Raw genomic sequence first — 114,205 nt, forward strand, 5'->3', positions numbered from 1 at the left:
AAAGGGCATTGCTCAAATCCTACGAACAGGCTGGTTCAGCCCGGTTCATATGAAGAGTCGTGAAGCCCACGGGCTGAGGGCGCTATTGAGCACGCGTAGAGCTTTGCTCAAGAAGACAATGGATCTGGCCAACGAGGTTCGGGGCCTGCTGAAAATCTTCGGCGTGCGATTGCCCCGAACAGTAAAACACGGGTCTTTTGATGGCTTGGTGAGGCCGATGATCGAGATGGATGACGTCCTTGCGCATGCAATCATACCATTGCTCGACGCGCGGGCGGTTTTGTTCCAACACTACCTCGAGTTGGATCGGCGCGTGAAACGTGCAGCGTCTCAAGACCAGGTTTGCATGCGCATAATGACCGTTCCAGGTGTTGGGCCAATTGCAGCGCTGACGTTCAAGGCGGCTGTTGATGATCCAAACCGCTTCAAGCGTTCACGTACAGTTGCTGCGCATTTTGGCCTGACGCCAAGGCGCTTTCAGTCAGGGGAGCACGACAATCCTGGCCGAATATCAAAGGCAGGAGATCGAGATGTTCGTGCAACTCTTTATGCTGCTGCCAACGCATTGCTGATGCTAACGATGGCAGGGTCACAGATTAAATCATGGGGCATGCGATTGATACGCACCAAAGGTCGCCGACGCGAAGTTGTTGCCGTCGCCCGCAAACTTGCCGTTCTGCTCCACCGTATGTGGATCGACGGCAGTGAATTCCGTCAGGAACAAAATGGAGGCACGGCATGAACAAGTAGCCCATTTCAATCAAACGAGACTGACCAGAAAAGACCTTTTGCGACAACTCACGACTGTACTCCCCCGCCATCGCACGTTTGACGCCTTTAACGATCGTGGAAACTGGACTGCCGTCATTCTCAAACTGCTCAACGCAATACTCGACTGCGATGCCAGCACGTTTGCAGATATATTCGTAATACGCGCTCTCATCGGCATCCTGAAACCGACCCCAACGGCTGATATCATATACTAGAATAGTGTCGAAATCTGTCTTCCCAGCTTGGATATCTTCGAGCAACTGAGTCAGGCCATCACGCCCTTCGATGCGCACACCACTTTTTCCTGCATCGGAATATGTCTCAATGATCTGGTAGCCGCGTTCATCGGCATAGCGCAGAATGGCATCGGGCTGGTTTTCGGTCGAGCAGCGTTGATACTCAGTCGACATGCGGACATATTGCGCAGCCTTTCGACGGCTGTCTTGTTCATTGTTGTCTTAAGGCCAATTCAACGCTGCGGCCCTCCTTCATTCAAATTCGCAGACCTGCACGGGAATTATGCGATTCTTTTTCAATCTTAACGGGAAAGGATTTGAAGCATGTTTCATAAAAAGGGCAGCTTGTTTCATCGTGAATGCAAGGGACTGGTTTCTGCATCAGAATACCGAAAGGTGATCAGTTCGGCGCTGTCTCAGGAATTGGGCGGCGCTGGTCGCGCGGCGAAAGAAACAGCTCGGTGGACGGGAAAAAGCGAACGAACAGCTAAAAATTGGATTTCGGAAACCTACGGTCCAACTGGTGAAAACCTGATTGAGCTGATGCGGCATTCAGACACCGTCCTTGACGTTGTCCTAGTTTTGGCAGGCCGTCACGAGGAAAGGCTAGCGCGACGTCTCAGCCTTGCTAGGAGCGAAGTTGCTGAGATTTTGCGCGATCTTGATGCGATCTGCAGGCCTGATGATGACTGACTGCCTTAGACATAGTTTTCGAGATCTATCGCCTTTGGGCGAAAGGGAAACCTTTGAGTCGTAAAAAGCAAAGTTAGTGCGTCGTGGCCTCAAAATTTCCTTTAAAATCAAATCTTCGCGGTCACGTAAAAGGTAAAACTATGTGTCGCCCTACACCTTTTTTACTGACGTCAGACACCCAGTCGCCGTCTTTCGGGTGAAACTGGTTTTTACTGCGCCTATTTGCACGAAATCACATGTTTACGGTGCCGACCTGTTTCCTGCACTGTGGGGAATAGAAAATGGCGCCCCTTTGGATATTCTTCCGCGCATCTCAGACACGGCAAGCACCAGATCTGACTTGATGATGGGCTTTGGCAACATTGCGAAACGGCTGCGATATCTTTGGGAAACAGGGTCTTGGGCCGGCAATCGCGAAGATACCAAAATGGCACATGACGACGGGTCGCGCCCGAGGACCATATTGATCAACTGCACCCCCGAGTGACCGTGATCAAGGTTGAGATCAGACACCAATATATCGATGTCTCGCGTGTGTTTGATGGCCTCTTGGGCCTGTGAAAAATCGGTAAATAACACCGTTTCGTAACCGAGCGTTACGAGGGTGCCCTTTAACACGGCGGCGGTGTCTGGATTGTCATCAACCACAATCGCTGTACCTGCGAAGGGCATGTCTGGCGGTTGGACGCTCGATTTATCAGTGACCGGGAAGCGAATTTCGATGGTCGTGCCTTGCCCCACAGAAGAACGTATCTGGATGCTGCCCGCAGATTGGGTGACGAAACCATAGACCATCGACAAGCCCAGCCCAGTGCCTTCCCCGTTCGGACGGGCGGTAAAGAACGGTTCAAACGCGTGACGGCGGGTTTCGTCTGTCATCCCCGTGCCGTCATCCTGAATGGATAGAACGGCGTTGTGATCCTGCGCGCAAAGCGTGATCCAGATATTTCCCGTATCCGGCACAGCTTGCGCGGCATTCATGCAGACATTCAGCAGCGCGCTTTCAAGCTGGCCCGGGTCCAGGCTGACATGCAAAGGGGCCGCACCCAGATCCAGATGTAGGTCGATCGTTTGGGGCAGTGCAATGTCCAGCAGGTCTTGCATCCCTTCCACCAACGCCCCCAGATCAACGACCTCTGGTTCAAGCTGCTGTTTGCGGGCAAATGCAACCAAACGCTCTGTGAGGGAAACGCCCAAATCCACAGCTGTTCTGATCCGCCTAAGACGGGGTGGAGCTGCGGTTGCATCGGCGGTTTCCAGCAGGTGCAGATTGCCTGAAATGGTGGAAAGAATATTCCCGAAATCATGCGCGACTTCGCCGGTCACCTTACCGAGCGTTTCAACACGGCGAATTTCTTCGAGCCTATCTTCGATGCGCTTGCGTTCTGTTGCCTCTGACAAAAGCCAAACGGACCGCCCATCAGGCAGTTGCGATGACCGCACTTCGACCACGTCGCCCATGATGTTCGTATATTCATCATATCCACCGCGATCATCAGCCCCGTTTTGCAGGCGAAAGGCCGATTGCCCCAAGAGGTCCTGCATGGTCCGGGCGGGTGTGTCGTCCCCATCGGGAATGCCCAGAAGGCTGCGCACCTTGTCATTTTGGGCCTCGATAAGACCCTGCGGCGTGAGGATCGCAACACCGTCTTTGATACCGTTAAATACGCTCGAGAACAGAGTATTTTGTCGGGTGATCTGCCCCGCGCGGCGGTCTAACTTGCGCGCATTGGACCGAAACACACCAAACGCATGGAACAGCTGGCCGATCTCATCGTCCGATTTATTCTTCTTGGGCAACGTCACCGTATGGTCGCCCGACGCCAGCCGGTGCATCCCGTCCGCAATGAGCCGCAAGTTGCGCGTCACGTACCGCGATACGAACACTGACGAAATGACAGCCACGCCTGCACTAAAAAGCGCAAGCAGAGCGACACCGGTCTGCGCAAGTTGTAAATCGCTTGAGGTCTGCATCCGCGCCACACCCAGCCGGTCTTCTGCGGCTTTGACGCGCTGGGTTGCATAGGCGCTGATATCGCTAGACAGCTGACGTATCCGAAAAAGGGCGTTTTCGGCATCAAGCGCAGCGGTGAGCAACTGGTACTTCAACTGGAACAGTTCACTGGACGGGCCCGCCAAAATGGCCTCGATATTGTGCAGACCGCGCTGTGCAACTGCGGTGTCCGGAAGGGCAGCACGGCCTTGGTTGAAACGACGATTGATCTCGCCCACCTCCAGTATATCTTGTGCACGGATTACGCTTCGGGCTTCGTTGGTCAGCCGCCCCAATGCAGCCCAGGCCAAACGATCATCTAACGTCGCATCTGTTAAATTGGCCTGCCTTTGAAACCGGTCCTGTAGCCCTGCCAAATCTGCATCGACCTGCGCAATTTCACGTTGTAGTACGCTTTGTGGCGACGACACGCGCACCAGATTGGCAATCGCAACACGTATCCGCGCAAGAGGCAAAGCCAGGTCAGTCGTGCCATCAGAAAGCGTATCAAGCCGTTCAATCGTCTGAAGGATTGCAGCCGCATCGGCCTGTCGTTGATAGGGCAACTGGACGGTCAAAAGAAACGGCGCCGCTGTTGCAAGATCAGCTGCGTTTCGCGACAGGTCCAACGCTTGGGACACCTCAGCCAGCGTATCGCGGTGGATGATATCAAGCCAGTTTTCAGCGTTGCGCAACATCAAAAGGCTAACGACAGAGATCACCATCGTGACCGCGCATAATGTCAAAATCGCGATGGACAGCCGTGCCTTGACGCTTGGCGTATGGAGAGGGGGCCGCATTGCGTTAGCCCGCACCGAGCTGAAAGAAATAGCCCTGTGACCGGCGCGTTTGCAGATGCACGGGTTTGGACGGGGTGTCTTCGATTTTTCGGCGCAAACGCAGGATCAACACATCAATCGTGCGATCTACGTAGCGTTCCATATCAGAGCCGAGTTCGGACAAAAGTTCGGGCCTTGAGATCACTCGCGACGGATTGCGCGCAAGGTATTCAAGCAAACGATATTCGCCGTTTGTCAGCGGAATTTCATGGCCTGCGTGATCCAGCAGAATGCGGCTTTGCAGATCGATGTGTTTGGTTCCAAAGCCAATTGTGTTTTCCGGCAACGTCGGCGTGCGGTTCACGCCGTGCCCATACCGGCGCAAGACGGATCGGATACGGGCCACCAATTCACGCGGGTTGAATGGCTTCATCAGGTAGTCATCCGCGCCGGTTTCAAGGCCGATGATCTGATCGATTTCATCCCCGACCCCGGTCAGCATCACAATGGGCAAAGCATAGCGCGCGCCCACCTGAACGGCCAAATCAAGCCCCGACTCGCCCCGCAACCGCAGATCAATGATCGCAAGATCAACCGCAGGCGGATCGCCAAGGCCCATAAAATCAGCGCTGTTTTCGCAAGCGATCGGGGCAAAACCACTGCTGCTCAGCAATTCGCATAACGTCTCGCGCACTTCCCGATCATCATCGACAATCGCGATGACGGGCGGGGTTTGACCATCGTTTTGATTTTCGGACATCCACCTGATCCTCCCCGATGCGGCGTTTTGACAGACCCTGTCTTAATTTTCGCGCGATACAAAGGAAAAGACAGTGCGTGAAAGGCGTCTGTAATATTGTTAACAATAAATACGCTGTGTTAACACAGCCGGTCTCGCCCTGCGGGGTGTGATCCTCTTAGGCTAAAGACATCGCGTGGTGGCGGTTGGAGGACCCTACCAGATTGCGAGATTTGACCAGGGAGAGATCTACATGACTTTTAAAATGACCAATGCAGCTGTGGCTGCAGGCCTAATGATGCTTGGCAGCGCCACAGTCGCCACAGCCAGCGAGTGTTCCGAGCGCGGTGCGCTGGACGCGCTATATTGCGACGCAAACGGTGATCTGGTGGCAGACGCGCCGACCGACCCCGCAGAACTGAATGATCCAAACACATTGGTTTTTGCCTATACGCCGGTCGAAGATCCCGCGGTATATGCCGATATCTGGGCGCCATTCATTACCCACCTCGAAGACGTCACAGGCAAAGATGTGCAGTTTTTTGCCGTGCAATCAAACTCAGCCGAGGTCGAAGCGATGCGGTCCGGGCGCTTGCACATCGCAGGCTTTTCAACAGGCCCAACACCGTTTGCCGTGAACCTCGCAGGGGCCGTGCCTTTTGCGATCATGGGTGCCGAAGACGGGCAATTTGGCTACCGCCTGCAGGTATTTACTCAGGCCGATAGCGACATTCAAAAAGTGTCCGATCTGGCCGACAAGCGCGTTGCACACACATCGCCTACGTCGAATTCCGGCAACCAAGCGCCACGCGCGTTGTTCCCCGGCCTTGGTGTCATCCCTGATCAGGACTACGAGGTCGTCTATTCTGGCTCTCACGACCAATCCATGTTGGGGGTTGTTGCCGGTGACTACGACGCAGCGCCCGTTGCATCCGAAGTGGTGGACCGCATGGCAGAGCGCGGGCTTTATGACGTCGCGGACGTGCGCAAGATTTGGGAAAGCGATCCGTTCCCCACAACGTCGTTCACATTGGCCCACGATCTGGCACCAGAACTTGCTGCCAAGATCCAAGACGCGTTCTTTACGTTCGAATTTGAGGGCACCGCGCTGGGTGATGAATTCGACGGTGTTAGCAAATTCATCCCGATTACCTATCAGGATCAATGGGCCGTTATCCGTGAAATTCAGGCCTCCAACGGTGTTGAATATACCCCCCAAGGCCTCGCCAACAATTAATCCCCGCTGCAAATTGCCGCTCCGACACATGGGTCGGGGTGGCACGCGCATTTGAGAGGCAACATGCTAGAAATTAAGAATCTTGTGAAAAGATACGGGAAAGGTGCGCCTGTCCTGAAGGACCTGAACCTGACGGTCGAAGGTGAGCAACTCATGTCGATCATCGGGTCATCCGGTGCCGGCAAAAGTACGCTGCTGCGTTGCATCAACCGTCTTGTCGAACCCACGTCAGGCACAATCACATTGAACGGCACCGATTTCACAACCCTTGGTGCAAAAGACCTGCGCATGGCCCGTCGCCGGGTGGGAATGGTCTTCCAAAGTTTCAATCTGGTGGACCGGCTGAGCGTCATGGAAAACGTGCAATCCGGGCGTTTGGGCTATATTTCCACATGGGCTGCTGTCACCCGCCGCTATCCCACCGCAGACATTGAACGCGCGTTCGAATTGATGGAACGTGTGGGCATTGCGCAATATGCGGACAAACGCGCGGATGAGCTATCGGGTGGTGAACGCCAACGCGTTGGCGTTGTGCGCGCCCTGATGCAGCGCCCCGAAATACTGCTTGCGGATGAACCGACGGCATCGCTTGATCCGAAAACATCGGAACAGATTATGTCTTTGTTGCGCGACCTCGCGCGCGAACTGAACCTGCCTGTCATCATCAACATCCACAACGTGACCGAAGCGAAAGAATATAGCGACCGGATCGTTGGCATGCGCTACGGGCGGATCATTTTTGACGCCACACCTGCCGCGCTGGATGCGGCACAAATGGATGAAATCTACGCCGGGACCCCATCGCAAGACCGTCAGGAAATGGGTGCTGTCGCATGACCACCCAAACCGTTTGGCGCAAACCGCCGTTCATCAAATCGCCTGTCGTACGATGGGTGTTTTATATCGCCGTCGCTGCCTATGTGGTCGGAACAATTGCAACATTGCCCATCGATTGGGAACGCACATCACAAGGGATGGCGCGGGCCGGACGTATCTTTAGCGGGGCCTTCCCACCCAGTTTCGAACGGTCCGGGCTGTTGATATCCGGCTTTATGGAAAGCCTAAAGATCGCGATCCTTGCGACAACGCTTGGCATGACCCTATCCGTGCCGTTGGCCTTTATGGCGGCCCGCAACATCTCGTCCAAACCGGTGTATCTTTTGGGCCGTGGGATCTTCATCCTTGCGCGCAGCTTCCATCCTGTGATCGTAGCGATCATCTTCGTCAAAGCCGTGGGCTTTGGTCCTTTGGCAGGGGCGCTGACGTTGACGATATATTCCATCGGGTTTGTCGCCAAATTGCTGGCCGAACGTATCGAAGAAATTGATTTCGGGCAGGTCGAAGCCATGCGATCCGTCGGCGCGCCGTTCTTTAGCACCATGATCTATGCGATTTTACCGCAGATCATGCCGCGCCTCGTGGGGCTTGGGATTTACCAGCTTGATAGCAACCTGCGTGCCTCTGCCGTGGTTGGTATCGTCGGCGCAGGCGGCATTGGCGCAACCCTTGCCAACGCGTTCGGCCGGTATGACTACGATTTCGCGCTTGCCATCACCATGGTCATCGTTGGCGCGATCCTGATGTCCGAAGCCGTCAGCGGCATGATCAGAAAGCGCATGACATGACACAGAACCCAGCACTTGAATGGGCGCGGTTTACCCCTGCGCAACGGATGAAACGATATGTGGCGTTGCTGTCTGTCACTTTGGTGGTTGTTTGGGCCTTGGGCAGTATCGATGTGATCTGGGAATGGGTCTGGGATGCGCCATTGCAGCTGGCCGATCTGTTCACCCGCATGGTTCCACCCGACCCCACCAACCTGCCCTCTATCCTTGAGGCGACATGGCAAACGATCAACATTGCCACGATTGCGACGATGATCGCCGTGGTGCTATCTTTGCCCGTTGCCTATATCTCGGCGCAAAATACGACCCCCAATGTCGTGTTTCTTTGGATTGGCCGGTTTATTCTGGTGTCGTCGAGATCCGTCAATACGATCATCTGGGCGCTGTTGTTCGTTGCCATCTTCGGGCCGGGAATTATCGCGGGGATTATCGCGATTATGTTCCGGTCCATCGGTTTCCTTGGCAAGCTATTGGGCGAGGCGATTGAAGAAATAGATCCCGCCCCAGTCGAAGCGTTAGAAGCCTGCGGCGCATCGCGGTTTCAGGTGGTGTTGTACGGAATCGTCCCGCAAGTCATGCCCGCGTTTTTTGCGATCAGCATTCTACGTTGGGATATCAACCTGCGCGAATCCACCGTTCTTGGGCTAGTTGGTGCGGGTGGTATTGGGATCATCCTGCAAGGCGCTATTGATACGTTTCAATGGCAAGAAGTTTCGATGGTTCTGCTGACCATCCTCGCCCTTGTTATCGCCGGTGAAATGATTTCATCTGCACTTCGTAAGAAGCTGCTGTAACAGAGAAACGAGTTTCAGGGCCGACGGGTATCCATCGGCCCCAACACAGGTGTAGATTATGACACCCATCAAAGGAAAAGCCGCGTGACTGATGAAAATCAGGGGCCGAACGAGCTGCTAACAACGCAGATAATTTTCGACCGCTACGAAGAAATTCGAGGGCGCCTTCCGGTTGTTGAAACTCGAATTGAAACTACCGAAATTCAATCATTGCTCGATATTTCGGGCCAGGTAGACACGTTTGTTTTTGACGCCTTTGGGGTTTTGAATGTCGGCGATAACCTGATCCCCGGCGCAGACCATAGGCTTGATCAACTGCGCGACCGTGGGTGCGCCATTCGCATCCTGACAAACGCCGCAAGTTATGATCGCAGTGGCGCGATTGCAAAATTCAAACGGCTCGGGCTGCGGGTCAAAGACGACGAAATCATAACCAGTCGGCAGGCCACATTGCAAAGCATGGGTGCAGGGCATTGGGGCGTAATTGCCGCCGACGAAGACCTGCTAAAAGATCTGCCACACGGCGTAACCCGACTAAAAGACAACGCAAAAGACTACAACATGGTCGATCAGTTTTTGTTTTTGTCGACAGCGGATTGGACGACAAAGCAGCAAGAACTGCTACAAGCCGCCATGCACCGCCGCCCCCGGCAGGTGCTGATCGGCAATGCCGACCTTGCAGCGCCCCGTGACGCCGGTTTTTCACGAGAGCCCGGGTATTTCGGCCACCTTATCGCCGATTTGTTTCCTGCCCATGTGCGCTTTTTCGGGAAACCGTTTCCCGAGGTTTACGACATAATAGAGGCATCACTGCCTACCCCGGTGCCAAATCGGATCGCGATGTGCGGCGATACGCTTCATACAGACATCCTAGGGGCCGCGGCGCGCGGTTGGCGCACTGTGCTTGTCACTCAAGACGGTTTATTCGCAGGCTATGATACTCAGCCATTCGCCAAACAAGCATGCCTTTTTGCCGATTGGCGCCTCAGCCGTATCTAAAGGCCGGCACACGTCGCTGGTGCTTTAAATTACAAGTGGGTGTAGAAGGTTGACAAAACGTAGCGCGCTTTTCGGGGCCATTAGATGACGTTTCGACGGCCTCTAATTCTGCGACAAGAGGTATCTTACGCTCGGGCAATTCAAAGCCGCAACCTGTTCGTCCCCCCGCAAACCCGAGATAAGGAACACGTCACGAAAGTTTGAAGCGCGTTAAACTCGCCCTTTCATTCATCCACGACCTGCGTGTTCAAGAAAGTCCCGAATGAAATAAAACGAATAAATTACTGTCGTCGTGGCGACTAAAATGTAAATGACCGCATCAGGGTCGTCGATACTCGGCCCAATTGCTTTTGCGGGTCTCCCCGACAACGCCAACGCGACAACGATATGCCGTTCATTCAAAAACACGGGGCGAAAAAGGAATATCGTCGCGACATAAACGAGTATACATCACTTCGCCCTTAAAAACAAAATCTTATCTATTCCTGAGCAACTATAGAGGCTGTGTAGTTCCGCCTGATGCCCCGGTCAGGATGCCTTTCATTCGTCCTCATCCGCAGTGCCCGCCGACCCATCGCATGGGGTCAATTCATCGTTGAATGTTATCGGTACGGTACGGTGTCGGTTCACCCGCAGATCATAAATATCGAACCGGTTGTAGCCTGCCGTGACATCGTGGAACCGTTTGGGCTCTATGCATTTGTCCAAATCAATATCGGCATATCCGATACCTTCTTCTGTCAAACTATCGCCAATCTGTGCCCCCGTCGGATCGACAAAGAAACTCTGCGCGCGCGGGCACGCATCTAACATCTGCATCAAAGCGGGGTCCCCATCTGCGGCCAATTCAGTTGCGCGCGCGTCAAAACACCCCGCCACAACAACACCAAAACACTTGGCCTCAAACGCATGCCCGGCAGCGCGGATGAGATTTGCCGCCCGGTTATCAAAATTGGCGCTCTCTTCCGGCGGCCGTGTGGGCCAGATCGGCGGGTAGCTAGAGATGTGCACCTGTTCGGCCTGCGCCATCAAACTATAGCGCGACAGCGGGTTGGTGTTTTCCCCGCAAATTAGGTTTCCTATACGACCTTGTGATGTCTCCAACACCTTCAGGCCTGCACCATCCCCCTGATCCCACGTCAGTTTTTCATAAAACGTCGGAACCAATTTGCGGTGATGGTTAAGCACGCTACCGGTCTCGTCAATCAACAGGTTGCTGTTCCAAAGCCCCCCAACAGAGCTTGGGTTTCGCTCTGATATTCCCAAAGATACGATCACCCCGTACCGCGCCGCCGCCTTGCGGATAATCGCAACCTCAGGGCCATCGGCGAAAACAGACGCCTCGACGTATTTCTTAAAAAGACCATGGGATTTTACCGGGCTGTGAATAGCCGCCCAAACGGGAAACCCAGGCAGATACCCTTCGGAGAACGCAATGAGTTTGGCACCGTTTCCTGCGGCTTCTGCGATGGTCGAAACAGCTTTTTCAGCACTGGCCAGCGGGTCAAGGTATACGGGCGCGGTATGAGCCACAGCGGCGCGAAAAATATGGTTTTTAAACATCAGGTTACTCCCCAGAATTTCCACCAGTTTCCGGGAATACCACGCGCAATCCAACGGCAATTTATGCACGACACTGTGCGTAGATAAACCGCCTTATCACGGGCATGCTGTGCCAATCAGAGGCTAGTTAGATTCCATTCAGGTAGGTTTGGTTGGTCTCAAAAAGTCGTTCCAGATAGGTTTGAACGGCTTTTATACGCGGAATATTTCGCAGGTCTTGGTGCACAGAAATCCAAAGGGGGCGCCGTGCTGCCAAATCGGGCATGACGCGCACCATGCTTTCGGTATCAGACAAGGCAAAATGCGGCAAAGCAACGATGCCCAGTGCGCCTCTTGCGGCGCTGCGCTGCACAATCATACTATTGGACCGGAAAATAATGCGCGGCCGGGTCACCAATTCCTCTAGCCAGCGCACGGTTTCCAGTTCCACGAACTGATCCAGATAGCCGATATAGCTGTGGTCGGCCATCTGATCGGGGGTTGTGGGGGTTCCGTTCGCCGCAAGATAATCGGGCGCGGCATAAAGCCCGATGCCAAATGCCCCCGCCCGCTTCGAGACCATATCGGTGCCCTGTGGCTTATGAAAGCTGAGCAAAATATCCGCCTCACGGTTGCTGATCTGCACCTCGCGCGCCGTGGTCAAAAGCTCCAACTGGATATGCGGGTAGGAGGCCTGAAACCCCGCCAGGCGCGACGCAAGATAGAGCGATGCGATCCCCTCCATCGTGGCAAAACGCACGACGCCACTGGTATCGCCGGACCCTTCGATATCGCTGCGCAGGTTGCTTACCCCAAGCGAGATTTCCTCGGCGCGTTTCAAAACAGATCGGCCAAATGTTGTCAGGATCAAACCGTCTCGGTTCCGCTCGAACACTGCGGCACCCAAAACCTGTTCGAGACGCGACAGCCTGCGCGACACTGTAGAGTGGCTCAACCGCAGTTCTTTGGCCGCGCCACTGACCCGTTGGTAACGCACAGCGATCAGAAAAACCCTGATGTCACCCCAGTCCAAACTTGCGAGGGGGTCGTTCATCTTCATACCACATGTTGCTTTCGTTAACGCTACTTGGGGCGGTTGATCGTGTCAAACCAGCCCCTTCACACAAAACGACCGGAACTAGTGCGCACCGGCCGTTTCAATCGTGTTAGGCGTGAAACGTTTAGCCGTTGGCCACAGCCCCGCGCGTTTCGGGGAACCGGTCGGCCATGTCGCCTTGGAACCGTTTGCGACGCACCGCCTCGACGGGGTTTTTCACCGCGAGCGACAGGCCAAAGAACACAACCGCCCCGATGATCAACCCCCACAGTGGCGGCCCGATTTTACCCGGTGTCGGGATCAACCCGAACTGCATCGCCAGCATTGTGCCCCAGCACAGCAACATAGACCAAAACGCCGCGGGTTCTGATGCGCGGCCCCAGTAAAGCGCCCCAAGCAGTGGCAACAAGAACGACAGCGCCATGCCCACGCCAACCGACGCCAGCGGCGCGATCAGGGAACGCCCCTGCGGCGAGAACGCAAATGCGACAACGGCCAGGATAAACACCACCTCAAAGCAACGTCCCAGCCGCATCCGCGTGTTCATATCCGCCTGCATCACCGATGGCATAAGATCTTGGGTAAAGCTTGATGTCGCCGAAATCAGCTGGCTATCGAGCGTCGACATGCCTGCCGCAAACACCGCAATCACCAAAACCACACCCATCGCGGGCAGATATTTGGCAAAGATCAACGGCACAAGCGCGTCTGAATTTGCGCCCTCGGGGATGGTCAGATCCATACCAATGGCCAGCATTCCGATAACGGCCCCCGTAAAGGTCACGATGAACAACGCCAAGAACGATGTGATCGCGGCCCCCTTCACAAGCGTTTTGCCGCCATTCGCCATGTACAACCGTTGCCACAGATGCGGGGTCAGCACCCAACCGAAGGACCACAAAACCATCAACGTAATGTAGCGCCCTCCGCCTCCGTCAAAGAAAAACAATTCAGGGTTCGCATTGACCGAATTGGTCCAACCCGCATCCCAGCCACCGGCCCAACGGACCACAAGAAACATAGTGACAATCAGCAACAGTGCAAAAATAAAGCCCTGAATGACGTCCGTCCAGACAACCGCGCGGCTGCCACCAACAAAGGAATACACGCCAACGCAGATTGCGATCAGCAAGACGCCAAAGTTGAAGTTGATCAGGCCCTCAGAGATCGAGCTGAGCGCGATTGCGATACCAGTGATCTGGATCGCGGAATAGGGAAACAACACCGCGATGCAAATGAGACCCGTCAAAATACGCAACCGGCGGCTGCTGTTGTAATATGCCGCTAACAGGTCTGCGGGTGTGATAAACTTGAACCGTTTCCCCAGCGCCCAAATTCGGGGCCCGATGATCATGATCAAGATCGGACCCATGGAGTTAAAAAAGCCAAAGAGCAGCCAATTCACACCTGTTTTGTAAAACAGGCTTGGCCCCCCAAGAAACGCAAATGTAGAGAACCAAGTGGCGAACATTGTGCCCACCAACATAAAGATATTGGCGCTGCGCCCCATCACGAACCAGTCTTCGGGGTCGCCTGCCTTGTTGGTCAGAAACGCGCGGTAGCCGATGTAAAACATCAAGACGAGGTAAAGGCCCATGCCCCCCAGCATGAATACGGTTGTCATTCTGCGCCCTCCACGCCAGTCGTTTCAATCATGTCGACCCAAGCCAACCCGCGCGTCAGAAAATATGCCGCGCCCAAAAGACAGTTCAGCGTGAAGACCGCGTAGGAATAAAACACCGTCGTGGGCATACCGCTTATGCCGATGTCTTGGCTGTTCCCATAGATGTTGAACACAGGCAGAAGCGCCAAAATAATATTCACGACGGCCCACCCCAAAAACATCTGACCCACGCGTGACCGCGGAATGATGCCAAATATTGGATAGCGCGCGTCGTGACCTACGCTGTCTTGCAGGTTGGACTGTTGATTTGGGCTCATAATTTTATCTCCAGCTTGGGTCTGTTCGCCGATGGGCGCGACCTGTCGGCCCCGAACAGAGCCAGAGCGCCCGCAAACCGCTATGAAAGAAAATGCACGGCCATGTGCAAGTATCGACGCCGCAATCGCGGTGGTGCGCCCCCGTTATCACCCGCATGCCGGGGGCTGGATCGCCTTGACCACAGCGGGCTAAACTTTAACGTGGGCTGGAAGAACACGCATATCGGCACAATCCGAGATACACATAGCACATTGATTTAAATATGTTTTCAACGCGCCCAGCGGCATATAAACATGACCAAAACAATAGGAAAACTGCGAGGCCACATGGGGGTGCAGCGGTTTCATGCACCGCCCCAGGCATCACAACACGATCACCGCCCTACAAAAACTCGACGATTTTCGTGACTGCCAGATGCGCCGGTACCTCGTCCCCGCGCATAGCTGCCGCTTAAAAATTAGTCGCTACTGCCGCGCCATATCCGCTTAGGCGTTGAACAGAACCGGGGCATCGCCGTCCGCCCAAGGAACGTATTTATGCATGACCTGCGCAAAAGGGTCGCTGCCCAAAAACCTGTCCAGCCAAGCAATCACGCCCGGCCAAGGCTGCGCGTCGAACCACACCCTATCGACAAACGCAAACTGCCGCACGAAGGGCAACACCGCGTAATCGGCCAACGTGGGGTGGTCTCCGAATAGCCAAAGGTGGCCCGCCAAACGCACCTCTAACCGCAGCAGGTGGTCGGCCGCTGCGCTGCGTTCTGCCGTGCGGTCCAGATGCGGGTACCGTGCGTTATATTTTGTGTGGTCCAGCGCGGTTTTGAACGGCCCATCGTTTGCCTCAATCAATCTCCAACCTGCGTCGGGCATGCGCAACAGGTGCAGCGGGTCGTTTTGTTCAAGCGCCCAGATCATGATGTCCAGGCTTTCATCTATAACGTGGTGGTCCAACCGAAGGGCGGGCACCGTGCCCGACGTGGATGTTTGCAAAAACGCAGGTGGTTTGTCCCGCAACAGGATTTCCCGCACCTCGACGGTGAGGCCCGCACACGCCACTGCAAGGCGCGCCCTGATCGCGTAAGGGCAGCGGCGGAAGGTCCACAAGATCGGAAGATGTGCCATTTAAAAGGGTCTATGCGATGGAAACAACCACCGTCAAACCAAAAGCCTCAGAAGACGCGATGCCGTTAAAGCGTCTCAATTTGGGAAAACGACTGCCGTTCGCGCGCCAAGGTCTGCTCTTCGGCGCGCGATAGGGCGTGCAACGCCTCTTGTACGGTGCGGCCGTTCGCATTGGCGCGTTTCCAAATGCGTTGGGCAGATATCGGCGACCACGGCAATGCCGCCTGAGACAACCAGTTTCGCAGCGGTTCCGGTAGGGCATCATAGCTTTGCATCGGGTCCCCCGACCGCCGTTTGCGGCGCAGGCCTGTCGCCCCTAGATTGCGGATCATGTCATATCCTCCGGGTCAAAGACCGGATCCAGAACCAAGACCAGCCGGGTCTCATCGGTCCCCTCAATAGGCGGAGACCGGTGCAACAAACCAGAACGCGGGGTTTCCGGCCAAAGCGTACCGCGCAACACCACCGGCGACCCCGTCGGGACCGTGAACACCCGCGCCGGATCCAACCCATCTGTGGAGATACCATATTGCGTGCCCGTCCCACGGTACGTGCAGATCAGGCGTGCAGTGAGCGCATCGATATGAAACTTGCGGCAGGCATTTGATCTCACCGGCTCCAGCCGCAACCGCACATGCCCCGATGGCATCAGACCTTCAAACAGGTTGGCCAAAGCCGCTATGTCATTGATAAGATACGTACGTTCCGCAGATTTAGGCGTGTTGGCAAGGTCGCAAAGCCGCTCAACCGCGCCTCGCACCGCCTTGTGACGCATGGCAATGCGCCCGTGCGGCAACCGGTCAGGGCGGAGCGCATCCAACCACGTTTGGAAACCCGGCTCAACTGGCCTGCGCCAGATCGCTGCAGCACAACCGGGTGTTTTGATGGCGGCCAAATCGTCAGGTTTATCCGCGATGGCAACGCCCACGGCCGCGTTTTTGACCACCTCACGCATCAACGTCATGCCCCTTGCCCCAAACACCATGGCAACATCGCGGGGTCCGCCACAGTTAACCCCGCAAAACCGGTAGCGGATGCGCGCGTGTTTGACATTCGGTGCTCCAGAATCTGCATTAGACGTCATGCAACTTAGCCAGTTACCAAACCAATGCAACCCAATTAGTTACATGTGTTTTGACACCATGTGGAATCGCCCCATCACCCACAATGCCCGGCGCCATCTGCCCCGAATGCCGCGCGAAAATGGGCCCCTGACGACGGGCACGGATAAAAACTAATAAAATTGCAACTTTTTTGACAGAAAACTGCAGATAATTGTGACGTTTCGAGGCGCTGATGACAGTTAAATTTTGCATAGCTGCGGTGATGGCATCCGCGGTTGTGGTCCACGCCGATCCGACCCCGGGAAGCTTGTTTCTTTCCAAGACCGACACAACCCGCGCAAGCCTTTCCGGCCTCTTTGTAAGCCGCGAGCAAGGGTTGTTCGCGGACCGCCCCGCCGTGGCGCCCATTTTTTCGAACGAACCGCTATTGGGGCTGCACGGGCGTGATGTGCAGGTGATACACGATCTGATCGAAGAGGCAGAATCGCGGTCTCATGGGTACGACGCCGTTCAACATGGCGCGCGCGTTCGCCCAAAACGCAAACCCTCGCAAATGACATTGGCCGAGATATTCACCTGGATTGAACAGACCCCCGGCCAGCCCCATGCAATTGGGCGCTATCAGTTCATCCCCCCAACCTTGCGTCGTTTGATGATCAAAGCGGATTTGGCGCTAAATCAACGCTTTAGCCCGTCTATCCAAGACAAGCTTGCCAACATCCTTCTTGCCGAAGCCGGGCTACATCATTTTCGCGCAGGCACGTTGGACCGTCACGCTTTCATGAATAATCTGGCCGAAATTTGGGCGGGGCTACCCAATTCAACCGGGAAATCCCATTATCATGGCACCGCGGGCAACAAGGCCTCTATCAGCTGGTCGCGTTTCGACAGTGTGATGGAACGTATCTCGCCCAAACGTGGCTGATCAGACACCGTAAAAACCACGCTTGTGATATTGCGTGATGACCAACACGTGGTGGTGGCAGCCGATTAAAACTGCTAGTCCGGCGATGCAATTCACCCAACAAAAAAGCCTCGTGATGATCAAACCAACGGCGTCATTCAAAGAAAACCTACAGCAGCTGCCATCCATTGATGACCTAACCCGCATCGACCTCGTTGATCAGGCGGGCGCGGTTCATGCGTCCATCGAAAACCTGCCCGGCAAGCAGGGCTCGCTCGCCGTTTATCAGTATCTTCACGGTATTTTCGGTACTATTGACGCGACTGCCGCGGCACACGGGCTAGCTGTGTTTGCCGAACATACGTCAGACGCCAAAAACCGTCCCGGCGCTCACCCCAACATCGACATCCTACTGGACATCGTCAATGGCGGCACAACGTTGAACACACGACCATTTTCCAACTAAATCGCGCGCAACACAGCGGCCGACAACACCCTTGTCGGCGTTGCGCAATGTCAGAGCATCACTTGCCAAATCAGCAAGCTGGGCACCAACATGGCAAACAAGATGCAAAACAGTTTGGCGGCGTGGCTGACCTTGCCGAAACCACCGGACCCCAACGCGCCATCACCGTAGCCGGCAAAAGCAGCCATTAAGGCGTACCCCGCGGCTTCCTGACTGCGGTCTTGGCCATGGATCGACGTCAAAGCGGTTTGGGTGACGCGGGCCCGTCGTTCTTGTTCTGTCAACTGGCCCTCAAGACTTTCCATATTGCTCATGTCGCTCACCTCTCCGTTGCAATGTAGTGTCACGTGGGGCGCAAATGTCCAAAATCCAGCCTTACGCGCCAAAAAACCCAAAAGATGCCCATGTTCGCCTGCCCCACCCCCGGAATGATGGCCCGCACCTGCCAAAGCGCCGGTGCTTTTACCATTCAGTAACCATACCTAAAAACGCCAAGCTCCATTAACATCCTGTTAGTATTCATATTGCTTTAATGGTTTCGGGTGGTGGCTTCGAAATGTGAACAACATTGGAGCTCCAGATGAGTGCTATTTCTTTCATTGCACCGTATGCACCACAGCCTGTGGGCGCGGCGCAAAACGACGGGTTGATCGCCGGCTTACAAGCCAATCAACCCATCGGTGCTGCGGCAAAAGGCAACGGGACCAACCTGGCGTCGGACCATTCAGGCCAAGGCGCGGGCAACGGGACCGGGACAGGCGGAGCGCAGGTCGCGTCGTTATTAAAACGCGGGCAAACGACCATGGCGCCAAGCGACGCAACGCCAAAATCTGTCGTAGACGCCCGTACGGAATTCCCCGACGCGTTCTTGAACCAACAGGCCGAATTGCGCGCGGAAACGACAGCCCGTCAAGCCGCGCGCGAGGCCGAACATCGTGCTGACCGTGCCATTGCAGAGGCCGACATTGCCGCCAAGGCAGCCAAAGCCGTTGTTAAACTGCCCGCTGTGTGATCAGTGCGAACCGTCTGGGCGCGATCGGGCGCAACATTCTGCGGGTTTTATCCGCCGTGGGGTACACATAGGTGGTCCGGTTGGCGCAATCCAACTTGGCCACCTCACACATGTCGCGACCTCAGAAATCGTTCGCGTGGACTCGAACGCAAAACACCATCAATACACGTGTGGCGGGAATCTGCCGATGGCGTTAACGTAAGCGCTGTCATTAGAATTTCACTTGATTTTGCAAAAACCTCGCCCAATATCGAAGATGCGACGCGACGAACTATCGACCACGGCTCTTTCCGGCCAGTCATTCGATCTGCTTTCGGCCGAGCCAAGTTGCCGCATTCCGCGGGCAACATAAGACAGGAGACACGGGGATGGCATCTGGCACCGTGAAATGGTTTAACACGACAAAAGGTTATGGGTTTATTGCCCCAGACGGCGGCGGTAAGGACATTTTTGTCCATATCTCTGCAGTTGAACGCGCCGGGCTCACGGGCCTCGCTGACAACCAAAAAGTCACCTTTGACGTCGAAGCAGGCCGCGATGGCCGCGAAAGCGCCGGCAATCTGACGCTCGCCTGAACAAGGTTTTACAGCATACTGAAAACGGGCGCGTGGGTGCCCGTTTTTCATACCAGATCAAGGGCGATCACTCTGCCGTGCGCGCCACCAGCGTTTGCACATACGGCCCCAAACTGTCGACAATGTGGATCACACCGCGCGCATTCGGGTGGATCCCGTCAGGTTGCATATAGGCCGCCACAGACGCCAGATCGCCGTCCGTGGCCCCTAATCCTTCGAAAAAATCTGGGGCGTATAGCGCGCCATATTCCTGCGCAAGCTCGGGGTATATCGCGTCAAACGTCTGTTTGTAGTCCGGCCCGTAGTTACCCGGCGCGTCCAACCCCACCAATAGCACGTCAACATCAGCCGTCTGCGCGGCCTGCAAGATCCCTTCGAGGTTCGCGCGGCTGGTGCCCGGGTCAATCCCCCGCAGCACATCATTGCCCCCCAAGATCACAATCATGGCATCAACATCCGGCGTCAGTGTCCAGGCGGCACGGCTCAACCCGCCCGCGGTGGTGTCCCCCGACACCCCTGCATTGATCACCCGTGCCGCCACACCTTCGCCCTGTAACCACTGCTCTAATTGCGGCACAAAGCCCTCAGGCGCGATCAGGCCGTAGCCTTGTGTCAGGCTGTCGCCCATGGCCGCAATGACCACATCATCCGCCTGCACCGCCACAGGCCATGTCAACATTAACGCGATCGCAATCTTGTTCATCTTGATCCTATCTCCATATGCCACAAGTATACCGCGGAAAGGTGTTAAGCCCATGTCAAACCCTATCTTCTCTCTTCAAGATGCCACCCTGTCGCTGGATGGCAATGCCGGGCGGGTCGATATCCTGCATGGAATATCGCTTGACGTTCACAAGGGCGAGAGCTTGGGCCTTATCGGGCCGTCTGGGTCAGGCAAATCATCTTTGTTGATGGTGATGGGCGGGCTGGAACGCGCAACAGGCGGGCGGGTCACGGCCATGGGGCAAGACCTGACGCAACTGTCCGAAGACGCGCTGGCCCGGTTTCGCCGGGATCACATGGGTGTGGTGTTTCAATCCTTTCACCTGATCCCCACGATGACCGCCCTAGAAAACGTGGCCACGCCGCTGGAGTTGGCAGGCGACCCCGATGCATTCGCCAAGGCCCATGCAGAACTGACGGTGGTCGGGCTGGCCCACCGCGCCGATCACTACCCATCGCAAATGTCAGGCGGCGAACAACAGCGCGTGGCGCTGGCCCGCGCCTGTGCACCGCGCCCCGATATTTTGCTGGCCGATGAACCCACGGGCAATCTTGATGGGGTCAATGGGGCCGCGATCATCGACTTGCTGTTCGGGCTGCGTGACCGTCACGGCGCGACGTTGGTCTTGGTCACTCACAGCCAAAGCCTCGCGGCGCAGTGCGACCGGGTGATCCGCCTAGCCGACGGGCGCATCGCCCCATTGGAGCGCGCCGCAGAATGAGCCTTGCCCTTGCCGCCCGTTTTGCCCGCCGCGAACTACGCGGAGGGATACGGGGATTTCGCATTTTTCTGGCCTGCCTCGCCCTTGGGGTCGCCGCAATTGCTGCTGTCGGATCCGTCCGTTCCGGCATCGAAGCAGGCCTCGCGCGCGAGGGTGCTGCCCTTCTGGGCGGCGACGCCGAGATGGATTTCACCTACCGTTACGCCAACAACGCTGAACGCGCTTGGATGCGCCGCGTCGCCACAACCGTCTCGGAAGTCGTCGATTTCCGGTCCATGGCCGTGGTGGGCACCGGCGACACCGCCCAACGTGGGCTGACCCAGGTCAAAGCCGTCGACACCGTCTATCCGTTGATCGGACAGGTGGTGTTGACACCCGATATCCCGCTCGACCGTGCCTTGGCCCGCGAAAACGGCCTGCCCGGCGCCGTCATGGAACGGGTCTTGATTGACCGACTGGGGCTAGAGCTTGGTGATACCTTCCGACTGGGCACGCAACTCTTTCACCTTGCCGCCGAGCTGACCCGCGAACCCGACAGCACGGGCGGTGGGCTCACCTTGGGGCCCCGCACCATCGTCACCACCGAAGGGCTTGCAGGGTCGCAACTGATCGCCACAGGTACGCTGTTTTCCACGAAATACCGGCTCGACCTGCCCCCTGACACCGATCTGGCCGCCCTCGAAACCGAAGCGCGCGCGCGCTTTGCAGACGATGGCCTGCGTTGGCGAGACGCCCGCAATGGCGCGCCCCGCACCGCACGATTTGTCGAACGTCTCGGCGCGTTTCTGGTGCTGGTTGGCCTGTCTGGGCTGGCCGTCGGCGGGGTTGGCGTGTCGTCTGCTGTACGCGCGTACCTTGCGGGCAAAACCAGCGTCATCGCAACGTTGCGCACGCTGGGCGCCACCCGCCGCGTGATCTTTCAGACCTATTTCTTGCAAATCGGGGCATTGTCATTGTGCGGGATCGCAATGGGTGTGGTGTTGGGCGCGTTGGTCCCTGTGGTCGCCGCGCCGCTGATCGCAGACCGCCTGCCCATCCCCACGGCGTTTGCCATCTACCCCGCGCCGCTGATTGAGGCCGCGCTTTACGGGGTGCTGACCGCCTTTTTGTTCACGCTCTGGCCTCTGGCCCGCGCCGAAGACATCCGCCCCGCCGCGTTATTTCGTGACGCGCTGCACAGTGGCCGGGCCCTGCCGGCGCCGCGTTATCTGGCGATGACGGTCGCGGCCCTGGCAATATGGCTGGGCCTTGCCGGGTGGTTTTCCGGCACCTGGTGGCTGACGCTCTGGACGGCTGGGGGCATCGCGGGGGCGCTGTTACTGCTGTGTGGTGCTGCCGTGCTGATCCGCGCCCTGTCGCGCCGCGGTGCCGCCGTCAGCCGCGGGTATCCACGGTTGCGGTGGGCGCTTGCCGCGATCTCTGGCCCGCGCGAAGGGGCTGGGTCTGTGGTGTTGTCGCTGGGGCTGGGGCTGTCGGTCCTTGCCGCCGTTGGCCAGATCGATGGCAACCTGCGCAACGCCATCACCGGCAACCTGCCCGAGGTCGCACCGTCTTATTTCTTTGTCGACATCCAAAAAGACCAGATGGATGGGTTCATGGCCCGGTTGTCGGATGACCCCGCCGTAGAACGCGTGCAATCCGCGCCCATGCTGCGCGGCGTCATCACCCGTATCAACGGCCAACCCGCGCGCGATTTTGCGGGCAACCATTGGGTGCTGCGTGGCGACCGGGGCGTGACCTACACCGATGTCATGCCCCCCGAGGCAGACATCACCGCCGGAGAGTGGTGGCCCCGCGATTACACCGGCCCCCCCCTGATCAGCTTTGCCACCGAAGAAGCCACCGAGATGGGCCTGTCCATCGGCGACACAATGACCGTCAACATATTGGGGCGCGACATCACCGGAACCATCGCCAATTTCCGCGAGGTCGATTTTTCATCCGCGGGCATCGGGTTCGTCCTGACAATGAACCCCGCCGCACTGTCCGGCGCGCCCCATAGCTTCATCTCGACTGTCTATGCCCAAGAAGCCGCAGAAGCGCAGATCTTGCGCGATTTGGCCGGGGCATACCCCAACATCACCGCGATCCGCGTGCGCGATGCAATCGACCGTGTCGCGGACGTTCTGGCTGGGATCGCCACGGCCACGTCTTACGGTGCTGGCGCGACGCTCCTAACGGGGTTTTTGGTCCTCATCGGGGCGGCCGCTGCCGGGACCGATGCGCGTGTCTTTGAAGCCGCCGTGTTGAAAACACTGGGCGCATCGCGGCGCAGCATCCTGATCAGCTTTGCGCTACGCTCAGCGGTGTTGGGCCTGTGCGCCGGGGTGGTTGCACTGGCCGCCGGGATCACCGGAGGATGGGCCGTCAGCCATTTCATCATGGAAACCGATTTCACCGTGATCTGGCCTTCGGCGTTGTCCATTGTGGCGGGGGGTATTTTCGCCACGCTGATCGCTGGGCTGTTTTTTGCATGGGGGCCGCTGAACGCAACACCGGCGCAGGTGTTGCGCGCACGGGAATAAATCACCGCGCCGCAAAAAAGCCAGTGTTTTGCCACAAACAGAAAGGGTACCTTAACCCCTGTAGGGTTTAACGGCTGCGCGGGCCGGGCGGGATACCGATGACCGCATCGCAAAGACGCAGATATGCGTCTTGATCGGGGAGAGGTTGGAACAATCTCTCCCCGTTTTTCGCAGGCTCAGCCTATTCCGCCGCCTCGGCGTAATCTTCCATCGGCGGGCAGGTGCACACCAGATGGCGGTCCCCATAGACATTGTCGACCCGGTTCACCGGTGGCCAGTATTTATCAACCCGGAAGGCACCGGGCGGGAAACACCCGGTATCGCGCGCATAGGGTCTGTCCCAGTCACCAACCAGATCCTCAACCGTGTGCGGCGCATTCTTGAGCGGATTGTTATCTGCATCCATCGCGCCGCTCTCGATCTGGGCAATTTCAGCCCGGATCGCCAGCATCGCATCGCAAAACCGGTCCAGCTCGGCCTTGGTTTCGCTTTCTGTCGGCTCCACCATCAAGGTGCCCGCCACAGGCCAGCTCATTGTGGGCGCGTGGAACCCGCAGTCGATCAACCGTTTGGCGATGTCGTCAACCGTCACACCGGCGCTGTCGGCAAAGGGGCGCACATCAACGATGCACTCATGGGCGACACGTCCGGTGGGCCCTTTGTACAGCACCTCAAACGCGCCCTCCAAACGCCGCGCGATGTAGTTGGCGTTCAAAATCGCCACGCGGGTCGCCTGTGTCAGCCCGTCGCCGCCCATCATCAGGCAATAGGCCCAACTGATTGGCAACAAGGACGGTGACCCAAAGGGCGCCGCCGACACCGCACCGTCACCCGTAACGGGCGAACCGGGCAAATGCGCCACCAAATGCGCCTTGACGCCAATCGGCCCCATGCCGGGCCCACCACCACCATGCGGGATGCAAAAGGTCTTGTGCAGGTTCAGGTGGCTGACATCCCCGCCCAGATCCCCCGGACGGCTCAGGCCGACCATCGCGTTCATATTGGCCCCATCAATATAGACCTGACCGCCATGATCATGGGTGATCTGGGTGACGTCCATGACCGTTTCTTCGAAGACACCGTGGGTCGATGGGTAGGTGATCATGCACCCCGCCAGATTGTCGGAGTGTTTTTCCGCTTTGGCACGGAAATCATCCAGATCGATATCGCCGTTGGGCGCGGTTTTCACCACCACGACTTTCCAGCCGACCATCTGCGCCGACGCCGGGTTGGTGCCATGTGCGCTCATCGGAATGAGACAGATGTTGCGATGCCCCTGCCCTTGCGCCGCGTGATAGCTCGCGATTGTCAACAACCCCGCGTATTCGCCCTGCGCGCCCGAATTAGGCTGCATAGAGATCGCATCATACCCGGTGATATCGCAAAGCTTCGCGTTAAGATCGTCGATCAGTTCGGCATACCCCAGCGCTTGGTCGGCGGGTGCATAGGGGTGCAGCAGGGAAAATTCACGCCAACTGACGGGCATCATTTCTGCGGCCGAATTCAGCTTCATCGTGCACGAACCCAGCGGGATCATCGCGCGATCTAGCGCCAGATCACGGTCTGCCAGACGCCGCATGTACCGCATCATTTCGGTTTCGGCGCGGTTCATGTGGAAAATCGGGTGCGTCAGGTAATCGGACGTGCGCAGCATCTTTTCAGGGACGCGGTATTCGGGCGCAAAATCAACATCTTGGCGGTCAATGCCAAAGGCCCGCCAGACGGCCTCGAGGGTGGCCGGTTTGCACCGTTCGTCCATCGTGATCCCGACGCGGGTCTCGCCAACGGCGCGCAGGTTGATGCCCTCGTCCACCGCAGATTTCATCACCGCTGCCTGCAACGGGCCGACATCCACGGTAATCGTGTCAAAACAGGCCTTTGGGTCCACCTTGAACCCGGCATCTTCCAGCCCTTTGGCCAGACGCACCGTTTTACGGTGGATCCGTTGCGCGATGGCTTTCAACCCCTCGGGCCCATGGAACACCGCATACATCGACGCCATAACCGCCAATAATGCCTGCGCTGTACATACGTTCGACGTGGCTTTTTCGCGGCGAATATGTTGTTCGCGGGTTTGCAACGATAGGCGGTACGCACGGTTGCCATTGCTGTCGATGGAAACACCGACAATCCGCCCCGGCATCGCGCGTTTATAAGCGTCGCGGCACGCCATATAGGCCGCATGGGGCCCGCCATACCCTTCGGGCACACCAAACCGTTGGGTCGACCCAACGGCGATATCAGCACCCATCGCACCGGGCTCTTTCAGCAGCGTCAGCGCCAGCGGATCCGCCGATACCACACCAATGGCGCCGTGTTCATGCAGGGCCGTCATGTGGTCGGTGAAATCATTCACATGACCGTAGGTACCGGGGTACTGAAAGATCGCCCCAAACACCGCACTTGCGTCCATCTTGGCCGGGTTGCCGATAATCAATTCGATGCCCAAAGGCGCCGCCCGCGTGCGCATCACGGCGATGTTTTGCGGATGGCAATCGCGGTCCACAAAGAACGCGCGCGCCTTGGATTTGGCGACGCGCTGCGCCATGGTCATCGCCTCGGCGCAGGCGGTGGCTTCGTCCAGCAACGACGCATTGGCGATTTCCAGCCCGGTCAAATCGGTGACCATCGTTTGGAAATTCAACAGCGCCTCAAGCCGGCCCTGCGAAATTTCAGGCTGGTAGGGCGTATAAGCCGTGTACCACGCAGGGTTTTCCAAGATATTACGCTGGATCGCGGGCGGTGTGACCGTGCCGTGATACCCCTGCCCAATCAACGAGGTCAGCACCTTGTTTTTGGCGCCCACTTTGCGCATGTGCTCCAGCACCTCGCGTTCGGACATGGCGCGGCCAAAATCCAACGGCTCTGCCTGACGAATGGCCGCTGGCACGGTGTCGTCGATCAACCCTTCGATCGTGTCCGCCCCCACAACGCGCAGCATCTCGGTCATTTCCACCGGAGACGGCCCAATGTGGCGCCGATTGGCAAAATCATACGGCAAATATTCGGTTGGTTTATACACCATTGCTCAATTTCTCCCGCGCGGTCCGCGCTTGATCCTATTTAAACAGTCACATGTCCAAACGACGTCAGGCGTCTAGGAAATGAACTTTTGATAGCCCGCTTCATCCATGAATTCGTCCATCTGGCTGGCATCGCTGACGCGCATCTTGAAAAACCACGCCTCGCCCTGCGGGTCCTCGTTTACGGCGCTTGGGTTATCGGCCAACGCGCTGTTCACTTCGACGATTTCGCCGTCAACCGGGGCCAGAATATCGCTCGCGGCCTTGACGCTTTCGATCACGACTACTTCGTCATCTTTGCTGACGGTCGTGCCTTCGTCGGGCAGTTCAACAAACACCACATCGCCCAGCTGTTCGGCGGCGTGGATGGTGATGCCTACGACCATAACGCCGTCCTCTTCGCGCAGCCATTCGTGCTCTTCGGTGAATTTCATCTGGTTTTCTCCTGTTTGATCATCTTTTGAAATTGGCGGCCACAAAGGGCAACGCCACCACCGCAACGGGCAAGCGTTTGCCGCGCACCTCGCCCCACAGCGGTGTGCCAACGGGTGCGTGTTCGGTCGCGACATATCCCATGGCAACCGGCCCTTCGACCGACGGCCCGAACCCGCCCGACGTGACGCGGCCAATCTGCGCGCCGCCTTCGGGCGCATCGAACAACACCACGCCTTCGCGCATCGGTGCGCGGCCTTCCGGCTTTAGGCCGACGCGTTTGCGGGTGACCCCCGCAGTGAAGGTTTCCAACACCACGGCCGCGCCAGGAAACCCGCCAGCCCGTGCCCCGCCTGCGCGCCGCACTTTCTGCACCGCCCAATTCAGCCCGCCCTCGACGGGGCCGGTGTCCGCGTCGATGTCATGCCCATACAGGCACAGGCCGGCTTCTAGGCGCAGCGAATCGCGCGCGCCCAACCCAATGGGCGCAACGCCGCGCCGGTCCAGCAGCGCGCGCACCAACGTTTCGGCCTCGTCTGCGGCCACGGAAATCTCGTACCCGTCTTCGCCGGTGTACCCCGACCGCGACGCCCATACCGCATGGCCGCCCAGGTTCAGGTCGGCCACATCCATGAACCGCATGTCGCGCGCCTGCGCATCCATATCGCTGATCACTGCCGCCGCACCCGGCCCCTGCAGGGCGATCAACGCGCGGTCTGTCAATTCTGTGACGGTGATGTCCGCAGGCAAAGACGCACGCATATGGGCGATATCCGCCGCCTTGCAGGCCGCATTCACCACCACAAACAGGTCGTCGCCCCGGCGGGCAAACATCAGATCGTCTTCGATACCGCCTGCGTCATTGGTGAATAGCCCATAGCGTTGCCGCCCATCGGCCAACCCCAACACATCCATCGGCACCAAGCCTTCAAACGCCTGCGCAACCGCATCCCACGAGGGCCCGGACAAAACCACCTGCCCCATATGGCTGACATCAAACAGCCCCGCCGCCGTGCGCGTGTGCAGGTGTTCCTTGAGCACGCCCATCGGGTATTGCACCGGCATGGAATAGCCAGCAAAGGGTACCATTTTCCCGCCCAATTCCACATGAAGGTCATGCAGGGGGGTTATCGCCAATTCTGCCATTCGGCCTCTCCTTTAAAACCGAATAGGACCAAAGCACCCCACCGGCATCAGATACGCGCCACCAGCGCGCCCAAGATGCCCCCTCTGTCTTTTCGCCTGAGATCGTTATCCCTTCGGCGGATGCCACGCGGCACCTCTCTCCAGAGTTCTGGTATCCCGCGCGGTCCGGTGGCCTGAGAGTTTCCGGGGCGGTTGCTCCTTCGGCACCAGCCTTGCGGCCAGTTCTCCCGGGCGGGAATGTGCGCGACGGTATGCCAGCCTGCGCGACGAGGTCAAGACGTCTTGTGCCCACTTCGCCATAATGTTTGAGTGTGCTAAAATTTTGGCAGGACAAACAATGAGCGACCCCTATTTTTTCGGCTACGGCAGCCTTGTGAACACCCGCAGCCACACCTACCCGGACCCGCATCCTGCGACGTTAAACGGCTGGCGGCGCGCTTGGGTGGCGACAGAACGGGCAGGCAGCGTGTTGTTGACGGGTGTGCCCAGCCCCGGCCATAAAATCGACGGGTTGATTGCCGCGGTACCCGGCGCCGATTGGGTCGCATTGGACACCCGCGAGACCGGATATGCCCGTGTGCCCGTTGACGGCCACGTTGACCACGCCCACCCCGGCGCGCCTGATATTGCGGTCTATGCTGTGCCACCCGAAACCATGCACCCGCGCAGCACGCAAGTGATTTTGCTTAGCTATCTTGATGTGGTTGTGCAGGGGTTTCATGATGTGTTCGGGAGCGCCGGGGTAGCGCGGTTTTTTGACACCACCGACGGATGGGACACCCCCGTCTTGGATGACCGCCACGCGCCCCAGTACCCGCGCCATCAAAAACTGCCCCCCGCGCAAACCGCCACAGTGGATGACCACCTTGGCCGTGTGGGCGCACAGGTGGTCACGTAGGCCACCCCAAAGCCGCGCGGTTATCCAGTAACGTTGCGGGCTTTGACCACCTGCAACAACGGCATCAATGCCGACATATCAGGGCCGTGCGCCTGACCGGTCAGCGCCTTGCGCAGCGGCATAAACAACCCGCGCCCCTTGCGGCCTGTGGCCTCTTTAACGGCGGCGGTCCATGCGCCCCAGCTTTGGTCGTTGAACGGGGCGTCGGGCAGCAGGGCGATCGCCTGTGCCACAAATTCGGTGTCTTCCGCGTCGATCACCGGGTCGGCGCCATCTCGCATCATGGCCCACCATCCTGCAAGATCCTGCAATGTGGTGATGTTTTCACGTGTGACGGCCCAGAACTGTTCGGCCATGTCATCGGGCACGCCCGCCGCCGCGATGGGCGCGGCGACATCGGCCAGCACCAGACCCGCCAGATGGCGCGCCGTCAGGGGCATCAGATCAGCGGCATCGAATTTGGTCGGCGCGGCGCCGAACCGCCCAAGATCAAACCCATCGATCAGCTGGGACATTTCTGTGCGCAGGTCCACCGGGTCGCTGGACCCCAGACGCGCCATCAAGCTCAGCAGTGCCATCGGCTCCACGCCCTGTTCGCGCAGATCCCGCAGGGACAACGTGCCTAACCGCTTGCTCAGCGCTTCACCCTGTGGGCCCGTCAGCAGGGAATGGTGCGCAAACGATGGCACCGCGCCGCCAAGCGCCTGAATAATCTGGATTTGTGTCGCGGTGTTGGTCACGTGGTCCGACCCGCGCACAACATGGGTCACGCCCATCTCGGTGTCATCGACGACGCTGGCCAATGTGTACAACACTTGGCCGTCCCCCCGGATCAGCACCGGGTCTGACACGCTGGCCGCATCAATAGAGATATCACCCAAGATGCCGTCGTTCCATTCAATGCGCGCCTGATCCAGTTTGAACCGCCACACACCTTCGCCGCGGTCGGCGCGCAGGGCGTCTTTTTCCGCATCGCTCAGCGCCAAGGCCGCACGGTCATAAACCGGCGGTTTGCCCATGTTCAGCTGTTTCTTGCGTTTCAGATCCAATTCGGTCGGCGTCTCGAACGCTTCGTAGAACCGGCCAATGTCACGCAATTGATCCGCCGCAGCGGCGTATCTGTCCATCCGTTCGGATTGGCGTTCAACCCGGTCCCAGTGCAGGCCAAGCCAGTCCAGATCACGTTTGATGCCGTCGACATATTCTTCTTTAGACCGCTCAGGGTCGGTGTCGTCGATACGCAAGATAAACGTACCATCGGCCTTGCGCGCGATGAGATAGTTCATCAGCGCGGTCCGCAAATTACCGATGTGAATGTGGCCAGTGGGCGACGGGGCGAAACGGGTGGTTGTCATGCATGTCTCCTGTTGCAGCGCGTGGTGTCACAGGCGCGCTGATTTGTCCAGCAAACCGCACCTCGCCCGCACGCGATTGCACCAAACTTCGTCCCGCAAGGGTTGAATTAGGCCCAACACGCCATCCTCGCAAGAATATGATACCGCGTGATTATATTTTCATTGGCACCACGCAAAGTCACACTAAGTTCGACACTAATAAATTTGCCCCCATCCAACAGCAAAGGAAACGATCATGTCTGATCAAATGAAACTCACGCGCCGGGCCGCACTTGCGGGCGCCGCCACGCTACCACTGGCCGCCGCCACCGCCGGAACAGCCCAAGCGGCCGCGCCGATTTTGGGGACCGCCATGTCACCGTTCCAACGGGTCAAAGTCGGTGGTTTTGACGTGACCACTTTGCTCGCAGGGAGCGTGGCACGTGATGACCCGCGCAGCATTTTTGGGCTGAACGTGGATGAGGACACATTCAACAGCGTCTCGGCCGCGGCAAACCTGCCCACCGACAAGGCGCAGTTCTTCTTTACCCCCACGGTTGTGAACACCGGGTCCGAATTGGTGTTGTTTGACACCGGGTTGTCCGGTGCAGGCACCACCGCCGCCCTAACCGCCGCGGGCTACACCCCGGACCAAATCGATATTGTGGTCATCACCCACATGCACGGCGACCACGTGGGCGGCATGACACTGGAAGACGGCTCGCTGACCTATCCAAATGCGCGCTACGTCACAGGGCGTACTGAATTTGACGCATGGGCCGCACAGGACAACGACACGTTCAAATCCAAGGTCGCGCCCTTTGCCGAACAGTTCACGTTTATTGAAGACGGTGGGTCAGTTGTATCTGGCCTGACAGGCATGAACGCGTTTGGCCACACGCCCGGACACATGGCGTTTATGGTCGAAGACGGCGGCACACAGCTTCTGCTCGGCGGGGATTTTGCCAATCACTACGTGTGGTCCTTGGCGCACCCCGATTGGGAAGTGAAGTTCGACATGGACAAAACAACAGCCGCCACAACGCGCCGCACCCTTCTGGATATGCTGTCGGCGGATAAAACGGCGTTTGTTGGGTATCACATGCCCTGGCCCGGTATCGGATATGTGGAAAAATCCGGTGATGCGTTCGCCTACGCGCCCCACAGCTATCAGTTGATGCTGTAATATTGCACGGGGCGGCGACGTTGGCCGACGTGCAGGCCGACGTCGCCGCCCCACGTATGTTTTGTACCGGATTACCCCACCGGGGACCCGGCACAAAGCAACACCCCCAGACTATGGTCCGTCAGGTGCGGTTATGACGGATCCCGCCACCGGTTGACGATGGGATAGCGGCGATCCAACCAGAATGCGCCTTTGGTCAGTCGCGCACCCGGCGCAGACTGGAACCGTTTATATTCTGAGATATAAACCAGATGTTCGACCTTTTTCGCCACATCACGCGCAAAGCCAGCCGCAACGCAGTCGTCTATAGATCCGGCCCGATCCACCAAGATCTCGAGCATTGCGTCAAGATCTGGGTAGTCTGGCAGGCTGTCACTGTCTTTTTGGTCATCGCGCAATTCGGCCGAAGGCGGTTTGTCGATCACGCTGTCGGGCATCACGGCACCTTGCGGCCCCATCATCCAGTCGCGGTGGTTGGCATTGCGCCAGCGGCAGGTTTCGAACACGCGGGTTTTATACAGGTCTTTGATCGGGTTATACCCGCCCGCCATGTCGCCATAGATCGTGGCGTACCCCACGGCCACCTCGGATTTATTGCCCGTGGTCAACAACATCTCGCCGAACTTGTTCGACATCGCCATCAACAACAGCCCGCGCAGCCGTGACTGAATGTTTTCTTCGGTCAGATCGGGCTCTAACCCCTCGAACATCGGCGCAAGCGCCTCTGTCACGGCGGCACGCGGGCCTGCGATCGGCACGGTGTCGTAGCGACAGCCCAAGGCGGCGGCCACCGCGGTGGCATCATCCAGCGACCCGTCAGACGTGTATTCAGACGGCAACATCACACAATGCACATTCTGCGCGCCCAACGCATCCACAGCAATCGCCGCAACCAGCGCCGAATCGACCCCGCCCGACAGCCCCAACACCACCTTGCCAAAGCCCGTCTTGCGGCAATAATCGCGCAGCGACATCACCATCACACGGTAGTCTTGTTCCCACGAGTCGGGGTGCGCGGCTTTCTGGCCTTCGACCACGCGCCAGCCCTGATCTGTGTGTTCCAGATCAACATGCGCAATCGTCTCGTCAAACATCGGCAATTGCAGTGCCAGCTGGCCACCGGGGTTCAAGGCAAACGACGCGCCATCAAACACCTGATCATCCTGCCCGCCGACCATATTGAGGTAAATCAGCGGCAGTTCTGTTTCTACCACCCGCGCCACCATGTGGTTCAGGCGGGTGTCAAATTTGCCCCGGTAGTAGGGCGACCCATTGGGCACCAGCAAAAATTCGGCGCCCGTTTCGGCCAAGGTTTCGGCCACGTCCTCGTGCCAGGCGTCTTCGCAGACCGGGCTGCCGACACGCACGCCCCCCACGTCATAGGGTCCGCCCAACGGTCCCGCATCAAAGATACGGACCTCGTCAAAGACGGTTTCATTCGGCAAGTGGTGTTTGAGCTGCTGGCTGACGATCTGACCCCCTTTGAGGATCAGATAGGCGTTATATAGCTTGGTGCCTTCGACCCACGGGCACCCAATCGCCAACGCAGGACCATCGGCACAGGCCTTGGCCAGCGCATCAATCTGGGCGGCGGCATCCAACTGGAACGCCCGGCGCATGACCAAATCCTGCGCGTTATACCCGGCGATAAACATCTCTGGCAGGGCGACCAAATCGGCACCCGCATCGCGCCCGGCCTCCCAAGCTTTGCGCGCCAAAGCTGCATTGCCCACCAGATCGCCCACCGTTGGGTTGAGCTGCCCCAGAGTAATCCGAAATCGATCTGCCATGCGTATCGGCCCTTTTTGCCTGCCTATCAGCCATGTAGCAGATTGCGGGCGCGTGAAAAGCCTCTGTCCGCGCAATCGTAACAAAAGACGATTGCCCCCAAAGCGGGGTTTGCGTAAGTTCTGAAGGGGCTCAGGCTGGGCTTGAGCCCATGTTTTACTGTCACCGTCCGTCCAAGGGGTCCTCATGCTTCTGCGCCGTCTGATCTTCTGCTTCGCTCTTCTGCCCATGCCACTTTGGGCACAAGACGATCAGGTCTTGACCAAACAATACGACGACGGCGGCGTTTACGAAGGGACGTTTCGCGGCGGTGTGCAGCACGGTGTGGGCTCTTACAAACTGCCCAACGGCTATGAATACACCGGCCAATGGGTCGACGGCGAAATCAAAGGCGACGGCATTGCGCGGTTCCCCAATGGGTCCGTCTACGAGGGGCTTTTTGCCAAGGGCAAGCCCGAGGGGTTTGGCAAAATCACCTTTGCAGATGGCGGTACCTACGAAGGCGACTGGCTGGGCGGCGCGATCATGGGCACTGGCATCGCGCTATATGCCAATGGGGTGCGCTACGAAGGCGGGTTTCGCAACGCAAAGCACCACGGCAAAGGCACCATGCAAAGCCCCGGCGGATATGAATACACCGGCGACTGGCTAGAGGGTGTCAAAGAGGGCGCAGGCGTCATCACCTACCCCGACGGGGCCGTCTACGAAGGCCAGATCAAGGCGGGTAAACGTGCAGGCGAAGGCACGCTGACCATGCTTGACGGGCTCGTTTATGTCGGGCTGTGGCGCGATGGCCAAATTGACGGCACCGGCAAGCTGACCCAAGCCAATGGCGACATCTACGAAGGACAGTTGGTGGCAGGCCGCCGCGAGGGGTTGGGCAAGGTAAACTATGCCAATGGCGACATCTACGAAGGCAATTTCGCCGGTGATTTGCGCGATGGGCAGGGCACATTCACCGCCGAAGACGGCTATATGTACACCGGATCATGGGTCGCGGGCGAAATCGCCGGGCGCGGCCGCGTGGCCTACCCAGACGGGTCGATCTATGTGGGGGATTTCGCGGGCGGTCTTGCGGATGGCAAGGGCCTGATCACTTACGCCGATGGGTCCACCTATGACGGCGCATGGAAGGCGGGCGTGATCGACGGCAGAGGCAAGGCCTCTTACATCAACGGTGTCGTCTACGACGGCGAATTCAAGAATGCGCGCAACCATGGGCAAGGCATCATGACCTATGCGGATGGCTACAAATACGATGGCACTTGGATTGACGGCCAACGGCAGGGCACAGGGACGGCCACCTACCCCGATGGTACGGTCTATGTAGGGGATTTCGCAACCGGCCAGCGCCACGGTACGGGCAAGATCACCATGCCCAGCGGGTTTGTCTATGAAGGCGCATGGGTCGAGGGCGAAATCGAAGGCGAAGGCATCGCGACTTACGTCAATGGCGACGTCTATGAGGGCACCTTCAAGTCGGGCAAACGACAGGGCACAGGCACCATGCGCTATGCCAGCGGCGAAGAAACCACCGGCAGTTGGGAAAACGGCGCGCTGACAGACGGCGGCTGATTGCGGACCCTGTTGGGGTGCTTCAAACCACGCAGAACGATCCTGCGATGCTGATACATCGGAATACGTTCTGCGCCATTCGTTTATTCCACCAACGCATCTTCTAATATTTCTGGCTTTTGCTGTCGCGCCCGTTCGCGAATGGTCTCAATGGTATTGTCGCCAGCAAAGTGCCATTTACGTTCGAAATAGTCTTGCAGGCTTCCGATAAACGCACCACCCGCGATGGTTTCAGACCATTTTATATAGGGCATCTGACTTGAGACACTGTTGAGGTAAAAGCCAGAATAGGCCTCTGTGACCTCTCCGCTGTTCACGATCAAAATAGGCAGCCCCGCAGGGTCATCATAAAACCGCACCCTCAGTTCGCCAATGGACGGGTCAGCTTTTTTCAGCCGCTCATACTGTTCATAATGTGTCAGCATGAAGCTGAAACTCGCGGCCAGCTGTTTGCTATACGATTCAGTATTGCTGTGCACTGAACTGGCATCTTTGAATGCCGGGGCCGTATAACGACCCCGTATTTCGGCATAATCGCTAAACGGCGACATCATCAACAAATCAACGTTTGTCCCCTGCTTGACCGCCTCCAAGATCGCCACCATGTTCTTTTCGGCATCCCGGAACAGAGTATTGAGCCAAAACACATGCCCGGTCTTAAGCCGCTTTATGTGCTGCAGTTCATGCGGATCATCGGCAATCCCATCCAACCCGTACCCGAATTTCAGCTGAAGCGCATTTTCGGTTCGGCGCCGGATATCATCCATCCTATTTTCAAGTTCTTCGCGCTCACTGTCGATGGCATCTTTGAGTTCGCGGATGCGTTCTTCGACCGAATAACGTTCCCCGATTTTCTGTATGAAAACGATAACCAGCCCGACCGAAAGCGCTGACAGGATCGTTTCAAAGGCGATAAAAAACGGGTCTATTCCAGTTTCGGGCTGCTGGACCCCGACATATTTTACATAGACCCAGAACCCGATGGCAGATATGGCAAGCAGTCCGCTGACAGTCCATCCAATATGACGTCTGATAAATTCAAGCATACTATCCCTTTCAATGCGCACGGAAATACGGTCGTGCATGTCTAAAAATTTAACGAGAAAAACAGTTTGAATACGTTATAATATACGTAAATAAGTGCTTTTTGTCTATACGCACATGTATGGAAGCCCCGCTGTGGCGGTAACACCGTCGGCACGGGTCATCAGAGACACTGGACCTACACGACGCGTCCTGCATCCAATCGCGCCAGAACCTCATCCGCGTCTGCCAAGACAGTCGTGCGGCGATCCGCGGCCATTTTATCCCACGTGCGGTACATGTTGCCCATGCGCGCGTTGCTCTTGAAGCGGTCCCGGTGGCGATCCAGAAAATGCCAATACAACAGGTTAAACGGGCAGGCCCCCTCGCCGGTTTTCTGGCTGACCTTGTAGGCGCACCCTTTGCAGTAATCCGACATCCGGTTGATATACGCCCCACTGGACACATAGGGTTTGGACGCGATGATACCACCATCGGCGAACTGGCTCATGCCGACGGTGTTGGGTGCTTCGACCCACTCAAAGGCATCCATGTAGACGGCCAGATACCATTCATGCACCTGCTGCGGGTCAATCCCTGCCAACAGCGCAAAATTCCCGGTGATCATCAGACGTTGGATGTGGTGGGCATAGGCCTCTTGTTTGGTCTGCTGCACCGTTTTGGACAGACACCGCATCTGCGTTTCCCCACCCCAAAACAGGTCGGGCAGGTCGCGGGTGTGGCCCAGCATGTTGCGTTCGGTGTACTGCGGCCCCTCCAGGAAATAGATGCCGCGCATGTATTCACGCCAGCCGATGATCTGCCGGATGAATCCTTCGGCGGCGTTGATTGGCACGGTCCCTGCCGCATAGGCTGCCGCTACTTTTTCACACACCTCTAGAGGGTCCAGCAGGCCAATGTTGATATAGGCCGAGATCACCGCGTGATACAAAAACCGGTTTTCAGACAACATCGCGTCTTGGTAATCGCCAAACCGGGCCAACGCATGGTCAACAAAATGAGCCAACGCTTGCAACGCCTGTCCCCGCGTTGTGGCAAACCAAAACGGGTGCAAATCCCCGAAATGTCCGCCAAACCGCGCCTCAACCAGATCCAACACCGCGGCAACATCGGCGTCGGGGGTAAACCGCAGCGGGCCATCAAAGGCCACATCTTCGGGCGCGGGTTTGCGGTTGTCGTGGTCAAAATTCCACTTGCCTTCGACGGGGTCTTTCCCGTCCATTAACAAACCCGTTTTGCGCCGCATATCGCGGTAAAAATATTCCATCCGTAACTGTTTGCGGCCACTAGCCCAGGTTTCAAACGCGTGGTGTGATGCGATAAATCGGTCGTCAGGCAAGATGTGTGTCGTGATCGGCGCGTGTTTCAGTGCAGTGATCAACCGCCATTCACCCGGCTCTGTGACCACCACGTCTGTTGCCCCGGTTTGATCGGCGCGGCGCAACAGTTCGCCCACGATAGACCCCGTGTTGTCGGTGTCATCCAGCTCGCAGTATCGCACGTCCCAGCCATCTGCCCTGAGGGCCGCTGCGAATTTGCGCATCGCCGCAAAGATCAGCGCGATTTTCTTGGGGTGGTGTTGCACATAATCGGTTTCGGCGGCGACCTCGGCCATAACAACCACGTCTTTGGTCCGATCCGCGTCGCGCAGCGCACTAAGCCCGTGGGACAGTTGGTCGCCCAAAACCAAGATCAGCCTGCTCACCAAGGCACCGTTTTGCCGGCCCAGTCAAAGAACTGCCCCGTCTGCGCAGGGGTCAAATCATCGATCACGTTCAACAGGTTTTGCGCGGCATCATCGGGCGGGACCGCAGGGTGGCGGCCCAGATATTTGGCCGTGAAAGGTGTGGCGACCGTACCGGGATGCAGTGCGACGCAGACAGACTGTTTATGCGTGCGGCTTAGTTCAATGGCGGTGGTATGCACGATCTGGTTCACCGCCGCTTTGGCACTGCGGTAGCTGACCCAACCGCCCATGCGGTTGTCCCCGATCGACCCGACGCGCGCCGATAAAACCGCCACAACCCCCGCCCCATCGCGGCGCAACAGGTCTGCCGCGTGGCGCAGCACCAGCGCAGGCCCCACCGCATTCACCGCGAACTGATCCATCATCGCCTGACGCGTCACCGACTTCACGCTCTTTTCTGGTTCGGCCCCGTTGACCACCAATGCCCCCGTGGCCACCACCACCAGATCAAACGGCCCGTCCAACGCGCCAAGATGGTGCGCCACACTGGTCTCGTCGGTGATGTCAAACCCATCGGCACTGCGCGATAGCGTCGTTACGGCATCGCCACGCGCGGCACACATCGCCACCAGACCTGCGCCAATCCCACCGGATGCGCCTATTATCAAAGTTCTTTTCATCTAAGCGCATTTAGCCGGGTCAGATCGCGCTTCAAGGGCCTATGCGCAAATCCACGCCACAGATGTACAGACGTGCAAAAAATCAACTTCCCATTTGCATTTCTGTGCGTATAACTGTCGCATGGCATCTGCTCAACATATCACCCGGTCGCGCGACATACTGCGCCCAGCTGCCGCGCTACTGCTGCTAACACGCCTCTGAGCGTGCCGTTCGGCGCGCCCGCTCAGAGGGAAGTGTCGCGCGCCAAGGAACACAGCAGAAAATCGAAAGAACCAAACATGACAGACAAGAGCAAACAGGACCGCGTCCTGATTTTTGACACCACATTGCGCGACGGCGAACAAAGCCCCGGTGCGACCATGACCCATGCCGAAAAGCTCGAGATTGCTGGGCTATTGGATGAAATGGGCGTCGATATCATCGAAGCCGGGTTTCCCATCGCCTCTGAGGGCGATTTCGCCGCCGTCTCCGAGATCGCGCAGCGCGCCCAGACATCGGTGATCTGTGGCCTCGCACGGGCGCAAATCGGTGATATTGATCGCTGCTGGGAGGCGGTCAAACACGCCAAACACCCGCGCATCCACACGTTTATCGGCACGTCCCCATTGCACCGCGCGATCCCGAACCTCGACAAAGATCAGATGGCCGAACGGATCGAACAGACCGTCAGCCATGCGCGCAACCTATGTGATAACGTGCAATGGTCCCCGATGGACGCGACCCGCACCGAAGAAGATTACCTGTGCCGTGTTGTCGAAATCGCCATCAAGGCGGGTGCCACCACGATCAACATTCCCGACACCGTCGGCTACACCGCCCCGCGCGAATCTGCGGCATTAATCCAGATGCTGCTGAACCGCGTGCCCGGTGCCGATGAGATCATTTTTGCCACCCATTGCCACAACGATCTGGGTATGGCGACGGCCAACAGTCTGGCCGCCGTCGAGGCAGGCGCGCGTCAGGTCGAATGCACGATCAACGGTTTGGGGGAACGCGCAGGCAACACCGCTCTCGAAGAAGTCGTGATGGCATTGAAAGTGCGCAATGATATCATGCCGTTCCAGACCCGGATCGACAGCACCAAGATCATGAATATCTCGCGCCGGGTTGCGACTGTGGCGGGCTTTCCGGTGCAGTTCAACAAGGCTATCGTGGGCAAAAACGCCTTTGCGCATGAAAGCGGCATCCATCAGGACGGCATGCTGAAAAACGCCGAAACGTTCGAGATCATGCGCCCCGAAGACGTCGGCCTGTCCGAAACCAATTTGGTGATGGGCAAACATTCCGGTCGTGCGGCGTTGCGCTCAAAGCTCGAAGACCTTGGGTTTGAGCTGGGCGACAACCAGCTTAAGGACGTGTTTGTCCGGTTCAAGGAATTGGCGGATCGCAAAAAGGAAATCTATGACGATGACCTGATTGCGTTGATGCGCACGTCAACCGACCCCGAAAACGACCGGTTGAAACTGGCGTCTCTAAAGGTCGTCTGCGGCACCGCAGGCCCGCAGCAGGCCGATCTGGTCATGCATATCGACGGGACCGAACACACCACATCACAGACGGGCGACGGGCCCGTGGATGCGGCGTTTAATGCGATCAAGGCGCTGGTGCCTCACAACGCGCGGTTGCAACTGTACCAAGTGCACGCCGTGACCGAAGGCACCGATGCGCAGGCCACTGTCACCGTCCGCATGGAAGAAGACGGCCGGATCGTGACGGGCCAATCGGCCAACACCGATACGGTTGTGGCCTCAACGCTGGCCTATATTCACGCGCTTAACCGTCTGCTGGTGCGGCGTGAAAAAGGCGGCAAGGACACCCCTGAAATCAGTTACAAAGATGTGACTTAAGCGCGCGATTTACTGCGTCGGCGGTGTTTTATCCGCCGACGTGCCTATATTTTTGATCTGCATGGGCACGACCTAGGCCGAGGCAATGTCAATTTTGGCCCATATTTCATGGCTTTTGGCGCTAATTCACATCAAAACGTTAAAAGCAACATGCTGCCTACATCTTCGTTAACGCCTCTTTCACCTTAACAGGGCTAAGCCTATAAGAGAGTAATGGCTGATCTTCAGAACGGGGACGGCTTAAAACACATTCGAGCAAGGTTGAAACCTAATGTTTGACAAATTTCGCGGTCTGTTTTCATCGGATATGGCCATCGATCTGGGCACTGCCAATACACTCGTCTACGTCAAAGGGCGCGGTGTCATCCTGTCGGAACCCTCTGTTGTGGCGTATCATGTCAAGGACGGCGTAAAGAAGGTCTTGGCCGTCGGCGAAGACGCCAAGCTTATGTTGGGCCGCACGCCCGGCAGCATCGAGGCGATCCGCCCCATGCGCGAAGGTGTGATCGCTGATTTTGACACCGCCGAAGAAATGATCAAACATTTCATTCGCAAGGTGCACAAACGCTCCACGTTTTCGAAACCCAAGATCATCGTCTGTGTGCCCCATGGTGCAACCCCCGTTGAAAAACGTGCGATCCGCCAGTCGGTTCTGAGTGCGGGCGCGCGGCGTGCCGGACTGATCGCCGAACCCATCGCCGCGGCGATCGGCGCCGGCATGCCGATCACCGATCCGACCGGCAACATGGTCGTCGATATTGGCGGCGGCACCACCGAGGTCGCGGTTCTGAGCCTGGGCGACATTGTATATGCGCGGTCCGTTCGCGTCGGTGGAGACCGGATGGACGAGGCCATCATCAGCTATTTGCGGCGCCAGCAGAACCTGTTGGTGGGCGAAACCACCGCTGAACGGGTGAAAACATCGATCGGCACCGCACGGATGCCCGACGACGGGCGCGGCACATCCATGCAAATCCGCGGGCGCGATCTATTGAACGGTGTACCCAAAGAAATCGAGGTGACGCAAGCACAGATCGCCGAAGCGCTGGCCGAACCTGTACAACAGATCTGCGAGGCTGTGATGACCGCGCTGGAAACCACGCCCCCGGATCTGGCCGCTGATATCGTCGACCGTGGCGTGATGCTGACGGGTGGTGGTGCTTTGTTGGGCGATCTCGATTTGGCGCTGCGCGAACAGACAGGGCTGGCCGTATCTATTGCTGACGAATCGCTGAACTGCGTTGCCTTGGGCACGGGCAAAGCGCTCGAATATGAAAAACAACTGCGCCACGCCATCGATTACGACAGCTAAGCGCATCCGACCAGACCCCCCGATCAGTGGCAGGTTTGCCTGCCTTTGACGGGGCAGGAGACCGCCTGAAATGGCAAATGACAGATCCAACGGTAACGAATACACCGGCCCATTGGCCCGGCTGTTGCTGGGTGTGTTGGTCTTGTGTTTGTTTGCCGTCTTTATGATTTGGCGTATCGACAGCCCAAGGGTTGAACGGTTTCGCGCACAAATCACCGATCAATTTGTGCCCCGGCTTGATTGGGCCATGGCCCCGGTGACCGGCACGATCAATCTGTTGAAGGACTTTCAAAGTTACCAGCGTCTGGCCGAACAGAACCGCGAATTGCGGTCCGAATTGCGCCGCATGCAAGCCTGGAAAGAAGCCGCCCTGCAGCTAGAACAAGAAAACGCGCGGCTGCTTGACCTGAACAATGTGCGGTTGGATCCCCGCCTGACCTATATCACCGGCGTGGTTCTGGCCGACAGCGGATCACCCTTCCGGCAGTCTGTTTTGCTGAACGTAGGCGCGCGTGATGGCGTCGTCGAAGGGTGGGCAACCATGGACGGGATCGGCGTCGTTGGTCGTATCTCGGGGGTCGGCGACAGCACCGCCCGCGTGATCTTGCTCACCGATGCCTCCAGCCGCATCCCCGCCGTCATTCAACCATCGGGCCAGCGGACGATTGTTGCGGGCGACAATTCCGCGGCCCCCCCCATCGAATTCCTTGAGGACGACGATCAGGTGCGCCCCGGTGACCGGGTGATCAGTTCCGGCGATGGTGGTGTGTTCCCCCCTGGGCTGTTGATCGGCCAGGTCGCACTGGACCCGTCGGGCAAGTTGCGCGTGCGGTTGTCTGCCGACTATCAACGCTTGGAATTTCTTCGCGTGTTACGCCACCACGGGACGGCCCCGGTCTCTGATACCGCGCACATCATTGGACCCCAGCTGCCGGCGCAACCCGTCATCGCCCAAGACGGGCCCACACAATGAGCGACCTTGCCCCCTCCCGGATCTGGGGCATGCGCCTCAGTTTTACGTTGCTTGTCTGCGCCATTCTGTTTTTTCACCTTTTGCCGCTAGAAACCACACCGCGCCGTTGGGTCGGGCCTGATCTTTTGTTGGGCTTTGCCTGCGCGTGGTCCCTGCGGCGGCCCGAATACGTCCCTGCATTGGCGCTTGCCGCGTTGTTTTTGCTGGCAGATCTGTTGCTACAACGTCCGCCGGGGCTGTGGGCCTTGCTGGCTCTCGTCGGTTGCGAAAGCCTGAAACACCGGGCGCGCGGCATGCGCGACACCGGGTTCCCCGCCGAATGGCTGCGGGTGTGCATCGTTGTTTTGGGCATATCTATCGCGTATCGCGCAATGTTGATCCTGACGTTCATTGAACTGCCCCCCTTTGGCTTGACGGTGTTTGAGGTGATCATGACAATACTGTCTTATCCTTTTGTGGTCGCGGCGACGCATAATATCATGCGCGTCCGCAGATCGGCCCCCGGCGATCTCGATGGAAACGGGGCGCGTTTATGAAAAGCGAAACACACTCATGAAAAAAACCCGCGCCGAAACAGATTTCAGCCATCGCCGGATTTCACGACGCGCGGCACTTTTGGGTGGGGCTCAACTGCTGTTCATTGGTGGGCTCGCCGCGCGCATGCGGTTTTTGCAGGTCGATCAAGCCGATCAATTCCGCCTGCTGGCCGAGGAAAACCGGATCAACGTGCGCCTCATTCCGCCATCTCGGGGCGAGGTGTTTGACCGCAATGGCATCCGACTGGCGCAAAACTCGCCCTCTTACCGCATTGTGATTGTCCGCGAAGACGCCGGTGATACGGATGTTGTTCTTGACCGGCTCGCCCGGATCATACCGCTTGATCCCGAAGATCTGGCGCGCACCAAACAAGAACTCCGGCGCTCGCCTTCGTTTTTACCTGTCACCGTTGCCGAGGATGTCCGCTGGAAAGATATCAGCCGCGTTTCGGTGAATGCGCCCGCCCTACCCGGCGTCACCCCCGAGGTGGGCCTAAGCCGCGTGTACCCACAAGGATCTGATTTTGCTCATATTCTAGGGTATGTCGGCCCGGTATCAGACTACGATCTGGAAAAAATCGACGACCCTGAACCCGTGCTCCGGATCCCCCGCTTTCAGATCGGCAAAGTCGGGGTCGAGACCAAGCTGGAACCGCTCTTGCGCGGCAAAGCCGGGGCAAAGCGGGTCGAGGTTAATGCCGCGGGCCGCGTGATGCGCGAATTGGACCGGCGCGAGGGTGTCACCGGCTCTGACATCCAGCTCACGATTGACGCGAAATTGCAGGGGTATGTTCAGGCGCGCCTCAGCGAAGAAAGCGCCAGCGCCGTGGTTCTCGATTGCGACACCGGCGATGTGGTGGCCTGCTCATCGGCGCCCACATTCGACCCCAACCTGTTTGTGCGCGGCATTTCCACAAAAAACTACAGCCTTCTGACCGGCAATAAATACCGCCCCCTCGCCAGCAAAACGGTTCAGGGCCTGTACCCCCCCGGCTCTACCTTCAAAATGGTCACCGCCATGGCCGCCCTAGAAGCCGGTCTGATCGGCCCCGACGACACCGTGTATTGCCCCGGTCATCTCGAAGTCTCCGGCAGGCGGTTCCACTGTTGGAAACGCACGGGCCACGGGTCTGTTGATCTGCAAACCTCGCTCAAACGGTCGTGCGACGTCTATTATTACGATCTGGCCATCAAAGTCGGGATCGAAAAGATCTCCGATATGGCGCGGCGGTTCGGGTTAGGGGTCAAGCATGACGTGCCCATGTCCGCGGTCGCACAGGGGCTGGCCCCCGACATGGAATGGAAACAGCAAACCTACGGCCAAAGCTGGCGCGTCGGGGATACGGTCAATGTTTCGATCGGCCAAGGCTTTATGTTGGCGTCCCCCCTGCAACTGGCGGTGATGTCCGCGCGGTTGGCCACCGGGCGTTCGGTCGAGCCTCGGTTGATCAAATCCATCGATGGCATAGAGCAACCATCGCGCGGCGGTGAAGATCTGGGCATGAACGAAAACAACCTGCGCAAAATTCGCCGTGCGATGACGGCCGTGGTCAATGACCGACGCGGCACGGCCTATGGCTCTCGGATCATCGACGAATCCATGCGTATGGCGGGCAAAACCGGCACCAGCCAAGTGCGCAACATCACTGCCGCCGAACGGCGCGCGGGTGTCATTCGCAACGAAGATCTGCCATGGGAACGGCGCGATCACGCGCTGTTTGTGAATTTCGCGCCGCTTGACCGCCCTAAATACGCGGTTTCGGTGGTTGTGGAACATGGTGGGGGCGGGTCCAAAGCCGCCGCGCCGATTGCCCGCGACATCACCTTGCAGGCCCTTTATGGTGGCCAGCCCCCGCTAGATGCCTACCCCTCCAAGGACCGCGAACGCATCCAGCAAGAGCAACAAAAGCTGCGCGACATGCAACCCCAGGCCTCGTTCGTCGGGCAGGATCAGGCATGAGCTATCTAGAATATGCCGTCAAATCCGCACCCACCGGATTGCGCAAGGTGTTTTACCTAAACTGGCCTATCGCACTCCTGCTCGCGTCCATCTCGGGGGCTGGGTTCTTGATGCTCTACTCGGTCGCGGGTGGGTCGTTTAACCCATGGGCAGAACCACAAATGAAACGCTTTGCCGTGGGTTTTATCCTTATGGTTGGCGTGGCCATGGTGCCGATTTGGTTCTGGCGATCACTGGCAGGCGTTGGCTATTTGGTGACGCTCGCGCTTCTGGTCGCGGTGGAACTTTTCGGCACGGTGGGGATGGGTGCACAACGCTGGATCGACCTTGGTTTCATGCGGTTACAACCCTCAGAACTGATGAAAATCACCTTGGTGTTGTTCTTGGCCGCCTACTACGACTGGCTGCCCGCCAAACGCACATCACACCCGTTTTGGGTGCTTTTACCCCTGATCGCGATCATGCTGCCCACCTTGTTGGTGTTGCGCCAGCCTGACTTGGGCACCTCTATCCTGTTGCTGGCGGCCGGCGGCGGGTTGATGTTTTTGGCCGGCGTGCATTGGGCCTATTTCGCAGTGGTGGTCACCAGCGCCATTGGCCTTGTCACCGCTGTGTTCCAATCGCGCGGCACAGACTGGCAGTTGATCAAAGACTATCAATTCCGGCGGATCGACACGTTCCTTGACCCCAGCAGTGACCCGTTAGGCGCGGGCTATCACATCACCCAATCCAAGATCGCGCTTGGGTCGGGCGGCTGGACGGGACGCGGGTTCATGCAGGGCACCCAAAGCCGGTTGAACTTTCTGCCCGAGAAACACACCGACTTTATCTTTACCACCCTCGCCGAGGAATTCGGGTTTTTGGGTGCTATTTCGCTGCTCGGGCTTTACGCGTTGATCATTCTATTCTGCGTTTGGTCCGCTCTGATCAACAAAGACCGGTTTTCATCGCTGCTCATTCTGGGCATCGGGCTCAACTTCTTTTTGTTCTTCGCCGTCAATATGTCGATGGTTATGGGGTTGGCGCCGGTCGTTGGTGTGCCGCTGCCTTTGGTCAGCTACGGCGGATCGGCGATGCTGGTTTTGATGTTGGCTTTTGGCCTCATGCAAAGCGCGCATGTCCATCGTTTAAGGTAACCACTATGCCCATCAATATCCTTTTTGCTGCGCAACCAGACCAATGGCCCACCTATAATGCCCCCCTCAAAGCCGCCTGTGCCGCCCTTGGGCTGTCGGCGCATATTGCGCAAGACATTCCCCCTGCGGACGTCGATTATATCGTCTACGCGCCGAACTCTCCGCTCAAGGATTTCACCCCCTACACCACGACCAAAGCCGTGCTAAACCTTTGGGCCGGTGTCGAAGCCATCGTTGGCAACGCAACCCTCACGCATCCGTTGGCCCGCATGGTGGATCCCGGCATGACCCAATCCATGGCAGAATGGGTGACAGGCCACGTGATGCGCTATCACCTCGGGATGGACCGCCATATCGTCAACCCTGATCACCAATGGCAACCGCACACCCCACCGCTCGCAAATGAACGCAGTGTCACGGTCTTGGGGATGGGCGCGTTGGGCGCGGCAGTGGGTACGGCATTGGCGCGCATTGGCTTTGACGTACACGGGTGGAGCAGACGGCCAAAAGACATCGCCAACCTCACCACACATCACGGTGCCGACGGCCTAAAAGCAGCCCTATCGCATGCAGAAATCTTGGTGCTGCTGTTGCCCAACACAGCCGCCACTGAAAATATATTAGATGCCACCGCGATGGCGCAGCTGCCGCGCGGGGCCTTTGTGGTCAATCCGGGCCGGGGGCCTCTGATCGACGATACAGCCCTGCTCGACGCCCTCAACACCGGGCAGATCGCCGGTGCGACATTAGACGTGTTTCGCATCGAACCTCTGCCGCAGGAGCACCTGTTTTGGGCACATCCCGCCGTGACGATCACCCCGCATGTGGCGGCAGAAACCCGCCCCCACACCGCCGCACAGGTGATCGCAGAGAACATCCGACGTGGTGAAGCAGGCGAGCCCTTTTTGCATTTGGTCGACCGTGCAACCGGGTATTAGGCTACTCTGCCGCCAACCCGCGCCCCTTCAGCAAGGCCTCTACGCCCGGTAACCGGCCACGAAATGCGGTATACAGATCTGCGGCGTCGCGGCTGCCACCGGTAGACAAAATATGCGTCTCCAATGCCGCTGCACGTTCGGGGTCAAACGCGCTGCCCGCCTCTTCAAAGGCGGCAAATGCATCCGCGTCCATGACCTCGGACCACATATAGCTGTAATACCCGCTGGAATATCCATCGCCCGCAAACACATGCGCAAACTGTGGCGTGGCATGGCGCATGGTGATTGCATCGGGCATACCGATTTGGTGCAACACTTCGGCCTGACGTGCCATCAGATCATCAGGTGCGGGCCCATCGTGGAACGCCAGATCAACGAGCGCCGAGGCGACATATTCGACCGTCTGGAACCCCATGTCATAGGTGGCGGCCGCAAGCACACGGTCTAACATATCTTGTGGCATCGCGGCGCCCGTATCAGCGTGGGTCGCGAATTCGGCAAGCACCTTCGGCACGTCCAACCAATGTTCATAAAGCTGGCTGGGCAGTTCCACAAAATCGCGCGCGACAGAGGTGCCCGAGACGCTCTCGTAGGTCACATTCGACAGCATCTGGTGCAACGCATGGCCAAATTCATGGAACAACGTGCGCGCATCATCATAGGACAACAACGCCGGATCGCCTTTGGCAAAATTGCACACGTTGATCACGACAGGCGTTTGCGTGCGTGGAAATTTCGCCTGCGCGCGCATCGCAGAGCACCACGCCCCCGACCGTTTTGAACCACGCGCGAAATAATCCCCGATGAACACCGCCACATGTTCGCCGTTGCGCGTGACCTCCCACGCCCGGCAATCGGGGTGGTACAGGGGCACATCCAGCGGCGCGAACGACAGGCCAAACAACCGGGTCGCGCAGGAAAACGATGCCTCGATCATCCGGTCGAGCTGAAAATACGGCTTCAGCGCCGCCTCATCGAGGTCATGTTCAACTACCCGGCGTTTTTCCGAATAATAGCGCCAATCCCACGGGGCCAGCGGGCCATTTGTCCCGTCGACCTGCATCATATCCGTCAAGATCTGGGCATCCGCTTCGGCCTGCGCGCGGGCGGGGGCCCACACGGCCATCAGCAAATCGCGCACCGCATCAGGTGTTTTGGCCATCTCTGTTTCTAGTTTATAGTCGGCAAAACTGGCGTACCCCAACAACTGCGCGCGCTCTTGGCGCAATTGCAGAATTTCACCGGCGATGGCGCGGTTGTCTGTTTCGCCACCGTTCGCCCCCCGCGCAGCCCAGGCCTTGAACGCGGTTTCGCGTAGATCGCGCCGGGGTGAAAACTGCAAAAACGGCACGATCAGCGACCGCGACAATGTCACAACCGGGCCATCCGCGTTTTTCTCGGCACCGGCGGCCCGTGCGGCGGCGACCACGAAATCAGGCAAACCCTGCATGTCGCCTTCGGCCAGGGGCATGAACCAATCGCGTTCATCGGCCAGTAGGTTTTGCGTGAACTGCGTGCCCAGCACGGCCAAGCGCCCCTTGATCTGCTGCATGCGTGCGTCATCGGCCCCTTCTAGGGCCGCACCAGACCGCACCAACCCGCGATGGCTGAGCATCAAAACGCGCTGTTCTTCGTCCGTCAGGTCAAGATCGTCGCGCGCCGCCCAAACCGCCGCAACCCGTGCAAATAGCGCCTTGTTGCTGGAAATCTCGGCAAAATGCGCCGCCAGTTTGGGTGAAAAATCACGTTGCAATGCCTCGCGCGCGGGGTTGCTGTCAGCGCCCGCGACGGTGAAAAACACGCTTAGCACTTGGTTAAGCGTCTCACCGGCGGCCTCGAGCGCGGCAACGGTATTGGCAAAATCAGGCGCCTGATCTGACGTTGCAATTGCTTCAATCTCTGCGGTGTGGCGGGCCAATGCTGTGTCCAACGCGGGCGCGAAATCATCATCTACTATTTGGTCAAACGGGGCCAACTGAAAGGGGGTGGTCCAATCGTGCAAAAGGGCGTTCGTCATGAGGGTCTCCTTACAAGGCCACGCGCGACCGGGTCGCGACGATATGTCAAATCTATGATCCGCAAATGGGGCAGTCTGGGCGGGGTGCGATACCGATGGTGCGGCTTTCGCCATATAGCGCGTCGTAGATCACCATTTGGCCGCGCAAAGCAGTACCGGCGTCGGTGATGATTTTGATCGCCTCCATCGCCATCATCGCCCCGATCACGCCGGGCAACGGCCCCACAACACCGGCCTGCGCACAGGATGGGGCCAATTCCGGCGCGGGTGCCTGCGGGAAAATACATTGATAGCACGGTGCGCCACGCGCCGGGTCAAAGACGCTAAGCTGTCCTTCCCATTGGCTCAGTGCCCCCGAAATCAGCGGCTTTTTCAGCAGTACCGCGACCCGGTTCGCCAGATAACGCGTGTCGAAATTGTCGGTGCCGTCCAAGATCACATCGTAGTCAGCAAACAGATCCTGCGCGATGTCATCGGTCAACCGCCGGTGATACGGGCGCACGGTCACATACGGGTTTTGCGCGATCATTTCGGCCTGTGCAGAAAACACCTTGGGCGTGCCAATCGCCTGATCCTTGTGGATCACCTGCCGCTGAAGGTTGGCGTTTTCGACGTGGTCGTCATCGATCACCCCGATTGTCCCCACACCGGCTGCGGCCAGATATTGCAACGCGGGCGCACCCAGCCCCCCGGCCCCGATCACCAGCACCTTGGCGTTTTTGAGCCGCGTCTGCCCCGGCCCGCCTATTTCGCGCAACACAATGTGGCGCGCATATCGGTTGAGTTCGGTGTCACTGAACCTCGGTTTGGGGGTGTCCTGCGCGGTCGCCTCGCCTTGCTGTGCGCGGCCACGCAGGCGTACCAAAATCTGCCGGTATCCCATGACCAACACGCCAAACCCGCCCAAGATAAGCCACAAGGCAGGGCTTTGACCTGTGGCCATCCGCAGCGGGCTGCCATCTGGCAACGTCACCTGAATGATCAAAACGCCCACATACAACAGGCCGATCATCGTCAGCCGCGTCGCCCGAGGCGCGCCCATCATCGCCCCAAGCCCCCAAAGCCCCGCCGCCATGAGCAACACCAAAAACATCAGCCCTGCCCCGTAGACCCAAAACCACCCGCACCGCGTTCGGTCTCGTTGATCTCGCCCATCACAAACTGCCCCTGCACAACCGGGGCCACGACCAACTGCGCAATACGCATGCCATGGGTCACCGTAAACGCCGCATCACCCGCGTTCAGGACAATCACTCCCAACGGCCCACGATAATCGCTGTCTATGGTGCCGGGGCTGTTGACCAGCATCAGCCCGTGTTTCAACGCCAGACCCGACCGGGGGCGCACTTGCACCTCGTAACCAGGCGGGATTTCCATGCGCAGCCCCGTGGGGACCAACGCCCGCGCGCCCGGCACCAGCTCCACCGCGCCGTCGGGTAGGTTGGCGCGCACATCCGCCCCGGCGGCCCCGGCGGTCTGATACGTGGGCAATGCAACGCTGGTTTCAGCGCCTTCAACCCAGTCTAAAATGATGCGCACTTGATTCATCGTGTCACCCCAACGCCTTGGCGATGCGCGCGGCAAGCCGTTGCGCCACTTCTATTTTCGACAGCTTCGGCCAATTTTCGATGCCGGTGTCGTCGATCACGCTGACGGTATTATCAGCGCCGCCCATCACCCCTGTTGCCACCGACACATCATTGGCAACGATCCAATCGCACCCTTTGCGCACCCGTTTGGCTGTGGCATTTTCGATAACGTCATCGGTTTCGGCGGCGAAGCCCACCACCAACGGGGGCCGCCCGTCTGACATCTGTGCGACGTGTTTGAGAATGTCGGGGTTTTCCGCAAAAGTTAGATTTGGCATGCCGTCCTTGGATTTCTTGAGCTTGCGCGTGCTTGCACCCGCCACCCGCCAGTCTGCCACCGCAGCGGCGAACACCGCGGCATCCATGGGCAGCGCGTCTTGAACCGCCATTAACATCTGTTGCGCCGTTTGCACCGGGATCACATGCGCGCCTTCGGGCGGGGGCGCATCCGCCGGACCCGTGACAAAGGTAACATCCGCCCCCAGCGCCATCAACGCCTGCGCGACCGCCGCCCCCTGCGCCCCAGACGACCGATTGGCGATATATCTAACGGGGTCGATGGGTTCATGGGTAGGCCCAGACGTCACCAAAATGCGTTTGCCCGACAGCGGCCCCGTGGTCAGGTGTGCCGTAATCGCCGCGACAATCTCTAGGGGTTCGGCCATGCGTCCGGGGCCGTGTTCGCCGCAGGCCATGTCGCCGTCGTTGGGCCCTACACAGGCGACCCCATCCGCCGCCAATGTCGCGATATTGCGTTGCGTTGCAGGGTGTTGCCACATGCGCACGTTCATCGCAGGCGCGATCAGCACAGGCGTGTCTGTCGCCAACAACAGGGTGCTGGCCAGATCATTGGCCAAACCGCCTGCCATTTTGGCCATCAGATCGGCCGTTGCAGGTGCGACCACGACCAGATCTGCCACCCGGCTTAATTGAATATGACCCATATCGGCCTCGTCTGTTAGGTCAAACAGATCGCCGTAGACCTTGGTGCCCGCCAGCGCCGACACCGACAGCGGCGTCACAAATGCCTCGCCTGCTTTGGTCAAAACCGGCGTCACATGCGCCCCACGTTCGCGCAACCGCCGGATCAGATCAAGCGATTTGAACGCCGCGATCCCACCGCCGATGATCAGCAGAATATGTTTTCCGGTCAGCATGATATGCGCCTCAACACCAAGAAGTCCCGCAGACCATAGGCCGTGTCGGGGCCAACCGCCAGCCCCGGTTTGTCAGTTGAACGCGTCACATGGGTCGCCGCGATCTACCGCCGCGCCATCAACCGTACCGTCAAACGCGCCCGCCGGGTCCTGCCCCGCCTCGCCTTGCCCAATCGCGATGACATCAAGCGCCGGGTCCGCGTGGCGCAGGTACACCGGCGCGCCCCAATCTGTACGCGCGTGCCCATTGCCGGTGATCACAACAACCGGGCCACCTGTTTCAGCAAACGCCGCCAAAGCCGCCCGCGCCAATGACGCATCCCGCAGCCGTTGCACCGACACCATCATCGGCAAAAGCATCTGAGGCAGGGCATCGCAATGCGCTTGGGCTTGCAGCGCTTGGCGCGCCGTCTGTTGTGCCAAAGGCAGCGGCGCGTCCAGCCCAAACCGGGCGGCATCTGCGGCGCCGAAAATCGCGGTAACATCGTGTTCCATCACACCGCGGATATCATCACGCGGCACGCCCGCGCCATAAATCGCAGCCTCGGGTGCAGCGGTAAAAATCGGATAATACATCGCAAAATCGGGCCAACCTGCGGCATCCCAGCCCAACGCCGCCTGCAACGTGCCCTGCGTCTGACGCGCATCATCGGTCGCGCGCGCGGCTTGGTCCGTCGTTAACATTTCGAAGACCAACGCCTTTGGCGCAAGTGCCGCGACCCATTCGGCTTGCCGCGCATGATGGTCCGGGTTGTCGTGCTGTTCTCCAAGAAACACGATGTCGGCCCCCTGTGCTGCACCCGGCAAAGGGGTCTGCGCCACCGCAAAGGGGGCGGCCAAAACGACCGCCCACACCGACGCTAAACGATATCTGATTGTCTGAATCACATCAGGAAATGGTGCACTTCACGCGATTGCCCTTCAAGCGATTTGCGCATTTTCCCAAAGGCGGCGGCCTCTAGCTGGCGCACACGTTCCTTGCTCAGGCTTAGTTCTTGGCCGAGGCTTTCCAACGTGCGTGGCTGGTCGCGCAGCTTGCGTTCGCGGACAATGAACCGTTCGCGTTGGTTCAGATCGCCCATCGCAGATAGCAACCATTCGCGCAGCTGCTTGGTGTCGTGATCCTGCTCTACCGTTTCTGCCGCCTGCGCGCTGTCATCTTCCAGCGCATCTATCCACTCGCGCCCTTCGTCTTCGGCGGATTGGGTCGCGTTCAATGAATAATCAGACCCAGACAACCGGCCTTCCATCATCTCGACGTCATGCAGGGGCACGCCGATCTCGGTAGATATCATCTGGCGCAGCTGATGCCTGTCTAGGGTTTCCCCCACGGCGGCGCTTTCACGTTCCAGCCGTGCCTGCACCCGCCGCATGTTGAAAAACAACGACTTTTGCGACGATGTCGACCCGGTGCGCACCATCGACCAATTGCGCATCACGTAGTCCTGAATGGACGCCTTGATCCACCACACCGCGTATGTCGAAAACCGCACACCACGGTCGGGGTCAAATTTATCTGCCGCTTTCATCAACCCCAATCCGGCCTCTTGGATCAGGTCATTCATCGGTGCGCCGTAGCGTTTGAACTTCGATGCCATCGAAATCGCCAGCCGCATATACGCCGTGATCAACCTGTGCAGGGATTGTTCGCACCGATCGTCGCGCCAAGCATACGCCAGCCGCAGTTCCGTTTCAGCATCAAGCAGTTCGGCTTTCATTGCCGTGCGTGAAAGCGACATATCTCTTGCCGTGTCCAAAGCCATAGCGACATCTCCCGTTCGGATGAAGCACACCTTGCCGTGTACATTTGATAGAGATACGCACCATACATAGGAATGGATCACCGCAAAGATTGATAAAATGTTGCCAAAACTAACCTTCGTGCTAGGTGGCGCGGCCTCGGGGAAATCCCTGTGGGCAGAAAACCTTTTGTTAGCCAGTAATTTAACCCCGGTTTACCTGGCCACATCACGCATCCATGACGATGAAATAAAAACCCGCGTCGACATCCATAAATCGCGCAGACGTGACCGGTGGGTCAATTACGAAGCAGAATTAGATCTGCACCCGGTGCTCGCCCCGCTATATTCGCACCACGGCGCGTTGGTTGATTGCGCGACAATGTGGTTGACCAATCACATGATGGACGGCTCCGACATCGCGGCCGCACAGACCGCCCTGCTTGGTGCACTTGCAGCCACTAGCGCGCCGGTGATCGTCGTGTCGAACGAGGTGGGGCACGGGATCGTCCCCGACAATGCGCTGGCCCGAAAGTTCCGCGAGGCCCAAGGCCGCCTGAACATCGCATTGGCCGCGCAGGCCGATGTTGCCGTGCAGATCATCGCGGGCTTACCCATCGTATTAAAAGGACAATTACCGTGACAGTTTGGCATTGGGTGCGCCACGGCCCTACCCATGAAAAGGCGTTTGTCGGCTGGCGCGATGTCCCCGCCGACCTGTCTGACACAGCCCAAATCGCGCGTCTACGGGGGCACCTGCCGCACACGGCGCTGGTGGTATCATCGGATCTGATCCGCGCCTCGGCCACGGCAGATGCCATTCAGGCCGACACACATCGCCGTCTGGATGACACCCCCGACCTGCGCGAATTCAACTTTGGGCTCTGGGATGGTTTGCATTTCACCCAAGTCGAAGAACGCGATCCCGACCTGTGCCGCGCCTATTGGGAAGACCCCGGCGATGTGACCCCACCCCAAGGCGAAAGCTGGAACATGGCCGCCGCCCGCATCAACCGCTGCGTCGATGCGATGAACGCCGCCCACCCCGACGCGCATATTATCGCGGCCGCCCATATCGGGGTGATCTTAACGCAGGTGCAGCGCGGGCTGGGGGTGACGCCGTACAAAGCCCTGTCGCATCACATCGACAACCTGTCGTGCACGCGGATCACGTGGTCAGACGGCACCCCCGAGGTCGCGCAAATCAATCATTGTCCGTGATCTGCGCCGTCACAATTTATCGTTGGAAGTCGCGGGTTAAACCGCTTTAACCTCGTGCCTATGACATATGATTTATACATCGGCGATCGTACCTTCTCGAGCTGGTCCCTACGGGGTTGGCTAATGTTGGAGAAATTTAACCTGCCCCACCGGGTCCATATGGTTGGTCTTTATGGCGGCACCATGGCCCAAGATCTCGCGGCCCTCGCGCCTGCACGTTTAGTGCCAGCCCTCACCACCCCCCAAGGCGATATCATTGGCGAAAGCCTCGCCATGGCGGAAACCCTCGCAGAACTGCACCCGGACGCAGGGCTTTGGCCTCAAGCCGCCCCCCTGCGCGCCCGTGCGCGGTGGCTGTGCGCAGAAATGGCCAGCGGGTTTGGCGCACTGCGCGGGGCCTGCCCGATGCAACTCCAACACGTTGCAAAAGGCGCGCCCCCATCAGATGCTGTTCAGGCCGATCTCGACCGGATCGAAACCATATGGGCCTCGGCAAGGGCGTTATCTGGTGCGTCAGACGGGTGGCTCATGGGGGATTATTCGCTCGCAGATGTGTTCTATGCGCCGGTTGCCGCGCGCATCATCGGCTACGACCTGCCGGTATCAAAAGAGGCCCGCGCCTATTGCATGACCACGATCTCGGACCCTGCATTCAAGGCATGGCGCGCCGAAGGGTTGAACGTCACCTATGACCCGTTCCCCTACCCCGCCGATGGCCCTGTGACGGACTGGCCCGCCTGATAAAGGCCCCGCGATTGCCCCGTCGTGATTAACCATTCATCAATCTCGGTGACGTAGCCGTTAACTACGTTTCTCGGGAGACAGTACGATGGTTTCAATTGCGCATTCAGTGGCCTTTCGCGGGGTCGAAGCCTGTCTGGTCGAGGTGCAGTGCTCCCTCGCGCCCGGCCTGCCGGGGTTTAGCATCGTCGGCTTGCCCGACAAAGCCGTCTCCGAAGCCAAAGAACGGGTGCGGGCCGCTTTGGCGTGCATGGCGATCGCCTTTCCCTCCAAGAAAATCACCATCAACCTCAGCCCCGCCGACCTGCCCAAAGAAGGCAGCCATTTCGACCTGCCAATCGCCGTATCCCTGTTGGCCGCGCTTGAAATCATACCCCAAGACATCACCCAATCTGTGATCGCACTGGGGGAATTGTCCCTCGATGGCAAAATCGTGCCCGTCAACGGTACATTGCCTGCCGCCATGACCGCCGCCTCCGAAGGGTTCGGACTGCTCTGCCCCGAGGCCTGCGGAAAAGAGGCGGCGTGGGTCAGTGAGGCAAGGGTCACCGCCGCCCGAACCCTTGGCGATGTGATCCGCCATTTCACCGGGCAGGTGCCCATCGCGCAGGCCCAACCCGGCGAGATCAGCGCGCCAACCCACATCAAAGACCTGTCCGAGGTCAAGGGCCAAGAACGTGCAAAACGCGCGCTGGAAATCGCCGCAGCCGGGCGCCACCATTTGATGTTTGTGGGTACGCCGGGGTCTGGGAAATCCATGCTCGCCCAGCGCTTGCGGGGGATCCTGCCGCCCCTGACCGCGATGGAAGCGCTCGAAACCTCGATGATCCATTCGGTGGCCGGGCTGCTCGACGAAGGCGGCATTACCCGCGACAGACCCTTCCGCGACCCGCACCACACGTCATCAATGGCCGCGATCATCGGCGGCGGGCGGCTGGCCAAACCCGGCGAAGTGTCACTGGCCCACAATGGCGTGCTGTTTATGGATGAATTCCCAGAATATCAGCGCAACGTGTTGGAAACCCTGCGCCAACCCATCGAAACCGGCGAGGTCATGATATCGCGCGCCAATGCCCACGTCAGATACCCCTGCCGGTTCATGCTGGTCGCCGCCGCCAACCCCTGTAAATGTGGGTACCTGTCTGACCCCGCACGGGCATGCGCGCGGGTGCCCATGTGCGGCAACGATTATCTGGGCCGCGTTTCTGGCCCGCTGATGGACAGGTTCGATCTGCGCGTCGATGTGCCGCCCGTCGCCTACACGGACCTCGATTTACCGTCCAACGGCGAGACATCCCAAACCATCGCGGCACGGGTCGCAGCGGCCCAGGCGGTACAACAGGCGCGGTTTGCCGATCAGCCAACAATGCGCTCAAATGCCGATGCCGCAGGCGAGGCTCTGGAAGACATCGCCCGCCCCGACCCTGAAGGTCGCGATCTGCTCTTGCGCGCCGCCGAACGGTTTAGCCTGTCGGCACGTGGCTACCACCGTGTGATGCGGGTCGCGCGCACCATCGCAGACCTTGATCACTCAGACCAAGTCCGCCGCCCGCATGTCGCCGAAGCCATCGGGTTTCGATTGGCCAGCGCCGCCGACGCCTAAGCCCGGCGCGCCTCAATCGCTTCCCAAATCTTGGCAGCGATGTTCACGCCGTCAAACCGCTCCAGCTCCTGAATACCGGTGGGCGAGGTTACGTTGATCTCGGTCAGGTAGTCCCCGATCACATCGATCCCCACGAAAACCTGACCTTTTTCCTTGAGCAACGGGCCAATGGCCGCGCAAATTTCCAGATCACGCTCCGTCAGGCCGATCTTTTCAGGCCGACCGCCCACATGCATGTTCGACCGTGTCTCGCCCGCTGCAGGCACCCGGTTGATCGCACCGACAGGCGCACCATCCACCAAGATCACACGTTTGTCGCCCTTGGACACATCCGGCAGGAATTTCTGCACAATCAATGGCTCGCGCGAGAACCCTGTAAAGAGCTCGTGCAGCGATGTCAGGTTGCGGTCGTTCGCGTCCAACCGAAACACCCCGGCCCCGCCATTGCCATAGAGCGGTTTGAGAATGATATCCCCATGTTTTTCCTTGAACGCCTTGATGGTCGTCAGATCACGCGCGATGGTCGTGGGCGGCGTCAAATCCGGGAAATCCAACACCAGCAGCTTTTCGGGGTAATTGCGCACCCAGAACGGGTCATTCACCACCAACGTGCCGGGTGCCAATCTGTCCAACAGGTGTGTGGATGTGATGTAATGCATGTCAAACGGCGGGTCTTGGCGCAGCCACACCACATCAAAATCGGCCAAATCCACCTCGCGGGCGGGGCCCAATTGGGCGTGATCGCCCTGCACCCGTTGTACGGTCAGGTCATGGCCGCGCGCCGTGATGCGCCCCTCTTGGTAGGCCAGATGATCGGGCGCATAGAAAAACAGCGTGTGTCCGCGGGCCTGTGCTTCTTCGGCCAGGCGAAAGGAGCTGTCGGCGTTGATATCCACGTCTCCGATTGGGTCCATCTGAAAGGCGATCTTCATAGCAGCTCCTTGCGTTTCTCACCCTTAGATGGCCCAGCGCGCCCAAAGGTTCAATGGCCCTGCGTCACGAAGATCACCCGCCATCAAATGCACTTTCGATCAAACGCACCGCCCCCGCCCCATCCACAAGCGCCACATCGAACCGCGCTTCGGTCAATTGGCCATCGGGTAAACCGCCTAGATATTCGGATGCGGACAGGTAAATGCGCGTCATTTGCCCCCGGCTCAGACGTTGGGCCGCCGCCGCGAAACTGCGGCTTTTCTTGACCTCAACAAACACCACGCGCTGTGCATCACGCACAATCAGGTCGATTTCGCCACCTTCGCCGCGCCACCGTTGTGCCACCACCTCAAACCCCAGCCCTGCGTAGTGACGGCCAACCGCGTCTTCGGCGGCCTGCCCGCCATGATGCGCCATCTCTCCGCGGTACTGGGCGGCTGTCATCCCGGTGGTCCTTTCGTCAATGTCAGCGCCTGCTGATAAACCTGCCTGCGCGGCAAATCATGCGCCTTGGCGACCATATCAACGGCATCGCGCATGGTCATCGCCGCCAACGCCTGTCTCAGGTCATCTTCTACCCGATCTAGGCTAACCGTTTCTGAACGGTTGCGATCAATCAGCACCACGATTTCGCCTTTCACCGGTTTTTCATCCAGCGCGGTCGCCAGATCATCCAACGTGCCGCGCTGCACCTCTTCGAACTTCTTGGTCAGCTCGCGGCACATCGCGCCTTGCCGCGCTGTACCCAACACATCGCGGGCATCGGCCAACATCGCCGCCACCCGTTTGGGCGATTCGTAAAACACCAATGTCGCCGGGATATCGCGCAACCCTTCTAACGCGCTACGCCGTGCAGCCTTTGCGTTGGGCAAAAAACCCGCAAAATGAAACGCATCTGTCGGCAACCCCGCCAACACCAATGCCGTCAATGCCGCCGACGGGCCGGGCGCGCAGGTCTGAGGCAGGTCTGCGGCACTGGCCGCGCGGCTGAGTTCAAACCCCGGATCGGCGATCAACGGCATGCCCGCCTCTGATGCGTAGGCCACAGAACTGCCCTCGCGCACTTGCGCCAACAACCGCTGGATCACGCTGTCCTTGCTGTGGTCGTGCAACGCCACCAATGGGCGCCCCGCCAACGGCACCCCGTGAATATCCATCAACCGGCGCAGGCTGCGGGTGTCTTCGGCGGCCAAAACATCGGCCGACGCCAACACATCAAGCGCGCGCAATGTGATATCGCGGGCTGTCCCAATCGGCACGCCGACAAAATAGAGGCCTGCGCTCAGGGCGACCTTTTGATAATTCAACGCTGGACCCGCCTTTCGTGACGTCTATGATTGCCCCCAAGCGCGCGTCTGCGCCCGAATTTTGTCTGCTGGAGTATCCGCATATGTTTGCCGTTTTCCCATCCGCCCGCAAGGTCGCGCATTTGTTCGCCCTGCCAGCCATCGCCCTTGTTCTTGCGGCCTGTGATACCCTGCCCGGTGCAGGCTTTGGCAACGGACCGGGTATCACCCCCGGTGACGCGGTACCAGTGGCGCTTTTGGTGCCCGGCGGGTCAGGCCAGACAACTGATGAAATTCTAGCACAAAGCCTTGAAAACGCGGCCCGTCTCGCGATGCGCGATCTTAATGGCGCCGCTATTGATCTGCGCGTCTACCAAACCGGGGGTGATGCCGCCACCGCCGCCGCCCAAGCCGAACAAGCCGTCGACGATGGCGCCAAGATCATCCTTGGCCCGGTCTATGCGGCATCGGCCAACGCGGTGGGCAATGCTGTGGCAGATGACGGCGTGACCGTGTTGTCGTTTTCGAACAACGCGGCCATCGCGGGTGGCAACGTGTTTGTGTTGGGCCAGACCTTTAAAAACACCGCCGAACGCATGGTTGGTTATGCCAGCAGCCAAGGCAAACAGCGCTACGTGATTGTGCATGCGCAGGATTCTGCTGGGACCCAAGGGCGCGACGCGATCAGTGCTGCGGTCAATACGCAAGGTGGTGCGGTTGTAGGCACGGTCGGCTATGCGCTGTCCCAACAAGATGTCATCGCGGCCATTCCGCAGATCAAATCAGCCGTGCAGGGCAATTCCGCCGATGCGGTTTTCATGACGACCGACACCGCCAGCGCGCTGCCGTTGCTGTCGCAGCTGTTGCCAGAGGCCGGCGTCAGCAGCGAGACATCGCAATTCATCGGACTGACGCGGTGGGATATCCCGCCCCAAACGCTCAGCTTGCCGGGTGTGCAAGGCGGGTGGTTCGCCGGGCCCGACCCCGCGGCCTCTGCGGCATTCAGCGGTCAATACCAAGGCGCCTACGGCAGCTTGCCCCACCCCATCGGCGGGTTGGCGTTTGACGGGATCGCCGCGATCGGCGCGTTGGTCAGCCAAGGCAACCCGGACGCGTTGACACCCGCAGCCCTGACACAAAACGCCGGGTTCCGCGGCGCCAGCGGGGTGTTCCGCCTGCGTGCTGATGGCACCAACGAACGCGGGCTAGCTGTGGCCACGATCATCGATTCTCAGGTCACGATCCTTAGCTCTGCGCCGCAGTCCTTTGGTCTTGCCGGGTTCTAAGGCGCGCCCATGTCTATTGATCTCACGCGGGATGCAACGCCGCCATTGGACACGCTGATTTGCGCGCCCGAACTGATCTTTGATCGCCCCGCCTTTGATCAGGCGCTTGCGCAGGCGTTGGCGGGTGTGACCGCGCATAGCGACATCCGCAAGATCACCGTACAGCTGTTGAAGGAACGCAAAGAAACCGGGCGGGACGCGATTGCGCAGGCCTTTGCGGCCAAGCCTTTTGCGGCGCGTCCCATGATACGCGCCTACACCTACCTGACGGATCATCTGGTCACCGCCGCATTTGATCTGTCGCGCAGCGTCTTGCACCCCAAATCCAACCCCACCGCGAGCGAACATTTGGCCGTCATTGCAGTGGGCGGATACGGGCGGGGCGAAATGGCCCCGTTTTCTGACGTGGATCTGCTGTTTTTGACGCCCTACAAAATGACCGCCTGGGCCGAGAGCGTGATCGAATCCATGCTCTACATCCTGTGGGACCTAAAGCTGAAAGTCGGCCATTCCAGCCGCACCGTCAAAGAATGCCTGCGCTTGGGCGCCGAAGATTTCACCATTCGCACCGCCATGTTGGAACAACGCCACCTGGCCGGTGATCTGGCCTTGGCGCAAACCTTGGCCCAACGGCTGCGCACCGACCTTTTTGACGGAACCGGGCGCGAATTCGTCGAGGCAAAACTGGCCGAACGCGAAAAACGCCACATCAAGCAGGGCCAGCGATATGTCGTGGAACCCAACATCAAGGAAGGCAAAGGCGGGCTGCGCGATCTGCAATCGCTGTATTGGATTGCGAAATATGTGCATAGTGTCGGCCGCGCGGCTGAACTGGTCCCTATCGGGGTGTTTACGCCGGATGAATACCGCGGGTTTGCCTCTGCCGAGGATTTTCTGTGGGCGGTGCGCGGGCACCTGCATCTGCTCAATGGGCGCGCCACCGAACAGCTGACCTTTGATGTGCAGGTTCAGGTGGCCGACGCCATGGGGTACAAAGACACCAAGGGCCGCCGCGCCGTTGAAATCTTTATGCAAGACTACTTTTTGCATGCCACCGAAGTCGGCGACCTGACCCGTATTTTCCTGACCAAACTAGAGGCCGATCACGTCAAGGCGGAACCCCTACTTGAACGCATCTTTCGCCGAAAACCCAAGGTCAAAGCGGGCTATGAAGTCGTGCACAACCGCATCGCCATTCAGGATGATGCGGCGTTTTTATCTGACAAACTCAACCTGCTGCGACTGTTCGAAGAGGCCCTGCGCACGGGCATGTTGATCCACCCTGATGCCATGTTGTTGATCAAATCCAACCTGCATCTGATTGACGACGACATGCGCACCACCCCCGAGGCGCGGCGCATTTTCTTTGATCTGTTGCTCAAACATGGCAACCCCGAACGGTCTTTGCGGCGGATGAACGAGCTGGGCGTTTTGGCAGCCTTTGTGCCCGAATTTGAGCCCATCGTGGCGATGATGCAGTTCAACATGTATCACAGCTATACCGTAGACGAACACACCATCCAGTGCATCAAAACCCTGGCGCATATCGAACGCGGCGAGCTGGAAGAAGACCTGCCTGTTGTGTCGTCGATCCTAAGCGAAGGGATCGACCGCAAGGTGTTGTACACGGCGTTGTTGTTGCACGATATCGCCAAGGGTCGCCCCGAAGATCATTCGATATTGGGCGCACAAATGGCCCGTAAAATCGCCCCCCGTATGGGGCACAGCAAGGCCGACACCGACACCGTGGAATGGCTGGTGCGCTACCACCTGCTGATGTCGGACATGGCGCAAAAACGCGACATTGCCGACCCCCGCACGGTGCGTGACTTTGCCAAGGCCGTGCAAACGGTCAAACGGCTTGATCTGCTGTGTGTGCTGACGGTCTGCGACATTCGCGGCGTGGGTCCGACCACATGGAACAACTGGAAGGCCGTGCTGATCCGGGCGTTGTACCGCCAGACCCGGCGCGCGCTGGAAACCGGTCTTGAGGATCTGAACCGCGCCAACCGGGGTGCCGAAGCAAAACGCGCCCTGCGTGCGGCACTAGGCGATTGGCCGCGCAAAGACCTACAGGTCGAAACCGCGCGCCATTATCCGCCCTATTGGCAGGGCTTGCATGTCACCGCACACGAGGCCTTTGCCCGGATGCTGCGCGACATCAAAGAAGACGAGATCTTGATTGATCTGCACCCCGACGAAGACCGCGACGCCACGCGAGCGTGCTTTGTGATGCCCGATCATCCGGGGATCTTTGCGCGGCTGGCGGGGGCCTTGGCGTTGGTGGGGGCCAATGTGGTCGATGCCCGCAGCTACACCACCAAAGACGGCATGGTGACCGATGCCTATTGGGTTCAGGACGCCGACGGCAACCCCTATGACGTGGCGCGCCTGCCCCGTCTGCGCAAAATGATCGAACGCACCTTGCTGGGCGAGGTCGTCGCCCACGACGCGCTGAAATCCCGCGACAAGGTCAAGAAACGCGAGCGCGCGTTCAAAGTGCCCACACATATCACCTTTGATAACGAGGGTTCAGAGATCTACACCATCATCGAGGTCGACACCCGCGACCGCCCCGGCTTGTTGTATGATTTGGCGCGGTCTTTGGCATCGTTGAACGTCTATATTGCCAATGCGGTCATCGCGACCTACGGCGAACAGGTGGTCGATACCTTCTATGTCAAAGACATGTTCGGCCTGAAATATCATTCTGACAGCAAACAAAAATCGTTGGAAAAACGGCTGCGCCAAGCCATCGAAGACGGCACCCAGAGGGCAAAAGAGTGAAACCCATCCGCCTGATGTCAGGCTTTTTCACCGTCGGTGGTTGGACCCTCATGAGCCGTATTCTGGGGTTCGTCCGCGACGCGATGATCCTGGCGTATCTGGGCACGGGGCCGTTGTATCAAGCCTATGTTGTGGCGTTCCGTCTGCCCAATATGTTCCGCCGGTTCTTTGCCGAAGGCGCGTTTAACATGGCCTTTGTGCCGATGTTTTCCAAACGTCTGGAAGGCAAAGAAGACCCCGACGGTTTTGCCTCCGACGCGTTTGCGGGGCTGGCAACGGTGCTGATTGGTCTGACGGCGGTGGCGATGGCCGCGATGCCGTGGCTGATCTTTGGTCTGGCCTCTGGCTTCGCGGGCCAAGAACAATTCGATCTATCCGTTGAATTCGGGCGCATCGCCTTTCCGTATATCCTGTTTATCTCGCTGGCGGCCCTTTTGTCAGGCATGCTGAACGCAGCGGGCCGGTTTGCGGCAGCCGCCGCGGCCCCTGTGTTGCTGAACGTCTTGCTGATCGCGGCGATGGGCGCGGCCGTGTGGCTGGGCGGTGATATCGCACGCGCGCTGGTCTGGGCGATCCCTGTTGCGGGGGTGCTGCAATTTGCGCTGCTCTGGGTTTCTGCGAAACGCGCCGGGTTCACCATCACCCTCAAACGCCCACGGCTGACCCCCGACATGCGCCGCCTGATCAAGGTCGCCATTCCAGCGGCCCTTGCTGGGGGTGTTGTGCAGATCAACCTGCTGGTGGGCCAACAGGTCGCCAGCTATTTCGACAAAGCGGTGGGGTGGCTCTTTGCGGCGGATCGTCTGTACCAGCTGCCACTGGGCGTGGTGGGCATCGCGATTGGCGTGGTGCTGCTGCCTGATCTGTCGCGGCGCCTACAGGCCCGCGACGACAGCGGCGCCAAGGCGGCGCTCAGCCGTGCGGCTGAAATATCGCTGGCCCTGACGATCCCGTCAGCGGTTGCCTTGATCGTGATCCCGTTTCCGATGGTGTCGGTGCTGTTTGAACGCGGGGCGGCCACAGCCGATGACACCGCCGCCATTGCAATTGCGGTCGCCATCTACGGCCTTGGGCTGCCCGCCTTTGTCATGCAGAAAATCCTGCAACCGCTGTTTTTCGCCCGTGAAGACACCCGCAGACCCTTCCACTATGCGGTTGTATCGATGATCGCCAATGCCGGTATCGCCGTCGGACTGGCCCCCGTGATCGGCTGGATCGCGCCTGCAATCGCCACAACTGTCGCGGCTTGGGTAATGGTGGCGTTGCTGCGCATTGGCGCGCGCGAATACGGCGATGTCGCCCGCTTTGACGCGCGGTTTCAGGGGCGGATCTGGCGCATGGTTCTGGCCTCGGGCGTCATGGGGGTGGCACTGTGGGGTGCCACAATCCTGCTAAGCCCGTTTTTGGGCATGCCGTGGGTGCGCGGGGGGGCGCTGACCGTGCTGATCGCCATCGGCGCCATGACCTATTTCGGCACCGCGCAGTTGGTCGGCGCGATCCGTCTGAGCGAAATCAAACAGGCCTTCCGGCGCGGTTAGTCGCGCCGGAACACCGCCAACACCCGTGCGACCCCGCCGGGCACCAATACAGCCGACGCGCCAAACCCGAACACGAAGCCCGCAAGGTCGGCCACCCATCCGTTGCCCACATCAAAGAACACGCCCCACAGCAGCTGTATCCCCATCAACATCGCGATCAGATTGAACGCGCGCAGCTGCTCTTCGCCCCGCGCGCCAAGGCTTTGCCACATCACAAACGAATACCCCCCGATCAAACCATAGGTCGCCGGATACCCCCCGATCAGCCAATTGGGGTCGTTCAACAGCACACCATACGCCAGCGCCCCAAAGACCGCGCCGCCAAAGAACAGCACCAGCACCGCGACCTGCCCCATGGTTTCGCCCACCAGTTTGCCCAAGGCCAGCAACAGCACCCCTGCAAACAACGCCGACGTAAACCCAGTGTGCACAAAGGAATAGGTCAAGAACCGCAGCAGATGTTCGCCGGGCCATTGACCACGCTCCATCATCCAATCAAAGATCTCGCCCGAAAACGCGTAGTTTTGGACCGACGCCAACCGCCAGCCCACGGCCTCGGCGCCGCCAACCAACCCCTGCGCGCCTAGGCTAAACGCGACCTCTGGCAGGGCAATCGCCAAAAATAGGATCACCACAACCGGTGGCAATGGGTTCACGGGTGGGGCTTCTTTATGCTCGTGCATGGGCTGGTTCCTTGACGCTGCTTTGCCCCATGGGTAAGCCAGCGCCAACCGCTTTGCCACCCTGAACGGAGCCCATCATGACCACGCCTGCCTTCACCCCTCGCGTCTTTTCCGGCATCCAACCCTCGGGCGGCCTGACATTGGGCAATTATCTGGGCGCGATCAAACGATTCGTCCAGATGCAAGACGAAGCATTCGAGACGATCTATTGCATGGTCGATCTGCACGCCGTCACCGTCTGGCAGGACCCCGCAGACCTGCGCCGCAACACGCGTGAACTGGCCGCAGGGTTCATCGCCAGTGGCATCAGCCCGGAAAAGTCGATCATGATCAACCAAAGCCAGGTGCCAGAACACGCACAGCTGGGGTGGATCTTTTCGTGTGTGGCCCGAATGGGGTGGATGCAACGGATGACACAGTTCAAGGATAAGGCCGGGAAAAACACGCAAAACGTGTCGTTGGGGCTGTTTGGGTACCCTGCGCTGATGGCCGCAGATATCTTGATTTATCACGCAACGCATGTGCCCGTCGGCGAAGACCAAAAACAGCATCTGGAACTGACCCGCGACATCGCCGCGAAGTTCAATCACGACTATGGCGTGGATTTCTTTCCCCTGACCGAACCGGTGATCGAAGGCGCCGCGACCCGCGTGATGTCGTTGCGCGATGGGTCAAAGAAAATGTCAAAGTCCGATCCGTCGGATGCGTCGCGTATCAACATGACCGACGACGCCGATGCCATTGCCAAGAAAATCCGCAAGGCCAAGACCGACCCTGACGCATTGCCATCCGAGGTCGCGGGCCTTGAAGGCCGACCAGAGGCGCGCAATTTGGTGAACATCTATGCCGCGCTGAATGACCAGACCGTTGATGCGGTTTTGGCCGAGGTCGGCGGGCAACAATTTGGCGCGTTCAAGCCGCTGTTGTCAGATCTTGCGGTGGCGAAACTGTCACCAATTTCATCGGAAATGGCCCGGTTGATGGCCGACCCCGCCGAGATCGACCGCATCCTTGCCAAAGGCGCCACCCAAGCGCGCGAAATCTCAGCGCCTATATTGGATAAAACCTATGATATCATGGGGATGGTGCGCTAAACGTCGGGTTACACCCAGCCCATACCTGTGGCTTTGCGCGCGCTGATGTCTTGTTTCCAACCCTGCGATTCCAAAAACGTGGCATTTTTGATTTCATGCCGCGCATCTTCGCGCCGGATAAAGCTGAGCCCGCAGTAAGACACTGAAAACGTAAAGAAACCATTGGCCAAGCTCAACAACAGCACGGGGGTCATTGTGCTGTCACCTCGCATCGCGATGCCTTGCACCAACAGATACATAGCGATGGCCAAGGACACACATGACATCGCCATATCTGCCAAGGATCGTGCGCAAAACAAGACCGGCTTGATATCTCTTAGGGGATTCCCGGTTTTGAACACTTGGTTAACTTTATAGCCTGCCCACACCCCGACGGCGCCTGCCGCACAGACCAAAACTCCATGTATCCAGAACCCCGCAGAGATCAACACCAGCGTCAGGGCGATGGCCCCACGTTCCAACCACGGGCGCTTTGTCGCGCGGTCCAGTCGCGGCATCGAAACATCCGATTTCATAAGTTCTTTCATTGACTTGCATCCCGGCTGATTTGATCAACCATACCATAAACGGCAAGGCAACGCCTATAAGGGTCGGCCTGCGACAGCAAAAATTCGCCCGATGGTGGCATCATAAAAGGCAAAAGTGCTTTAAAATTGTGCATCTCGCGCCCAGATATTACCGCAAATCCCGTAGTCTCACACGACCCCGGCACGGCAGATAGAATCGCCCATGCCGATTGCCGGACAGCCGCGGCACCCTGAAAAGCACGCCGCCTGTATTTCGCCAAGCGCGCGGGTTTTGACGCATCCCACGCATGGACAAACACGACGCACTGCGCCACGTTCCCCCCGCAACAAGGTGGATCGAAGAATATGGCGACCGGTTTTTTCTGGGACGAAAAGTGTTTTTGGCATGCAGGTGGGAACTATAGTTTCACCCTGCCGATTGGGGGGCATGTTCAACCGTTGGCGGCAGGCGGATTGCCGGAAAACCCCGAAACGAAACGTCGGTTGAAAAACCTGATCGATGTGACCGGCCTGTCGGGCGCGTTGGACATGCGGCAGGCCCCGGCGGCCACCCGCACCATGCTGGAACGCGTTCACCCCAATAGTTATCTGGACGCGTTCAAGGACATGTCTGACGCGGGCGGTGGCGAATTGGGGCGGCGCACGCCTTTTGCCGCCGGCGGGTATGAGATCGCGGCGCTTTCGGCGGGGTTGGCGGTGGCTGCGGTAGATGCCGTCGCCACCGGCGCGTTGGACAATGCCTATGCGTTATCGCGCCCCCCCGGCCACCACTGTTTGCCCGATTTCCCCAATGGGTTCTGTCTGCTGGCCAATATCGCCATCGCCATAGAAGAGGCCCAATCCAAGGGGTTGGCCAAACGGGTGGTCGTGCTGGATTGGGACGTGCACCACGGCAACGGCACCGAGGCGATCTATTATGACCGCGATGACGTTCTGACGATTTCGCTGCATCAAGAGGGCAACTACCCCCTTGATACCGGCGCATTTGCGGATCGTGGGCGCGGAGCGGGCGCTGGATACAACCTAAACCTGCCGCTGCCTGCGGGGGGCGGGCATACCGCCTATATGCACGCGATGGACACCATTGTTTTGCCCCAGATCGACGCCTTTGCGCCCGATATGATTATCGTCGCCTGTGGCTTTGATGCCAGCGCCGTCGACCCGTTGGGGCGCATGCTGGCCACTGCGAAAACCTTCCGTGACATGACGGGGCGGGTCAAAGATGCGGCCCAACGGGTGTGCGATGGCCGGTTGGTGCTGGTGCATGAGGGCGGCTATTCCGAGGTCTACGTGCCCTTTTGCGGGCATGCCACCCTCGAGGCGCTGTCAGGCAGTGACATCACCGCCCCAGACCCGCTGGCCCAAGCCTTAGAGGTCCGGCAACCCAGCCCACGGTTCGACGCCTTCCTCAAGGCCGAAATCGACCGCTTTGCACAGGATCTTTAACCATGCCCACGCCAAACCCCGCAGCCTTCGACTTTCTAAGTACACGGCGGTCACGCCCGGCCAAAACACTATCCACACCGGTGCCCACGGCAGATCAGTTGCGCCCGTTGCTGACCGCCGCGGCTCGCACGCCCGACCATGGCAAACTAGAACCTTGGCGGTTCATCGTCATCGAAAAACCCGCCATGCCCCGGCTGGCCGATCACGCGCAGGCGCGGGGCGAAGCGTTGGGGCTGGACGCCGAACACATCGCCAAAGGTCGCGGGCAGTTTGACCAAGGTCATCTGGCCGTTGCCGTGATCGAGGTGCAAAAACCGTCGCCCAAAATCCCTGCGCTAGAACAAACCTACGCGGCAGGCTGCGTCTGCCTTGCCTTGTTGAATGCGGCCCTCGCGGCGGGTTGGGGGGCGAATTGGCTTAGTGGATGGCCCAGCCACGACCGCAACTTCATGCAAGACGCGTTGGGTCTGGCCGACCACGAACGCATCGCAGGGTTCATACATATCGGAACCGAAACCTCTGCCCCACCCGACCGGCCGCGCCCGGATCTGGACAGCATCACCACCTGGCTACGCACGTGATCCTAACTGCGTTTTTCGCGGCGTTAGGGCAGATGACAGACCCACGGTTTGTGCGGGTGCTGCTGCTGGGGGTCGGGTTGTCGGTGGTGTTGCTGGTGGCGGCCTCTGCGGGAGTTGTGTGGGTACTGGGCGGGTGGATCGGGCCGCAGACGATCCTGCCCTTCATTGGGGGCGTCACGTGGGTCGATGATGCGGTTGGTTGGGGCGCGGTTGTGCTGTTGGCTGTGCTGTCAACGTTTCTGATGGTGCCGGTGGCCTCTGCGATCACGTCGATGTTTCTCGACACGGTGGCGGACGCCGTCGAAGACACCCACTACCCTGACCTACCCGCAGCCACCCCCACACCGCTCGGCGAGGCGCTGCGTGATACGGTTAGCTTTCTGGGCGTGTTGATCGCGGCAAACGCGCTGGCCGTGGTGGTTTACCTGCTGCTGATCCTCACCGTGGTCTTTGCAGCGGCGGCCCCCTTTGTGTTCTGGGGGTTAAACGGGTTTCTGCTGGGTCGTGAATATTTCACACTGGCCGCCACCCGGCGGGTTGGTCGGGCACAGGCCAAGGTTCTGCGGTCGCGTCACGCGCTGACAATCTGGATCGCGGGGGTGTTGATGGCGATCCCCCTGACCGTCCCCCTGCTCAATCTGGTGATCCCAATACTAGGAGCCGCGACCTTTACCCATTTGTTCCATCTGTTGGCGCCACAACCGCCCCGCGGCCAAACCAGTCCAGATCCCGCACGGTGATCACCTCAAACTGAATGATCCCCGCAATGACGACCCATAACACGACGCTGACGCCTGTGGTGATCCACGCCTTTTTGCGCAGGTTGTGAACCTCAGGCGCGCCTGCGTGGGTGCCGGGCAAGATGTCGTCCAAATCTCCTTGGGTTTGCACACGAATGGGCAGGACGACAAGAAATGTCATCGCCCAGATCACCGCAAAAAGTACCAGAGCTGATGTGATCCCCATTGGGGTCCTCCTGCGTCAATTAAACCTGTTCAAGCTCGACAAGACAGCCGTTGAAATCTTTGGGGTGCAAAAACAACACCGGCTTTCCGTGCGCCCCTATTTTTGGCGCCCCCGTGCCAAGCACCCGCGCACCGGTGTCTAACAAATGATCGCGCGCGGCCAAGATATCGTCCACCTCGTAGCACACGTGATGGATGCCGCCCGCCGGGTTCTTATCCAGAAACCCCTGTATCGGGCTGTTGTCCCCCAAAGGATACAGCAGTTCGATTTTGGTGTTAGGCAATTCGATGAAAACAACCGTCACACCGTGGTCGGGTTCGTCCTGCGCGGGGCCCACCTTGGCGCCAAGCGCGGTACGGTATTGATCTGCCGCGGCCTCTAGATCCGGCACGGCAATGGCAACGTGGTTAAGACGACCGATCATAGAGTTCGCTCCCGCATGTTCGCCCGGTTATGCTGTGGCATGCACGTCAATGCAAGAGACGCAGCGTCGCAGTACGCTCCTAATTAACGTGGTGTTAGCCATATGTGCGTCATGGTGAATCAACCCCGATTCACCCAGGAGCCATCATGGACAAAACAGACCCCTTTGCAGCGACGGTGCCGACACCCACCGCGTCACGCCCTCTGCTGGGATTGACGGTTCTGGTGATCGAAGACAGCCGTTTTGCCTGCGAAGCAATGCGGTTGTTGTGCCTGCGCAGCGGCGCGCGGATCAGGCGGGCAGATTGCTTGCGCTCCGCACGGCGTCACTTGCAAGTGTACCGCCCCTCTGTGGTGATTGTAGATCTTGGTCTGCCGGACGGCAGCGGCGTCGATCTGATCGCAGAACTGACCCAGACGGAACCACGTGTAGACGTGGTATTGGCCACGTCCGGCGACACCAACGGCGAAGCATTGGCCGTTGCCGCCGGTGCCGATGGGTTCTTGGAAAAACCGATCAACTCGTTGGCGGTCTTCCAACAATCGGTCCTATCGAATTTGCCGCCAGACCGGCAACCCAGCGGCTTGCGCGAATTGCCAGATGAGATCATTCACCCAGACAGGATGGCCTTTCAAGATGACATGGCGCATATCGCCGACGTTCTCGAAGACCCGGCCGATGACCGTTCCCTCGACTATGTCGCGCAATTTCTCGGTGGCGTCGCACGATCTGCGCAGGATGGCACCTTGGAACAGGCCGCCGAAGCTCTCGCCAAAAAGCGGGCTACGGGCGATTGCGCAGAACCCGAAAGAGCCGTCATTGCAGGGCTTATCCAAGAACGGTTGATGCAAAAGCTGGCGATCTAAAGGATCGTCGGCCCCAACAGGGGCGGTGCCGTCGCTATCGCCGCCTGATCACGGGTTTGGACAGCGCGAATTCTAGCCACACGCATCCATTTGCTGCTTGGCGCTGAACGCCAAGCCCGCCATCTTGAGAATTCGATGCGGACAGCAGCACAACAGGCCCCATCCGCACCACCAGATCAATCTTGCGGAATAACCCGCAGACCCAGATCCATCAGCTGGTCGCTTGTCGGATCAGAGGGCGCCGCCATCATCAAATCTTCGGCGCGCTGGTTCATCGGGAACAAAATAACCTCGCGGATGTTTTGTTCTTCGGCCAACAGCATCACGATACGGTCGATCCCAGCAGCACACCCGCCGTGTGGAGGCGCACCGTATTGGAACGCATTGACCATGCCACCGAACCGCTTGCGCACTTCATCTTCGCCATAGCCTGCGATCTCAAACGCCTTGAACATGATCTCAGGTTTGTGGTTTCGGATCGCGCCAGACACCAACTCGTACCCGTTACACGCCAGATCATATTGATACCCAAGCACCTCAAGCGGGTCACCTTCCAACGCGCTCATCCCGCCTTGTGGCATTGAAAACGGGTTATGTTCAAAATCGATCCGGCCGCTTTCTTCGTCCTTTTCGTAAATCGGGAAGTCCACGATCCACGCAAAGGCAAACCGGTTTTCATCCGTCAGCCCTAATTCTGCACCAATCACATTGCGCGCCTTGCCCGCGATCGTCTCGAAAGCTTTGGGTTTGCCGCCCAAGAAGAACGCCGCATCACCGACCCCCAGATCCAACTGTTGGCGAAGCGCCTCGGTCCGTTCGGGGCCGATATTTTTGGCCAATGGTCCGGCAGCTTCCATCCCGTTGCCCTGATCGCGCCAGAAAATATAGCCCATACCCGGCAGGCCTTCTTTCTGGGCAAAGGCGTTCATCCGGTCACAAAACTTGCGGCTGCCGCCTTTGGGGGCCGGAATGGCGCGGATTTCCGTGCCTTCTTGCTCCAGCAATTTAGCAAAGATCGCAAACCCGGATCCGGCAAAATGCTCGGACACGACCTGCATTTTGATCGGGTTGCGCAGGTCAGGTTTGTCCGACCCATACCACAGCGCCGCGTCTTTATACGAAATCTGCGGCCAGTCCTGATCGACCGTACGGCCGCCACCAAATTCTTCGAAAATACCAGTCAGCACGGGCTGTAACGTGTCAAACACGTCTTGCTGTTCCACAAAGGACATCTCGATGTCGAGCTGGTAAAAATCCGTCGGTGACCGATCAGCGCGCGGGTCTTCATCGCGGAAACATGGCGCGATCTGAAAGTACTTGTCGAAACCCGACACCATCAACAGCTGTTTGAACTGCTGGGGCGCTTGGGGCAGCGCATAGAATTTGCCGGGGTGCAAACGGGACGGCACCAAAAAGTCCCGCGCGCCCTCGGGGCTGGATGCGGTGATGATCGGTGTCTGATATTCGCGGAACTCACGATCCCACATGCGCCGCCGGATCGACGACACAACGTCAGACCGCAGCACCATATTCGCCTGCATCTTTTCGCGGCGCAGATCCAGATAACGGTACCGCAGACGGGTTTCTTCGGGGTATTCCTGATCGCCGAACACCTGCAACGGCAGCTCAGCCGCATCGCCCAACACTTCGATCTCGCGCACAAACACCTCGATGGCGCCGGTGGGCAGCTTGGGGTTCACCAAGGACGCATCCCGCGCCTTGACCTCACCGTCAATGCGGACACACCATTCGGCCCGCACCTTTTCCACACCGGAAAATGCGGCGCTGTCGGGGTCGCACAGAACCTGCGTCACACCGTAGTGGTCGCGCAGATCGATGAACAAAATCCCACCGTGGTCGCGCACACGATGAACCCATCCAGACAGGCGAACGGTATCGCCTACATTCTCTGCTGTCAGGTCGGCGCAGGTATGGCTGCGATATGCGTGCATGGGCGGAATCCTCAGGGGTCAATTTCGCGCCAGATACACCGTTTGGGCGCGGGGAAGTCAAGCCATCAGACCCGCTTGGTGCCCCCTAGACGGCCGCAATCGTCATTATCCCGGCGGATCGGCGCAAATTTACCGAACCCGCAAGCCCAAAGCCGTGCGTCACAGCGCGCGCAATCGGTGCCGTTCCAACAGATCCACCAGCATTTCACGTGACTGTTGCCGGTGCGCCCGATGCGCTGCACGTGCCATATCGGCGTCCCCTTGGGCGATGGCCTGGTAAACCCGGCGGTGGGCCTCGTTGGATTTCAGCGGAAGCGGCCGCATATAAAGCGTCGTGGTGCGGGCCCGCCGCACCTGATCGCGCATCATGCTCACGATCATTTCAAGCCGCTTGTTTTGGCCCAACACCACCAGTTCCATATGGAACCGGTCATCCGCGGCCGCCCAGTCATCCAGATTGCCCTCGCTCAGCGCCTGTTCCATATCTTCGATGGCGGTCTGGAGCGCGCGCAGATCATCCACGCCGTAGTTCTTTTGCGCGGCGTGTTCGGCGGACAGGCTTTCGAGTTCGGTCAACACGTCGTAGATTTCGCGCATGTCTGTCGGCGACACCGGCAAAATGCGCACCCCCTTACGCGGTTTCAGTTCCAGCAACCCCTGCCCTTCAAGCAACAAGACAGCCTCTCGCACGGGTGTGCGGGACATGTCCAACAGGCTGGCCAGTTCTGTTTCCAGATGGCTGGACCCAGCCGCAAGCTGCCCCGAAAAGATCATATCACGCAACTGGTGCAGCGCGCGTTGCGCATTCGACTGGGGTTTGGGGGTCGTTTCGGTCACGTCCGTTCCAGTATTCGGGCCGGCGAATATCGCCGCCCACCACAAATGATCAGGCCTCAAACACGGCCCGTTTGCAAGCTGTCTGGCGAAAACCCGGTGAGGGTCACGCCGCGATCAAAGATTCCGCTTTGGCCGTTGCACGATCCGCGCGCCCATGCTGGCCAAGCCCTTTGAACGCACGCGCCACAGCCCGCCAGTTTTGTGCCGATGTCGGCTTCATCCCGGTGCGTTCATTGGCCAATGCCAGCGCCAGATCAAATTGCCGGGCGCGCAAAGCGGCCTCTAGCAGGGTCCAACCGATGATATCTCGTTGGGCGTAGCTGCCCCCAAGACGGTGCGTCATGTAGCGCACCGGCAACAGGCGTTCCACACAGCCTTTGTAATCTTCGGCATTGAACGCCTGCATCGCCAGACAAAACGGTAGTCCGATCTCGCGCGTCATGGCGGCATTGGCATCAGACGCTTTTTCCAAATACCGTTCGTTCGCCGACAGCAACGCCTTTTGCGCATCCACGCGGTCGTCCGAGACAAAGGCCAGCATCGCATGCACATCGTTGAACGCATACAGCGTATCTTGCGCGGCGGGCTCCCATTTGTTTGCCAAATGGGTCCAACGGTCGCCGCCTTCCTGCCCCACAAGGTTCATCCGCCACAACAGCGCAGCCGCATCAAGCTCTTCGTATTTGTGCCCGTCTTTATTGCGCGAATCTAGGTTGGTATCGAAGATCTTGTAGACGTCATCATATTGTTCCAGATCAAGATGATAGAGCCCCGTGTGCCACCACAAATGGTTGGCAAAATTAGACGTCCCCCATTGGCCCACTTGGTCGCGCATAAACTGGATACCGTCGGCTTGGCGGCCGCGCATTTCCATCACATGGCTAACGGTGTGAACCGCATATGGGTTGTCTGGCCGGATGGCCAACGCCTGCCGCGCCATATCTTCGGCACGGGCAAAATCGCGGTTTTCCTCAAGGCCGAACGAATAGAACCCCAACAGGAATTCATACCCCGGGATGCTCTCATCCCACAGGTTAAACACCCGCGCCACAACATCGCGCTGGCCGGGCACATCACCCAAAAGCACCATCGTGTAGTGGATCAATTCCAACGCCAACAAGTCCATCGGGTACCGCGTCAGCACGGCCTCCCACTTTTGAACCGCGCCAAAAAAGTTGCCCCCGACCCATGCTTTGATGGCTTCGTAATGCCCGCGTTCGCGGTCGTTGCAGCCGGGCAACAGCCGTTCTGCCTGCGCCAGACATTCGAGCATGGTGTCATAGACCCGTGTTTCCATGGCCTGTGTCAGCCACCCGGCCTTGAACAACCACCCCATGATAAAACCAGGATGGCTTGCCAAAACGGCGTCAATTTCGGCGATTGCATCACCACGAAACGACAAGGACATCTCAATCGACCGCTCCAGACCGTCAATTGCGGCGCGATCCCGGTAGGATACGGGCACACCTCTGACATCTGTAAAGGGGAGTGATGGGTTAAACGCGGTATCTGCACACATAAAAACAATCCTTTGCGCGGCGTCACACAGAGACTCTGCCTATAATAGGGAATCACTCTAGGATCGATAGCATCACGAAAATTCTATCGAGCCGTAAATTTTGCAACTGATCCGGTGTTTTTACAGATATCCTCCGCGTGTTTGGGGTGTTTTCATATCCAACACATGCCCCGCGATCAGGTTGCGCAGCATTTGTGCCGTCCCACCGCCAATCGTGAACATGCGCGCATCACGCACGATGCGTTCTATCGGCGCGTTGCGTGAATATCCGGCGGCGCCATGCAGCTGCAGCGCGTCATTGGTCACCTTGACCGCCATTTCAGACGCAAAAACCTTAGCTTTGGCCGCCAACATCAGGTCTGGAAACCCCGATGGCAGCATTTCGGCGCTTTTGGCGGCGCGCCAAATCAACATACGTGCGGCGTCAATTTGCGTTGCCATGTCGGCTAACATCCATTGCAGGCCCTGAAATTCGGCAATCGGGCGGCCGAATTGTTCGCGGGTTTTGACATGCGCGCAGGCCAGTTCAAACGCCGCTTGCGCCAAGCCCAACGCCACAGTCGCCGCACCCACGCGTTGTGCGTTATAGGCGTTCATCAGCCCGGAAAACCCGTGCTTGATGCCTTCGGGGGGTGTTATCAAACGGTCTTCTGGTAGCCGCAGGTCATTGAAATGCAATGTGGTTTCGGGAATGCCGCGCAATCCCATCGTCGGTTCGCGCGCATCAACGGTCAGGCCCGCGTCCCCCCGAAACGCCAAAAATCCGCCGATGCCTTTGAACACGCCATCTTCGACCACCCGCGCAAAGATCAGATGAACCTGAGACACACCGCCGCCTGTGATCCAATGTTTGGTGCCATTGATCACCCAGTCGTCCCCATCACGGGTCGCGGTTGTCGTCATCTCGGTGGCGGCGCTGCCGGCGTCGGGTTCGGTGATGCAAATGGCGGGTTTATCACCGGCCAGCACATGCTGCGCCACCATTTTGCGCTGCGCGTCGGTCCCGTAGGCCAATACCGCGCCCAACGCGCCCATATTGCCTTCAACCGCGATGCGCCCAGACACGCCGCAACACCGCGCAAATTCTTCTACCACAAGCACAATTTCAAAACAGCTACGCCCTGGGCCACCCAGATCAGCGGGGACGGACATGCCCATAAAACCACCTGCGGTCATCTGGGACACAACCGCATGGGGGTACTGTTCGCTTTGGTCAGTGTGGGCCGCCGCCGGGCGCGCGACCGTTTCGGCCATGTGTCGGGCGCGGGCTTTTAGGTCGGCATGGTCGTCCGACAAAAAGAAGCCGGTGTCGTGAAATTGGGGCTGATCGAACATATGAGACCTCCGGCGTATCAGAGGCTCTTATATAGAATTGAGTGGATTTACGATAATGAGTTAATATCGCAGTTTACGTGAGCTATTCTCACCTAAAGCACATTCAGAACCGCCTGTACCAACGGATCGTCAGGCACATCAGCGACCATCAAAGCGCCGACATCCCGCACGCAGGGCGGATCCCCCACCGGCACGGCGCGCAACCGCGGGCCAAACCCAACGCTGCCACGACACACTGGCACGATAGATACCCCCAGACCTTCGCGCACCATCGCCTCGATAGCCGCCAACGAATCGATCTCCATGGTGGCCTGCACTGAAATGCCCAGCGCTTTTAGGTCTGCTTCGATCACGCCGCCTGCCCAGGTTGTTCGGTTAAACCAGATGAACGGATGGTCCGACAGTAACGTGGCCGCGTCGCCCAAAAGGTCGCTGGGGGCGATCACCACCAAGGGTTCGTGCGCGATGTGATGCCACCTTAACCCCGCGACCGGATGCGGCGGCTTGGTGCAAATCGAGATGTCCAACGCCCCCTGCACCAACTGATCCGCCAACTGCCCCGAACTGCCGCTGTGCACGTCAATCACCAGATCCGGGTGGTCGTCGCGCAGCCGGGCCAGCGCGGGCGGCAAAAAGCTACCCAACACGGTCGGCACAGCCCCCACGCGCAAACGCCCGCGAATGGTTTGCCCCGTGATCATGGCCGGTGTCGCATCAAACAACGTGACCACTTTGCGCGCGTGTTCGGCCAGGGCGTGCGCCTTGGGGGTCGGCGTCGGCGGGCGCATATTGCGGTCAAACAGAACCACACCAAGATCGCGTTCCAGCGCCTTGATCTGCAGGCTCACGGCGGAATGTGACCGCCCCACCGCATCCCCCGCCGCCGCAAAAGACCCCGTGTCCATCACCGCAACCAGAATGCGCATCTGTTGGATATTCATACGCTAACCCATGTTGTTCGGCCCTGCGCGGGGCGCGGGCACCCGAACCAGCACCCTAGGATATGGGGCCGCATCGGTCCATATTTGGCATCAAGATCAACACCCAACGCCCCCGCACCACCGTGTTTTATCGGCGGAAACAGAACAAAAACACACAAATCGCCCCTCAGCATAGATTTTTGACGGTTTCGCTTGAGAATTCCCACGTTTGGCACAACTATTAACTAACCTTTGACTTAATCACTAGGAGCCCGTGTGTCCCTCTTTCTGATCGTCGCACTGCCCTTCTTTGGCGCATTGCTCCCCGGGCTGATGAATTCCGCAGGCAGGCAGGCCTGCGCGGGCATCACATTCACCGTATCCTTGGCCGCATTCATCGGGTTGCTGACCAATCTACCCTCCGTTCTTGCGGGTGAACTGGTCACCGCGCGGATCGATTGGATCCCGTCATTGGGGTTGAATTTCACGCTGATGCTGGACGGGCTTGGGTTTTTCTTTGCCCTGCTGATCTTGGGGATCGGCCTGTTGATCATCGCATACGGCCGCGCCTATCTGTCGCGCGACGATAACATGGGCGAATTTTTCACCTATCTGTTGCTGTTCCAAGGCGCGATGGTCGGCATCGTCATGAGCGACAACGTACTGCTTTTGCTGGTGTTCTGGGAGCTCACCTCGCTCTCGTCCTTCCTGTTGATCGGGTATTGGAAACACCTGCCCGAAGGCCGCCAAGGCGCGCGCATGGCGTTGACCGTGACGGGCATGGGCGGTCTTGCGATGATCGGTGGCATGCTGATTTTGGGTCAGATCGTCGGCAGCTACGACCTGAGCGTGATCCTCAAGAACCGCGACCTCATCCAAGCGTCACCGCTGTATTTACCCGCGCTTTTGCTTATCTTGCTGGGGTGCTTCACCAAATCGGCGCAGTTCCCCTTCCACTTTTGGCTGCCCCACGCGATGGCCGCCCCCACCCCTGTCTCGGCGTATCTGCATTCGGCGACCATGGTCAAAGCTGGTATTTTCCTGATGGCGCGCATGTGGCCTGTCCTGTCGGGCACCCCCGAATGGTTCATGATCGTCACCACCGCCGGGCTAATCACGATGGTGCTGGGCGCAGTGATTGCGCTGTTCAAACACGACCTCAAGGCGCTGCTGGCGTTCTCAACCGTCAGCCATCTGGGGCTGATCACCATGTTGCTGGGCACCGGCACCGCCTTTGGTGCGATGGCGGCTATGTTCCATATTCTCAACCACGCAACCTTTAAGGCGGCGCTGTTTATGTCCGCCGGGATCATTGATCACGAAACGCACACCCGCGATATTCGGCGCCTGGGTGGGCTGCGGCACCTGATGCCGATCACCTTTACCATTGCCACCCTTGCGGCGCTATCTATGGCCGGTATCCCACTGCTCAATGGGTTCCTGTCCAAGGAAATGATGCTCGAAGAGGCCCACCATACGGTGATGTTCGGGTCGCATTGGTTGGTGCCTGCCTTGGCCACGTTTGGGTCGCTGTTTTCGGCCGCATATTGCTTCCGATTGATCGGGCATACGTTTTTGGGCCCCGTGCGCGACGACTATCCCGCCAAACCGCATGACCCAAGCGCGGGCATGTGGCTGCCCCCGGCAATATTGGTCGTGCTGGTGGTCGTGATCGGGATTGCGCCGTTCCTTGCGGAACCGTTCATCAAACTGGTCACCGCATCGGTGCTGGGCGACACAGCCGAGGTCCCGACAGCACACTTCAAGATCTGGCATGGGCTGGTGCCTGCGCTCTTTATGTCTATTGCCGCGGTGGTGGGCGGGCTGTTCATGCTGGCGATCTTCAAACCCACGTTGCGGATCTGGGATGCGCTGCCCCGGCCCGAAGCCAAACCCATCTTTGAGGCGCTCATATCGGCCTGCGTCACGGCGGCAGAACGCCTTATTCACGGGCTGCACAATGGTGCCTTTTCACGGTACGCCGCGATCATGGTCGTGTCGGTTTTGGGCGCGGGATATTACGCGTGGTCCACGGGCACCACCGGCGCGACCACGCGCATAATGCAAGACATAACGCCCGTGGCCGTCGCCGGGTGGATCATGCTGGTGGCTGCAACGCTGGGCATGGTGTTTTTGCACCGCAACCGGTTGATGGCCCTGATCATGATAGGGGTTGTCGGGCTTATGGTATCCGTCGGGTTCGTGTTCTTTAGCGCCCCCGATTTGGCCATGACCCAGATCACCGTTGAGGTCGTAACGATCATCTTGCTGCTGCTGGCGCTGAACTTCCTGCCCAGCCAAACCCCGGTCGAAAGCACCGTGATGCGCCGCACCCGCGACACTGCGATTGCGGTCGCAGGGGGGCTGGCCGCAATGGCGATGGCGTGGCATTTCATGATGCGCGACGCGATCACCACACCGATTTCCGAATTCCATCTGGCCAATGCCTACAAGGGCGGCGGCGGCACCAATGTGGTCAACGTGATCCTCGTAGACTTCCGTGGGTTTGACACCTACGGCGAAATCATCGTTCTGGGTATCGCCGCGCTGCTGATCTACGCGCTGACCGAAACATTGCTGTCCGGGCCGGTGCGCGCGCGGCTGCTGAACCGCACCCCCAACCGCCCCCGCGCCGGCGTCAGACACCCCGCGATGATGGTGGTCCTGACCCGCGTGATTATGCCGGTGGTCTTGCTGGTGGGGTTCTACATCTTTCTGCGCGGCCACAACGAACCGGGCGGTGGCTTTATCGCCGGTCTGATTGTGTCAATCGGGGTGGTGATGCAATACATGGCCAGCGGCTTTAGCTGGGCCTCGGCGCGGTTGCGCTATCCGTACCACGGGGTCATCGGCGCGGGCGTCTTGATCGCTGGGTTCACAGGGATCGGGTCTTGGTTTGTCAGCAAACCGTTCCTGACCTCTGATTTCACCTATGTGCGCATCCCTCCCTTCGACAAATTTGAACTCGCCACGGCGGCCCTGTTTGACCTAGGCGTGTTCCTCGCCGTGGTTGGCGCGGTCATGTTGTCGCTGGAAAGTTTCTCGCGGCTCGCACGGCGGGCGCACGACAAGGATACCGAACACCCGATGGATATTGACCCGTCTCGCGACGATACCCTGCCCCCTCCAACCACGGAGGGCGTGTGATATGGAATTGCTCGTTGCGTCCGCCATTGGCGTGCTGACCGCCGCAGGCATCTACCTGATGCTGCGTCTGCGCACGTTCCCCGTGATCTTGGGCATTTCGCTGCTGACCTACGCGGTGAACATCTTTTTGTTTACATCCGGCCGGCTGACCGTCGGCAGCGCGCCCGTTTTGCGCGACGGCATCGAAACCTACGCAGATCCGTTGCCACAGGCGCTGGTCCTGACCGCCATCGTGATTTCCTTTGGCATGACGGCCGTGGTCGTCATGATTGGCCTGGGCGCCTATCTGGGGTCCGATGACGACAGCGTCGATGACCCCGCAGACCCCGCCCCAGGGACGGGAGATGCCACATGACACACTGGGTCATTGCCCCCGTCGTTCTACCCGCCCTGCTGGCGCCCTTCATTGTGCTGGCCGCGCGCTACCACATCAGCATCCAACGGGTGTTTTCAGTGGTGGGTGTTCTTGCCCTGATCGGCATCGCCGCCGGGCTGATGTGGCAGACCTCTGACGGGACGATCATCCTGTACCAATTGGGCGATTGGGCGGCCCCCTTCGGGATCGTCATCGTCGGTGATAGGCTATCGACCCTGATGGTGCTGCTGACGGCGGTGCTAGCGCTGTTTGTGCTGCTCTATACCATCGGGTCCGACTGGGACACCCGCGGGCGGCACTTTCACGCGCTATTCCAGTTTCAGCTGATGGGGATCATGGGGGCGTTCCTGACCGGCGACCTGTTCAATTTGTTCGTCTTCTTCGAAGTCCTGCTGATCGCGTCTTACGGGCTGATGATCCACGCAGGCGGTGATGCGCGGCTGCGGGCGGGGGTGCAATACGTGTTGTTCAACCTGCTCGGCTCCACATTGTTCTTGTTCGCACTGGGGGCGATCTACGCCCAAACGGGCACGCTGAATATGGCCGATCTGGCACAGCGCGTCGCCCTGATCGACGGGGCCGATACGGTCGGCATTCGCATCGCGGCGGTGCTGCTGCTGTTGGTGTTTGCGATCAAGGCCGCGGTGCTGCCGCTGCACTTTTGGCTGCCCTCCAGCTATGCCGAAGCGCCCGCCCCCGTGGCCGCGCTGTTTGCGATCATGACCAAAGTGGGCGCCTACGCCATCATCCGCGTCTACACGATGATCTTTGGGCCGCAGGTCGACGTCACGGCCGGATTGCATACCGCGTGGCTGCTGCCCGCAGCCCTTGCGTCCCTTGCCATCGGCATGATTGGCGTGCTCGCCGCGCGCCACCTTGACCGGCTGGTGGCTTTTGCCGTGATCGGGTCCATGGGTATGGTGATGGTGGCGATTTCACTGTTCACACCCACCAGCATCACCGCCGCGCTTTATTATACCGTGCATTCAACCCTGTCCGCCGCGACGCTGTTTTTGATCGTGGATCTGGTGCGCACTGGGCGCGCCGACCTGCGCCTGACCGCGCAACCCATGATCCCCGGTGCCACGCTGACATCTGCGATGTTCTTTGCCGCCGCCATCGCCATGGCGGGCCTGCCGCCGCTGTCGGGGTTCGTGGGCAAACTGATGGTGCTGGACGCCGCCTTTGACACCGCGCACGCCGCATGGATCTGGGCCGTTGTCCTCCTCTCGAGCCTCGTGGCTGTTGTGGGATTTTCCCGCGCGGGCAGCATGTTGTTCTGGAAGGCCAAAGCCATCGCGGATGACACGCAAAACACCAGCCCCGCGCCCACAGCCCTGTCCTATGTCGCCGTGGGTGGGTTGCTTGCACTATTGGTCGCCCATACGGTGTTCGCAGGGCCCGTCACCCGCTACATGGCCGCCGTATCTGACCAGCTTTTCAACCCCGGCCCCTATATTGCAACCGTGCTGGACACCCCCGGCAAGCTCAGCACACCAAAGGAGGGACATTGACATGATGAAGGCCTATCGCTGGCTCCTGCCCCACCCCTTTCTGACGCTGTTGCTGGCCGTTGTCTGGACGTTGCTGCAAAACGAGATCTCTGCGGGTATGGTTGTGTTTGGGGTGATCTTGGGCATCATCATCCCCCGCGGTACCGCCGTCTGGTGGCCCGACACCCCCCGGACATTCCATTTGGGGCGGATGATCACCTATACGTTTGTCGTGATCTGGGACATCGTCGTGTCCAGCCTTCAGGTGGCGTGGATCGTCTTGGCCAAACCCAACGCCAAACTGCGCCCCGCATGGATCGCCATCCCGCTTGAACTGCGCCAACCCGAAGCGATCACCATCTTGGCCGGCACCATCACCCTGACCCCCGGCACGGTGTCCGCAGATCTGTCAGATGCCGGGCACAGCCTTTTGGTGCACGTCCTGCACACCGACGACCCCGATGCGGTCCGCGACGATATCAAACACCGCTACGAGCGCCGCCTCAAGGAGATCTTTGCATGAGCTTTGCCGTACAACTGATGGATACCGCGCTGATTGTGGCCTTCGTCGTGATGGTCGTGGCGCAGATCATGGCGATGATCCGTCTGGTGCTGGGCCCCTCTATCGGCGACCGTATTCTTGCCCTTGATACGATGGCCGTGAACGCCATTGGCCTGATCATTCTGATCGGGATCGCACAAGGGGTGCGCATCTACTTCGAAGTGTCGTTGATCATCGCGATGCTTGGGTTTGTATCAACCGTCGCCTATGCGCGGTTTGTCCTACGCGGAGATATCATCGAATGACCACCGAGATTATCCTGATCTACGTCATTGCCTTTTGCCTACTTATTGGCGCGGGTTTTGCACTGGTATCTGTCATAGGCTTGCTAAAATTCAACGATTCCATGACCCGTCTACATGCGCCGACCAAAGTGGGCACAATCGGGATTGGCGCGCTGTTGCTGGCCTCGATGATCCACTCTTTCGTTTATGCGGATGGGTCGCTGCACGAGCTTTTAATCATGGCGTTCTTGTTTGTCACCGCGCCCATATCGGCCAACTTCATGGCCAAGGTGAACATCCACACCGGCGCCTGCGAAGTGCCCCCTAAACCCGCTCAAGACGACACGTGGTCAACGTTGAATATCTCTGACGAAGATCGCGCACGCGCCCTGCAAGCAGATGACCCATCGGACATCACAGCCCATTAAATCGGCTCCAGACCGCGCAGATTGACCCAGCGGGATAACCGCCCCAAAAGTCGCGCAAAACGCGAGCGGTATACAAGCTATGCGTTACTCCTTACCATGCCCGCCATGTTTGCCGGTAAAAAACAGGCCAACAGGGATCAGGGAGTAAATCAATGTCCATCAAACCTCCACTCACAGAACTACCGATCAAGACCGCGGATAACGGTTTTTATCGGGGGTTCAGTGTCAACGTCACCGTCATCAGTAAGATCATCATCAGCATGCTGGTGGTCTGGTGCATCGTGTGGCCAACCGAAGCTGGTACTATTCTGGGCAACTGGAACAGTGCAATTCTTGCCCAATTTGCCGCTTGGTATATCTGGGTTGTTGCCGCTTTTGTCATCGTTTGCCTAGGGCTTGCCCTATGGCCCACAGCCGGGCGGCTGAACCTCGGCACAGATGGCGAAAAACCCGAATTTTCCAACTTTTCATGGTTCTCCATGATGTTCGGCGCCGGGATCGGCGTGGGGATGTTGACGTGGTCAGTGGCAGAACCTGTCGCGCACTTCAAAAACAACCCTTCCGTGATCCAAGGTGCGACAACAGCACTAGGGGCCGACAACGTAAGCACGGCCTACGTGTGGTCCTACATGCACTGGGGGCTCAGCGCGTGGGCCTGCTATGCGGTTGCGGGGCTGTCATTGGCGTTCTTTAGCTACCGTCGCGGGCTGCCACTGACCATCCGGTCGTCGCTGACGCCACTGTTTGGCAAGGCGCTGTCGGGGCCATTGGGGCATATCATCGACATCGTCGCAGTGGTCGCAACGATCTTGGGCGTGGCCCAAACCCTTGGCTTTGGCGTCGAACAATTCGTCGCGGGCCTTACCCGGATCGGCATCGGCGGTTTGGCCCAAGCGGACGGCACAGCCACCAGCATGGGCATCGTGGTTGCGTTGTTGGTCATCATGGGGGCGTCGACGTTGTCGGCACTGTCTGGGGTCGGCAAGGGCATCAAATGGCTGTCGAACATCAATATGGTGCTGTCGATCTTCCTGCTGGGCTTTTTCATCCTCTTTGGTGCGACGTGGTTCGGCACAATGGCGTTCTTTGTGGGGATCTGGGATTACCTGATCGCGCTGCCGGGTCTGAGCTTTAACGTCTATAGCAGCGATGGCGTCGACGGGTCTGAATCCTTCCTGCTGACGCAATGGCAGGGCTGGTGGCCGGTGTTCTATTGGGCCTGGTGGATCGCATTCGCCCCGTTCGTGGGGCTGTTCCTTGCGCGTATTTCACGGGGCCGGACCATCCGTGAATTCATCTTGGGCGCGATGATCGTGCCATCGTTGATGTGCTTTGTCTGGTTCGCATGGGCCGGTGGTACCGCGATTGACCTAGAGCTTAACGGCGGGGCCAATGGCGTTATCCTTGATGCAGCCAATGGCGACAAGATCTTTGCCATGACCGAATTTATGCTGGCCCCAATCGCGCAGGTTTTGGCGTGGGGTATGGCGGTCTTGATCGTTGTTTTGTTGATGACCTTCCTTGTCACCTCTGCGGATTCGGCGGTGTTGATCGTGAACACCATCAATGCTGCGGGCGACGAAGGGCCAAAGGCGCGCCCCCATATCCTGTTTTGGGGGGCGGCGCTGGCGCTGGTTGTCGGTGGTTTGCTGATCTCGGGCGGCACCGGGGCGATCCAAACCGCGATGGTGATCGGCGCATTGCCGTTTTCCATCGTCATGGCCTTGATGTGCATCGCGTTGATCAAAGCAATCTGGAATGACGGGCGCCGCGAAGCGGCCGGGGTTCCCACCACCTTTGATCAGTTTGATGCGGATATGTCGGCCAACCCGGCCGAATAAACCCGGCCCATATTCCGGTAAAAGCCCCGCATCACGCGGGGCTTTTTTATTGGCACCCCCCTAGAGGCTAGCTTTCAGCGATCCGGCCCAGTGACATCCGGCGCGCAACAATCTGGCGCCGTATGAACGCCACGATGAACACCGCCGTCAGGATCAGAATGATCGTCGGTGCAGGCGCGCTATCGATGAAAAAGCTCGCATAGGTGCCCAACAGCATTGACGACATGCACACAACCACCGACACCCACAGCATGGTGGAAAACTTGCGCACCAGCAAAAACGCGATGGCACCCGGCGCGATGAACAACCCAATCGCCAAGATCAAACCCGCCGCCGACAGGGTCGCGACAATAGTCAGCGACAGGGCGGCCAGCAGCCCGTAATGCAACCACATCACCGGCAGACCCGACGCCTGCGCCTGTGCGGGGTCAAAGCTGTGCAGCAGCAGGTCTTTCCATTTCAGCACCAACATCGCCCCGACTACGGCCGATATGATCGCAGCGGTGCGCAGTTCGTGCGGCTCCACGCCCAGCATGTTGCCAAACAAGATGTGATCCAGGTGCACATTGGTTTCGACCGCCACATAAAGCACCAACCCCACCCCAAACATCCCCGAAAACACGACGCCCATCACCGTGTCTTGTTTGATGCGGCTGTTGCTGGCCAGATAACCGGTGGAAATCGCGCAGGTCATGCCCGCCGCGAAGGCGCCTATCAACAGCGGGATCCCCAGAATATAGGCCAGAACGATCCCCGGCAGCACCGCGTGGCTGATGGCGTCGCCCATCAACGCCCACCCTTTCATCACCAGAAAACACGACAACAACGCCGCAGGCACCGACACGATGATCGAGATCAGAAAGGCGTTTTGCATGAAGGCAAACTGAAACGGCATCAACAGGGTTTGCAGGTCCATCAGGTGGCCTCCGGCACGGGTGCAGGGTGATGCAGGGCCGCTTTGGCCTTGCGGCGTGCGGCCAGCAGCCCGTGTTTGGGTGCAAAGACAAATGCGACCAAAAAAACCACAGTTTGCAAGGTGACGATAATGCCGCCTGTGGCGCCGTCCAGAAAATAGCTCAGGTAGGCGCCGGTAAAGCTGCTGGTTGCGCCGATGATCACGGATGTGGCGATCAACCGGGGAAACCGGTCGCACAGCAGATAGGCCGTGGCCCCCGGTGTCACCACCATCGCGATCACCAAAAACGCCCCCACTGTTTGCATTGCCGCCACCACACAGGCCGACAGCAGTGCGAAAAAGATCGCCTTGAGTAAACCGGGGCGCAACCCAATCGCGCGCGCATGGTTTTCATCAAAGAACGTGACCATCAGGTCTTTCCATTTCAGCAACAAAACCCCAAGCGAAATGAACCCGATCAACGCCAGTTGCAGCGTGTCTTCGGGGGTGATCGCCAAGATATTGCCCATGGTGATCGTCTGGATGGACACCGACATCGGGTTCACCGACACGATAAATAGCCCCAGCCCAAAGAACGACGTAAAGATCAGCCCGATGATCACATCTGCCTTCAGCCCCGAACGTTCAGACAAAAACAACATCGTCCCGGCGGCAAGCCCCCCCGCGATGAACGCCCCCAGCGCAAAGGGCAGCCCCAAGATGTAGGCCCCCGCAACCCCCGGCACCACCGAATGTGACAGCGCATCGCCAATCAGCGACCAGCCCTTGAGCATCAGATAGGCCGACAAAAACGCGCAGACCCCGCCAACCAACGCCGACACCCACATCGCGTTGGTCATGTAATTGTAGCCAAAGGGTTCCAGCAGCAGATCTATCATGTGCCCTGATCCGTGCGTTGGGTTTTGGCGCCGTATTGCACAAACGGGCGTTCATCATCGGTAAAGATCGTGACCTCGCGGGCGTCTTCGTCATCGTGCAACGTGGTTCCGCCCAGCGTAAAGTGCCGCAGCACCCCGCCAAATGCCTGTTCAAGGTTTTCGCGGGTGAATGTCGTTTCGGTCAACCCGTGGCACAGCACCGTGCCTTTGACCAATATCGTACGGTCGCAAAATTCGGGCACGGACCCTAGGTTATGGGTCGACACCAGCATCACGCGGCCCTCGGCGCGCAGCTCGCGCAGCAGTGCGACGATCTGATCTTCGGTTTTCACATCGACCCCGGTAAAGGGTTCGTCCAACAAGATCACCTGCCCGTCTTGGGCCAGTGCGCGCGCCAAAAACACCCGTTTGCGTTGCCCCCCTGACAGTTCGCCAATCTGGCGGTGCCGGAATTCTTGCATATTCACGCGGGCCAATGCCTCGTCGACCGCATGGTGATCGGCGGGTTTGGGGCGGCGCAGAAACCCCATGTGGCCGTAGCGCCCCATCATCACGACATCTTCGACCAGCACGGGAAAGGCCCAGTCGACCTCTTCGGATTGTGGGACATAGGCCACCAGATTGCGTTTCAGGGCCTCGCGCACGGGCACGCCCAAAATGCGGATTTCACCTTTGGAGGCGGGCACAAACCCCATGATGGCCTTGAACAGCGTGGATTTACCCGCCCCGTTCACCCCCACCAACGCAGTGACAGTGCCCCGCGGGATCGCAAAGCTCGCATCCCACAGGGCGGTGTGGCCATTGCGGTACGTGACGGTCACGTCCTGCGCCGATATCCCCGGCGGTTCTGTCTGTGTTATGGGGGCCTCGTGAGGGTCCATTAGGTGGTCACGCATTGTGCTATCCTTCGGGGGCGCAGGAACATCCCGCACCCCGGTTATGTATGAGACATAGGCCACGGGACCCGGTCATTCAATTCGTGGCCGATGTCAGGCCATTTGCTAACGTGCTGGACGTCACCTTGAGCAGATCCAGATAGGTGGGCACGGGCCCGTCTGCCGCACTAAGGCTATCGACATACAGCACACCGCCGTAGGCCGCGCCCGTTTCGCGCGCCACCTGCTCGGCGGGGGCCGTGTTTACCGTGCTTTCGCAAAACACCACGGGGATATCATGGTCGCGCACCCCATCAATAACCGACCGCACCTGTTGAGGCGTGCCCACCTGATCGGCGTTCATCGGCCATAGGTATAGTTCCTTCATGCCGAAATCCCGTGCCAGATAGCTGAACGCGCCTTCGCAGGTCACCAACCACCGATCTTGTTCGGGGATGGTGGCAATGGCGGCACGCAGGGGCTCGATTGTGGCGCGCAGCTCTTGTTTGTAGGCCTGCGCGTTGGCGGTATAAACCTGCGCGTTCTCGGGGTCGTGTTCCACAAATGCGGAAGCGATATTGTCAACGTAGATCAACGCGTTATCCAGACCCATCCACGCGTGGGGGTTGGGTTTGCCTTCGTAGCTGCCTGCCGCGATCGGGATAGGGTTGATACCGTCTGTCAGGGTCGCCGAGGGGATGTCTTTCATGTTGGACAAGAACTGCTCGAACCACAGCTCAAGGTTCATGCCGTTCCACAAGATCAGATCCGCACCAGAGGCGCGCACGATATCTTGCGGCGTCGGTTCATAGCCGTGGATTTCGGCACCCGGTTTGGTGATCGACACGACTTCGGCCGCGTCACCCGCCACATTGGCGGCCATATCTGCCAACACCGTAAAGGTTGTCACCACCTTCATTTTATCGTCAGCCCACGCGCTGGTGGCCAAGACCGACGCGATGGCAACAACAGAGGTGGCTTTCATAAACTTGGGCAGCATTCGATTCTCCTTGGGTGTCGGTTCACTTGAAGCCTGTAAATGAAAATCACTCGCAACTGTCAAGTAAAGTTGCGAATTATTCTCAATTAGCCACGGTATCAGGGGCCCTCTGCCTCTCGCGCAAGCAGATAGGTGTCCATGATCCAACCATGGCGTGTGCGCGCATCGTCCCGTGTGGTCAGAATGCGGGCCGCGACCTCCCCCAGAGGGCCGTGGTCGATAATCTGTTCGGACATGCCCAAATAAGCCCCCCACCAGATCTGCACACCTGCGGGGTCAAGGTGCTGAAATTCAGCCGCACCGTCCAACATCACCACCAACCGTTCGGCGCCATCGGGCCAGCCATGGTCGCGCAGCCGTCGGCCCGTTGTGATATGCACCGGCCCGCCCACAGTGTTCAGCGGGATCGCATGCGCCGCCGTCAGCGCCTGAATGGCCGTGATGCCCGGCACCACCCGGATGTGCGGCACAGGATCCAGCCGTTCGGCGATGCGCAGCGTACTGTCGTACAGCGACGGATCCCCCCACACCAACAACGCCACCGGGCCATGGGGCACGTCACCGGCCAACGCCTGCTGCCAGCGCGCGGCGATATCATCGTGCCACCGCGCCACGCGATCTTGATACGGCAGCGCCGGGTCGCGGACAGGGTATTCAAACGGCACAACGCGCGCCTGCGACCCCGATGTGGCGATGATATGGTGGCGCAACGCGGCAAGATCATCTTTGCCCGGCCCCTTATGCGGCACCAAGATCACAGCCGCATCCCGTATCGCCTGCAGGCCTTCGCCCGTGACATGTGCCGGTGCGCCGGTCCCTATCCCAATCAGCCAAAGTGTGTTGATCATGCCAAACCCCATAAAAAAGCCCGGACCCTTGTGCAGGCTCCGGGCTGATACCGTTGATAAAATCAGGCTGCGTTATAAAGCCTGTCGGTAAACAGGCTCGCAACCCCGCGACCACGCAGCGCCTTGGCCCCGGCCAGAACCGCCAGATCAGCGATGGGTTCGATCAGCACGACCAACATATACGCCGCCCCGAACGTCAGCACAGATACCGCCGTGTCGGCGCCCACGCCTTGGCCGTAAAACGCCCAAAACGCGACCCAGGCAACAACGCCACCCTGATACATCGCCGACAGTTTGAACACATCGGCATAGGCCAGATCGACGTAGGCCTTGTCATGGGCAATGAACCGCTGCGCCACCGCGCTGATGGCAAAAAGCGGCACCAACAATGTGGTCACGTTGACAAAATACATCGGCAGGTCGCTGGGCGCGAAAAACGCACCCTGCACCAAAAGCCCAAGCGCCAGACCAAGCGCCGCAGGGGCAGCGCCCATCATCAAAAACAACGTCGTCCCCAGAATAAAGTGCACCTCGGAGATGCCGACCGCCACATGCGGCAGCAGTTCGAAAAATATGAATGTCCCGATCATCGCGATCACCGTACGTGCGGCAAAAGAAACGATGTTGTGGGTCTTGAGATCCGCCAGTGCAAGCTTGGCCGTATAGCCCGCCGCCCCGGCTGCTGTTGCGTAGGCAAAGGCCATTTTGGCCCCATCTACGACGCCTGGTTCGATATGCATAGTCTGTCCTTTCTGATCTGCCCCTCCGGCAGAAATGGATCCGTGAAACACGGGTTTTGGGGTTTAACGGCAGGTCTCCTGACTTGCGGGTCGTAACCCCCCGGCCCTTCCCAGCCCTCACAGGCCAGTGGATCATCCGGAACGCTCGCCGCTTACAGTTGCGGGGGCAGTCTGGGCATCGCACCCAGTTCCCTTTTCAGCCACACATCGTGACACCGTATAACAGTCCTAGACCCCATTCGGGCGGTGGGACAAGCACAAATGCGACGTTCAGCTTTCAGCAAACGGCCCATACAGGATCAACGCGGGTTGATCGCTGATTTCAGCCGCCAGTTGCTGCGCCAGATCGGCCACTGTGGTGCGGGTGATGCGTTGATCCGGGGTGCTGACGCTTTCGGCCAGAATGGCGGGGGTGTCGCGGGGCAAACCCTGCGCAGTCAACGCCTTTGCCAATCGGGGAAACGTACGTTTGCCCATAAACACAACCGTCGATGCCGTGGGATCGGCCAGCGCCTTAAGGTCGAGATCTTCGGGCAGTTGACCCGTCACATCATGGCCGGTGACAAACTGCACGCGCCGCGCCGTCAATCGCCGCGTCAACGGGATACCGGCTGCTGCCGCCGCCGCACAGGCCGACGGAATACCGGGGATGATTTCATAGGGGATACCGGCCGCACGCAACGCGACCAGTTCTTCTTCGAGCCGCCCAAAAAGCCCGCCGTCGCCGGATTTGAGCCGCACAACCCGTTGGCCCATCTGGGCATGTTCCACCAACAGGCGGCTGACGTGGTGTTGTTTGGGCGATGCGCGCCCGGCGCGTTTGCCCACCCCAACCAGATCCGCGCCAGAACCCGCGTGCCCCAAGATCGGCCCTGATGACAGGTCATCAAACAACACTGCATCGGCGCGTTTCAACCTATCTACCGCCTTGAGCGTTAGTAGTTCCGGGTCACCGGGGCCGGAGCCCACAAAGCTGACGAACCCCGTCATGCGGTTTCCTCAGGCGTGATCATATGAAAGAACGTGCCCGTGACATGCCCCCGCACCGACCCTGTTTCGGGCACCGGGTTGCCATCGGCATCGGCCACCTGTGCCAGCGGCGCATCGGGTTGGTCAAGGATCGTGGAATAGTGGAATTCGTGCCCGCGCAGCGCAGTCCCCGGCGCGTGCCCCGGCAAAGGCGCATCCAACACCGCACGGCGATACCCTAGGTGAAATTTGCGCTTTTCATAGCTGGTCACCAGCCCCAACAGGCCCGCCATTTGGTGTGCCACCCCGTCTTTGTCGATCAGGGTATCGCCCAAGGCCATGTAGCCCCCGCATTCGCCATGAACGGGCCGCGTTTCGGCGTGCTGGCGCAGCCCCGATAGGAACTGCGTGGCCGCCGCAAGCGTCCCGCCGTGCAATTCAGGGTACCCACCGGGCAGCCAAACCAGATCGGCGGCAGGGTCTGGGGCTTCATCGGCCAGCGGCGAAAACGGCAAGATTTCGGCCCCCGCCTGCCGCCAACCGGCCAGAACATGCGGGTAGGTAAACGAAAACGCGGCGTCCCGTGCCAAGGCGATCCGTTGCGCGGGCGGGCGAGGCAATGCGCCCTGCGTGGTTTCGGGCCGGTGCCCGCGCGCCGCGGCTTTGATTGCGGCAATATCGACGTGGTCGCGCAGAAATGTCGCGTATCCGGCGATCGCGGCCTCAAGATCGGGGTGTTCAACCGCTTGGATCAGGCCCAGGTGCCGCTCGGGCAGCGCCAGATCGCCGCGACGTGGCAAGACCCCCAACACCTTCAGGCCCGCCGCATCCATGCCCACTCGTGCCAGCCGTTCGTGGCGTGGCGACGCACAGCGGTTCAGGATCACACCAGCAAAGGGCACATCCGGGTTATAGGCCTGAAACCCAAGCGCCGTGGCCGCCGCCGATTGCGCCTGACCGCTGACATCCACCACCAACACCACGGGCCAGCCCATGCGCTGCGCGGTTTCGGCACTGCTGCCAAATCCGGTTTGGCCACGTGTGGCGACGCCGTCATACAGCCCCATGGACCCTTCTGCGATACAGATATCCGCGCCCTGCGCCTGTGCGGAAATCCCCGCCAGCAACGCAGGCCCCATCGCCCAGCTGTCTAGGTTGAACGACGCGCGCCCACTGGCCGCATGGTGAAACGCGGGGTCGATATAGTCTGGCCCCGATTTGAAGGCCTGCACGTGCATCCCGTCATCGGCCAAGGCGCGCAATAGGCCCAACATCACCGTGGTTTTGCCCGTGCCCGACGAGGGCGCCGAAATCATGATACCCGGAAGATCAGTCATCACCATGGCTCCAATCTGCCCAAGGGCTATCGGCGCTTTGCGGACGGTAGCGGCGGTCGTAATCGGCGGCATAAAGGCAGCTTTCGTCGAAACCTTCGCCCGCCAAGGCAGGCCCCACAAGGATCAGCGCCGTGCGCGAGATGCTTGCGTCCAACCGCCCCGCGATATCGGCCAGCGTGCCCCGAATGATCTGTTGGTCAGGCCAGCTGGCGCGGTACACCACCGCCACCGGGCAGTCGTCGCCGTAGGCCGGGGACAGATCACGCACCACCGTATCCAAGTTTTGGATCGACAGATGAATGGCCAGCGTGGCCCCCGTGGCCGCGAAATTCGTCAGCGTTTCGCCCGCGGGCATCGATGATGCGCGCCCCGGCGTGCGGGTCAACACCACCGATTGTGCAAGGCCCGGCAACGTCAGCTCGGCGCCCAATGCGGCGGCGGCGGCCGAAAACGACGGCACCCCCGGCGTGACAGACACCCCGATGCCCGCATCACGTAGGCGGCGCATTTGTTCGCCCATGGCCGACCACACCGACAGATCCCCCGAATGCAACCGCGCCACATCATGGCCCGCCGCATCTGCCGTAGTGATATGTGCGACAATATCATCCAGCGACATAGACGCGGTGTTGATGATTTGCGCATCCGGCGGACAATGCGCCAAAATCGCCTCGGGGACGAGCGACCCCGCATAAAGGCACACAGGACAGGACGCGATCAGGTCGCGCCCCCGCAAGGTTAGCAGGTCGGGCGCGCCCGGCCCTGCACCGATGAAATGAACGGTCATTGGGTCTCTCTGATGGCAAGGGCACAGGTCGCAAGTCGGTCTGCAGACGTCTGCCGGGTGGTTATTAGCCGCGCACCGGGGCCAGCGGCGGCCAAAGCCGCAGCCTCGGCCACGGATCCGGTGCCGTATGTTTTGTAGGATGCGGCGGATTGTGTGGTAGGTGTTTGATCGCGCAACAGGTCACCGGGGATCGGACGTGCTGCGACACCCTGAGCGGCGGCAAAATCGCAAAACACAGTCGTGTGGGCTTTGTCATCAACCGTAGCCAAAACATCCACCTGCGCCGATTGGCGCGCGCGGGCATAGGCGTCTTGCAGGCTATCTGGCGTTGCCTCTTTGCGAAATCCAAAGCCCGCAGCGATCATAGCTGCACGCTCCATTGTACGATAGGATAGCTGGCCTTCCAGCCGCGCCGTGGCCCCAAAGGAGCGGCGCGCGACAGCTCCAACCGGATCAGATCGCCCCCCATCTGCGCCTGCGCCTGCGCCACAAGCGTCTCGGATTCGAGCGAGACGGCATTGGCAACGATGCGGGTGCCCGGCGCCAGATGTGTGACCAACCACGCCAGCAAATCATCCGATAGGCCGCCCCCAATGAACACCGCCTGTGGCAACGGTTGATCCGCGAGGCAGGCGGGTGCCGCACCTGTGACCACGTTCAGGCGGTCCACGCCCAGCCGCATGGCGTTTGCGGTGATCCGGGCGGCGCGGTCGGTGCGGGGTTCAAAGCTGACCGCCTGCATCGTCGGGTGCGCCAACAGCCATTCCACCGCGATAGACCCAGACCCACCGCCGATATCCCACAACAATTCGTGGGGGCGGGGGGCCAATGCGCTGAGCGTCATGGCGCGAATGGGGTGTTTGGTGATCTGCCCGTCGGTTTCGAACCACTCATCGGACCGCCCACTGGCCAGCGGCATCACCGCGCCGTTCCCCCCAACGGTGATCGCCACGCAGACGGGGTGCTGAATGCCCTCGGGCAGCGCGGTATCGGCGCACATCCGGGTGATCCGTTCACGCGAACCGCCCAGCGCCTCTAGTACGGCCAGGTTAGACCCACCGAACCCTTGGGCCACCAGATACGCCGCCAGATCCGGCACCGCAGCCCCATCGCGCAACAACACGATCAGGCGCATGGCAGGTGCCAAATGTGGGCGCATCCGGGTCAGAGGGGCGGCATGCAGCCCCAAACAGATGATATCTTGCAGCGACCAACCCATCCGATTTGCCGCCAGTGAAAACACCGATGATCCGGGCAAACAGCGCCATTCGCCAGGGTTTAGGTGCCGCGCCAACGTGGCCCCCGCCCCAAACCAAAACGGATCGCCCGAGGCCAACACAACAACCCGCCGCCCGCGGTACGCCAACAACGGCGCGATCCCATCAGCAAATGGCACCGGCCAAGGGTGCGTTTCACACGGTAGATCGCCGACCAATTCCAGATGCCGGGGCGGGCCCATCACGATTTCTGCGGCGTCCAGGGCGGTTCGGCTTGCAGCGCCCAACCCTTTGAGGCCATCCTCGCCCAACCCCACGATGGTCAACCACGGAGTATCAGTCATGGCACCCAACCTGTTGGTTCTGGGCGGCACCACCGAAGCGACCGCGCTGTGCCGTGCAATAGCGAATGCGGGCCTGCGTGGGACGATTTCCTTTGCCGGGCGTGTGGTGCGACCCGTGCGGCACCCCCTGCCGCAACGTGTCGGTGGATTTGGCGGAGCCGCCGGGTTGGCCGATTATCTGCGGGCGCATAACATCACCCATGTCGTCGACGCCACGCACCCCTTTGCCGCACAGATGAGCCGCAATGCCGTTGCCGCCTGTGCCGATGCGCAGGTGCCTCTGGCCGCATTGACCCGCGCACCTTGGGCGCCCGTACCCGGCGACGGTTGGACCACTGTGCCCGACATCACCGCAGCCGTCGTCGCGTTGGACCGTGCGCCCGCCCGCGTCATGTTGGCCATTGGCCGCATGAACCTGCCCGCCTTTGCGCCGCAGCCACAGCATTTTTACCTGTTGCGTCTGGTCGACCCACCCCAGACACCACCGCCCTTCCCCGATCACCACATCATGATCGACCGGGGGCCGTTTCGCACAGACAGCGACCGCGCGTTGATGGCCGATCACAAGATCGACCTCGTGGTGTCGAAAAATGCAGGCGGCACCGGGGCTTATGCCAAAATCGCCGCAGCCCGAGATTTGGGCCTGCCGGTGATCATGATCGACCGCCCCGCCCTGCCACGCAGGTTGGAACTGCACGATGTACAGACGGTTCTGGACTGGGCTGTTCATGCCCCCACCGACCTTGGGGTATAGACGATCGGCGCACCATCGCGCGCGATGATCCGCGTGTTTGACGCCCCAACGATCACCATCGTGCGCATATCTGCCATATCCGGCGTGGCGTCAGGCAGGGCAACCACCCGGATATGTTGGTCCGGAGTCGACACAGCCCGCGCAAAGATAACCGGACGGGCATCACCGCAGGCGTCATTCAGGATACGCAGGGTTTTCTCAAACCCCTCGGGCCGGGATTTGGAGCGCGGGTTGTAAAACGCCATCGCAAAGTCGGCCTCGACGGCCAGTCGCAGGCGCTTTTCGATCAACGCCCAAGGTTTCAGATTGTCGCTCAGGTTAATCGCACAGAAATCATGGCCCAACGGCGCACCCGCTTGTGCGGCCGCTGCCAACATCGCGGTGATGCCCGGTGCCACGCGAATATCCAGCGCACGCCACTCAGGTGGCCCGGCCTCGACGGCCTCGAACACCGCAGCCGCCATCGCAAACACCCCCGGATCCCCCGAAGACACAACGACAACACGCGCGCCCGCTGCTGCCAGTTCCAGCGCATGCCGGGACCGGTCGAGTTCAACACGGTTGTCGCTGGGGTGCAGCCGCAGACCGTCGCGTGCCGCCACGCGGGCAACATAGGGAATATAGCCAATAACATCGGTGGCTTGGGCCAAGGCCTGCGTCACTTCGGGCGTGACCAGATGATCTGCGCCGGGGCCAAGGCCCGCAATGACCAGCCAACCGCTCATGGGCGGCGGCCCTGCCCGTGCACCACAATGATAGAGAAATAAGGCGTGATCTTGTCCCCCGCATCGGCCAGTTTTTGCACCGTTTGGTTGGGCATGCTGGCGTATTCGATCAACCACGCAGTGTCGTATTTGCCTGCTGTTTTCAGCGCCGATTTGACCTTTTCAATGTGCCGCCCGATTTTCATCACCACCACGGCATCGCTGCGCGACATGGCGTCGGCCAAGGTGTCTTGGGGCAAGGTGCCCATCAGCACCGTTAATATATCGTCGCCCCATGTCACCGGTTGGCCGGTTGCAGTCCACGCGCCCGACATGCCGGTGATCGCGGGCACCACCTCGACGGGGATGTCGTCTTTGAGGCGGGTATAAAGATGCATGAACGACCCAAAGAAGAACGGATCGCCCTCGCACAACACCACAACATCCTGCCCCTGCGCCACAAGCGCACGCAGATGATCGGTACATTGGGTATAAAACGCCGACAGCGCCGCGTTATAGGCCGGGTCCGTGACCGGGATTTCGGTGGTGACGGGGTATTCCATCGCAAATTCGGTGACCTGCGCATGTAACATGCCGTTGACGATACGCCGCGCCTGCCCCGACCGCCCCGCCTTGCGGAAAAACGCCAGATGTTTGGCAGTACGCAACAGCCGGTCTGCGCGGACGCTCATGAGGTCCGGGTCACCGGGGCCTAGACCCACGCCGTAAATCGTCCCACCGGTCATTCTGCGCGGCTCGCGATGGCGTTGATCGCCGCGACGGTGATCGCACTGCCGCCCAAGCGACCCTGCACGATGCAACTGGGCACCGGTTGATCCGCCCAAAGCGCGTCTTTGCTTTCCATCGCGCCAACAAACCCGACAGGGCAGCCAATGATCGCCGCAGGGCGCGGGCAGGTCGGATCTTGCATCATGTTCAGCAGATGAAACAGCGCGGTGGGGGCGTTGCCAATCGCCACAAGCGCGCCTTGCAAATGCGGGCGCCACAGTTCTAACGCGGCGGCCGACCGGGTGTTTTGCATCGCCGCGGCCCTATCGCGCACGCCGTCATCATGCAGAGTGCAGATAACCTGATTGTCCGCAGGCAGCCGGGTCCGGGTCACGCCCTCGCTGACCATGCGCGCATCACACAAGATAGGCGCGCCCGCCTGCAACGCCGCACGCGCCGCCTGTGCAAACCCCGGCGAAAACCGGATGTGCTCTTCGAGCCCGACCAGCCCTGCGGCGTGGATCATGCGCACTGCGATTTGTTCTTCGTCCGGGTGGAACCCACCCAGATTTGCCTCGGCCCGGATGGTGGCAAAGGACTGCTTGTAAATCGCAGCGCCGTCGGTTTCGTATATATATGTCATCAGCTGCGCGTCAGCTCCGTTGCAATAGTGGCTGGGTCTAACCCACATCTGTCGGGGGCATCCCACGCATGGCCGCCCCGGACAAGATCAAAACGCCCGTCACGCCCGATGAGTGTGATGTCGGTGCGGGGCTTGCACGCACATCCTTTGGCACAGCCCGACACATGCAGGCTGCCGCCAACCTGCCCGGCCAGGGCGCGCGCAATCATACGGGTTTCAACGGTGGCACTGGCGCAATGCGGCGCACCCGGACAGGCGTGGGTGTTCAACAAGGCCGTTTCTGGTGTGCAGATGAACCCCGGATCATCCACCGCCTCGGCCCCCTCAAATATGACCATACGCCACGGGGTCAGCCGCACAGCCGTGGCACCGGTGGTGGTTATAACGCGGGTCAGCGCCGTCGCGCTGATATGTCCAAACGCGGCGCCAACCATCATCCCAAACCGGGTTGTCCCGACCACAGGCGCGGGGGCGTCCGGCTGGCCCAACGCCTCATGCCCCTCGGGCGCCCCGATCCGCTGTACAACCGCAGCCATCCGGCGGTCATCGGGCTGGCGATGACGCGCAAACCACTGTGCCAGCGCAAGCGCCGCCTCGGCCGCGTCTGAAACCGCCACTCTCTGCCCGCGCTCAGCGCCATCCGCACGCACCATGACCATGCCGCCTGACCGTTCGATGCGAATGTCGGCAGATGCGGCGCGCAAAACCGCCAGCCCCCCGGTGTCTACCGCGAACCCGAATTTCGCGGGCAGTTCCGGCAACTGCGGCAAGATCCTGAGCACATCGGACGTGATCCTGTGGGTTGAGTCACCGGGCGTCCAGAAGGGCTCCACTATAATGTTGCGACGCGTCTCGATTTGGGGCGCGGCATCCAGCACTCCCAAACCATCCAATGCCGCCAGCAACGGCGCGTGCCCATCCTGCGACACCCCCCGAATTTGCAGGTTGCCGCGGTTGGTCAGGTCAATGACGCCACTGCCATAAGTCCGGGCCGCATCGCACAAGCCTATCGCCTGACGTGCCTCGAGCCGTCCAAAATATGGCCGCACCCGCACGATTAGCCCGTCGCCGGACATCATGGGGCGGTGCGCGCCGGGGCACCAGCCTTTGACGGTCATTGCGCCGCCTCCAGCTGCGCCAAAATGGAATTGCGGCGCGTCACCCACAGCCCTGCGGCGTGCAGTTCGGCGAACCGGGCCAGCATAGCCGCACGGGCGGCAGGGTTGGCCTGTTCCAGAAATGCATCGGTTTCCTCATGGCCCAAGGTGGCATCGTGATAGAGATCAAACAAATGCGGCGACACCGCCCCCGCCAGATGGGCAAAGGCCGCCATATGATCCAACGTTGCGGCGATTTCGGCAGCCCCCCGCGCCCCATGCGCCCGCATACCGGCCACCCATGCGGGGTTTGCGGCGCGGGCTTGTACCACACGCGCGATCTCTTCGGGCAGGGCGCGGGCGCGCGGGCGGTCGGGCACGGTGTTGTCCAGATGATATAGCGCCGCCTGCCCGCCTGTCACCGCCTGTGCGGCGGCAAACCCAGCCTCGTGCGCGGCATAATCAGCGGCCAGCAAAATATCAGTTTCGGGCAGATCCTGCGCGTGCACAAATGTATCAGCGGCAGCCACGCGGGCCGCGATGCCGTGGTGTTGGCGGGTGGCCTGATCGCCATCCAGCGCCCATGCGCTGGCGGCCAACCACGCCTGCCCCGCCGCGCGACGGCCTTCTAACGTGTAGATGTCGGCGGCATCCTGCATGCCAACGCCAAATTGCCCCGGCGCGGGGCCGTAGACGCGGGCCAGATCATCGCGACCCACATAAGGGTTCCAATCGGCGGCTTCGTCGCGCGCGGCAAGCGCCCGCACCGCTTGCGAAAACAGCGCCGATAGGGTCGGGAACACATCGCGGAACAGCCCCGACACGCGCAGCGTCACATCAATGCGGGGGCGGTCAAGTTCGGTGATGGGCAGGACCTCGATCCCTGACACGCGTTCCGACCCGGCATCCCACACCGGCCGCGTGCCCAGCAAGTACAGCGCCATCGCGAAATCCTCGCCCGCCGTGCGCATGGTGGCAGATCCCCATAGATCCACGATCAGACCGCGCGGCCAATCGCCGGTGTCTTGCAGGTGGCGGCGCACCAATTCATCACCCAGCTTTACGCCTTGGGCATAGGCCGCGCGCGTCGGCACAGATCGCGGGTCGGTGGTGTATAGGTTGCGCCCTGTGGGCAGCACATCCATCCGCCCCCGGTAGGGCGACCCGGACGGCCCCGCCGCGATCCGCCGCCCGTCCAATGCATCAAGCAACGCCTGCCGTTCGGCGTGGCTGGCGGCGGTGGTGTCAAACACAGGCGTCGTGCGTGGCGCGCGGCCCCAGATGTGCAAACCCTCGCCAAATTGCATTTCTTTGACGTCACAGACGAACCGGTCAATGCAGGTGATCGCCTCGGCGCTGCACCCGGCGCGGTCAAGGCCCAGATCATCCTCGACGCCCAGCGCCTGCGCCTCGGTGCGAATATCCTCCTGCAACCGATCACGGCGGCGCGGATCTAACCCATCGGCGTTGGAGAATTCATCCAGCAGCGCCTCAAGACGGACCAGACGGTCCGGTGTGCCGCTCTCACGCAACGAGGGCGGGATATGGCCCAAGGTCACTGCACCAATGCGCCGTTTGGCCTGTGCGGCCTCGCCGGGGTCGTTCACGATAAAGGGGTAGATCACCGGCAAATCGCCGGTCAGGGCCTCGGGCCAACACACATCCGACAAGGCCACCGATTTGCCGGGCAACCATTCCAGCGTGCCATGCGCGCCGATATGCACCACCGCATCGACCTGCGCCTGTAGCCACAAATAAAACGCCACGTACCCGTGGCGCGGGGTGCGCGACAGGTCGTGGTAATCATCGGCGCGCGCATCTGAACGGCCCCGTTCGGGTTGCAGTGTGACGAACACCTTACCCGCCTCAGCCACGGGGAAGTGAAACGCGCCGTCTTGCACCAATGGGTCGTTTTCGGGCGTGCCCCATGCCGTGGTCAGATCATCCCGCAACGTTTGCGGCAGCCGCGCCAACGCCGCGCGATACGCGGCCAGTGACCAGCGCCGTTTGGCTATGGGCACAGGGTCAAAATCTGCAGGTATATCGTAGCCCGCCGCGCGCAGATCGTCCACGATAGCCCCTGCCGACGCGGGTGCATCAAGGCCCACCGCGTGGCCCATGTTCCAGTCTTTGCCCGGATACGTCGACAACACCAACGCCACCTGCCGTGCCTGCGCGGGTATTTGTGCCAGACGCACCCAGCCCTGCACCCGGTCGGCAATGGCCTCGATACGGTCCGGCACAGGGTGATGCGCATAGCGCGAGAATTGCAGCCCTTCATCCAGCGGCCCGGGTTCTTTGAACGACGCAACACCGCCCATGATCCGGCCATCCACCTCTGGGAGAACCACGTGCATGGCCAAATCGGCGGGGGACAGGCCCCGGTCGGCATCGGCCCAAACCGCGTGTGTCGAGGTGGCGAGGGCCACCTGAAACACCGGCACATCAGCGGCATCCAACGGGGATGCCCCATCGTCGCCCTTGCCACTAAACGCGGTGGCGTTCACGATAGCGACGGGGCGCAATTGGGCCACCTGCCGGCGCACCCACCCCGCCGCTTGCGGTGCTTTGAGCGACGGCACAAAAAGACCCAACACATCATACCCACGCGCGCGGAACGCTTTGAACAACGCCTCAATCGGGGCAAGATCAGCGGCCACAAGATAGGACCGGTAAAAGGTGATCACCACGCGCGACCTACCCGGTGACGCGGCATAGACCGGGCAGGTCACCCCGTGTTCGGGCGTCCATGCGCCCACAGACGGCACCGTTTTGGCGCCGCTCACCGGCCCTGCATATAGCCCGGCGGCCAGCGCCATTTGCGCCAAGGCCGCCTGTGCCGCGACCACGCCACCGGTATCACACAAATGCGACAGGCGCCGCAGCGTCGACAGGGGCAGCGTGCTGTAATCATCCAGCCGGGTATCAATGCGCCCGTCGGCAGCCAGCACCGCCAGCGCGACGCCCTTGCGGTCTGCCAATGCGCGCACCTGTTGCAGCCCATACGCCCAATACGGCACCCCACCGATAAGACGGATGAGAATGCCCTTGGCCCCTTCGAGGGTCTGCTCAACATAGGTATCGACCGACAGCGGGTGTTTGAGCGCCCCCAGATTGGCCAACCGCACCGTCGGCAGCCCGCCGTCCGGGCCGCCCCCGCGCCGCCAGCCTTCCGCAAACGCGCCCAGGTCGCTGTCCGAAAACGACAACACCACCAGATCCGCAGGCGTCTGCCCCAGATCTGTCGGTGTTTCGGTTTCTTCCAACCCGTGGCTTTCGCGGAATACGACGTGCATGGGCGTTACTCGGCGGGCTCAACGGTTTTCGCCGCAAGCACCGCGTGGATCGTCGCGGGGTTGATGTCGTCATGTTCTGCGATCACCACCAAACGGCCCTGACGGGCCTCATCCGGGGCCCACGGGCGGTCATATTGATGACGCACCCGCGCGCCCACGGCCTGCACCAACAAACGCATCGGTTTGCCCGTGACTGCCGCGTATCCTTTGACGCGCAGGATGTTGTGATCGTTCGCGAGGGTTTCGACAGCACGGACCAGATCTGCCGCGTCGACCTGTTCGGGGATATCAACCACGATGCTTTCGAAATCATCATGGTCGTGGTCATGCGGGCCATCGTGGTGGCTGGGGCGCGCATCCATATCGTCTTCGGCGGCGGCCTCCAGGCCCAGGATCACGCGCGGGTCAACCATGCCTTCGGCCACTTCGACAACGGGCAAGGGGCGTGGGGCTTCGGCGGCGATGATCTCTTTGGCCTTGGCCACACCCTCTGGGCCCGCCAAATCAGGTTTCGTGAGCAAGATGATATCAGCGCAGGATATCTGATCTTCGAACACCTCTGACAGAGGCGTGTCATGGTCAATGCTGTCATCCGCCGCGCGCTGCGCGTCAACGGCGGCCACATTGGGCGCAAACCGACCGGCGGCAACGGCCTCAGCATCGGCCAGCGCGATCACACCATCAACGGTTATTTTTGACCGGATATCGGGCCAGTCGAATGCCTTGAGCAACGGCTTGGGCAACGCCAACCCCGAGGTTTCGATCAGGATGTGGTCGGGGCGCGGATCCAACGCCATCAGGGCCTCGATGGTCGGGATGAAATCATCCGCCACGGTGCAACAAATGCAGCCATTGGCCAGTTCCATGATGTTTTCCGCCGGGCAATCGGGGATCGCGCAGCTTTTGAGGATATCCCCATCTACGCCCACATCGCCGAATTCATTCACCACCACAGCCAGCCGTTTGCCACCGGGGTTTTGCATGAGTTCACGGATCAACGTGGTTTTACCCGACCCCAAGAAGCCAGTGATCACAGTAACGGGGAGCTTTGCAAGATCAGTCATTGTCGGCCTCCAGTGGCGGTATACGCGCGATGCAGTTGCGCTTGAAATGGTCGGGACGCTCGCGCCAGGGGATCAACCCATCCGGCGTTGCAGCATACCGGGCGGCCCCATCGAGCAACATGTCGGCATGCGACACCTCATCGATGTTACCGTATATATATGTCCAACGGTCACCCCCGCGCAGCGCAACGGTACAGCCGTGGTCGCAGTTTTGCAGACACTCGACCGGCCGCAGCCGCACACCCTCGGGCATGCACGCTTCTGCGAGCGTGTCATAAAGACTTTGACCGGGGCGCCGGTCATCGCCCGGTGCGTCCTCGCCGTGTCTGCATTTCACACAGACCAACAATTCGGTCGTGTCCATCGTCATAATGCAAAGTCCCATCTGTCATGGAACGGGGGCCAGATAACGAGAAGGCCTGCACAACGGCAGGTCACGCCTCGACACCGGAACACCCCGCCCGGTTTTCGTCTTGTGTTGGCAGGTCTCCCGGCTCACGGATCTCGGCATTGCCGTCGGTCTGCCCACCTTCCCGGAGCGTCGCTCCAGTGGCTTTTGGCAGCCCTTTCCGTTCACGGTCGCGGGGGCGGCTGTGTTTGACCAGTCTGAAACCGGCTGCACATTCCCTTTTCACTTGCCACAGGCAAGCACCAGCACGGCATCAGTTGCGTTGGAACCAAACCCGTTGTCAAGCGCAACAGACACCCGCCGTGTCGCATGACACAATCGTCAGGCCGCGTTCGGGGCGCCACAGGGCGTCAGACGGGGCTGGCTCATCGCGTCTATGACATGACAGTCGGCCTTGCCCTGCGCCAAGATCGATAAAAATAGAATCAAAGACACAACGTTAAACCAGCGTTTACCGGCGATCGTTTCTCAATTTCGACCAATCCAATAGTAGGTGCTAGGACCATCACCACCATCGAAACAAAAGAGGCAAAATAGGCAGAAAATTCGAATATTGAGCGGCTTGATCGAGAAATGGACAACGTATATCAAATTGTTAGTAATTGATTGTTAATGATTTCGAGGTTCCAATGTTTAAGCAAATCACACTCGCGACTGTCGTCACACTTAGCGCGGTTGGCGCGGCACAAGCCAGCACAGTATCTGGCAATTTCAGCGGCACAATCGACGCACCTTCCGATGCCTCTGGCTCGTCAATTGCATATATCGGTGCGGGCACATCGACCCTCGCGTGGGGCACGCAAAGCGACGGCTCGTCGACCGTTCAAACCGGCGATGCCAGCTCATTGACCATCAACAGCACCTCCTTTGATTTTGATGCCGTCGCTCTGAGCACCGGGTCTATTTTGCTAGGCACAATCACATGGGACAACCAGTCCAACTTTAGCGCAGGCGGCGATTGGACGAGCGCGATCAACCTAGATATCAACATCTCGGCGCCCTCCTCTGTATCGCTCAGCGAAACAGTCGCGTTCGGCATCTCCAACACGACCGATACATACCGCGACACGGACGAAAACGAGAGATTAGGGACGGTTCCCGACCTCATCACCGGCTTGATTCTGGACGCCGACGCGTTCTCCGCACCGATTGATTTGGGCAACGGCTATCTGATTAATTCGCTGTTTTTCGCAGAAATCGGCACGGGTAACACCTTCAACGACCTGACGGGTTTGTGGACAAACGTAGAGGGCGGCGTATCGACAATCGGAATTTACGCCGAGGTCGCTCCGATCCCGCTGCCAGCTGGTATTTGGTTGATGTTGGGTGGTTTGGGCAGCTTTGCCGCCATCCGCCGGCGCAAAAAAGCCGCCTAACCATTTGAAAACTGGGCAGATGGGTTGCGTGTTTCTGTAACCCATCCGTAACCCCGCCCCGAGCCCGAACAGGTTCGTCAAAGGGTATCTTCTTTACCAGCAGATCGAAACGCGAGCCACTCCGGAATGGATAGGTATCGTGACCTGAAATGCTGGTTTTTTGTATCTAATTATGTAAAATTAATGAGGAATTTGTCATGTATTCTATCACAATCAAAACCGTACTTGCAGCCACAACAGTCATCGCTTTGGCCGGTCTGACACCAACACAGTCCAGCGCCAAAGAATACGACTTGTGCCACTGGGACGAAATCCCAGCAACGGTTCTCGACAGAATTGAATACCGCGCCGACTTCGGTGAGATCCTGGAACGCATGTTCGCAAACTGCCCTGCAAGCGCGCTGGCCCTGACAGACCGGCCCACAGCCGCGATCAACGACAATATCGACAATGACACCCCACGTGCCGATGCTGATGGCGATTCAAACAACCCTGGCGGCGGCGACAACGGCGGCGACAACGGCGGCGATGATGGTGGTGCCTTCCCGGGCTAAGTCAACCCGTTGACCTCAAACAACATATTCAACCAACGCGAGGGCGCCGTAACGGGCGCCCTTTTCCTATGAGGCCTTAGCACCTTGCGACTGCGCGCCTAGAACGACGCGGTGGGCTTGCCCGAAATAATACCGCCCGCCAATACAGCACCCCAATTTTGAAGCGCTTTTGGATTTTGCAGCTTTAGGAATGTATATCCGGTTTTTTCCCAACTCAGGATACGATTGGTCAGGTTATCAAGCACCACGTCACCCGCGGTTGTTCTAAACACTAAAACCGCATGGCTGTTCAATTTACGGTCGAGCACGGTGGCGATCAGCAGTGATTGCGACGCAATACCGCTTTCCACCAAAAGCTTCTTTTTCAGCAGCGCGAAGTCTTCGCAATCGCCACCACGCCGAGACGGCAAAGACCAATATTCTTCTTTCCCGTACTGCGCCTGATCCGCGATTTCGTGAATTTGACGGTTCACTTTACGGTTCACGTCACGTGCCAGCTTCCGCGCCGTAGCAGCGTCCAATGTTGTGCGTGCCGATGGCGCACAGACCCAATCGTACCGCGCGCACAAGCCATGAAACCCTGCTGGGGCGGGGGTCGGTTGCTGCAAACTCAGGAATGCTGTGTCGCCCGCGTCTGCGCTTGTCGGCGCAGCCAAGATCACCGCAGACAACACCGCCACGGCAGCAGCACCCGTACGCCATTTATCGAAGATTTCGCCTGCATCAAAAGTCATTTTACCACCAACGTCCCTGCGCCGAACGCGATCATCACACAGACGATACACCCGGCCTTATCTATACCGCACATATGATATGCGGTGTTAAATAAGGTTAACATACATAAATTGCTTAAACGTCAAAATCGCGGTGGGTCTGTCTATTAAAGCCCTGTTTTATTGCGTGATTGAGGTTTTTCGTCGATGTCGGCCAATACCTATGCGCGCGTTTGCGCGTTGCGCGGGTTACTTAAGACAAAAAAACCCCGCTGGTTTCCCAGCGAGGTTTCTAATGCGTTAGTCAAAGGCTGTATCGTAGAGACTTACCAGTCTTCTCTGACGACAACCCGTGTCTTAATAGGCAGTTTCATCGCCGCAAGACGAAGCGCTTCACGCGCAACATCATCGTTGACGCCGTCGATTTCGAACATCACGCGGCCAGGTTTGACCTTCGCTGCCCACCGATCAACGGAACCTTTACCCTTACCCATCCGAACTTCGATAGGTTTGGCTGTCACTGGCACGTCAGGGAAAATACGGATCCAGACCCGGCCTTGACGTTTCATGTGACGTGTCATCGCGCGGCGTGCCGCTTCGATTTGACGTGCTGTGATCCGCTCGGGCTCAATCGCTTTGAGACCATAAGTTCCGAAGTTCAGGTCAGACCCACCCTTCGCAAGACCCTTGATAGAGCCTTTAAACTGTTTGCGGAATTTCGTGCGTTTTGGTTGTAGCATCTGTCATTCCCCCTTAACGACGACCGCCTGCACCGCGTGGTGCTGGACCGTCTTGGAGTTCCTGTGCTTTACGGTCACGTGCCGCAGGGTCGTGCTCCATGATCTCACCTTTGAAGATCCAAGTCTTGATCCCAATGATGCCATAGGCAGTCGTTGCTTCTACGTGTGCGTAATCGATGTCGGCGCGCAGCGTGTGCAATGGCACGCGGCCCTCACGGTACCATTCGGTCCGCGCGATTTCCGCGCCGCCCAAACGACCCGCGACGTTCACGCGAATGCCCAAGGCACCCATGCGCATCGCGTTTTGCACCGCACGTTTCATGGCGCGACGGAAAGACACCCGGCGTTCCAACTGCTGTGCAATGCTCTCACCAACCAATGCCGCGTCCAGCTCGGGCTTGCGCACTTCAACGATGTTGAGGTGCAGCTCGCTGTCGGTCATCTTGGCAATTTTCTGACGCAGACCTTCGATGTCTGCACCTTTTTTACCAATGATAACACCGGGGCGTGCTGTGTGGATCGTGACGCGGCACTTTTTGTGCGGACGCTCGATGATCACACGGGCCACACCGGCCTGATGACATTCTTTTTTGATGAACTCACGGATCGCCAGATCTTCGAGCAGAAGATCGCCGTAATCCTTGGTGTCGGCGTACCAGCGGCTGTCCCAGGTGCGGTTCACCTGCAGGCGCATGCCAATCGGATTGACTTTATTACCCATTAGGCTTGCTCCTCAACTTGGCGTACGACGATCGTGATTTCCGAGAACGGCTTGACGATTTTGCCAAACCGGCCACGCGCCCGAGGGCGACCGCGCTTCAAGGTCATGTTTTTGCCGACATAGGCTTCGGCCACGACCAGTTCATCAACGTCCAGGTTGTGGTTGTTTTCGCCGTTCGCAATCGCGGACTGAAGGCATTTCTTCACATCCACAGCGATCCGCTTTTTGGAAAATGTCAGGTCCGTCAGGGCCTTGTCCACTTTCTTGCCACGGATCATCGCAGCGACGAGGTTCAACTTTTGCGGGCTTGTGCGAAGCATGCGCAGTTTTGCGCGGGCTTCGTTGTCAGCCACGCGGCGGGGATTTTTATCCTTGCTCATGGCTTATTTCCGCTTCGCTTTTTTGTCGGCGGCATGACCGTAGTAGGTCCGTGTCGGCGAATATTCACCAAACTTCTGACCGATCATTTCTTCGCTGACGTTAACAGGGATGTGCTTGCGACCATTGTACACACCGAACGTCAGACCCACAAATTGGGGCAGAATCGTCGAGCGGCGCGACCAGATTTTGATCACTTCGTTGCGGCCGCTTTCGCGGGACGCCTCGGCCTTTTTCAACACGTAAGAGTCGACAAAAGGACCTTTCCAAACAGAGCGTGCCATATATTAGCGCCCCTTCTTCTTGGCGTGCCGCGAGCGCAGAATGAGCTTGCTGGACGCTTTTTTCTTGTTCCGGGTTTTTGCACCCTTTGTCGGCTTGCCCCAAGGCGTAACCGGATGACGACCACCAGAGGTCCGGCCTTCACCACCACCATGCGGGTGATCGATCGGGTTCATCACGACACCACGCACAGACGGGCGAACACCCTTGTGACGCATGCGGCCCGCTTTACCGTAGTTCTGGTTGGAGTTGTCGGGGTTGGATACAGCACCGACGGTGGCCATACATTCCTGACGCACCAAGCGCAATTCACCCGAGCTCAGACGGATCTGAGCGTAGCCACCATCACGACCCACGAACTGGGCGTAGGTGCCTGCAGCGCGGGCGATTTGACCGCCTTTGCCGGGCTTCATTTCGATGTTGTGGATGATTGTCCCGATGGGCATGCCCGAAAACGGCATCGCGTTACCGGGTTTGATGTCTGCTTTCTGCGACGCCACAACCTGATCGCCAATGCCCAAGCGCTGTGGCGCGAGGATGTAGGCTTGCTCACCGTCTTGGTATTTCACAAGCGCGATAAAAGCTGTCCGGTTAGGGTCATATTCGATGCGCACGACTGTAGCCGGTACATCCAATTTGTTACGTTTGAAGTCAACGATCCGGTAGAGGCGCTTGGCCCCGCCGCCTTTGCGGCGCATCGTGATCCGTCCGGTGTTGTTCCGTCCGCCGTTCTTGGTCAAGCCTTCAGTGAGGGCTTTGACCGGGCGGCCTTTCCAGAGCTCCGAACGGTCGATCAGTACCAGCCCACGCTGGCCCGGCGTCGTCGGCTTATACGACTTGAGTGCCATGTTGTCTGTCTTCCGTTTGCTAAGCGACGGGTCCGTATAAAAAACAGCCCCGCCTGTGGTATGAAGGCCCCCGTAGGTGCCCAACGTAAATGCCCTGCATCGCAAAGTCCGATACAGAACAACAACGAAGCCCCGGACGAATCCGGGGCCTTGCCGATGTGTTCGTGTAAGAGAGCACGCAGGTCAGGTCAAGCGATGAAAAGCTATCATCAACCGGTCACCAGAAAACGGGTGCTGACCATGCGGTTTGATCCACCATTTAACCTGTTGTGGTGCGCATACGCTCCACTGCGACGCGGGACTGTTGGGATAGGTCTTTGATTTCTGCCGCGATGACGGCAAACCCTTTTCCAGCATCACCGACGCGGGCGGCTTCCACCGATGCGTTCACCGCAATGAAGTTGATTTTGCGCGAAATGGCATCGATTTCCATCAACGCAGACGAATCAACATCTTTTGCCAGTTTGGATGAGGATTTTTCGGACGCCACAACAGAATCAAACAACGCCGAAAGAAACGCCGATACCGCCGGTGCAACTTTGGTCTCCACATCAGTTTTCAATTCAAAGAGAAGCTCTGGAGCGACATCACCTTGGCCTTGGGGCAACCGGTCGCACAACCCGCTTAGCGCCTCATCAAGAGCAGCCATAGCAGCCTCCAGCTCCCCAGAAAACGCGCCTGCAACCTCCTTGAAATCAAGTGGAAATTCTTTGCCAACGTACCGTACGGCGTCTTTCATTGCACGCAGATCCTGCGCCTGAGCTTTTGCGCGCTCGGCACACTCCGCATCGCTCAGGCATTCCAGACTGGAACAAAGCATAAAGGAAATGGCGCGTTGCGGCAATGAAACGACCATTGATTCCGCTTTGTTAGCCACGTCTCGCGGGCTATCTTTTGTTCTGGGTTCCGACAAGGGGGACGCCTTTCTAATGCGGTGACGACCCAATGGTTACTACAAAGACCTTAACTACACTTGAATCCCTCCAGCCGCCGTCCGACCCTTGCTTTTGTTACTCTGCGTTCTCTGTTGGCGCCTTGAACAACCGTGCGAAAAAACCAGATCGCTGTGGCTCAACTTCGCGCGACGCCTTCGGCCACCCCGCGACCCAAAGTTCGATGCGTTCTGCATTGACTGTGTTGCTCGAAAAATCACGCGCCTCGATGCCCAAATCACCCGCGATTTTTGCGGCCTTGGTCGCAGTGTCCGGGCTATAGAACCGCAAATGTGTCGTCGAAACCCGAAAACCCTCACGGCCGATGGTCACGACTTCAACGCCAGTTTGCTCAACATCTGCAACATACGCCTGCAATTGCGCGGCGGACAGGCCGTCTGGCGCGTGCATAAACACCTGCGCGCTCGGCCCGTTCCCGCTGTAGGGCGTATCGGCGCTCTCCCTTGTGGGCAGCACTTGCGGCAATGACCGGGCGTTAACACTCTCGCCTTGGACAGCGCCGCGCCGCGGACGTGAAATGGGGGACACAACCGGCAACACAGGCGTAGCCGCTGCAACGGCAACCGGCACGACGGGGGCGACCAACACATCTTGATATTCAGGGATAACATCGCGCGATGCGGCGGGTGGCTCAGCGATGAACTCAGGCGTCGCCCTGTCTGGAATAACCACCGACACCGAGGCCGGAACGACTGGCGCCTGCACCTGCGCCGCTGCCTGCTCAGCCACAGCTTTGGGGTGCACGAAACCGAACGATACACCGGCACCCAATGCCATCCCCAACACGACCCCTGCCGCGAAAACAAACCGCCTGGATATGTCCCTGCGCGGCTTTTGCACAGCGACCTCAGGCCGCACATCGCACGTATCGTCCACCGGTGCCGCACCATCGCCTGCACGCACTGGCTCGATGTGCTTGGCCGCCGCGTGCATCTCGGCAGCGCCAGCCTTGGACAACAACATCTCGCGCTTGGCGCGCGCCTCCTTCAGCCGGTTCGCCCAATCCGAAGAATCCACAAGACGGTCCGGATATGCGCTCCGCTTTGCCGCAGAAACATCGCGTGATTTGACCTCAGGCACGGTTACCACCTCATTCGCAGGTTTTGCACGGAACCGGCTGACACACCCAAACGTGCCTCGTCACGCCAAAGCGCGGTACAGACGTTCCCCAGGTGTTAACGATACCAAAGGCAAAAGGTTAATTGGTGACCTCTTTGCTACACCAAAGCGCAAAAAACCCCGGCCCCTTTCAGGGCCGAGGTTCTATCACAGTAATACTGTTGGCTTCAGAGGCCGGTCGACACGTCGATCGTGTTGCCAGCTTCTAGTGTCACGTAGGCTTTCTTGACGTCTTTGCGTTTACCGATTTGGCCCCGGAAACGCTTGACCTTACCTTTGGTGATCGTGGTGTTGACCGCTTTGACCTTCACACCAAAGAGCGCCTCAACGGCCTCCTTGATCTGGGGTTTGTTGCTGTCGATCGCCACTTCAAAAACCACCGCACCATTTTCGGATGCCATTGTCGCTTTTTCGGTGATGATCGGCTTGCGGATCACATCGTAATGTTCTGCCTTGGCGCTCATTTCAAACGGGCCTCCAGTGCTTCGACGCCCGCCTTCGTGATCACCAAAGTGTCACGCTTGAGGATGTCATATACGTTTGCGCCCATTGTTGGCAGGATATCCAGACCTTCAATGTTGCGCGCGGCTTGTGCAAAGTTCTCGTCCACGGACGTACCGTCGATGACCAAAGCGCGTTTCCAGCCCAGGTTTGCAACCTGTTTGGCCAAAGCGGCGGTTTTGCCTTCGGAGGCAGCTGCGTCGATGATGACGACTTCGCCGGCTTTCATCTTGGCAGACAGCGCGTGGCGCAGACCCAATTTGCGGAACTTTTTGGTCAACTCGTGACCATGGCTACGCACTTTTGGACCTTTATAAACACCACCACCGCGGAAGATCGGCGCGGAACGTGCACCGTGGCGTGCACCACCGGTCCCTTTTTGGCGATAGATCTTCTTGGTCGAATAGCTGACTTCGGACCGTGTTTTGACCTTGTGCGTACCCGCTTGCGCGTTGTTACGCTGCCAGCGCACGACACGGTGCAGGATATCCGCACGCGGCTCTAGGCCAAAAAGCGCTTCGTCCAGATCTATTGATCCGGCCGCGCCGCCGTCGAGTTTGATGACATCGAGTTTCATGCGTCACCTTCTTTCTTGTCTTCGTCTGCCGCAGGCGCTTCAACCACAGCGGATTTCAGGGCCGCTGGCAGGACTGCGTTCTCGGGGAACGGTTTTTTAACCGCATCCTTGACCGTAACCCAGCCACCTTTGGAGCCAGGAACGGCGCCTTTGACCATGATCAAACCGCGGTCTGTGTCCGTGCGTACAACCTGAAGGTTTTGCGTGGTAACACGGGCAGCACCCATGTGACCGGCCATTTTCTTGCCTTTGAAAACCTTACCAGGATCCTGACACTGACCCGTCGAACCGTGCGAACGGTGCGAAATCGAAACACCGTGCGTCGCACGCAAACCGCCAAAGTTGTGACGCTTCATCGCACCGGCAAAACCTTTACCGATGGACGTGCCCGCAACATCAACGAACTGACCTTCGAAATAATGATCAGCGATGATTTCTTCGCCAACACCAATCAGGTTTGCTTCGTCGACGCGGAACTCCGCGACCTTACGCTTGGGCTCAACCTTCGCTGCGGCGAAGTGACCGCGCATAGCTTGGGATGTCCGCTTGGCTTTGGCAGCACCGGCACCGAGCTGAACAGCTGTGTAGCCATCCTTTTCAACGGTCCGCTGCGCCACGACCTGTAGCGTATCGAGTTGAAGAACGGTGACAGGGATCTGTTTGCCGTCTTCCATGAACAGACGGGTCATGCCCATCTTTTTTG

111 protein-coding genes, 1 pseudogene and 3 riboswitches (1 of these 115 cut by a window edge) are annotated in these 114,205 nt (G+C 59.2%); of the genes and pseudogenes, 45 read left to right on the top strand and 67 right to left on the bottom strand.

Features of this window, described 5'->3' with window-relative positions; genetic code table 11:
* On the top strand, positions 1-742 hold a 742-nt coding region (locus ABJH13_RS10300; RefSeq protein ID WP_348406127.1), incomplete at its 5' end, for an IS110 family transposase.
* Positions 743-761: 19 nt separating this feature from the next.
* Here the strand turns inward: ABJH13_RS10300 and ABJH13_RS10305 are convergent.
* Positions 762-1,184: pseudogene (locus ABJH13_RS10305) on the bottom strand (recombinase family protein); the annotation flags it as partial.
* A gap of 147 nt (positions 1,185-1,331) precedes the next feature.
* Between ABJH13_RS10305 and ABJH13_RS10310 the strand changes: the two are divergent.
* Entirely contained in the window at positions 1,332-1,700 is a 369-nt protein-coding gene (locus ABJH13_RS10310) for an XRE family transcriptional regulator (RefSeq protein ID WP_348406128.1), read from the top strand.
* A 240-nt stretch (positions 1,701-1,940) separates the two neighbouring features.
* Here ABJH13_RS10310 and ABJH13_RS10315 read toward each other — a convergent pair whose 3' ends face one another.
* Together ABJH13_RS10315 and ABJH13_RS10320 are read right to left on the bottom strand one after the other, a co-directional pair.
* Entirely contained in the window at positions 1,941-4,493 is a 2,553-nt protein-coding gene (locus ABJH13_RS10315; protein ID WP_348406129.1) for an ATP-binding protein, read from the bottom strand.
* Between the two features lie 4 nt (positions 4,494-4,497).
* Positions 4,498-5,232, bottom strand: a complete 735-nt coding sequence (locus ABJH13_RS10320; RefSeq protein ID WP_348406130.1) for a response regulator transcription factor — start codon at positions 5,230-5,232, stop codon at positions 4,498-4,500.
* Between the two features lie 232 nt (positions 5,233-5,464).
* On the opposite strand from ABJH13_RS10320, the gene phnD reads away from it, so the two are divergent.
* From phnD to ABJH13_RS10345, 5 genes are all read left to right on the top strand, one after another.
* The gene (gene phnD / locus ABJH13_RS10325) at positions 5,465-6,448 is read left to right on the top strand and encodes a phosphate/phosphite/phosphonate ABC transporter substrate-binding protein (protein ID WP_348406131.1); all 984 of its coding nucleotides are present in this window, start codon (positions 5,465-5,467) and stop codon (positions 6,446-6,448) included.
* Positions 6,449-6,511: 63 nt separating this feature from the next.
* Positions 6,512-7,285, top strand: coding sequence for a phosphonate ABC transporter ATP-binding protein (gene phnC / locus ABJH13_RS10330; RefSeq protein WP_348406132.1), 774 nt, complete (start codon positions 6,512-6,514; stop codon positions 7,283-7,285).
* Positions 7,282-8,073 (top strand): phosphonate ABC transporter, permease protein PhnE, encoded by a 792-nt coding sequence (gene phnE / locus ABJH13_RS10335; protein ID WP_348406133.1) that lies wholly within the window; start codon positions 7,282-7,284, stop codon positions 8,071-8,073. Before phnC ends, phnE (ABJH13_RS10335) begins: the two co-directional genes overlap by 4 nt.
* Positions 8,070-8,867 (top strand): phosphonate ABC transporter, permease protein PhnE, encoded by a 798-nt coding sequence (phnE, locus tag ABJH13_RS10340; RefSeq protein WP_348406134.1) that lies wholly within the window; start codon positions 8,070-8,072, stop codon positions 8,865-8,867. The genes phnE (ABJH13_RS10335) and phnE (ABJH13_RS10340) overlap by 4 nt, the downstream gene beginning before the upstream one ends.
* A gap of 114 nt (positions 8,868-8,981) precedes the next feature.
* Positions 8,982-9,866 carry an HAD hydrolase-like protein gene (locus ABJH13_RS10345; protein ID WP_348406235.1) on the top strand — a complete coding sequence of 295 codons (885 nt, stop codon included), beginning with the start codon at positions 8,982-8,984 and terminating at the stop codon, positions 9,864-9,866.
* Between the two features lie 540 nt (positions 9,867-10,406).
* Here ABJH13_RS10345 and ABJH13_RS10350 read toward each other — a convergent pair.
* From ABJH13_RS10350 to ABJH13_RS10380, 7 genes are all read right to left on the bottom strand, one after another.
* On the bottom strand, positions 10,407-11,429 hold the full coding sequence (locus tag ABJH13_RS10350) for a carbon-nitrogen hydrolase family protein (RefSeq protein ID WP_348406135.1): 1,023 nt from the start codon (positions 11,427-11,429) through the stop codon (positions 10,407-10,409).
* A 127-nt stretch (positions 11,430-11,556) separates the two neighbouring features.
* Positions 11,557-12,462: a LysR family transcriptional regulator gene (locus ABJH13_RS10355; protein WP_348406136.1), complete on the bottom strand. Its 906-nt coding sequence runs from the start codon at positions 12,460-12,462 to the stop codon at positions 11,557-11,559.
* Positions 12,463-12,589: 127 nt separating this feature from the next.
* Entirely contained in the window at positions 12,590-14,089 is a 1,500-nt protein-coding gene (locus tag ABJH13_RS10360) for a sodium:solute symporter family protein (protein WP_348406137.1), read from the bottom strand.
* Positions 14,086-14,406 (bottom strand): hypothetical protein, encoded by a 321-nt coding sequence (locus ABJH13_RS10365; protein WP_348406138.1) that lies wholly within the window; start codon positions 14,404-14,406, stop codon positions 14,086-14,088. The genes ABJH13_RS10360 and ABJH13_RS10365 overlap by 4 nt, the downstream gene beginning before the upstream one ends.
* A 486-nt stretch (positions 14,407-14,892) precedes the next feature.
* On the bottom strand, positions 14,893-15,528 hold the full coding sequence (locus ABJH13_RS10370) for a glutathione S-transferase (protein WP_348406139.1): 636 nt from the start codon (positions 15,526-15,528) through the stop codon (positions 14,893-14,895).
* Between the two features lie 65 nt (positions 15,529-15,593).
* A complete protein-coding gene (locus ABJH13_RS10375; RefSeq protein ID WP_348406140.1) occupies positions 15,594-15,860 on the bottom strand; it encodes a DUF6525 family protein in 267 nt (88 codons plus the stop codon).
* Positions 15,857-16,492 (bottom strand): DUF1826 domain-containing protein, encoded by a 636-nt coding sequence (locus ABJH13_RS10380; RefSeq protein ID WP_348406141.1) that lies wholly within the window; start codon positions 16,490-16,492, stop codon positions 15,857-15,859. Before ABJH13_RS10380 ends, ABJH13_RS10375 begins: the two co-directional genes overlap by 4 nt.
* Before the next feature lie 332 nt (positions 16,493-16,824).
* Between ABJH13_RS10380 and ABJH13_RS10385 the strand changes: the two genes are divergently transcribed.
* Both ABJH13_RS10385 and ABJH13_RS10390 read left to right on the top strand, forming a co-directional pair.
* A complete protein-coding gene (locus ABJH13_RS10385; RefSeq protein WP_348406142.1) occupies positions 16,825-17,517 on the top strand; it encodes a hypothetical protein in 693 nt (230 codons plus the stop codon).
* Between the two features lie 115 nt (positions 17,518-17,632).
* The gene (locus ABJH13_RS10390) at positions 17,633-17,962 is read left to right on the top strand and encodes a DUF2322 family protein (protein ID WP_348406143.1); all 330 of its coding nucleotides are present in this window, start codon (positions 17,633-17,635) and stop codon (positions 17,960-17,962) included.
* A 50-nt stretch (positions 17,963-18,012) separates the two neighbouring features.
* Here the strand turns inward: ABJH13_RS10390 and ABJH13_RS10395 are convergent, their stop codons facing one another.
* Positions 18,013-18,276 (bottom strand): hypothetical protein, encoded by a 264-nt coding sequence (locus ABJH13_RS10395; RefSeq protein WP_348406144.1) that lies wholly within the window; start codon positions 18,274-18,276, stop codon positions 18,013-18,015.
* Positions 18,277-18,542: 266 nt separating this feature from the next.
* Here ABJH13_RS10395 and ABJH13_RS10400 point away from each other — a divergent pair, with 266 nt between their 5' ends.
* Together ABJH13_RS10400 and ABJH13_RS10405 are read left to right on the top strand one after the other, a co-directional pair.
* On the top strand, positions 18,543-18,974 hold the full coding sequence (locus ABJH13_RS10400) for a hypothetical protein (RefSeq protein WP_348406145.1): 432 nt from the start codon (positions 18,543-18,545) through the stop codon (positions 18,972-18,974).
* 368 nt (positions 18,975-19,342) lie between these two features.
* Positions 19,343-19,549 carry a cold-shock protein gene (locus ABJH13_RS10405; RefSeq protein WP_348406146.1) on the top strand — a complete coding sequence of 69 codons (207 nt, stop codon included), beginning with the start codon at positions 19,343-19,345 and terminating at the stop codon, positions 19,547-19,549.
* 67 nt (positions 19,550-19,616) lie between these two features.
* On the opposite strand, the gene ABJH13_RS10410 is transcribed toward ABJH13_RS10405, so the two are convergent.
* A complete protein-coding gene (locus ABJH13_RS10410) occupies positions 19,617-20,252 on the bottom strand; it encodes an arylesterase (RefSeq protein ID WP_348406147.1) in 636 nt (211 codons plus the stop codon).
* A gap of 52 nt (positions 20,253-20,304) precedes the next feature.
* Here ABJH13_RS10410 and ABJH13_RS10415 point away from each other — a divergent pair, with 52 nt between their 5' ends.
* Positions 20,305-20,994, top strand: coding sequence for an ABC transporter ATP-binding protein (locus ABJH13_RS10415; protein ID WP_348406148.1), 690 nt, complete (start codon positions 20,305-20,307; stop codon positions 20,992-20,994).
* Positions 20,991-23,519: an FtsX-like permease family protein gene (locus tag ABJH13_RS10420; protein WP_348406149.1), complete on the top strand. Its 2,529-nt coding sequence runs from the start codon at positions 20,991-20,993 to the stop codon at positions 23,517-23,519. Before ABJH13_RS10415 ends, ABJH13_RS10420 begins: the two co-directional genes overlap by 4 nt.
* 181 nt (positions 23,520-23,700) lie before the next feature.
* On the opposite strand, the gene gcvP is transcribed toward ABJH13_RS10420, so the two are convergent.
* The 3 genes from gcvP to gcvT form a co-directional block, all read right to left on the bottom strand.
* On the bottom strand, positions 23,701-26,544 hold the full coding sequence (gene gcvP / locus ABJH13_RS10425; RefSeq protein WP_348406150.1) for an aminomethyl-transferring glycine dehydrogenase: 2,844 nt from the start codon (positions 26,542-26,544) through the stop codon (positions 23,701-23,703).
* Between the two features lie 72 nt (positions 26,545-26,616).
* Complete coding sequence (gene gcvH, locus ABJH13_RS10430) at positions 26,617-26,976, bottom strand: glycine cleavage system protein GcvH (RefSeq protein WP_348406151.1); 360 nt, start codon at positions 26,974-26,976, stop codon at positions 26,617-26,619.
* 19 nt (positions 26,977-26,995) lie between these two features.
* Positions 26,996-28,120 carry a glycine cleavage system aminomethyltransferase GcvT gene (gene gcvT, locus ABJH13_RS10435; RefSeq protein ID WP_348406152.1) on the bottom strand — a complete coding sequence of 375 codons (1,125 nt, stop codon included), beginning with the start codon at positions 28,118-28,120 and terminating at the stop codon, positions 26,996-26,998.
* A 151-nt stretch (positions 28,121-28,271) separates the two neighbouring features.
* A riboswitch (glycine riboswitch) is annotated at positions 28,272-28,360 on the bottom strand.
* Positions 28,361-28,457: 97 nt separating this feature from the next.
* Here gcvT and ABJH13_RS10440 point away from each other — a divergent pair.
* Entirely contained in the window at positions 28,458-29,018 is a 561-nt protein-coding gene (locus ABJH13_RS10440) for a gamma-glutamylcyclotransferase family protein (RefSeq protein WP_348406153.1), read from the top strand.
* A gap of 20 nt (positions 29,019-29,038) precedes the next feature.
* Here the strand turns inward: ABJH13_RS10440 and gltX are convergent, their stop codons facing one another.
* On the bottom strand, positions 29,039-30,373 hold the full coding sequence (gene gltX, locus ABJH13_RS10445) for a glutamate--tRNA ligase (protein ID WP_348406154.1): 1,335 nt from the start codon (positions 30,371-30,373) through the stop codon (positions 29,039-29,041).
* A 235-nt stretch (positions 30,374-30,608) separates the two neighbouring features.
* On the opposite strand from gltX, the gene ABJH13_RS10450 reads away from it, so the two are divergent.
* On the top strand, positions 30,609-31,538 hold the full coding sequence (locus ABJH13_RS10450; protein ID WP_348406155.1) for an MBL fold metallo-hydrolase: 930 nt from the start codon (positions 30,609-30,611) through the stop codon (positions 31,536-31,538).
* Between the two features lie 131 nt (positions 31,539-31,669).
* Here ABJH13_RS10450 and ABJH13_RS10455 read toward each other — a convergent pair whose 3' ends face one another.
* Positions 31,670-33,328 carry an NAD+ synthase gene (locus ABJH13_RS10455; protein WP_348406156.1) on the bottom strand — a complete coding sequence of 553 codons (1,659 nt, stop codon included), beginning with the start codon at positions 33,326-33,328 and terminating at the stop codon, positions 31,670-31,672.
* Between the two features lie 184 nt (positions 33,329-33,512).
* Here ABJH13_RS10455 and ABJH13_RS10460 point away from each other — a divergent pair, with 184 nt between their 5' ends.
* Positions 33,513-34,901 carry a 2-isopropylmalate synthase gene (locus ABJH13_RS10460; RefSeq protein WP_348406157.1) on the top strand — a complete coding sequence of 463 codons (1,389 nt, stop codon included), beginning with the start codon at positions 33,513-33,515 and terminating at the stop codon, positions 34,899-34,901.
* Positions 34,902-34,984: 83 nt separating this feature from the next.
* Here the strand turns inward: ABJH13_RS10460 and ABJH13_RS10465 are convergent, their stop codons facing one another.
* The 3 genes from ABJH13_RS10465 to ABJH13_RS10475 all read right to left on the bottom strand — a co-directional run bounded on the left by ABJH13_RS10465 (position 34,985) and on the right by ABJH13_RS10475 (position 38,312).
* Positions 34,985-35,986, bottom strand: a complete 1,002-nt coding sequence (locus ABJH13_RS10465; protein WP_348406158.1) for a hypothetical protein — start codon at positions 35,984-35,986, stop codon at positions 34,985-34,987.
* 137 nt (positions 35,987-36,123) lie between these two features.
* Complete coding sequence (locus ABJH13_RS10470; protein WP_348406159.1) at positions 36,124-37,650, bottom strand: cryptochrome/photolyase family protein; 1,527 nt, start codon at positions 37,648-37,650, stop codon at positions 36,124-36,126.
* Entirely contained in the window at positions 37,647-38,312 is a 666-nt protein-coding gene (locus ABJH13_RS10475) for an SDR family NAD(P)-dependent oxidoreductase (protein ID WP_348406160.1), read from the bottom strand. The genes ABJH13_RS10470 and ABJH13_RS10475 overlap by 4 nt, the downstream gene beginning before the upstream one ends.
* Positions 38,313-38,591: 279 nt before the next feature.
* Here ABJH13_RS10475 and ABJH13_RS10480 point away from each other — a divergent pair, with 279 nt between their 5' ends.
* From ABJH13_RS10480 to ABJH13_RS10510, 7 genes are all read left to right on the top strand, one after another.
* The gene (locus ABJH13_RS10480) at positions 38,592-40,160 is read left to right on the top strand and encodes a 2-isopropylmalate synthase (RefSeq protein WP_348406161.1); all 1,569 of its coding nucleotides are present in this window, start codon (positions 38,592-38,594) and stop codon (positions 40,158-40,160) included.
* A gap of 271 nt (positions 40,161-40,431) precedes the next feature.
* Positions 40,432-41,472: a rod shape-determining protein gene (locus ABJH13_RS10485; RefSeq protein WP_159977552.1), complete on the top strand. Its 1,041-nt coding sequence runs from the start codon at positions 40,432-40,434 to the stop codon at positions 41,470-41,472.
* Positions 41,473-41,542: 70 nt separating this feature from the next.
* Entirely contained in the window at positions 41,543-42,445 is a 903-nt protein-coding gene (mreC, locus tag ABJH13_RS10490) for a rod shape-determining protein MreC (protein WP_348406162.1), read from the top strand.
* Positions 42,442-42,981 carry a rod shape-determining protein MreD gene (locus ABJH13_RS10495; RefSeq protein ID WP_348406163.1) on the top strand — a complete coding sequence of 180 codons (540 nt, stop codon included), beginning with the start codon at positions 42,442-42,444 and terminating at the stop codon, positions 42,979-42,981. Before mreC ends, ABJH13_RS10495 begins: the two co-directional genes overlap by 4 nt.
* A gap of 16 nt (positions 42,982-42,997) precedes the next feature.
* Positions 42,998-44,941 carry a penicillin-binding protein 2 gene (mrdA, locus tag ABJH13_RS10500; protein WP_348406164.1) on the top strand — a complete coding sequence of 648 codons (1,944 nt, stop codon included), beginning with the start codon at positions 42,998-43,000 and terminating at the stop codon, positions 44,939-44,941.
* Positions 44,938-46,077 carry a rod shape-determining protein RodA gene (gene rodA / locus ABJH13_RS10505; RefSeq protein ID WP_348406165.1) on the top strand — a complete coding sequence of 380 codons (1,140 nt, stop codon included), beginning with the start codon at positions 44,938-44,940 and terminating at the stop codon, positions 46,075-46,077. The genes mrdA and rodA overlap by 4 nt, the downstream gene beginning before the upstream one ends.
* Before the next feature lie 5 nt (positions 46,078-46,082).
* A complete protein-coding gene (locus tag ABJH13_RS10510) occupies positions 46,083-47,015 on the top strand; it encodes a glyoxylate/hydroxypyruvate reductase A (protein ID WP_348406166.1) in 933 nt (310 codons plus the stop codon).
* A 1-nt stretch (position 47,016) separates the two neighbouring features.
* Here the strand turns inward: ABJH13_RS10510 and ABJH13_RS10515 are convergent, their stop codons facing one another.
* From ABJH13_RS10515 to ABJH13_RS10540, 6 genes are all read right to left on the bottom strand, one after another.
* Positions 47,017-49,032 carry a M3 family metallopeptidase gene (locus tag ABJH13_RS10515; protein WP_348406167.1) on the bottom strand — a complete coding sequence of 672 codons (2,016 nt, stop codon included), beginning with the start codon at positions 49,030-49,032 and terminating at the stop codon, positions 47,017-47,019.
* 52 nt (positions 49,033-49,084) lie between these two features.
* Complete coding sequence (gene moeB, locus ABJH13_RS10520) at positions 49,085-50,125, bottom strand: molybdopterin-synthase adenylyltransferase MoeB (RefSeq protein WP_348406168.1); 1,041 nt, start codon at positions 50,123-50,125, stop codon at positions 49,085-49,087.
* A complete protein-coding gene (dut, locus tag ABJH13_RS10525) occupies positions 50,125-50,580 on the bottom strand; it encodes a dUTP diphosphatase (protein WP_348406169.1) in 456 nt (151 codons plus the stop codon). The genes moeB and dut overlap by 1 nt, the downstream gene beginning before the upstream one ends.
* Positions 50,581-50,584: 4 nt before the next feature.
* Positions 50,585-51,778: a bifunctional phosphopantothenoylcysteine decarboxylase/phosphopantothenate--cysteine ligase CoaBC gene (gene coaBC / locus ABJH13_RS10530; RefSeq protein WP_348406170.1), complete on the bottom strand. Its 1,194-nt coding sequence runs from the start codon at positions 51,776-51,778 to the stop codon at positions 50,585-50,587.
* A gap of 72 nt (positions 51,779-51,850) precedes the next feature.
* Positions 51,851-52,618 carry a ChaN family lipoprotein gene (locus ABJH13_RS10535; RefSeq protein WP_348406171.1) on the bottom strand — a complete coding sequence of 256 codons (768 nt, stop codon included), beginning with the start codon at positions 52,616-52,618 and terminating at the stop codon, positions 51,851-51,853.
* Between the two features lie 44 nt (positions 52,619-52,662).
* On the bottom strand, positions 52,663-53,541 hold the full coding sequence (locus tag ABJH13_RS10540) for an RNA polymerase factor sigma-32 (RefSeq protein ID WP_348406172.1): 879 nt from the start codon (positions 53,539-53,541) through the stop codon (positions 52,663-52,665).
* Between the two features lie 97 nt (positions 53,542-53,638).
* Between ABJH13_RS10540 and cobU the strand changes: the two genes are divergently transcribed.
* The 4 genes from cobU to ABJH13_RS10560 all read left to right on the top strand — a co-directional run bounded on the left by cobU (position 53,639) and on the right by ABJH13_RS10560 (position 57,082).
* Complete coding sequence (gene cobU / locus ABJH13_RS10545) at positions 53,639-54,160, top strand: bifunctional adenosylcobinamide kinase/adenosylcobinamide-phosphate guanylyltransferase (RefSeq protein WP_348406173.1); 522 nt, start codon at positions 53,639-53,641, stop codon at positions 54,158-54,160.
* Positions 54,157-54,738 carry a histidine phosphatase family protein gene (locus ABJH13_RS10550; protein ID WP_348406174.1) on the top strand — a complete coding sequence of 194 codons (582 nt, stop codon included), beginning with the start codon at positions 54,157-54,159 and terminating at the stop codon, positions 54,736-54,738. Before cobU ends, ABJH13_RS10550 begins: the two co-directional genes overlap by 4 nt.
* Before the next feature lie 60 nt (positions 54,739-54,798).
* Positions 54,799-55,479 carry a glutathione S-transferase gene (locus ABJH13_RS10555; protein ID WP_348406175.1) on the top strand — a complete coding sequence of 227 codons (681 nt, stop codon included), beginning with the start codon at positions 54,799-54,801 and terminating at the stop codon, positions 55,477-55,479.
* Positions 55,480-55,567: 88 nt separating this feature from the next.
* Positions 55,568-57,082 (top strand): YifB family Mg chelatase-like AAA ATPase, encoded by a 1,515-nt coding sequence (locus ABJH13_RS10560; RefSeq protein ID WP_348406176.1) that lies wholly within the window; start codon positions 55,568-55,570, stop codon positions 57,080-57,082.
* Here the strand turns inward: ABJH13_RS10560 and gshB are convergent.
* The 3 genes from gshB to rsmI all read right to left on the bottom strand — a co-directional run bounded on the left by gshB (position 57,079) and on the right by rsmI (position 59,322).
* The gene (gene gshB, locus ABJH13_RS10565; RefSeq protein WP_348406177.1) at positions 57,079-58,014 is read right to left on the bottom strand and encodes a glutathione synthase; all 936 of its coding nucleotides are present in this window, start codon (positions 58,012-58,014) and stop codon (positions 57,079-57,081) included. The genes ABJH13_RS10560 and gshB overlap by 4 nt on opposite strands.
* Positions 58,015-58,087: 73 nt before the next feature.
* The gene (locus ABJH13_RS10570; RefSeq protein WP_348406178.1) at positions 58,088-58,459 is read right to left on the bottom strand and encodes a YraN family protein; all 372 of its coding nucleotides are present in this window, start codon (positions 58,457-58,459) and stop codon (positions 58,088-58,090) included.
* Positions 58,456-59,322, bottom strand: coding sequence for a 16S rRNA (cytidine(1402)-2'-O)-methyltransferase (gene rsmI / locus ABJH13_RS10575; RefSeq protein WP_348406179.1), 867 nt, complete (start codon positions 59,320-59,322; stop codon positions 58,456-58,458). Before rsmI ends, ABJH13_RS10570 begins: the two co-directional genes overlap by 4 nt.
* 83 nt (positions 59,323-59,405) lie before the next feature.
* On the opposite strand from rsmI, the gene ABJH13_RS10580 reads away from it, so the two are divergent.
* From ABJH13_RS10580 to murJ, 3 genes are read left to right on the top strand one after another with little or no spacing between them, the layout of a single operon-like run.
* Positions 59,406-60,587 carry a penicillin-binding protein activator gene (locus ABJH13_RS10580; protein ID WP_348406236.1) on the top strand — a complete coding sequence of 394 codons (1,182 nt, stop codon included), beginning with the start codon at positions 59,406-59,408 and terminating at the stop codon, positions 60,585-60,587.
* Between the two features lie 9 nt (positions 60,588-60,596).
* Positions 60,597-63,374, top strand: a complete 2,778-nt coding sequence (locus ABJH13_RS10585; protein ID WP_348406180.1) for a [protein-PII] uridylyltransferase — start codon at positions 60,597-60,599, stop codon at positions 63,372-63,374.
* A complete protein-coding gene (gene murJ, locus ABJH13_RS10590; protein WP_348406181.1) occupies positions 63,371-64,912 on the top strand; it encodes a murein biosynthesis integral membrane protein MurJ in 1,542 nt (513 codons plus the stop codon). Before ABJH13_RS10585 ends, murJ begins: the two co-directional genes overlap by 4 nt.
* Here the strand turns inward: murJ and ABJH13_RS10595 are convergent.
* Entirely contained in the window at positions 64,909-65,595 is a 687-nt protein-coding gene (locus ABJH13_RS10595; protein ID WP_348406182.1) for a rhomboid family intramembrane serine protease, read from the bottom strand. The genes murJ and ABJH13_RS10595 overlap by 4 nt on opposite strands.
* 77 nt (positions 65,596-65,672) lie before the next feature.
* Between ABJH13_RS10595 and trpS the strand changes: the two genes are divergently transcribed.
* A complete protein-coding gene (gene trpS, locus ABJH13_RS10600) occupies positions 65,673-66,689 on the top strand; it encodes a tryptophan--tRNA ligase (RefSeq protein WP_348406183.1) in 1,017 nt (338 codons plus the stop codon).
* 8 nt (positions 66,690-66,697) lie between these two features.
* On the opposite strand, the gene ABJH13_RS10605 is transcribed toward trpS, so the two are convergent.
* Positions 66,698-67,216 (bottom strand): hypothetical protein, encoded by a 519-nt coding sequence (locus ABJH13_RS10605; protein ID WP_348406184.1) that lies wholly within the window; start codon positions 67,214-67,216, stop codon positions 66,698-66,700.
* 345 nt (positions 67,217-67,561) lie between these two features.
* On the opposite strand from ABJH13_RS10605, the gene ABJH13_RS10610 reads away from it, so the two are divergent.
* The 3 genes from ABJH13_RS10610 to ABJH13_RS10620 are packed head-to-tail and all read left to right on the top strand — an operon-like array spanning position 67,562 to position 69,983.
* Positions 67,562-68,662 carry a class II histone deacetylase gene (locus ABJH13_RS10610; RefSeq protein ID WP_348406185.1) on the top strand — a complete coding sequence of 367 codons (1,101 nt, stop codon included), beginning with the start codon at positions 67,562-67,564 and terminating at the stop codon, positions 68,660-68,662.
* A gap of 2 nt (positions 68,663-68,664) precedes the next feature.
* Positions 68,665-69,243 (top strand): nitroreductase, encoded by a 579-nt coding sequence (locus ABJH13_RS10615; RefSeq protein WP_348406186.1) that lies wholly within the window; start codon positions 68,665-68,667, stop codon positions 69,241-69,243.
* Positions 69,240-69,983, top strand: coding sequence for an EI24 domain-containing protein (locus tag ABJH13_RS10620; RefSeq protein ID WP_348406187.1), 744 nt, complete (start codon positions 69,240-69,242; stop codon positions 69,981-69,983). Before ABJH13_RS10615 ends, ABJH13_RS10620 begins: the two co-directional genes overlap by 4 nt.
* Here ABJH13_RS10620 and ABJH13_RS10625 read toward each other — a convergent pair.
* Together ABJH13_RS10625 and mce are read right to left on the bottom strand one after the other, a co-directional pair.
* Positions 69,913-70,209: a DUF1467 family protein gene (locus ABJH13_RS10625; RefSeq protein ID WP_348406188.1), complete on the bottom strand. Its 297-nt coding sequence runs from the start codon at positions 70,207-70,209 to the stop codon at positions 69,913-69,915. The two genes, ABJH13_RS10620 and ABJH13_RS10625, sit on opposite strands and share 71 nt — an antisense overlap.
* 19 nt (positions 70,210-70,228) lie before the next feature.
* Positions 70,229-70,633 carry a methylmalonyl-CoA epimerase gene (mce, locus tag ABJH13_RS10630; protein ID WP_348406189.1) on the bottom strand — a complete coding sequence of 135 codons (405 nt, stop codon included), beginning with the start codon at positions 70,631-70,633 and terminating at the stop codon, positions 70,229-70,231.
* Between the two features lie 146 nt (positions 70,634-70,779).
* On the opposite strand from mce, the gene ABJH13_RS10635 reads away from it, so the two are divergent.
* Positions 70,780-71,499, top strand: a complete 720-nt coding sequence (locus ABJH13_RS10635; protein WP_348406190.1) for a response regulator — start codon at positions 70,780-70,782, stop codon at positions 71,497-71,499.
* 176 nt (positions 71,500-71,675) lie between these two features.
* On the opposite strand, the gene aspS is transcribed toward ABJH13_RS10635, so the two are convergent.
* The 5 genes from aspS to ABJH13_RS10660 all read right to left on the bottom strand — a co-directional run bounded on the left by aspS (position 71,676) and on the right by ABJH13_RS10660 (position 78,083).
* Positions 71,676-73,451, bottom strand: a complete 1,776-nt coding sequence (gene aspS / locus ABJH13_RS10640; RefSeq protein WP_348406191.1) for an aspartate--tRNA ligase — start codon at positions 73,449-73,451, stop codon at positions 71,676-71,678.
* 159 nt (positions 73,452-73,610) lie between these two features.
* Positions 73,611-74,288: a GntR family transcriptional regulator gene (locus ABJH13_RS10645; RefSeq protein ID WP_348406192.1), complete on the bottom strand. Its 678-nt coding sequence runs from the start codon at positions 74,286-74,288 to the stop codon at positions 73,611-73,613.
* A gap of 103 nt (positions 74,289-74,391) precedes the next feature.
* The gene (locus ABJH13_RS10650; RefSeq protein WP_348406193.1) at positions 74,392-75,807 is read right to left on the bottom strand and encodes a tetratricopeptide repeat protein; all 1,416 of its coding nucleotides are present in this window, start codon (positions 75,805-75,807) and stop codon (positions 74,392-74,394) included.
* 120 nt (positions 75,808-75,927) lie between these two features.
* The gene (gene acdA, locus ABJH13_RS10655; RefSeq protein WP_348406194.1) at positions 75,928-77,142 is read right to left on the bottom strand and encodes a 3-sulfinopropanoyl-CoA desulfinase; all 1,215 of its coding nucleotides are present in this window, start codon (positions 77,140-77,142) and stop codon (positions 75,928-75,930) included.
* Positions 77,143-77,234: 92 nt separating this feature from the next.
* A complete protein-coding gene (locus tag ABJH13_RS10660) occupies positions 77,235-78,083 on the bottom strand; it encodes a LysR family transcriptional regulator (protein WP_348406195.1) in 849 nt (282 codons plus the stop codon).
* Between the two features lie 255 nt (positions 78,084-78,338).
* Between ABJH13_RS10660 and ABJH13_RS10665 the strand changes: the two genes are divergently transcribed.
* From ABJH13_RS10665 to ABJH13_RS10695, 7 genes are all read left to right on the top strand, one after another.
* Entirely contained in the window at positions 78,339-81,209 is a 2,871-nt protein-coding gene (locus tag ABJH13_RS10665; protein ID WP_348406196.1) for a monovalent cation/H+ antiporter subunit A, read from the top strand.
* Between the two features lies 1 nt (position 81,210).
* The gene (locus tag ABJH13_RS10670) at positions 81,211-81,564 is read left to right on the top strand and encodes a Na+/H+ antiporter subunit C (protein ID WP_348406197.1); all 354 of its coding nucleotides are present in this window, start codon (positions 81,211-81,213) and stop codon (positions 81,562-81,564) included.
* Positions 81,561-83,099, top strand: a complete 1,539-nt coding sequence (locus ABJH13_RS10675) for a monovalent cation/H+ antiporter subunit D (protein WP_348406198.1) — start codon at positions 81,561-81,563, stop codon at positions 83,097-83,099. The genes ABJH13_RS10670 and ABJH13_RS10675 overlap by 4 nt, the downstream gene beginning before the upstream one ends.
* 1 nt (position 83,100) lies before the next feature.
* Complete coding sequence (locus ABJH13_RS10680; protein ID WP_348406199.1) at positions 83,101-83,601, top strand: Na+/H+ antiporter subunit E; 501 nt, start codon at positions 83,101-83,103, stop codon at positions 83,599-83,601.
* The gene (locus tag ABJH13_RS10685; RefSeq protein WP_348406200.1) at positions 83,598-83,885 is read left to right on the top strand and encodes a K+/H+ antiporter subunit F; all 288 of its coding nucleotides are present in this window, start codon (positions 83,598-83,600) and stop codon (positions 83,883-83,885) included. Before ABJH13_RS10680 ends, ABJH13_RS10685 begins: the two co-directional genes overlap by 4 nt.
* The gene (mnhG, locus tag ABJH13_RS10690) at positions 83,882-84,292 is read left to right on the top strand and encodes a monovalent cation/H(+) antiporter subunit G (protein ID WP_348406201.1); all 411 of its coding nucleotides are present in this window, start codon (positions 83,882-83,884) and stop codon (positions 84,290-84,292) included. Before ABJH13_RS10685 ends, mnhG begins: the two co-directional genes overlap by 4 nt.
* Positions 84,293-84,444: 152 nt before the next feature.
* The gene (locus ABJH13_RS10695; RefSeq protein ID WP_348406202.1) at positions 84,445-86,133 is read left to right on the top strand and encodes a BCCT family transporter; all 1,689 of its coding nucleotides are present in this window, start codon (positions 84,445-84,447) and stop codon (positions 86,131-86,133) included.
* 67 nt (positions 86,134-86,200) lie between these two features.
* Here ABJH13_RS10695 and ABJH13_RS10700 read toward each other — a convergent pair whose 3' ends face one another.
* The 11 genes from ABJH13_RS10700 to cbiE form a co-directional block, all read right to left on the bottom strand.
* The gene (locus tag ABJH13_RS10700) at positions 86,201-87,049 is read right to left on the bottom strand and encodes a metal ABC transporter permease (protein ID WP_348406203.1); all 849 of its coding nucleotides are present in this window, start codon (positions 87,047-87,049) and stop codon (positions 86,201-86,203) included.
* Positions 87,049-87,927 (bottom strand): metal ABC transporter permease, encoded by an 879-nt coding sequence (locus ABJH13_RS10705; RefSeq protein ID WP_348406204.1) that lies wholly within the window; start codon positions 87,925-87,927, stop codon positions 87,049-87,051. The genes ABJH13_RS10700 and ABJH13_RS10705 overlap by 1 nt, the downstream gene beginning before the upstream one ends.
* Positions 87,924-88,823, bottom strand: a complete 900-nt coding sequence (locus ABJH13_RS10710) for a manganese/iron ABC transporter ATP-binding protein (protein WP_348406205.1) — start codon at positions 88,821-88,823, stop codon at positions 87,924-87,926. Before ABJH13_RS10710 ends, ABJH13_RS10705 begins: the two co-directional genes overlap by 4 nt.
* A 76-nt stretch (positions 88,824-88,899) precedes the next feature.
* Positions 88,900-89,802 (bottom strand): metal ABC transporter substrate-binding protein, encoded by a 903-nt coding sequence (locus ABJH13_RS10715; RefSeq protein WP_348406206.1) that lies wholly within the window; start codon positions 89,800-89,802, stop codon positions 88,900-88,902.
* 98 nt (positions 89,803-89,900) lie between these two features.
* A complete protein-coding gene (gene cobF / locus ABJH13_RS10720) occupies positions 89,901-90,650 on the bottom strand; it encodes a precorrin-6A synthase (deacetylating) (protein ID WP_348406207.1) in 750 nt (249 codons plus the stop codon).
* A 62-nt stretch (positions 90,651-90,712) separates the two neighbouring features.
* Positions 90,713-91,390 (bottom strand): energy-coupling factor ABC transporter permease, encoded by a 678-nt coding sequence (locus ABJH13_RS10725; RefSeq protein ID WP_348406208.1) that lies wholly within the window; start codon positions 91,388-91,390, stop codon positions 90,713-90,715.
* Between the two features lie 50 nt (positions 91,391-91,440).
* Positions 91,441-91,625: riboswitch (cobalamin riboswitch) on the bottom strand.
* 35 nt (positions 91,626-91,660) lie between these two features.
* Positions 91,661-92,380 carry a uroporphyrinogen-III C-methyltransferase gene (cobA, locus tag ABJH13_RS10730; protein ID WP_348406209.1) on the bottom strand — a complete coding sequence of 240 codons (720 nt, stop codon included), beginning with the start codon at positions 92,378-92,380 and terminating at the stop codon, positions 91,661-91,663.
* Complete coding sequence (locus ABJH13_RS10735; protein ID WP_348406210.1) at positions 92,377-93,696, bottom strand: cobyrinate a,c-diamide synthase; 1,320 nt, start codon at positions 93,694-93,696, stop codon at positions 92,377-92,379. The genes cobA and ABJH13_RS10735 overlap by 4 nt, the downstream gene beginning before the upstream one ends.
* A complete protein-coding gene (cobM, locus tag ABJH13_RS10740; protein WP_348406211.1) occupies positions 93,689-94,483 on the bottom strand; it encodes a precorrin-4 C(11)-methyltransferase in 795 nt (264 codons plus the stop codon). Before cobM ends, ABJH13_RS10735 begins: the two co-directional genes overlap by 8 nt.
* Positions 94,480-94,848, bottom strand: a complete 369-nt coding sequence (locus ABJH13_RS10745) for a cobalamin biosynthesis protein (protein ID WP_348406212.1) — start codon at positions 94,846-94,848, stop codon at positions 94,480-94,482. Before ABJH13_RS10745 ends, cobM begins: the two co-directional genes overlap by 4 nt.
* Positions 94,845-96,044 carry a precorrin-6y C5,15-methyltransferase (decarboxylating) subunit CbiE gene (gene cbiE / locus ABJH13_RS10750; RefSeq protein WP_348406213.1) on the bottom strand — a complete coding sequence of 400 codons (1,200 nt, stop codon included), beginning with the start codon at positions 96,042-96,044 and terminating at the stop codon, positions 94,845-94,847. The genes ABJH13_RS10745 and cbiE overlap by 4 nt, the downstream gene beginning before the upstream one ends.
* Between cbiE and ABJH13_RS10755 the strand changes: the two genes are divergently transcribed.
* Positions 96,043-96,798, top strand: coding sequence for a cobalt-precorrin-6A reductase (locus ABJH13_RS10755; RefSeq protein WP_348406214.1), 756 nt, complete (start codon positions 96,043-96,045; stop codon positions 96,796-96,798). The two genes, cbiE and ABJH13_RS10755, sit on opposite strands and share 2 nt — an antisense overlap.
* Here the strand turns inward: ABJH13_RS10755 and cobJ are convergent.
* From cobJ to ABJH13_RS10790, 7 genes are read right to left on the bottom strand one after another with little or no spacing between them, the layout of a single operon-like run.
* A complete protein-coding gene (gene cobJ, locus ABJH13_RS10760) occupies positions 96,771-97,523 on the bottom strand; it encodes a precorrin-3B C(17)-methyltransferase (RefSeq protein WP_348406215.1) in 753 nt (250 codons plus the stop codon). The two genes, ABJH13_RS10755 and cobJ, sit on opposite strands and share 28 nt — an antisense overlap.
* On the bottom strand, positions 97,520-98,248 hold the full coding sequence (cobI, locus tag ABJH13_RS10765) for a precorrin-2 C(20)-methyltransferase (RefSeq protein WP_348406216.1): 729 nt from the start codon (positions 98,246-98,248) through the stop codon (positions 97,520-97,522). Before cobI ends, cobJ begins: the two co-directional genes overlap by 4 nt.
* Entirely contained in the window at positions 98,245-98,874 is a 630-nt protein-coding gene (locus ABJH13_RS10770) for a precorrin-8X methylmutase (protein ID WP_348406217.1), read from the bottom strand. The genes cobI and ABJH13_RS10770 overlap by 4 nt, the downstream gene beginning before the upstream one ends.
* Positions 98,874-99,992: a cobalamin biosynthesis protein CobG gene (locus ABJH13_RS10775; protein ID WP_348406218.1), complete on the bottom strand. Its 1,119-nt coding sequence runs from the start codon at positions 99,990-99,992 to the stop codon at positions 98,874-98,876. Before ABJH13_RS10775 ends, ABJH13_RS10770 begins: the two co-directional genes overlap by 1 nt.
* A complete protein-coding gene (gene cobN / locus ABJH13_RS10780) occupies positions 99,989-103,267 on the bottom strand; it encodes a cobaltochelatase subunit CobN (RefSeq protein ID WP_348406219.1) in 3,279 nt (1,092 codons plus the stop codon). The genes ABJH13_RS10775 and cobN overlap by 4 nt, the downstream gene beginning before the upstream one ends.
* Before the next feature lie 5 nt (positions 103,268-103,272).
* Entirely contained in the window at positions 103,273-104,331 is a 1,059-nt protein-coding gene (cobW, locus tag ABJH13_RS10785) for a cobalamin biosynthesis protein CobW (RefSeq protein ID WP_348406220.1), read from the bottom strand.
* The gene (locus ABJH13_RS10790) at positions 104,324-104,701 is read right to left on the bottom strand and encodes a DUF1636 domain-containing protein (protein WP_348406221.1); all 378 of its coding nucleotides are present in this window, start codon (positions 104,699-104,701) and stop codon (positions 104,324-104,326) included. Before ABJH13_RS10790 ends, cobW begins: the two co-directional genes overlap by 8 nt.
* Before the next feature lie 92 nt (positions 104,702-104,793).
* Positions 104,794-105,002, bottom strand: a riboswitch (cobalamin riboswitch).
* A 367-nt stretch (positions 105,003-105,369) separates the two neighbouring features.
* Between ABJH13_RS10790 and ABJH13_RS10795 the strand changes: the two genes are divergently transcribed.
* On the top strand, positions 105,370-106,116 hold the full coding sequence (locus ABJH13_RS10795; RefSeq protein ID WP_348406222.1) for a choice-of-anchor K domain-containing protein: 747 nt from the start codon (positions 105,370-105,372) through the stop codon (positions 106,114-106,116).
* 197 nt (positions 106,117-106,313) lie between these two features.
* Entirely contained in the window at positions 106,314-106,670 is a 357-nt protein-coding gene (locus ABJH13_RS10800; RefSeq protein WP_348406223.1) for a hypothetical protein, read from the top strand.
* 98 nt (positions 106,671-106,768) lie between these two features.
* On the opposite strand, the gene ABJH13_RS10805 is transcribed toward ABJH13_RS10800, so the two are convergent.
* The 11 genes from ABJH13_RS10805 to rplC form a co-directional block, all read right to left on the bottom strand.
* On the bottom strand, positions 106,769-107,404 hold the full coding sequence (locus ABJH13_RS10805; protein ID WP_348406224.1) for a transglutaminase-like cysteine peptidase: 636 nt from the start codon (positions 107,402-107,404) through the stop codon (positions 106,769-106,771).
* 305 nt (positions 107,405-107,709) lie between these two features.
* Positions 107,710-108,123 (bottom strand): 50S ribosomal protein L16, encoded by a 414-nt coding sequence (gene rplP, locus ABJH13_RS10810; RefSeq protein WP_011567669.1) that lies wholly within the window; start codon positions 108,121-108,123, stop codon positions 107,710-107,712.
* A gap of 13 nt (positions 108,124-108,136) precedes the next feature.
* Positions 108,137-108,844 carry a 30S ribosomal protein S3 gene (rpsC, locus tag ABJH13_RS10815; RefSeq protein ID WP_195819735.1) on the bottom strand — a complete coding sequence of 236 codons (708 nt, stop codon included), beginning with the start codon at positions 108,842-108,844 and terminating at the stop codon, positions 108,137-108,139.
* A complete protein-coding gene (gene rplV, locus ABJH13_RS10820; protein ID WP_348406225.1) occupies positions 108,844-109,224 on the bottom strand; it encodes a 50S ribosomal protein L22 in 381 nt (126 codons plus the stop codon). The genes rpsC and rplV overlap by 1 nt, the downstream gene beginning before the upstream one ends.
* A gap of 3 nt (positions 109,225-109,227) precedes the next feature.
* Entirely contained in the window at positions 109,228-109,506 is a 279-nt protein-coding gene (rpsS, locus tag ABJH13_RS10825) for a 30S ribosomal protein S19 (RefSeq protein WP_348406226.1), read from the bottom strand.
* Between the two features lie 3 nt (positions 109,507-109,509).
* Complete coding sequence (rplB, locus tag ABJH13_RS10830) at positions 109,510-110,352, bottom strand: 50S ribosomal protein L2 (protein WP_348406227.1); 843 nt, start codon at positions 110,350-110,352, stop codon at positions 109,510-109,512.
* 259 nt (positions 110,353-110,611) lie between these two features.
* Positions 110,612-111,298, bottom strand: coding sequence for a methyl-accepting chemotaxis protein (locus tag ABJH13_RS10835; protein ID WP_348406228.1), 687 nt, complete (start codon positions 111,296-111,298; stop codon positions 110,612-110,614).
* 64 nt (positions 111,299-111,362) lie between these two features.
* The gene (locus ABJH13_RS10840; RefSeq protein ID WP_348406229.1) at positions 111,363-112,322 is read right to left on the bottom strand and encodes a hypothetical protein; all 960 of its coding nucleotides are present in this window, start codon (positions 112,320-112,322) and stop codon (positions 111,363-111,365) included.
* Between the two features lie 269 nt (positions 112,323-112,591).
* A complete protein-coding gene (locus ABJH13_RS10845; RefSeq protein WP_348406230.1) occupies positions 112,592-112,888 on the bottom strand; it encodes a 50S ribosomal protein L23 in 297 nt (98 codons plus the stop codon).
* On the bottom strand, positions 112,885-113,502 hold the full coding sequence (gene rplD / locus ABJH13_RS10850; RefSeq protein ID WP_348406231.1) for a 50S ribosomal protein L4: 618 nt from the start codon (positions 113,500-113,502) through the stop codon (positions 112,885-112,887). The genes ABJH13_RS10845 and rplD overlap by 4 nt, the downstream gene beginning before the upstream one ends.
* Positions 113,499-114,205, bottom strand: the 3' portion of a protein-coding gene (gene rplC, locus ABJH13_RS10855; RefSeq protein WP_348406232.1) for a 50S ribosomal protein L3. It continues 22 nt past the right edge of the window; the window shows 707 of its 729 coding nt (coding positions 23-729); the start codon falls outside the window, past its right edge — the gene reads right to left on this strand; the stop codon is at positions 113,499-113,501. Before rplC ends, rplD begins: the two co-directional genes overlap by 4 nt.

Source organism: Roseobacter sp. (assembly GCF_039970775.1).
Lineage (GTDB): Bacteria > Pseudomonadota > Alphaproteobacteria > Rhodobacterales > Rhodobacteraceae > Roseobacter.

Bases quoted from the DNA above. Each gene is read 5' to 3' on its own strand.
- cobF (WP_348406207.1), bottom strand. From the start codon at position 90,650: ATGATCAACACACTTTGGCTGATTGGGATAGGGACCGGCGCACCGGCA.
- ABJH13_RS10395 (WP_348406144.1), bottom strand. From the start codon at position 18,276: ATGAGCAATATGGAAAGTCTTGAGGGCCAGTTGACAGAACAAGAACGA.
- ABJH13_RS10705 (WP_348406204.1), bottom strand. From the start codon at position 87,927: ATGATAGATCTGCTGCTGGAACCCTTTGGCTACAATTACATGACCAAC.
- mnhG (WP_348406201.1), top strand. From the start codon at position 83,882: ATGACCACCGAGATTATCCTGATCTACGTCATTGCCTTTTGCCTACTT.
- ABJH13_RS10770 (WP_348406217.1), bottom strand. From the start codon at position 98,874: ATGACATATATATACGAAACCGACGGCGCTGCGATTTACAAGCAGTCC.
- ABJH13_RS10560 (WP_348406176.1), top strand. From the start codon at position 55,568: ATGGTTTCAATTGCGCATTCAGTGGCCTTTCGCGGGGTCGAAGCCTGT.
- ABJH13_RS10465 (WP_348406158.1), bottom strand. From the start codon at position 35,986: ATGCACGACCGTATTTCCGTGCGCATTGAAAGGGATAGTATGCTTGAA.
- rplV (WP_348406225.1), bottom strand. From the start codon at position 109,224: ATGAGCAAGGATAAAAATCCCCGCCGCGTGGCTGACAACGAAGCCCGC.
- ABJH13_RS10410 (WP_348406147.1), bottom strand. From the start codon at position 20,252: ATGAACAAGATTGCGATCGCGTTAATGTTGACATGGCCTGTGGCGGTG.
- ABJH13_RS10735 (WP_348406210.1), bottom strand. From the start codon at position 93,696: ATGACTGATCTTCCGGGTATCATGATTTCGGCGCCCTCGTCGGGCACG.
- cobU (WP_348406173.1), top strand. From the start codon at position 53,639: ATGTTGCCAAAACTAACCTTCGTGCTAGGTGGCGCGGCCTCGGGGAAA.
- rpsS (WP_348406226.1), bottom strand. From the start codon at position 109,506: ATGGCACGCTCTGTTTGGAAAGGTCCTTTTGTCGACTCTTACGTGTTG.
- ABJH13_RS10595 (WP_348406182.1), bottom strand. From the start codon at position 65,595: ATGCACGAGCATAAAGAAGCCCCACCCGTGAACCCATTGCCACCGGTT.
- ABJH13_RS10310 (WP_348406128.1), top strand. From the start codon at position 1,332: ATGTTTCATAAAAAGGGCAGCTTGTTTCATCGTGAATGCAAGGGACTG.
- ABJH13_RS10755 (WP_348406214.1), top strand. From the start codon at position 96,043: ATGGCACCCAACCTGTTGGTTCTGGGCGGCACCACCGAAGCGACCGCG.
- ABJH13_RS10420 (WP_348406149.1), top strand. From the start codon at position 20,991: ATGAGCCTTGCCCTTGCCGCCCGTTTTGCCCGCCGCGAACTACGCGGA.
- ABJH13_RS10380 (WP_348406141.1), bottom strand. From the start codon at position 16,492: ATGACGTTGATGCGTGAGGTGGTCAAAAACGCGGCCGTGGGCGTTGCC.
- ABJH13_RS10675 (WP_348406198.1), top strand. From the start codon at position 81,561: ATGACACACTGGGTCATTGCCCCCGTCGTTCTACCCGCCCTGCTGGCG.
- rplB (WP_348406227.1), bottom strand. From the start codon at position 110,352: ATGGCACTCAAGTCGTATAAGCCGACGACGCCGGGCCAGCGTGGGCTG.
- ABJH13_RS10485 (WP_159977552.1), top strand. From the start codon at position 40,432: ATGTTTGACAAATTTCGCGGTCTGTTTTCATCGGATATGGCCATCGAT.
- rodA (WP_348406165.1), top strand. From the start codon at position 44,938: ATGAGCTATCTAGAATATGCCGTCAAATCCGCACCCACCGGATTGCGC.
- ABJH13_RS10375 (WP_348406140.1), bottom strand. From the start codon at position 15,860: ATGATCCGCAATCTAGGGGCGACAGGCCTGCGCCGCAAACGGCGGTCG.
- ABJH13_RS10605 (WP_348406184.1), bottom strand. From the start codon at position 67,216: ATGAAAGAACTTATGAAATCGGATGTTTCGATGCCGCGACTGGACCGC.
- ABJH13_RS10635 (WP_348406190.1), top strand. From the start codon at position 70,780: ATGGACAAAACAGACCCCTTTGCAGCGACGGTGCCGACACCCACCGCG.
- ABJH13_RS10805 (WP_348406224.1), bottom strand. From the start codon at position 107,404: ATGACTTTTGATGCAGGCGAAATCTTCGATAAATGGCGTACGGGTGCT.
- ABJH13_RS10455 (WP_348406156.1), bottom strand. From the start codon at position 33,328: ATGGCAGATCGATTTCGGATTACTCTGGGGCAGCTCAACCCAACGGTG.
- ABJH13_RS10795 (WP_348406222.1), top strand. From the start codon at position 105,370: ATGTTTAAGCAAATCACACTCGCGACTGTCGTCACACTTAGCGCGGTT.
- ABJH13_RS10450 (WP_348406155.1), top strand. From the start codon at position 30,609: ATGTCTGATCAAATGAAACTCACGCGCCGGGCCGCACTTGCGGGCGCC.
- cbiE (WP_348406213.1), bottom strand. From the start codon at position 96,044: ATGACTGATACTCCGTGGTTGACCATCGTGGGGTTGGGCGAGGATGGC.
- phnD (WP_348406131.1), top strand. From the start codon at position 5,465: ATGACTTTTAAAATGACCAATGCAGCTGTGGCTGCAGGCCTAATGATG.
- ABJH13_RS10670 (WP_348406197.1), top strand. From the start codon at position 81,211: ATGGAATTGCTCGTTGCGTCCGCCATTGGCGTGCTGACCGCCGCAGGC.
- gcvT (WP_348406152.1), bottom strand. From the start codon at position 28,120: ATGGCAGAATTGGCGATAACCCCCCTGCATGACCTTCATGTGGAATTG.
- ABJH13_RS10350 (WP_348406135.1), bottom strand. From the start codon at position 11,429: ATGTTTAAAAACCATATTTTTCGCGCCGCTGTGGCTCATACCGCGCCC.
- cobJ (WP_348406215.1), bottom strand. From the start codon at position 97,523: ATGAGCGGTTGGCTGGTCATTGCGGGCCTTGGCCCCGGCGCAGATCAT.
- ABJH13_RS10555 (WP_348406175.1), top strand. From the start codon at position 54,799: ATGACATATGATTTATACATCGGCGATCGTACCTTCTCGAGCTGGTCC.
- ABJH13_RS10400 (WP_348406145.1), top strand. From the start codon at position 18,543: ATGAGTGCTATTTCTTTCATTGCACCGTATGCACCACAGCCTGTGGGC.
- cobA (WP_348406209.1), bottom strand. From the start codon at position 92,380: ATGACGGGGTTCGTCAGCTTTGTGGGCTCCGGCCCCGGTGACCCGGAA.
- mrdA (WP_348406164.1), top strand. From the start codon at position 42,998: ATGAAAAAAACCCGCGCCGAAACAGATTTCAGCCATCGCCGGATTTCA.
- cobI (WP_348406216.1), bottom strand. From the start codon at position 98,248: ATGACCGGTGGGACGATTTACGGCGTGGGTCTAGGCCCCGGTGACCCG.
- ABJH13_RS10385 (WP_348406142.1), top strand. From the start codon at position 16,825: ATGACAGTTAAATTTTGCATAGCTGCGGTGATGGCATCCGCGGTTGTG.
- ABJH13_RS10585 (WP_348406180.1), top strand. From the start codon at position 60,597: ATGTCTATTGATCTCACGCGGGATGCAACGCCGCCATTGGACACGCTG.
- ABJH13_RS10460 (WP_348406157.1), top strand. From the start codon at position 33,513: ATGCTTCTGCGCCGTCTGATCTTCTGCTTCGCTCTTCTGCCCATGCCA.
- gltX (WP_348406154.1), bottom strand. From the start codon at position 30,373: ATGACAACCACCCGTTTCGCCCCGTCGCCCACTGGCCACATTCACATC.
- ABJH13_RS10650 (WP_348406193.1), bottom strand. From the start codon at position 75,807: ATGTGTGCAGATACCGCGTTTAACCCATCACTCCCCTTTACAGATGTC.
- ABJH13_RS10370 (WP_348406139.1), bottom strand. From the start codon at position 15,528: ATGGCACATCTTCCGATCTTGTGGACCTTCCGCCGCTGCCCTTACGCG.
- ABJH13_RS10725 (WP_348406208.1), bottom strand. From the start codon at position 91,390: ATGCATATCGAACCAGGCGTCGTAGATGGGGCCAAAATGGCCTTTGCC.
- acdA (WP_348406194.1), bottom strand. From the start codon at position 77,142: ATGTTCGATCAGCCCCAATTTCACGACACCGGCTTCTTTTTGTCGGAC.
- ABJH13_RS10715 (WP_348406206.1), bottom strand. From the start codon at position 89,802: ATGCTGCCCAAGTTTATGAAAGCCACCTCTGTTGTTGCCATCGCGTCG.
- ABJH13_RS10405 (WP_348406146.1), top strand. From the start codon at position 19,343: ATGGCATCTGGCACCGTGAAATGGTTTAACACGACAAAAGGTTATGGG.
- cobN (WP_348406219.1), bottom strand. From the start codon at position 103,267: ATGCACGTCGTATTCCGCGAAAGCCACGGGTTGGAAGAAACCGAAACA.
- ABJH13_RS10415 (WP_348406148.1), top strand. From the start codon at position 20,305: ATGTCAAACCCTATCTTCTCTCTTCAAGATGCCACCCTGTCGCTGGAT.
- coaBC (WP_348406170.1), bottom strand. From the start codon at position 51,778: ATGCTGACCGGAAAACATATTCTGCTGATCATCGGCGGTGGGATCGCG.
- cobM (WP_348406211.1), bottom strand. From the start codon at position 94,483: ATGACCGTTCATTTCATCGGTGCAGGGCCGGGCGCGCCCGACCTGCTA.
- moeB (WP_348406168.1), bottom strand. From the start codon at position 50,125: ATGTTTTTGGTGTTGCTCATGGCGGCGGGGCTTTGGGGGCTTGGGGCG.
- gcvP (WP_348406150.1), bottom strand. From the start codon at position 26,544: ATGGTGTATAAACCAACCGAATATTTGCCGTATGATTTTGCCAATCGG.
- ABJH13_RS10510 (WP_348406166.1), top strand. From the start codon at position 46,083: ATGCCCATCAATATCCTTTTTGCTGCGCAACCAGACCAATGGCCCACC.
- phnE (WP_348406134.1), top strand. From the start codon at position 8,070: ATGACACAGAACCCAGCACTTGAATGGGCGCGGTTTACCCCTGCGCAA.
- ABJH13_RS10680 (WP_348406199.1), top strand. From the start codon at position 83,101: ATGATGAAGGCCTATCGCTGGCTCCTGCCCCACCCCTTTCTGACGCTG.
- rplP (WP_011567669.1), bottom strand. From the start codon at position 108,123: ATGCTACAACCAAAACGCACGAAATTCCGCAAACAGTTTAAAGGCTCT.
- mreC (WP_348406162.1), top strand. From the start codon at position 41,543: ATGGCAAATGACAGATCCAACGGTAACGAATACACCGGCCCATTGGCC.
- trpS (WP_348406183.1), top strand. From the start codon at position 65,673: ATGACCACGCCTGCCTTCACCCCTCGCGTCTTTTCCGGCATCCAACCC.
- dut (WP_348406169.1), bottom strand. From the start codon at position 50,580: ATGAATCAAGTGCGCATCATTTTAGACTGGGTTGAAGGCGCTGAAACC.
- ABJH13_RS10625 (WP_348406188.1), bottom strand. From the start codon at position 70,209: ATGGGGATCACATCAGCTCTGGTACTTTTTGCGGTGATCTGGGCGATG.
- cobW (WP_348406220.1), bottom strand. From the start codon at position 104,331: ATGACTGATCTTGCAAAGCTCCCCGTTACTGTGATCACTGGCTTCTTG.
- ABJH13_RS10845 (WP_348406230.1), bottom strand. From the start codon at position 112,888: ATGAGCGCCAAGGCAGAACATTACGATGTGATCCGCAAGCCGATCATC.
- ABJH13_RS10480 (WP_348406161.1), top strand. From the start codon at position 38,592: ATGACAGACAAGAGCAAACAGGACCGCGTCCTGATTTTTGACACCACA.
- ABJH13_RS10360 (WP_348406137.1), bottom strand. From the start codon at position 14,089: ATGACAACCGTATTCATGCTGGGGGGCATGGGCCTTTACCTCGTCTTG.
- ABJH13_RS10700 (WP_348406203.1), bottom strand. From the start codon at position 87,049: ATGGACCTGCAAACCCTGTTGATGCCGTTTCAGTTTGCCTTCATGCAA.
- ABJH13_RS10440 (WP_348406153.1), top strand. From the start codon at position 28,458: ATGAGCGACCCCTATTTTTTCGGCTACGGCAGCCTTGTGAACACCCGC.
- ABJH13_RS10610 (WP_348406185.1), top strand. From the start codon at position 67,562: ATGGCGACCGGTTTTTTCTGGGACGAAAAGTGTTTTTGGCATGCAGGT.
- ABJH13_RS10355 (WP_348406136.1), bottom strand. From the start codon at position 12,462: ATGAACGACCCCCTCGCAAGTTTGGACTGGGGTGACATCAGGGTTTTT.
- ABJH13_RS10615 (WP_348406186.1), top strand. From the start codon at position 68,665: ATGCCCACGCCAAACCCCGCAGCCTTCGACTTTCTAAGTACACGGCGG.
- ABJH13_RS10775 (WP_348406218.1), bottom strand. From the start codon at position 99,992: ATGACCGTCAAAGGCTGGTGCCCCGGCGCGCACCGCCCCATGATGTCC.
- ABJH13_RS10315 (WP_348406129.1), bottom strand. From the start codon at position 4,493: ATGCGGCCCCCTCTCCATACGCCAAGCGTCAAGGCACGGCTGTCCATC.
- mce (WP_348406189.1), bottom strand. From the start codon at position 70,633: ATGATCGGTCGTCTTAACCACGTTGCCATTGCCGTGCCGGATCTAGAG.
- ABJH13_RS10495 (WP_348406163.1), top strand. From the start codon at position 42,442: ATGAGCGACCTTGCCCCCTCCCGGATCTGGGGCATGCGCCTCAGTTTT.
- ABJH13_RS10660 (WP_348406195.1), bottom strand. From the start codon at position 78,083: ATGAATATCCAACAGATGCGCATTCTGGTTGCGGTGATGGACACGGGG.
- gcvH (WP_348406151.1), bottom strand. From the start codon at position 26,976: ATGAAATTCACCGAAGAGCACGAATGGCTGCGCGAAGAGGACGGCGTT.
- phnE (WP_348406133.1), top strand. From the start codon at position 7,282: ATGACCACCCAAACCGTTTGGCGCAAACCGCCGTTCATCAAATCGCCT.
- rpsC (WP_195819735.1), bottom strand. From the start codon at position 108,844: ATGGGTAATAAAGTCAATCCGATTGGCATGCGCCTGCAGGTGAACCGC.
- aspS (WP_348406191.1), bottom strand. From the start codon at position 73,451: ATGCACGCATATCGCAGCCATACCTGCGCCGACCTGACAGCAGAGAAT.
- ABJH13_RS10540 (WP_348406172.1), bottom strand. From the start codon at position 53,541: ATGGCTTTGGACACGGCAAGAGATATGTCGCTTTCACGCACGGCAATG.
- phnC (WP_348406132.1), top strand. From the start codon at position 6,512: ATGCTAGAAATTAAGAATCTTGTGAAAAGATACGGGAAAGGTGCGCCT.
- rplD (WP_348406231.1), bottom strand. From the start codon at position 113,502: ATGAAACTCGATGTCATCAAACTCGACGGCGGCGCGGCCGGATCAATA.
- ABJH13_RS10475 (WP_348406160.1), bottom strand. From the start codon at position 38,312: ATGAAAAGAACTTTGATAATAGGCGCATCCGGTGGGATTGGCGCAGGT.
- gshB (WP_348406177.1), bottom strand. From the start codon at position 58,014: ATGAAGATCGCCTTTCAGATGGACCCAATCGGAGACGTGGATATCAAC.
- ABJH13_RS10790 (WP_348406221.1), bottom strand. From the start codon at position 104,701: ATGACGATGGACACGACCGAATTGTTGGTCTGTGTGAAATGCAGACAC.
- ABJH13_RS10515 (WP_348406167.1), bottom strand. From the start codon at position 49,032: ATGACGAACGCCCTTTTGCACGATTGGACCACCCCCTTTCAGTTGGCC.
- ABJH13_RS10800 (WP_348406223.1), top strand. From the start codon at position 106,314: ATGTATTCTATCACAATCAAAACCGTACTTGCAGCCACAACAGTCATC.
- ABJH13_RS10570 (WP_348406178.1), bottom strand. From the start codon at position 58,459: ATGACAGCCGCCCAGTACCGCGGAGAGATGGCGCATCATGGCGGGCAG.
- ABJH13_RS10685 (WP_348406200.1), top strand. From the start codon at position 83,598: ATGAGCTTTGCCGTACAACTGATGGATACCGCGCTGATTGTGGCCTTC.
- ABJH13_RS10580 (WP_348406236.1), top strand. From the start codon at position 59,406: ATGTTTGCCGTTTTCCCATCCGCCCGCAAGGTCGCGCATTTGTTCGCC.
- ABJH13_RS10390 (WP_348406143.1), top strand. From the start codon at position 17,633: ATGATCAAACCAACGGCGTCATTCAAAGAAAACCTACAGCAGCTGCCA.
- ABJH13_RS10695 (WP_348406202.1), top strand. From the start codon at position 84,445: ATGTCCATCAAACCTCCACTCACAGAACTACCGATCAAGACCGCGGAT.
- ABJH13_RS10745 (WP_348406212.1), bottom strand. From the start codon at position 94,848: ATGATCGCTGCGGGCTTTGGATTTCGCAAAGAGGCAACGCCAGATAGC.
- ABJH13_RS10320 (WP_348406130.1), bottom strand. From the start codon at position 5,232: ATGTCCGAAAATCAAAACGATGGTCAAACCCCGCCCGTCATCGCGATT.
- ABJH13_RS10365 (WP_348406138.1), bottom strand. From the start codon at position 14,406: ATGAGCCCAAATCAACAGTCCAACCTGCAAGACAGCGTAGGTCACGAC.
- ABJH13_RS10710 (WP_348406205.1), bottom strand. From the start codon at position 88,823: ATGCGTGACCACCTAATGGACCCTCACGAGGCCCCCATAACACAGACA.